At 71.0% G+C, this 94,308-nt stretch carries 89 protein-coding genes (1 of these 89 cut by a window edge); 42 read left to right on the top strand and 47 right to left on the bottom strand.

Going from position 1 to position 94,308, the window contains the following annotated elements:
* Positions 1-225 (bottom strand): helix-turn-helix domain-containing protein (locus BLS25_RS17200; RefSeq protein ID WP_143017950.1); only part of this gene is annotated, 225 nt, incomplete at its 3' end.
* A gap of 250 nt (positions 226-475) precedes the next feature.
* On the opposite strand from BLS25_RS17200, the gene BLS25_RS12885 reads away from it, so the two are divergent.
* Positions 476-952, top strand: a complete 477-nt coding sequence (locus BLS25_RS12885) for a hypothetical protein (protein ID WP_056225373.1) — start codon at positions 476-478, stop codon at positions 950-952.
* Positions 953-1,307: 355 nt separating this feature from the next.
* On the opposite strand, the gene BLS25_RS12880 is transcribed toward BLS25_RS12885, so the two are convergent.
* From BLS25_RS12880 to BLS25_RS16710, 7 genes are all read right to left on the bottom strand, one after another.
* Entirely contained in the window at positions 1,308-1,979 is a 672-nt protein-coding gene (locus tag BLS25_RS12880) for a response regulator (protein WP_056225375.1), read from the bottom strand.
* Positions 1,976-4,498, bottom strand: coding sequence for a DUF4118 domain-containing protein (locus tag BLS25_RS12875; protein WP_074696288.1), 2,523 nt, complete (start codon positions 4,496-4,498; stop codon positions 1,976-1,978). The genes BLS25_RS12880 and BLS25_RS12875 overlap by 4 nt, the downstream gene beginning before the upstream one ends.
* 119 nt (positions 4,499-4,617) lie before the next feature.
* Positions 4,618-5,208: a K(+)-transporting ATPase subunit C gene (kdpC, locus tag BLS25_RS12870; RefSeq protein WP_074696286.1), complete on the bottom strand. Its 591-nt coding sequence runs from the start codon at positions 5,206-5,208 to the stop codon at positions 4,618-4,620.
* A gap of 11 nt (positions 5,209-5,219) precedes the next feature.
* Positions 5,220-7,358, bottom strand: a complete 2,139-nt coding sequence (gene kdpB / locus BLS25_RS12865) for a potassium-transporting ATPase subunit KdpB (protein WP_074696284.1) — start codon at positions 7,356-7,358, stop codon at positions 5,220-5,222.
* Positions 7,358-9,043, bottom strand: coding sequence for a potassium-transporting ATPase subunit KdpA (gene kdpA, locus BLS25_RS12860; RefSeq protein ID WP_074696282.1), 1,686 nt, complete (start codon positions 9,041-9,043; stop codon positions 7,358-7,360). Before kdpA ends, kdpB begins: the two co-directional genes overlap by 1 nt.
* 3 nt (positions 9,044-9,046) lie before the next feature.
* The gene (gene kdpF, locus BLS25_RS12855) at positions 9,047-9,136 is read right to left on the bottom strand and encodes a K(+)-transporting ATPase subunit F (protein WP_074696280.1); all 90 of its coding nucleotides are present in this window, start codon (positions 9,134-9,136) and stop codon (positions 9,047-9,049) included.
* Positions 9,133-9,273, bottom strand: a complete 141-nt coding sequence (locus BLS25_RS16710) for a hypothetical protein (RefSeq protein WP_200914118.1) — start codon at positions 9,271-9,273, stop codon at positions 9,133-9,135. The genes kdpF and BLS25_RS16710 overlap by 4 nt, the downstream gene beginning before the upstream one ends.
* Before the next feature lie 397 nt (positions 9,274-9,670).
* On the opposite strand from BLS25_RS16710, the gene arfB reads away from it, so the two are divergent.
* On the top strand, positions 9,671-10,108 hold the full coding sequence (gene arfB, locus BLS25_RS12850) for an alternative ribosome rescue aminoacyl-tRNA hydrolase ArfB (protein ID WP_074696278.1): 438 nt from the start codon (positions 9,671-9,673) through the stop codon (positions 10,106-10,108).
* 103 nt (positions 10,109-10,211) lie between these two features.
* Here arfB and BLS25_RS12845 read toward each other — a convergent pair whose 3' ends face one another.
* The 3 genes from BLS25_RS12845 to BLS25_RS12835 all read right to left on the bottom strand — a co-directional run bounded on the left by BLS25_RS12845 (position 10,212) and on the right by BLS25_RS12835 (position 13,839).
* The gene (locus BLS25_RS12845; protein WP_056225392.1) at positions 10,212-10,577 is read right to left on the bottom strand and encodes a PLD nuclease N-terminal domain-containing protein; all 366 of its coding nucleotides are present in this window, start codon (positions 10,575-10,577) and stop codon (positions 10,212-10,214) included.
* A 208-nt stretch (positions 10,578-10,785) separates the two neighbouring features.
* The gene (locus tag BLS25_RS12840) at positions 10,786-12,879 is read right to left on the bottom strand and encodes an APC family permease (protein ID WP_056225395.1); all 2,094 of its coding nucleotides are present in this window, start codon (positions 12,877-12,879) and stop codon (positions 10,786-10,788) included.
* Positions 12,880-12,990: 111 nt separating this feature from the next.
* Entirely contained in the window at positions 12,991-13,839 is an 849-nt protein-coding gene (locus BLS25_RS12835; RefSeq protein WP_074696276.1) for a serine hydrolase domain-containing protein, read from the bottom strand.
* 44 nt (positions 13,840-13,883) lie between these two features.
* Here BLS25_RS12835 and BLS25_RS12830 point away from each other — a divergent pair, with 44 nt between their 5' ends.
* From BLS25_RS12830 to BLS25_RS12815, 4 genes are all read left to right on the top strand, one after another.
* Positions 13,884-14,975: a VanZ family protein gene (locus BLS25_RS12830; RefSeq protein ID WP_074696274.1), complete on the top strand. Its 1,092-nt coding sequence runs from the start codon at positions 13,884-13,886 to the stop codon at positions 14,973-14,975.
* Between the two features lie 308 nt (positions 14,976-15,283).
* Positions 15,284-16,813: a putative Ig domain-containing protein gene (locus BLS25_RS12825; RefSeq protein WP_074696272.1), complete on the top strand. Its 1,530-nt coding sequence runs from the start codon at positions 15,284-15,286 to the stop codon at positions 16,811-16,813.
* 253 nt (positions 16,814-17,066) lie between these two features.
* Positions 17,067-17,300 (top strand): ribbon-helix-helix domain-containing protein, encoded by a 234-nt coding sequence (locus BLS25_RS12820; protein ID WP_056225407.1) that lies wholly within the window; start codon positions 17,067-17,069, stop codon positions 17,298-17,300.
* Positions 17,297-17,599 carry a type II toxin-antitoxin system RelE/ParE family toxin gene (locus BLS25_RS12815; protein ID WP_074696270.1) on the top strand — a complete coding sequence of 101 codons (303 nt, stop codon included), beginning with the start codon at positions 17,297-17,299 and terminating at the stop codon, positions 17,597-17,599. The genes BLS25_RS12820 and BLS25_RS12815 overlap by 4 nt, the downstream gene beginning before the upstream one ends.
* Positions 17,600-17,607: 8 nt before the next feature.
* Here the strand turns inward: BLS25_RS12815 and BLS25_RS12810 are convergent, their stop codons facing one another.
* Positions 17,608-18,192, bottom strand: a complete 585-nt coding sequence (locus BLS25_RS12810; RefSeq protein WP_081349834.1) for a GNAT family N-acetyltransferase — start codon at positions 18,190-18,192, stop codon at positions 17,608-17,610.
* Between the two features lie 289 nt (positions 18,193-18,481).
* Here BLS25_RS12810 and BLS25_RS12805 point away from each other — a divergent pair, with 289 nt between their 5' ends.
* The 3 genes from BLS25_RS12805 to BLS25_RS12795 all read left to right on the top strand — a co-directional run bounded on the left by BLS25_RS12805 (position 18,482) and on the right by BLS25_RS12795 (position 20,494).
* Positions 18,482-19,072 carry a hypothetical protein gene (locus BLS25_RS12805; RefSeq protein ID WP_074696268.1) on the top strand — a complete coding sequence of 197 codons (591 nt, stop codon included), beginning with the start codon at positions 18,482-18,484 and terminating at the stop codon, positions 19,070-19,072.
* Positions 19,073-19,139: 67 nt separating this feature from the next.
* Entirely contained in the window at positions 19,140-19,883 is a 744-nt protein-coding gene (locus BLS25_RS12800) for a YcnI family copper-binding membrane protein (RefSeq protein WP_074696266.1), read from the top strand.
* 2 nt (positions 19,884-19,885) lie between these two features.
* A complete protein-coding gene (locus BLS25_RS12795) occupies positions 19,886-20,494 on the top strand; it encodes a copper resistance CopC family protein (protein WP_074696264.1) in 609 nt (202 codons plus the stop codon).
* A gap of 152 nt (positions 20,495-20,646) precedes the next feature.
* Here BLS25_RS12795 and ypfJ read toward each other — a convergent pair whose 3' ends face one another.
* The 3 genes from ypfJ to BLS25_RS12780 all read right to left on the bottom strand — a co-directional run bounded on the left by ypfJ (position 20,647) and on the right by BLS25_RS12780 (position 23,459).
* A complete protein-coding gene (ypfJ, locus tag BLS25_RS12790) occupies positions 20,647-21,519 on the bottom strand; it encodes a KPN_02809 family neutral zinc metallopeptidase (protein ID WP_074696331.1) in 873 nt (290 codons plus the stop codon).
* A 127-nt stretch (positions 21,520-21,646) separates the two neighbouring features.
* On the bottom strand, positions 21,647-22,147 hold the full coding sequence (locus tag BLS25_RS12785; RefSeq protein ID WP_074696262.1) for a hypothetical protein: 501 nt from the start codon (positions 22,145-22,147) through the stop codon (positions 21,647-21,649).
* A gap of 97 nt (positions 22,148-22,244) precedes the next feature.
* Positions 22,245-23,459, bottom strand: coding sequence for an amidohydrolase (locus BLS25_RS12780; protein ID WP_074696260.1), 1,215 nt, complete (start codon positions 23,457-23,459; stop codon positions 22,245-22,247).
* Between the two features lie 90 nt (positions 23,460-23,549).
* Here BLS25_RS12780 and BLS25_RS12775 point away from each other — a divergent pair, with 90 nt between their 5' ends.
* The gene (locus BLS25_RS12775) at positions 23,550-24,743 is read left to right on the top strand and encodes an NAD(P)/FAD-dependent oxidoreductase (RefSeq protein ID WP_074696258.1); all 1,194 of its coding nucleotides are present in this window, start codon (positions 23,550-23,552) and stop codon (positions 24,741-24,743) included.
* A gap of 141 nt (positions 24,744-24,884) precedes the next feature.
* Positions 24,885-26,138 (top strand): DUF4190 domain-containing protein, encoded by a 1,254-nt coding sequence (locus tag BLS25_RS12770; RefSeq protein WP_074696256.1) that lies wholly within the window; start codon positions 24,885-24,887, stop codon positions 26,136-26,138.
* Between the two features lie 447 nt (positions 26,139-26,585).
* On the opposite strand, the gene BLS25_RS12765 is transcribed toward BLS25_RS12770, so the two are convergent.
* Positions 26,586-27,203, bottom strand: a complete 618-nt coding sequence (locus BLS25_RS12765; protein ID WP_176786370.1) for a response regulator transcription factor — start codon at positions 27,201-27,203, stop codon at positions 26,586-26,588.
* Between the two features lie 120 nt (positions 27,204-27,323).
* Between BLS25_RS12765 and BLS25_RS12760 the strand changes: the two genes are divergently transcribed.
* The gene (locus BLS25_RS12760; RefSeq protein WP_176786369.1) at positions 27,324-28,658 is read left to right on the top strand and encodes a sensor histidine kinase; all 1,335 of its coding nucleotides are present in this window, start codon (positions 27,324-27,326) and stop codon (positions 28,656-28,658) included.
* Positions 28,659-28,785: 127 nt separating this feature from the next.
* Positions 28,786-29,124 (top strand): histone-like nucleoid-structuring protein Lsr2, encoded by a 339-nt coding sequence (locus tag BLS25_RS12755; protein ID WP_074696250.1) that lies wholly within the window; start codon positions 28,786-28,788, stop codon positions 29,122-29,124.
* A gap of 39 nt (positions 29,125-29,163) precedes the next feature.
* On the opposite strand, the gene BLS25_RS12750 is transcribed toward BLS25_RS12755, so the two are convergent.
* Together BLS25_RS12750 and BLS25_RS12745 are read right to left on the bottom strand one after the other, a co-directional pair.
* Positions 29,164-29,409 carry a hypothetical protein gene (locus BLS25_RS12750; RefSeq protein WP_143017948.1) on the bottom strand — a complete coding sequence of 82 codons (246 nt, stop codon included), beginning with the start codon at positions 29,407-29,409 and terminating at the stop codon, positions 29,164-29,166.
* Between the two features lie 233 nt (positions 29,410-29,642).
* Entirely contained in the window at positions 29,643-30,068 is a 426-nt protein-coding gene (locus BLS25_RS12745) for a hypothetical protein (RefSeq protein WP_074696246.1), read from the bottom strand.
* Between the two features lie 135 nt (positions 30,069-30,203).
* On the opposite strand from BLS25_RS12745, the gene BLS25_RS12740 reads away from it, so the two are divergent.
* The 5 genes from BLS25_RS12740 (at position 30,204) to BLS25_RS12720 (ending at position 38,400) form a co-directional block, all read left to right on the top strand.
* Positions 30,204-31,499, top strand: a complete 1,296-nt coding sequence (locus tag BLS25_RS12740) for an RNA polymerase sigma factor (protein ID WP_176786368.1) — start codon at positions 30,204-30,206, stop codon at positions 31,497-31,499.
* A gap of 103 nt (positions 31,500-31,602) precedes the next feature.
* Positions 31,603-33,402, top strand: coding sequence for a putative Ig domain-containing protein (locus BLS25_RS17250; protein ID WP_074696242.1), 1,800 nt, complete (start codon positions 31,603-31,605; stop codon positions 33,400-33,402).
* A gap of 72 nt (positions 33,403-33,474) precedes the next feature.
* Positions 33,475-35,460 (top strand): putative Ig domain-containing protein, encoded by a 1,986-nt coding sequence (locus BLS25_RS12730; RefSeq protein ID WP_074696241.1) that lies wholly within the window; start codon positions 33,475-33,477, stop codon positions 35,458-35,460.
* A 97-nt stretch (positions 35,461-35,557) separates the two neighbouring features.
* A complete protein-coding gene (locus BLS25_RS12725; RefSeq protein WP_081349829.1) occupies positions 35,558-37,639 on the top strand; it encodes a DUF7507 domain-containing protein in 2,082 nt (693 codons plus the stop codon).
* Between the two features lie 173 nt (positions 37,640-37,812).
* Positions 37,813-38,400 carry a hypothetical protein gene (locus BLS25_RS12720; RefSeq protein ID WP_081349828.1) on the top strand — a complete coding sequence of 196 codons (588 nt, stop codon included), beginning with the start codon at positions 37,813-37,815 and terminating at the stop codon, positions 38,398-38,400.
* Here BLS25_RS12720 and BLS25_RS12715 read toward each other — a convergent pair.
* The gene (locus BLS25_RS12715; protein WP_081349827.1) at positions 38,390-39,451 is read right to left on the bottom strand and encodes a LacI family DNA-binding transcriptional regulator; all 1,062 of its coding nucleotides are present in this window, start codon (positions 39,449-39,451) and stop codon (positions 38,390-38,392) included. The two genes, BLS25_RS12720 and BLS25_RS12715, sit on opposite strands and share 11 nt — an antisense overlap.
* A 26-nt stretch (positions 39,452-39,477) precedes the next feature.
* Positions 39,478-41,157 carry a glycoside hydrolase family 13 protein gene (locus BLS25_RS12710; protein WP_074696235.1) on the bottom strand — a complete coding sequence of 560 codons (1,680 nt, stop codon included), beginning with the start codon at positions 41,155-41,157 and terminating at the stop codon, positions 39,478-39,480.
* A 176-nt stretch (positions 41,158-41,333) separates the two neighbouring features.
* Between BLS25_RS12710 and BLS25_RS12705 the strand changes: the two genes are divergently transcribed.
* Both BLS25_RS12705 and BLS25_RS12700 read left to right on the top strand, forming a co-directional pair.
* A complete protein-coding gene (locus BLS25_RS12705; RefSeq protein ID WP_056225473.1) occupies positions 41,334-41,858 on the top strand; it encodes an adenine phosphoribosyltransferase in 525 nt (174 codons plus the stop codon).
* Between the two features lie 165 nt (positions 41,859-42,023).
* Positions 42,024-42,881, top strand: a complete 858-nt coding sequence (locus BLS25_RS12700) for a PhzF family phenazine biosynthesis protein (RefSeq protein ID WP_074696233.1) — start codon at positions 42,024-42,026, stop codon at positions 42,879-42,881.
* A 6-nt stretch (positions 42,882-42,887) separates the two neighbouring features.
* On the opposite strand, the gene BLS25_RS12695 is transcribed toward BLS25_RS12700, so the two are convergent.
* The 4 genes from BLS25_RS12695 to BLS25_RS12680 all read right to left on the bottom strand — a co-directional run bounded on the left by BLS25_RS12695 (position 42,888) and on the right by BLS25_RS12680 (position 48,076).
* Positions 42,888-43,604 carry a GNAT family N-acetyltransferase gene (locus BLS25_RS12695; RefSeq protein WP_143017947.1) on the bottom strand — a complete coding sequence of 239 codons (717 nt, stop codon included), beginning with the start codon at positions 43,602-43,604 and terminating at the stop codon, positions 42,888-42,890.
* A gap of 67 nt (positions 43,605-43,671) precedes the next feature.
* Positions 43,672-45,549: an FAD/NAD(P)-binding protein gene (locus tag BLS25_RS12690; protein WP_074696229.1), complete on the bottom strand. Its 1,878-nt coding sequence runs from the start codon at positions 45,547-45,549 to the stop codon at positions 43,672-43,674.
* Positions 45,546-46,898, bottom strand: a complete 1,353-nt coding sequence (locus BLS25_RS12685; RefSeq protein ID WP_074696227.1) for an NtaA/DmoA family FMN-dependent monooxygenase — start codon at positions 46,896-46,898, stop codon at positions 45,546-45,548. Before BLS25_RS12685 ends, BLS25_RS12690 begins: the two co-directional genes overlap by 4 nt.
* Positions 46,895-48,076: an LLM class flavin-dependent oxidoreductase gene (locus tag BLS25_RS12680; protein ID WP_074696225.1), complete on the bottom strand. Its 1,182-nt coding sequence runs from the start codon at positions 48,074-48,076 to the stop codon at positions 46,895-46,897. Before BLS25_RS12680 ends, BLS25_RS12685 begins: the two co-directional genes overlap by 4 nt.
* A gap of 273 nt (positions 48,077-48,349) precedes the next feature.
* On the opposite strand from BLS25_RS12680, the gene BLS25_RS12675 reads away from it, so the two are divergent.
* Genes BLS25_RS12675 through BLS25_RS12650 form a run of 6 tightly spaced genes read left to right on the top strand, consistent with a single transcriptional unit; the run spans position 48,350 to position 56,192 of the window.
* Positions 48,350-49,765: an FAD-binding oxidoreductase gene (locus BLS25_RS12675; protein WP_074696223.1), complete on the top strand. Its 1,416-nt coding sequence runs from the start codon at positions 48,350-48,352 to the stop codon at positions 49,763-49,765.
* Between the two features lie 27 nt (positions 49,766-49,792).
* A complete protein-coding gene (locus BLS25_RS12670; RefSeq protein WP_074696221.1) occupies positions 49,793-51,445 on the top strand; it encodes an ABC transporter substrate-binding protein in 1,653 nt (550 codons plus the stop codon).
* A 43-nt stretch (positions 51,446-51,488) separates the two neighbouring features.
* Positions 51,489-52,505, top strand: a complete 1,017-nt coding sequence (locus BLS25_RS12665) for an ABC transporter permease (RefSeq protein WP_074696219.1) — start codon at positions 51,489-51,491, stop codon at positions 52,503-52,505.
* A complete protein-coding gene (locus BLS25_RS12660) occupies positions 52,502-53,350 on the top strand; it encodes an ABC transporter permease (protein WP_056225498.1) in 849 nt (282 codons plus the stop codon). Before BLS25_RS12665 ends, BLS25_RS12660 begins: the two co-directional genes overlap by 4 nt.
* Entirely contained in the window at positions 53,347-54,999 is a 1,653-nt protein-coding gene (locus BLS25_RS12655; RefSeq protein ID WP_074696217.1) for a dipeptide ABC transporter ATP-binding protein, read from the top strand. Before BLS25_RS12660 ends, BLS25_RS12655 begins: the two co-directional genes overlap by 4 nt.
* A complete protein-coding gene (locus BLS25_RS12650) occupies positions 54,996-56,192 on the top strand; it encodes an aminotransferase-like domain-containing protein (RefSeq protein ID WP_074696215.1) in 1,197 nt (398 codons plus the stop codon). Before BLS25_RS12655 ends, BLS25_RS12650 begins: the two co-directional genes overlap by 4 nt.
* Before the next feature lie 56 nt (positions 56,193-56,248).
* Here the strand turns inward: BLS25_RS12650 and BLS25_RS12645 are convergent, their stop codons facing one another.
* Positions 56,249-57,004 carry a YwqG family protein gene (locus BLS25_RS12645; RefSeq protein ID WP_074696213.1) on the bottom strand — a complete coding sequence of 252 codons (756 nt, stop codon included), beginning with the start codon at positions 57,002-57,004 and terminating at the stop codon, positions 56,249-56,251.
* A 292-nt stretch (positions 57,005-57,296) separates the two neighbouring features.
* Here BLS25_RS12645 and BLS25_RS12640 point away from each other — a divergent pair, with 292 nt between their 5' ends.
* The 3 genes from BLS25_RS12640 to BLS25_RS12630 all read left to right on the top strand — a co-directional run bounded on the left by BLS25_RS12640 (position 57,297) and on the right by BLS25_RS12630 (position 60,134).
* Positions 57,297-58,133 carry a DUF1684 domain-containing protein gene (locus tag BLS25_RS12640; RefSeq protein ID WP_074696211.1) on the top strand — a complete coding sequence of 279 codons (837 nt, stop codon included), beginning with the start codon at positions 57,297-57,299 and terminating at the stop codon, positions 58,131-58,133.
* A complete protein-coding gene (locus BLS25_RS12635; protein ID WP_074696209.1) occupies positions 58,130-58,639 on the top strand; it encodes a GNAT family N-acetyltransferase in 510 nt (169 codons plus the stop codon). The genes BLS25_RS12640 and BLS25_RS12635 overlap by 4 nt, the downstream gene beginning before the upstream one ends.
* Before the next feature lie 160 nt (positions 58,640-58,799).
* Entirely contained in the window at positions 58,800-60,134 is a 1,335-nt protein-coding gene (locus tag BLS25_RS12630) for an APC family permease (RefSeq protein ID WP_074696207.1), read from the top strand.
* Here BLS25_RS12630 and BLS25_RS12625 read toward each other — a convergent pair.
* The 15 genes from BLS25_RS12625 to BLS25_RS12555 form a co-directional block, all read right to left on the bottom strand.
* Positions 60,124-60,867, bottom strand: a complete 744-nt coding sequence (locus BLS25_RS12625; RefSeq protein ID WP_256335588.1) for an alpha/beta fold hydrolase — start codon at positions 60,865-60,867, stop codon at positions 60,124-60,126. The genes BLS25_RS12630 and BLS25_RS12625 overlap by 11 nt on opposite strands.
* Before the next feature lie 97 nt (positions 60,868-60,964).
* Positions 60,965-61,480 (bottom strand): GNAT family N-acetyltransferase, encoded by a 516-nt coding sequence (locus BLS25_RS12620; RefSeq protein ID WP_074696205.1) that lies wholly within the window; start codon positions 61,478-61,480, stop codon positions 60,965-60,967.
* Positions 61,481-61,541: 61 nt separating this feature from the next.
* Positions 61,542-62,522 (bottom strand): ABC transporter substrate-binding protein, encoded by a 981-nt coding sequence (locus BLS25_RS12615; RefSeq protein WP_074696203.1) that lies wholly within the window; start codon positions 62,520-62,522, stop codon positions 61,542-61,544.
* A gap of 112 nt (positions 62,523-62,634) precedes the next feature.
* Positions 62,635-63,417 carry an amino acid ABC transporter ATP-binding protein gene (locus BLS25_RS12610; RefSeq protein WP_074696201.1) on the bottom strand — a complete coding sequence of 261 codons (783 nt, stop codon included), beginning with the start codon at positions 63,415-63,417 and terminating at the stop codon, positions 62,635-62,637.
* Entirely contained in the window at positions 63,414-64,457 is a 1,044-nt protein-coding gene (locus BLS25_RS12605; RefSeq protein WP_074696199.1) for an amino acid ABC transporter permease, read from the bottom strand. Before BLS25_RS12605 ends, BLS25_RS12610 begins: the two co-directional genes overlap by 4 nt.
* A 200-nt stretch (positions 64,458-64,657) precedes the next feature.
* Positions 64,658-65,989, bottom strand: a complete 1,332-nt coding sequence (locus tag BLS25_RS12600; RefSeq protein ID WP_256335587.1) for a M20/M25/M40 family metallo-hydrolase — start codon at positions 65,987-65,989, stop codon at positions 64,658-64,660.
* Between the two features lie 4 nt (positions 65,990-65,993).
* Positions 65,994-66,344, bottom strand: a complete 351-nt coding sequence (locus BLS25_RS12595) for a carboxymuconolactone decarboxylase family protein (protein WP_056225526.1) — start codon at positions 66,342-66,344, stop codon at positions 65,994-65,996.
* A gap of 159 nt (positions 66,345-66,503) precedes the next feature.
* Entirely contained in the window at positions 66,504-66,794 is a 291-nt protein-coding gene (locus BLS25_RS12590) for a WXG100 family type VII secretion target (protein WP_074696197.1), read from the bottom strand.
* Positions 66,791-67,174: a hypothetical protein gene (locus BLS25_RS12585; RefSeq protein WP_143017946.1), complete on the bottom strand. Its 384-nt coding sequence runs from the start codon at positions 67,172-67,174 to the stop codon at positions 66,791-66,793. The genes BLS25_RS12590 and BLS25_RS12585 overlap by 4 nt, the downstream gene beginning before the upstream one ends.
* A gap of 101 nt (positions 67,175-67,275) precedes the next feature.
* Positions 67,276-67,644 (bottom strand): hypothetical protein, encoded by a 369-nt coding sequence (locus BLS25_RS12580; protein WP_074696195.1) that lies wholly within the window; start codon positions 67,642-67,644, stop codon positions 67,276-67,278.
* Positions 67,641-67,922 (bottom strand): WXG100 family type VII secretion target, encoded by a 282-nt coding sequence (locus BLS25_RS12575; protein WP_074696193.1) that lies wholly within the window; start codon positions 67,920-67,922, stop codon positions 67,641-67,643. The genes BLS25_RS12580 and BLS25_RS12575 overlap by 4 nt, the downstream gene beginning before the upstream one ends.
* A gap of 157 nt (positions 67,923-68,079) precedes the next feature.
* On the bottom strand, positions 68,080-69,264 hold the full coding sequence (gene hpxO, locus BLS25_RS12570) for an FAD-dependent urate hydroxylase HpxO (protein ID WP_074696191.1): 1,185 nt from the start codon (positions 69,262-69,264) through the stop codon (positions 68,080-68,082).
* 8 nt (positions 69,265-69,272) lie between these two features.
* Complete coding sequence (uraH, locus tag BLS25_RS12565) at positions 69,273-69,593, bottom strand: hydroxyisourate hydrolase (protein ID WP_074696189.1); 321 nt, start codon at positions 69,591-69,593, stop codon at positions 69,273-69,275.
* Positions 69,590-70,117 carry a 2-oxo-4-hydroxy-4-carboxy-5-ureidoimidazoline decarboxylase gene (uraD, locus tag BLS25_RS12560; protein ID WP_074696187.1) on the bottom strand — a complete coding sequence of 176 codons (528 nt, stop codon included), beginning with the start codon at positions 70,115-70,117 and terminating at the stop codon, positions 69,590-69,592. Before uraD ends, uraH begins: the two co-directional genes overlap by 4 nt.
* A gap of 173 nt (positions 70,118-70,290) precedes the next feature.
* The gene (locus BLS25_RS12555) at positions 70,291-70,902 is read right to left on the bottom strand and encodes a helix-turn-helix domain-containing protein (protein WP_056225550.1); all 612 of its coding nucleotides are present in this window, start codon (positions 70,900-70,902) and stop codon (positions 70,291-70,293) included.
* A gap of 159 nt (positions 70,903-71,061) precedes the next feature.
* Between BLS25_RS12555 and BLS25_RS12550 the strand changes: the two genes are divergently transcribed.
* The 8 genes from BLS25_RS12550 to BLS25_RS12515 all read left to right on the top strand — a co-directional run bounded on the left by BLS25_RS12550 (position 71,062) and on the right by BLS25_RS12515 (position 80,940).
* Positions 71,062-72,717 carry an NCS1 family nucleobase:cation symporter-1 gene (locus BLS25_RS12550; RefSeq protein ID WP_074696185.1) on the top strand — a complete coding sequence of 552 codons (1,656 nt, stop codon included), beginning with the start codon at positions 71,062-71,064 and terminating at the stop codon, positions 72,715-72,717.
* Positions 72,714-73,547, top strand: coding sequence for an aspartate/glutamate racemase family protein (locus BLS25_RS12545; RefSeq protein WP_081349824.1), 834 nt, complete (start codon positions 72,714-72,716; stop codon positions 73,545-73,547). The genes BLS25_RS12550 and BLS25_RS12545 overlap by 4 nt, the downstream gene beginning before the upstream one ends.
* 50 nt (positions 73,548-73,597) lie before the next feature.
* Entirely contained in the window at positions 73,598-74,932 is a 1,335-nt protein-coding gene (gene allB, locus BLS25_RS12540; protein WP_074696183.1) for an allantoinase AllB, read from the top strand.
* A 2-nt stretch (positions 74,933-74,934) separates the two neighbouring features.
* Positions 74,935-76,164: an acetamidase/formamidase family protein gene (locus tag BLS25_RS12535; protein ID WP_081349823.1), complete on the top strand. Its 1,230-nt coding sequence runs from the start codon at positions 74,935-74,937 to the stop codon at positions 76,162-76,164.
* Complete coding sequence (locus BLS25_RS12530) at positions 76,161-76,358, top strand: hypothetical protein (RefSeq protein ID WP_074696181.1); 198 nt, start codon at positions 76,161-76,163, stop codon at positions 76,356-76,358. Before BLS25_RS12535 ends, BLS25_RS12530 begins: the two co-directional genes overlap by 4 nt.
* The gene (locus BLS25_RS12525; RefSeq protein ID WP_081349822.1) at positions 76,355-78,031 is read left to right on the top strand and encodes an AtzH-like domain-containing protein; all 1,677 of its coding nucleotides are present in this window, start codon (positions 76,355-76,357) and stop codon (positions 78,029-78,031) included. The genes BLS25_RS12530 and BLS25_RS12525 overlap by 4 nt, the downstream gene beginning before the upstream one ends.
* A gap of 325 nt (positions 78,032-78,356) precedes the next feature.
* Complete coding sequence (locus tag BLS25_RS12520; protein WP_074696179.1) at positions 78,357-79,589, top strand: pyridoxal-phosphate-dependent aminotransferase family protein; 1,233 nt, start codon at positions 78,357-78,359, stop codon at positions 79,587-79,589.
* 67 nt (positions 79,590-79,656) lie between these two features.
* Positions 79,657-80,940 carry an allantoate amidohydrolase gene (locus tag BLS25_RS12515; RefSeq protein WP_074696177.1) on the top strand — a complete coding sequence of 428 codons (1,284 nt, stop codon included), beginning with the start codon at positions 79,657-79,659 and terminating at the stop codon, positions 80,938-80,940.
* A 225-nt stretch (positions 80,941-81,165) separates the two neighbouring features.
* Here the strand turns inward: BLS25_RS12515 and BLS25_RS12510 are convergent, their stop codons facing one another.
* Genes BLS25_RS12510 through BLS25_RS12495 form a run of 4 tightly spaced genes read right to left on the bottom strand, consistent with a single transcriptional unit; the run spans position 81,166 to position 85,860 of the window.
* Entirely contained in the window at positions 81,166-81,522 is a 357-nt protein-coding gene (locus BLS25_RS12510; RefSeq protein ID WP_143017945.1) for a DUF6188 family protein, read from the bottom strand.
* 10 nt (positions 81,523-81,532) lie between these two features.
* A complete protein-coding gene (locus BLS25_RS12505) occupies positions 81,533-84,412 on the bottom strand; it encodes a molybdopterin-dependent oxidoreductase (protein WP_074696173.1) in 2,880 nt (959 codons plus the stop codon).
* Complete coding sequence (locus tag BLS25_RS12500; RefSeq protein WP_074696171.1) at positions 84,409-85,242, bottom strand: FAD binding domain-containing protein; 834 nt, start codon at positions 85,240-85,242, stop codon at positions 84,409-84,411. The genes BLS25_RS12505 and BLS25_RS12500 overlap by 4 nt, the downstream gene beginning before the upstream one ends.
* A gap of 3 nt (positions 85,243-85,245) precedes the next feature.
* Positions 85,246-85,860 (bottom strand): pyridoxine/pyridoxamine 5'-phosphate oxidase, encoded by a 615-nt coding sequence (locus BLS25_RS12495; RefSeq protein ID WP_074696169.1) that lies wholly within the window; start codon positions 85,858-85,860, stop codon positions 85,246-85,248.
* Positions 85,861-85,969: 109 nt separating this feature from the next.
* Between BLS25_RS12495 and BLS25_RS12490 the strand changes: the two genes are divergently transcribed.
* Positions 85,970-86,992, top strand: coding sequence for a methylenetetrahydrofolate reductase C-terminal domain-containing protein (locus BLS25_RS12490; protein WP_074696167.1), 1,023 nt, complete (start codon positions 85,970-85,972; stop codon positions 86,990-86,992).
* Between the two features lie 146 nt (positions 86,993-87,138).
* On the opposite strand, the gene BLS25_RS12485 is transcribed toward BLS25_RS12490, so the two are convergent.
* Positions 87,139-87,846 (bottom strand): SDR family NAD(P)-dependent oxidoreductase, encoded by a 708-nt coding sequence (locus tag BLS25_RS12485; RefSeq protein ID WP_056225586.1) that lies wholly within the window; start codon positions 87,844-87,846, stop codon positions 87,139-87,141.
* A 173-nt stretch (positions 87,847-88,019) separates the two neighbouring features.
* On the opposite strand from BLS25_RS12485, the gene BLS25_RS12480 reads away from it, so the two are divergent.
* The gene (locus BLS25_RS12480) at positions 88,020-88,964 is read left to right on the top strand and encodes an alpha/beta hydrolase (RefSeq protein ID WP_074696165.1); all 945 of its coding nucleotides are present in this window, start codon (positions 88,020-88,022) and stop codon (positions 88,962-88,964) included.
* A gap of 289 nt (positions 88,965-89,253) precedes the next feature.
* A complete protein-coding gene (locus tag BLS25_RS12475) occupies positions 89,254-90,630 on the top strand; it encodes an amidohydrolase family protein (protein WP_074696164.1) in 1,377 nt (458 codons plus the stop codon).
* A 212-nt stretch (positions 90,631-90,842) separates the two neighbouring features.
* Here the strand turns inward: BLS25_RS12475 and BLS25_RS12470 are convergent, their stop codons facing one another.
* A complete protein-coding gene (locus tag BLS25_RS12470; protein WP_074696162.1) occupies positions 90,843-91,601 on the bottom strand; it encodes an SDR family NAD(P)-dependent oxidoreductase in 759 nt (252 codons plus the stop codon).
* Between the two features lie 68 nt (positions 91,602-91,669).
* Here BLS25_RS12470 and BLS25_RS12465 point away from each other — a divergent pair, with 68 nt between their 5' ends.
* A complete protein-coding gene (locus BLS25_RS12465) occupies positions 91,670-92,290 on the top strand; it encodes a TetR family transcriptional regulator (RefSeq protein WP_074696160.1) in 621 nt (206 codons plus the stop codon).
* A gap of 39 nt (positions 92,291-92,329) precedes the next feature.
* The gene (locus tag BLS25_RS12460) at positions 92,330-93,124 is read left to right on the top strand and encodes an alpha/beta fold hydrolase (protein WP_074696158.1); all 795 of its coding nucleotides are present in this window, start codon (positions 92,330-92,332) and stop codon (positions 93,122-93,124) included.
* A 15-nt stretch (positions 93,125-93,139) separates the two neighbouring features.
* On the opposite strand, the gene BLS25_RS12455 is transcribed toward BLS25_RS12460, so the two are convergent.
* Positions 93,140-94,308: the 3' portion of an MFS transporter gene (locus BLS25_RS12455; RefSeq protein WP_074696156.1), read on the bottom strand. 46 nt of this gene lie beyond the right edge of the window; 1,169 of the gene's 1,215 nt are visible here — the last part of the coding sequence; its start codon lies off the right edge, out of view; its stop codon occupies positions 93,140-93,142.

The following is a 94,308-nucleotide window of genomic DNA, read 5'->3' as shown; positions in this document are numbered from 1 at the left end:
CACCGCATCCGCCAGCGCGGACGGACTCGACCTCGGGCGCCGCGAACGCGGCTCCAACGCCTGGGCCTCACCCTCGGCCATCACCCGGGAACGGATCGCGTAGAACGTCTTCCGGGAGATGCCTTCCTCCGCGCAGAACGTCGACACAGCCCCACGCGGAGCATCCGCTGGCCACCGCACGATCGCGAGACGGACACGGGGATCGACAGGCTCATTTCGGCTCACACCCTCATCAGAGCCGCCGAAGTGTCACCATCACACACCCCGAAAGTGTCACCGATGTCCTGAGGCAGAACTGTCACCAAAGTCCTGAGACATGACATCCGGCGGCGAGGATGTCAGCGAGATGCAGTCTCGTCATGCCAGCCCCGCGGCGCCGCCGTACCGCGAGCGAAGAGTGAGGAACGGGGCCGCGGCCGTTCGGGAACCGTGAGCGCGACAGGGACGGCCATGGACACGGCGTAGACCGGATGCCATGACCCTCACGGCCCTGCTCCCCACCCTCCGCGCCAGCATCCCGGCGCCCTTCGACGCGACGGCGTGGCCCGCCGGCTCCGCGCCCACGCTCGACGACGTCACGGTGCGCGCGATGTCGGTCGGTCGCTACGCCGACCTCTGCGGCACACCCTGCGTCTGCACGGGCCCCGCGGTGATCCCGGCGTCGGGTGGGATGGCATCCGCGACGCTGTCGACGACAGTGGTGATCGCGACGGTGACCGAGGCCACGCCCGACACCTTGCGCCTCGACGCCTGCGTCGCCGGACTCGAGGCCGTCTGGCGCGAGGCGCGGCTCATCGGCCGCGTCTCGCACGCGTACGACGAACCGTTCACCGTCGTCGACGCCCACGGGGAGGAGTCGTGCGCAACCGTCGTGCTCCCCGGTGACGTCCACGCGGGTGACCGCATCGCCTTCCCGTGCCCCGGATGCCACACGGTCGGGGAGGTCCGCTGATGCTGCTCCACTCGATCGTCTTCGCGTCGCGCTGCGCCCGCGTGCAAGCCGAATACGTGGCGGCGGAGTCTGAGGCGGATGAGGACCCGTCCGGCGCCGAGTGACCGCGTCCGAGCGGACAGGACGCAGGAGATCGGGGTCTGGCGGTGGTCCACGCCGGTCGGATCGCGTGCGAACGGGCCGGCGTCCTGCGTTGTGTCCGTTCGCCCTGTCCGCACGCCCCGACGGGAACGTGCCGAGGGCGCTGCCCGGGGTGCGGACGCGACGCAGGAGAACCACCCGGCGACGCGACGCGGGAGGGACGAGATGGCCATGCTCCCCCCGGAACTCCTGCGTTGTGCACGCCGAGGGCCGATCACACGACCAGCCGATACCCCATCCCCTGCTCCGTCAGCAGGTGCACGGGGTTCGACGGGTCCGCCTCGAGCTTCTTGCGCAGCTGCGACATGTACAGCCGCAGGTAGCCGCTGTCAGCGACCTGCTCGCTGGCCCAGATCTCCTTCAGCAGCGTCTGGCGCGTGACGAGCGAGCCGGGGTTGCGGGCGAGGAATTCCAGCATCCGCCACTCGGTCGGGGTGAGGTGCACGCGGGTGCCCGCGCGCAGGACGGCCTTGGCCGACAGGTCGACCTCGATCTCGCCGAAGCGCACGACGGCGTCTCCCGCCGAGGGCACCGAACGTCGGGCGTGCACGCGCAGACGCGCGAGCAGCTCGTCGATCTGGAAGGGCTTGGTCACGAAGTCGTCGGCGCCGGCATCGAGCGCCTCGACCTTGTCGGCCGAGCCCGTGCGGCCCGAGACGACGATGATCGGCGCGGTTGTCCACCCGCGCAACGCGTGGATCACCTGCACGCCGTCGAGGTGCGGCATCCCGAGATCCAACAGCACGATGTCGGGGTGCGCTTGGGCGGCGAGCGTGATCGCTGCGGCGCCGTCGGCCGCGGCCACCACGTCGTAGCCGTGGGCGGCGAGCGTGATCCGCAGAGCGCGGACGAGCTGCGGGTCGTCGTCGGCGATGAGTACCTTCACGGCGTCCTCCTGGAGATTCCGGATGCCACGGCATCCGCGCCCGCGACGGGAAGCGCCACGACCATGGTGAGCCCGCCGCCGGGGGTGTCTTCGGGGGTGAGAGTGCCGCCCATGCCCTCGGCGAAGCCGCGCGAGAGCGCGAGCCCGAGGCCGAGACCAGCGGTGTTGTCGGTGTCGCCGAGGCGTTGGAATGGCGAGAACATGTCTTCGCGACGCTCGGCGGCGATGCCCGGCCCGTGGTCGATCACGCGGATCTCGGCGGTGCCGCCGAGGCGGCTCGTGGCGATGCGCACGCGCTCGCCGTCGGGCGTGTACCGCTGGGCGTTGGTGAGCACGTTGACGAGCACGCGCTGCAGCAGCACCGGGTCGGCGCCCAGCATCGGCAGGTCGGGGTCGAGGGCGAGCTCGACGTCGTCCGGCCCCAGGTCGAGCTCGTCGAGGGCCATGAGCACGACGCCCGCGGCATCGGTCGGCGTGAGCGAGACGGCGAGCACCCCCGCCTGCACGCGGCTCACGTCGAGCAGGTCGGTGACGAGCACCGACAGGGTCGCGAGGCTCTCGTCGGCGGTTTCGAGCAGTTCGCGGCGGTCATCGTCGGAGAGCTGGTCGCCCGCGGCGCGGAGGCCCCCGAGCGAGGCGACGGCGGCGGCCAAGGGGCGGCGCAGGTCGTGGCTGACCGCCGAGAGCAGGGCGCTGCGCACCTGGTCGGTCTCGGCGAGGGCTCCGGCCTCGGCCGCGGTCTCGGCCAGGTCGGTGCGCTCGAGGGCCGCGGCGAGTTGGGCGACGACGACGTCGAGCAGGCGACGCTCCGAGGCGTCGAGATCGCCGCCGTGCAGCTCGAGGGTCGCGCGACCGTCGCCGACCGGGACCGAGACCGAGCGACCGTCGCGCACGGGCTCGCCGTCGGTGGCGAGAACCGCGCCGTCCGCGGCGACGAGACGCACCCCGGCCAGGCCGAAGGCCTCTCGGGCACGGGTGACCAGGGCGGGCACCGTGCTCTCGCCGCGGAGCACGCTGCCCGCGACCGTGGCGAGCAGCTCGGCCTCGGCCGTGGCGCGGCGGGCGGAGCGGGCCCGACGAGCTGCCTGGTCGACGACGGTGCTCACGAGCATCGCGATGACCACGTACAACACCAGCGCGATCGTGTTCGCGGGGTTGCTGATGGTCACGGTGTACAGCGGTTCGATGAAGAGGAAGTTGAGCGTGAAGCCCGACAGCACCGCAGCGAACAGGGCCGGCCAGATCCCACCGATCAGCGCCACGACTACGACGAGCAGCTGGTACACGAGCACGTCGGCGGCGATCGAGTCGTCGGAGCCCGTCGAGATCAGCAGCAGCGAGATCAGCGGTCCCCCGAGGACGGCGACGACGAAGCCCAGGAGGCGGCGCTTCGCGCTCAGCGCGGGGCCGCTGAGGCGAGGGAGGGCGAAGCGCCCGCCCGCGCGCGCGTGGCTGACGATGTGCACGTCGATATCGCCCGAGAGGCGGATGACGGTCGCGCCGATGCCGGGACCGGTGAGGGCGGCGGCGAGACGGCCGCGACGGCTCACGCCGATGACCAGTTGCGAGGCGTTGACCGATCGCGCGAAGTCGACGAGGGCGGTGGCCGGATCGTCGCCCACCACCTGGTGGTACGACCCGCCCAGCGACTCGACGAGGGCGCGCTGCTCGGCGAGGGTGGCCGGGGCGCTCGTGCGCAGGCCGTCCTGGCTCGACACGTGCACGGCGAGCAGCTCGCCGCCGGCCGAGCGGGCCGCGATCCGGGCTCCGCGGCGCAGGAGCGTCTCGCCCTCGGGGCCGCCGGTGAGGGCCACGACCACGCGCTCGCGCGCCTGCCACGAACCCTCGATGCCGTGCTCGGTGCGGTAGCGCTGCAGGGCCGAGTCGACCTCGTCGGCCAGCCACAGCAGAGCGAGTTCGCGCAGCGCCGTCAGGTTGCCGAGGCGGAAGTAGTTCGACAGGGCGGCGTCGATGCGCTCGGCGGGGTACACCGAACCTGCGGCGAGGCGATCGCGCAGAGACTGCGGTGCCAGGTCGACGACCTCGATCTGATCGGCGGCGCGGACGACGGCATCCGGAACCGTCTCCCGCTGAACGACCCCCGTGATCTTCTCGACCACGTCGTTGAGAGATTCGATGTGCTGGACGTTCACGGTCGTTATCACGTCGATGCCGGCGTCGAGCAGCTCTTCGACATCGGTCCAGCGCTTCTCGTTGCGCGAGCCCGGGACGTTCGTGTGCGCCAGTTCGTCGACGAGGGCGATGCGCGGATGCCGTTCGAGCACCGCATCGAGGTCCATCTCGTCGAGCGCGACCCCGCGGTGGGCGACGGCGCGGCGGGGGATCACCTCGAGGCCCTCGGCTTGCGCTGCGGTCGCGACGCGGCCGTGGGTCTCGACGATCGCGATGACGACGTCATGGCCCTCGTCGCGCAGGCGCCGGCCCTCTTCGAGCATCTCGTACGTCTTGCCGACACCGGGTGCCATGCCCAGCAGCACGCGCAGCCGCCCGCGCTTCACGAGGCGCTCCTCGGGACCGCTCGCGTCCCAGCGACCGCTCGCTCGAACGCACGGCGCCGCCGCCGCGCGAGGGGCGCGGCGGCGGCGTGCGACAGAGGCATGTCCCTGATTCTCGTCTCTCAGAGGGCGTCGAGCGCGCGATTGAGCTCGACCACGTTCACGCGCGGATCGCCGAGGTACCCCAGGTCGCGCGGGATCGTGTGCGCGTTGACGAGGGATTCGACCTCGGATGCCGAGAGACCGCGGGCCTCGGCGACGCGGGCGACCTGTCGCTCGGCGTTGGCGACCGAGATGTCGGGGTCGAGTCCGGAGGCCGAGGCGGTCAGGGCATCGGCGGGGATCTGTCCCGGCCCGTCGAGCTCGACCGAGGCGGCCTTTCGCTCCTCGATCGCGGCGATGAGGTCTTCGTTCTCAGGCCCCCAGTTCGACCCGCTCGAGGCGGTCGAGTCGTAGCCGTCGCCCGCGGCCGAGGGGCGGGACTGGAAGTACTGCGGGAGGGCGTTGCCGTCGGCATCCGTGAAGGACTGCCCAATCAGCTGCGAGCCCGAAACCTGTCCGTCGGCGGTCTTGATCAGCGAACCGTTCGCCGGGAACGGCAGGGCGACCTGGCCGACCGCGGTGATCAGCAGCATGTAGGCCACGCCGAGGAGCAGGGTGAAGACGACCATCGCGCGGACGGCGACGGCGGTGGTACGCAGGGTGGTGCGCATGACGGGGCCTTTCAGAAACCGGGGAGCAGGCTCACGACGAGGTCGATGAGCTTGATGCCGATGAAGGGGACGATGACGCCGCCGAGCCCGTAGACGAGCAGGTTGCGGCTGAGGATGCTCGACGCGCTCGCGGCGCGATATTTCACGCCGCGCAGGGCGAGGGGGATGAGCACGATGATCACGATCGCGTTGAAGATGATCGCGCTCGTGACGGCGGATGCCGGGGAGTGCAGACCCATGATGTTCAGCGCGGCGAGGCCCGGGAACACGCCCATGAACATCGCCGGGATGATCGCGAAGTACTTCGCGATGTCGTTCGCGAGCGAGAACGTGGTCAGGGCGCCGCGCGTGATGAGCAGCTGCTTTCCGATGCGCACGATGTCGATGAGCTTGGTCGGGTCGGAATCGAGGTCGACCATGTTGCCGGCCTCCTTCGCGGCCGAGGTGCCCGTGTTCATCGCGACACCCACGTCGGCCTGCGCCAGAGCGGGGGCGTCGTTCGTGCCGTCACCGGTCATCGCGACGAGGTTGCCGCCCTCCTGCTCGCGCTGGATGAGGGCGAGCTTGTCTTCGGGCGTGGCCTCGGCGAGGAAGTCGTCGACGCCCGCCTCGGCCGCGATCGCCTTCGCGGTGAGCGGGTTGTCGCCCGTGATCATCACGGTGCGGATGCCCATCGCGCGCAGCTCGCCGAAGCGCTCGCGCAGTCCGTCTTTGACGACGTCCTTGAGGTGGATGACGCCGAGCACCTGGCCCGCACCCTTCGACAGGGTCGCGACCACCAGGGGCGTGCCGCCGGACTGGGCGATGGCATCCGTCTCGCTCATCAGCTGCGCGCGCAGCGCCGGGGCGACCGGACTGCCCGAGGCCTCGAGCCACGCGAGCACGGCCGAGCTCGCGCCCTTGCGCACCTGCGTGCCGTCGACGAGGTCGAGGCCGCTCATGCGGGTCTGGGCGGTGAACGGCACGGGCTCGGCGCCGCGGGGCATGTCGGCGACGATGCCCTGGGCCGCGGCCAGCTCGACCACCGAGACGCCCTCGGGCGTGGGGTCGGCCTGCGACGACAGCGAGGCGTACTCGGCGAGCTCGGGGCTGCCGATGCCCTTCATCGGCACGAAGGCCGAGGCGCGACGGTTGCCGTAGGTGATGGTGCCGGTCTTGTCGAGCAGCAGGGTGGTGACGTCGCCCGCGGCCTCGACCGCCCGGCCCGACATGGCCAGGACGTTGCGCTGCACGAGGCGGTCCATGCCGGCGATGCCGATCGCGCTCAGCAGCGCACCGATGGTCGTGGGGATCAGGCAGACCAGCAGCGCGACCAGGACCGGGATCGACGCCGGCGATGCCGCGTACGAGGCGATCGGGTTCAGCACGAGCACCACGATGACGAAGACGATCGACAGGCTCGCGAGCAGGATGTTCAGCGCGATCTCGTTGGGCGTGCGCTGACGCGACGCGCCCTCGACCAGGGCGATCATGCGGTCGACGAAGGTCTCACCCGGCTTCGAGGTGATCCTCACCACGATGCGGTCGCTGAGCACGCGCGTGCCGCCGGTGACGGCGCTGCGGTCTCCACCCGATTCGCGCACCACCGGGGCGGACTCGCCCGTGATGGCCGACTCGTCGACCGTCGCGATGCCCGACACGATGTCGCCGTCGCCGGGGATGAGCTCTCCGGTCTCGACCAGCACGATGTCGCCGACGCGGAGGTCGCCCGAGGGGACGTCTTCGGTGGCGGCACCGGATGCCGAGGGGTCGGCCTTCTCGTCGTACGAGACGACGCGGCGGGCCGAGGTCGTCGTGCGCGTCTTGCGCAGGGTCGCGGCCTGGGCCTTGCCGCGGCCCTCGGCGACCGACTCGGCGATGTTCGCGAAGAACACCGTGAGCCACAGCCAGACGGCGATGCCCCAGGTGAAGCCGAAGGGGAGGCTGTCGTCGCTGCCGCCGAGGAACGGCTCGGCGATCGCGATGAGGGTCGTCAGCGCGGCGCCCACCCAGACGAGGAACATCACGGGGTTGCGCCACTGCGCGGCGGGGTTGAGCTTCTTGGCCGCGCCCGGCAGGGCGGCCACGACCTGCGCGGCGCCGAACGCGCGGCGCGGGGCGGTCGCCGCCGGTTCGGCTTCGGGGGCCGGGGCGTGGGTGAGGGTGGACATCAGCGGGTCAGTCCTTCAGCGAGGGGTCCGAGGGTGAGGACCGGGAAATAGGTGAGAGCCGTGACGATCACGACGACGCCGGCGAGAAGGCCCGCGAACTGCGGGCGATGCGTCGGCAGGGTTCCGGCGGTGGAGGGCACGGCATCCTGAGCCGCGAGCGAACCGGCGAGGGCCAGCACGAACACGATCGGCAGGAAGCGGCCGAGCAGCATCGCCACACCGAGTGCGGTGTTGAACCACGGGGTGTTGGCGGTGAGGCCCGCGAACGCCGAACCGTTGTTGTTCGCGGCCGAGGTGAAGGCGTAGAGCACTTCGCTCAGGCCGTGGACGCCCGGATTCCAGATCGAGGTGGCCTCGACGTCGGAGCGGATCGCGGGGACGCCGAAGCTCAGCGCGGTCCCGGCCAGCACGAGGGTCGGGGTGACGAGGATGTACAGGCTCGCGAGCTTGATCTCCTTCGGCCCGATCTTCTTGCCGAGGTACTCGGGCGTGCGGCCGATCAGCAGACCACCGACGAAGACCGCGATCACGGCGAGGATCAGCATGCCGTAGAGGCCCGATCCGACACCGCCGGGGGCGATCTCGCCGAGCATCATGTTGATCATCGGCATCATGCCGCCGAGAGCGGTGTAGCTGTCGTGCATCGAGTTGACGGCACCGGTCGAGGTGAGCGTGCTGGTGGTGCCGAAGAGGGTCGAACCGAAGATGCCGAAGCGCACCTCTTTGCCCTCCATCGCGCCGCCCGCGAGCATCGGAGCCGTGCCGTTGCCGGCCGTCTCCGCCCAGGTGAGCAGGGCGGTGGATGCCACGAAGATGGCCCCCATCACGCCGAGGATCGTGTAGCCCTGGCGGTTGTCACCGACGATCCGGCCGAAGGCGCGGGGGAGCGAGAACGGGATCACCAGCATGAGGAAGATCTCGAAGAGGTTCGTCCACGGCGTGGGGTTCTCGAACGGGTGAGCCGAGTTCGTGTTGAAGAACCCGCCGCCGTTGGTGCCGAGCAGCTTGATGGCCTCCTGCGAGGCGACCGGGCCGCCGGGGATCGACTGGGCCGCTCCCGCGACGGTCGCGGCATCCGTGAAGCCGGTGAGGTTCTGGACGACACCGCCCGCGAGCAGCACGACCGCGGCGACGATCGCGAAGGGCAGCAGCAGACGGGAGGTGCCGCGTACGAGGTCGACCCAGAAGTTGCCGATCACGCCGCTGCGACGGTACGCGAAGCCGCGCACAAGGGCCACGGCGACGGCGATGCCGACGGCGGCCGAGACGAAGTTCTGCACGGTGAGGGCGGCGAACTGCACGGTGTAGCCGAGCGTGGCCTCACCCGAGTACGACTGCCAGTTCGTGTTGGCGACGAAGGATGCCGCCGTGTTGAACGACAGCGCCTCGCCGGGGGCGTCGAAGCCCAGCGACAGCGGAAGTACCGCCTGCAGGCGCATGATCGCGTAGACGAACACGACGCCGACGAACGAGAACAGCAGCACCGAGCGCAGGTAGGCCTGCCAGGTCTGAGCGCTGCGGGGGTCGACGCCGATCAGGCGGTAGGTGCCGCGCTCGACCGCGAGATCGCGCTCGCCGGTGTAGATGCGGGCGATGTAGTCACCGAGGGGGCGGTAGGCCAGCCCGAGGGCGACGAGGAGGGTGAGGCTGGTCAGGACGATCGACCAGATGCTTCCGCTGTCCATGACTCAGAACTTCTCCGGTCGAACGAGCGCGACCACGAGGTACACGACGGCGGCGACCGCGAGCACGGCGGCCAGGATCGAGAAGAAGATCACGAGCGCTCACCGCCTCGACCGGTGGGGCGGGCGGACGAGGGGCGGGCCTCGGGGCCCATCTTCTCGACCCCCTTGGCGACGAGCGCGACCAGCGCGAAGATCGCGACGGTCACGGCGAGGAAGACGACATCGAGCACGACGACTCCAGATTCGGGTCTGACCGCGGGCGGGCCGCGGGCGCCGCGGGGCGGCACGTCTGTCGATACAACTCCTCGAGCCCGCGGCATCCCGGCGTCCTAACGCTTTCCCTACGGGCCCCTGACGGACGCATACGGGGTGCTTACGGGGTGGCTGGGAGCGGCCGGCGATGCATGACTCCTGCAGATCGGGCACTCCCCGGTCCCGGACCGCGCGGCGAGGTCGGATCTGCAGGAGTCGTGCCGCGGGGCGGGCCTGCGCGACGCGGTGCCGGCGCGACAAGCGGGTTCACGGCCGGCCGTGCACAACTCCTGAGGGATGTAACCGCGGGGGGAGCTCAGACCGTCGGAACACCGATTTTGCAGGAGTTGTGCGCCGACCGCGCATGATGGAGGCATGCTCTCCTCCGACGGATCCGACGTGCGCGTCAGCGCTGCGCTCGTGATCCCGGCGGCGGAGCTGTCATGGCGGTTCTCGCGCTCGTCGGGCCCGGGCGGTCAGGGCGTGAACACCGCCGACTCCCGGGTGGAGGTGATGTGGGATGCCACGGCATCCGCCGTTCTCTCACGGGTTCAGCGTGAGCGCGTGCTCGAGCGGCTCGGCGACCGGCTGGTCGACGGGGTGCTGACGATCGCGGCCTCGGAGCATCGGGCGCAGCTGCGCAATCGCGACGCCGCTCGCGCCCGGCTCGCGGCCCTCGTCGCCGAGGCGGTTCGCCCGCCCGCCCCACCCCGCCGCCCGACGAAACCCACGCGCGGGTCGAAGGAGCGCCGCCTGCAGGCCAAGCAGCGCCGCACCGACGTGAAGAAGATGCGCCGGCGCCCGACCGACTGACGCAGGCCCGTCCGGTCCCGTCATCCCGCTGTGAGTGTCCAGAACACCCGGACGCTTCCGAAAATCGTCCCGGTGTCTTGGACACACAAGGGGGCGACCGGCGTCAGCTGGTCGCGCCGCCCTCGGCCCGGCGGCGGCGCACCTGCTCTTCGAGGTCGGCGAGGTGCATCTCGCGCTCCAGGTCGGCGATCTGCTGCTCGGTGGTGCGGCTCTCGCGCGAGGCGGGCGGAGGAGCGGGCTGCGCGTCCTTCTGCCAGCGCCGCGGGTCGCCGAACGACATCGGGGTCGACCGTGCCTCGTACTCGCGACCGAGGGCGAACCACAGGATCGAGCCGATCAGCGGCAGCAGCACGATGAAGAAGATCCACGCGAATTTCGGCAGGTGCTTCACCTGGTCCTCGCGGCGGGTGATGGCGTCGATGAGGGCGATCACCATCACGACGAGGGTCAGCAGGGCGAGGACGGGCATGGCATCCACCCTGGCGGAGACTCCCGGTGGCGTCCACCGCCGCTTCGCGAGCGGGCCGAACTCCTGACTTTTGCGCGCGCGGAGTCTGCGGGGCTGATTCCACCGCCGAACCGCGCGTTCGTCAGGAGTTCGGTCCGCCGCCGCCCCCCAGTCGCGCGGCGAAACGCCGAACGCCCCCGCCGGAGGGGCGGGGGCGTTCGAGAGGGGCTCAGGATGCCGAGTCGGTGGGCGTCTTCCGCGCCTTGTGCGCCGGGGCCTCGGCCACGGGCTGACCACCGCGCTGCTGACCGGGGAGCGGACGCGACCGACGGCCGTAGATGACCTCGGACGAGTCGAGCAGCCACGGCACGAGGGTGATCGAGACCCCGTGCACGAGCATCAGCTGGTGCGCGAGACGGCGCGAGCGGCGGTTGTGCAGGATCGACTCCCACCAGTGGCCGACGATGAACTGGGGGAGGTACACGGTCACGACGGCGGAGCCGTTGTTCTCGCGGTACTTCTTGATGAAGGCCGACACCGGCGAAGTGTACGTGCGGTACGGCGAGTCGATGATGACCAGCGGAATGGGCATCTCGTGGTCGGCCCATTCCTTCTGCAGTCTCGCCGCGTCTTCGTCGGTGATGGCGACATGGACCGCGAGGGTCTTCTGATGGTTGGCCGCGAGGGCGTAGTCGATCGCCTTCATGACGGGCTTCTGCAGGCGGTTCACGAGGACGATCGCGACGTCTCCCGACGAGCCGAAGTGCACGGTGTCGTCCATGCGGATCTCGTGCTCGACGTCGCGGTAGTAGCGGTTCACGCCGATCATCAGCACCGCGAGGATCGGGATCGCGATGAACACGAGCCACGCGCCGTGGGTGAACTTCGTGATCGTGACGATCAACAGCACGAGGACGGTCATCGCCGCGCCGACGGAGTTGATCCACAGGCCCGAGATCGCCGAGCGGCGCTCGATCGCGGCCGACTGCTGCTTCGCCGCCTCGGGCGGCAGGTCCTTCAGCCCGCGCAGTGCGCGGCGCCAGTGCCTGACCATGCCGATCTGACCGAGCGAGAACGAGACGAACACACCGATGATGTAGAGCTGGATCAGCGTCGTGAGGTTGGCCTGGTACACGATCAGCACGCCGATGGCGACGATGCCGAGGATGATCATGCCGTTCGAGTAGACCAGCCGGTCGCCGCGGGTGTTGAGCGCCTTGGGGGCGTAGCCGTCGCGGGCGAGCACGGCACCCAGCAGGGGGAAGCCGTTGAAGGCGGTGTTGGCGGCCAGCAGCAGCACGCACGCGGTGGCGGCCTGGATGATGAAGAACGGGATGCTTCCCATGCCGAAGGTGGCGGCGGCGACCTGGGCCATGAGGCTCGGCTGCGGGTTGTTGGCGCAGTCGAAGCCGATCAGGTGGCAGGGGTTCTCGGCGTAGTGCACGCCCGAGATGAGGGCCAGGATCGTCAGCCCGGCGAACAGCACGATGGCGATGCCGCCCATCATGGTGAGCGTCGTCTGCGCGTTGCGGATCTTCGGCATGCGGAAAGCGGGCACGCCGTTCGACACGGCCTCGACGCCCGTGAGGGCCGAGCAGCCGCTCGAGAAGGCGCGCAGCACGAGAAGGATGAGCGCCGCTTGCGTGAGCGACTCGGCCTGCACGGCGTACTGGGCGCTCTCGGCGACGGGGGCATCGCCGAGGAGCGTGCGCCCGAGACCCACGACGATCATGACGCCGACCGAGCCGATGAAGAGATACGTCGGGATCGCGAAGACGCTCGAGGCCTCGCGCACGCCGCGGAGGTTGACGATCACGATGAGGATCACGAACCCGACCGCGATCTCGACGCGGAAAGGATTCAATTCGGGCAATGCCGAAATGATGTTGTCGACTCCGGATGCCACGGACACGGCGACCGTGAGCACGTAGTCCACCAAGAGAGCTGCGGCGACGACCACCCCGGGCACCTCGCCCAGGTTCTTGCTCGCGACCTCGTAGTCACCGCCGCCCGAGGGGTACGCCTTGATGAGCTGGCGGTAGCTCAGCACGACCACGACCAGGAGTGTCACGACCGCGACCGCGACCCACGGGCTGAGGGTCAGCAGGGCCGTTCCGCCGATGAGCAGGATCATCAGCAGCTCCTGCGGGGCGTAGGCCACGGAGGAGAGCGCGTCGGAGGCGAAGATCGGCAGCGCCATCTTCTTCGGGAGGAGCTGCTCGTCGAGTTTCTCCGACGTGAGGGGCTCGCCGATCAGGATGCGTTTCGCGATCGGCGTCTCTTCGCCGTCAACGCGACTTTCGTCAGTCACGGCGCGCGACATTACGCGCACTGGACGCCATGCGCAATCTGACGCGCACACCGTTCAACGCATGGTCGCCGGACCGTGACCTGGTGGTGGCGGGGGAGATGATTCCTGCACAGCAGGAAACGCTCACGTCGCGGCGATATTCCCGATGAATTCCGCGACGGCGTCGGCCCCACTGTGATCGTGCGCGGTCACCGTCACGACGGCGTCGCCGATGAAGACGATGAGCTGACCGTGGGCACCGTGCAAGCGCCACGCGCCTCCCGGCCCGTCCCACCCCGATAAGGCGTAGCGGCGGTACCCGTCGCCGACGCTGCCCGTCTCGATCCAGCCCGAGTGCATGGCATCCACGATTCTCGGCGACACCACGCGGCGACCGTCGACGACGCCGCGGTCGCGGATGAGCAGCCCGAGCTGAGCCAGCTCGTCTGTGCGCAGCTCGAGGCCCTCTCCGCCGAGGACGCGGCCGCTCGGGGAGCGCCGCCACGAGACGTCGGCCCACCCCAGCGGGGCGAACAGCCGGGGGCGGAGGAATTCTTCGATGTCACCGGTCCGCTGCGACAACGCGGCCATCGCCGTGTACGTGCTCGCATTCGAGTACTGGAAGATCCGACCGCGCGAGGGGCGCGACAGGAATTCGGCGGCGAGGTCGGGCCAGTCGGTCATCATCGTCTCGGACCAGGGCAGGTCGATGCCGCTCGACATCGAGAGCAGGTCCCGGAGGGTCACCGGAGTCGCGGCGGGGAGCACCGGGCGGACCGGCTCGTCGAGCGACATCAGCCCCTCGTCGACGGCGATGCCCGCGGCGAGCACGGCCACAGTCTTCGCGACGGAGTGGATCTCCTCCCGCTTATCGGGCGTCCACCGGTGCGTCGCGACATCGTCGCCCACGCGCACGTGGAGGCCGTGCGCGCCGAAGCCGGTGTCGTCGATGCGAGCGACGAGCGCGTCGCGGAGGGCGGCTGCGCGGGTCATCCGCCCAGGCTACGTCGCCCGCCGATCCTGCCTAGGCTCGCGGGGTGGATAACATCGTGCGCTCGGGGCTGTTGGCCGTCGTCGCGGGGGCGGTGGTCGCCGTCCTCGCCTTCGTGCCGTTCGTCGCGGTCAGCTACCGGCGCCGCGGCCGGCTCACGCTGGGACGCGCCCTGCTGTGGGCGGCGGCGGCCGTGTACTTCTGGGCGATCTGGACGTACACGCTCATCCCGCTCCCCGACTCCGAGGTCTACCGCTGCGCGGGCGTCAACCTCCACCCCTTCGCCTTCGTCGACGAGGTCCGCTCCGCGGTCGCCGTGTCGGGCCGGTATCTCACCGACCCGGTGGTGCTGCAGGTGGCGCTGAACGTGCTGTTGTTCGCTCCTCTCGGCTTCTTCCTGCGCGTGCTCGGAGGTCGCGGCATCCTGATCGCGGGTCTCGTCGGCTTCGCGACCTCGGGGATCATCGAGACCACGCAATTGACCGGTGTGTGGGGGATCTTCCCCTGCGCGTACCGCGTCTTCGACGTCGACGACCTTCTCGCGAACACGGGCGGTGCGCTGCTCGGGTCGATCCTCGCGTTCGTCGTCCCGGCGCAGCACCGCGGGGTGGAGAAGGCTCCGGATGCCGAGACCCCGCGCCCCGTGACCCGTCGCCGCCGCCTGCTGGGGCTGGTGTGCGACGTCGTGGGCGTCTGGCTGGTCGGCGTCGCCGTCGCCGTGGTGGTGCAGGCCGTGCTCGTCCTGCGGGGAGGCGACGCGTCGTCGTTCTCGACCGATGACGTGGCGTCGCTGTCGGGGACGGTCGCGGCGGCGGGGCTCTGGCTCGGAGTGGTCCTGGCGACGGGTCGCTCGATCGGCGACCTCGCGACGCGCGTGCGGTTCACGAACGGTGTGCTGCCGGCCTGGGTCGCGCGCCCCTTGCGCTTCGCGACCGGGGCGGGGGCGTACGCGATCCTCGAGGCGCTGCCGACGCCGTGGTCGCTGCTCGCGCTCGTCTTGGCGCTGGTGACCGCTGCGCTGCTGATCGTGTGGCCCGACGGCCGCGGACTGACCGGATGGATCGGCCGGCGCCGTCTGGTCGACGACCGTGCGGGAGTGGTCAGCCCGACGGTGGACCGGCGCGCTCGGGCCCGCTGACACGAGCCCGTGGTCGACTCGTCGAGCGCAGTTCTTCGTTGTGCGCACAGGCGCCGTGTGAAACGGCGGGGAGTGGAGAGCTCCCCTCGGCGTATCTTTTGTCGCCCGAAGTTGACAACCGGTCTGTCGGCTATGGGCTCAATGTGCACTCACGCATAGCGTCCAGTGAACGTCCCGGCCCGGGGACGTACATGGAGCGCCCTTGGGGGACGCGATCTGTCCGGGATCGATTTCGAAGTCGGCACATTCATTCACCCTCATGCGCGCCCGTACACAATCCTGATCGACGCGCAACCGAGGAGCAGCACATGCCATTGTCCAACACCGGCCGTCCACGCATCGTGGCCGGAGCGCTCATCGGGGCGCTACTCGCAACCGGGGCCGCCGCCGGCGCAAGCACTCCCGCGTTCGCCGCGGCCTGCATCACGACGCCGCTGCCGGTCAACATCAGCGTCTTCCTCTCTGGCTATTCCTTCGGTGGTGCGGACGAGATCAACGCCTCGTATGACCCGGCTGATCCACAGTCTCGACCGTTCCCCACGACCGAGCCGTACAGCACCGACGGACACAGCCTGCTTCGCGGCGGTGCAGGAAATACCGTCACGAATCTCACCCCGGTCGCCGACTGGGTCATCGTGGAGCTCCGCGACACGGTCGACGCCTCGCTGATCGTGGCGACGGACACCGTCCCCGTTGATCGCCTGACCGGAGCCGCGCTCACGACCCCGGAGTTCGCTGTTCCCGCCGGCAGCTACCGGGTCGCCATCGCGCAACGCAACCACCTGACCGCCATGGCCGCCACGCCGGTGACCCTTGGCGCAGCGCTGACCCCGACGGTCGACTTCACCGACCCGGCCACGCTGATGTACAACCAAGTTCCGGCCAACGCCGGCAAAGAAAGGTACCCCACCCCGGCGCGTCTTCAGCTGGTCCCGGGGGACTTCGATGCGAACGGTGTCATCGATGCCGCAGACTACACAGCGTTGAATATCGCGGTGTCGCAGCAGCCGCCTGGCTACTCGGTCTACGACATCAACCTCGACGGCTTCGTGGATGGCAGTGACACCGGCACCTTCAACGCAGTAGTCGCCGGACAGTACGGCGCGGCATCCGTGCCAGCTGGACGTCTCGCGCCGGTCCCGGTGTGCGACGCACCGCGCATCACCTCTGCTGCCCCGTCCACACCCACCTCGGGTACCCCTTACACATCCACGGTGACCGCCTCCGGCACCGGCCCGATCACCTACTCGGTGAGCAACGGAACCCTCCCGCCGGGTCTCACCCTGGACCCGACCACCGGGACAATCTCGGGCACGGCCACCACCCCGGGAACCTACCTGTTCCGTGTAACCGCGACGAACGCCTACGGAGCCGACTCCGCCGACTACACCCTCGCGATCGCCACACCCCCAGCGATCACAACACCCACCATCCCGGCAGGCACAGCCGGCGCTCCTTACTCGCAGACGATCACTACGACCGGCAGCGGTCCGATCACCTACGCCGTCACAAACGGCACCCTGCCCCCTGGGCTCACGCTCGACGCAACAACAGGCGTGATCTCCGGAACTCCGTCGCGGTCCGGCGCCTTCTCGTTCTCGATCACCGCATCCAACGCAGCTGGCGCGGACACCCGCACCTACGGCGTGACGATCGGTGCGACCGTCTCGCCCCCGACCTCCACCCCCAACCCGGTCGTGCCCGCCTCGAGCAACTCCTCACACCTCGCCGTCACCGGCGGTGACTACACCGCCTCACTGTATGCAGGCGTGGTGGGACTTCTGATGCTCCTCGCTGGAGCAAGCGCGTACGTCATCACGCGTCGCCGGCGCGTCTGACTAGATGGTCCTGCGTACCCGGCTCCCGCAGCCGGTGCGCAGGACCACCTGACGTGGGCACTCGCGATCTCCTATACCGTCTGCACACACGGGCTCGCATGTCACGCCCGGTTCGGTCGGCCTATGACCGCTCGTCCCGGACCGTCGGCCGGCGCCGCCTGGTCGACGACCGTGCGGGAGTGGTCAGTCCGACGGTGGAGCGGGGCGCTCGGGCCCGATGACAAGGTTTGCCATCGACGCGGAGGCTTCTCTCATGGCCACGATGAACATCTCCCTCCCGGATGAGCTGCGTGCGTTCGCCGACGAGCAGGTGAGCTCGCACCTCTACGCGTCGAGCAGGGAATACGTACGCGAACTCATCCGCCGCGACCGCGACAACGTGCGCCTCCGCGATGCCGTCCTCGACGGCGTCCGTTCGGGCGACGGTTCGGAAATGGATGCCGCCTACTTCGATCGACTGCGGGCGCGCGGCACCGAATCCCGGTGACGCGCCGCGTCGTCTCCTCTCACGCCACCGACGATGACCTCACCGGCGCCGTGGAGGTCTACCGGCCGACCGCCGACGCGGCGACGGCCGAGCGGTTCTTCGACGTGATCGAACAGTGCGTTCGCCGCAGCGCGGCCTTCCCCTCGGTGGGGTCGATGTCGGCCGAAGCCCTCACCGGAATCCCGGGACTCCGCAGTCTGGCGGTCGAGAGGTTCCGGTATACGAACGATGACGATGTCGTCCGGGTTCACCGCGTGCTGCACGCGCGCCGCGATGTGGGACGCGTCTTCGCCGACTGAGGGGCCAGTCAGCCCGCGCGGAACTCCTCGGCGAGCACGCCCATGAGGACCTCGTCATGGAATCGCCCACCGTGGAACGCCACCGCGCGTCTCACGCCCTCGCGCACGAATCCCGCCTTCTCGTAGGCCCGGATGGCGCGGTCGTTGAAGGCCCACACGCGGAGCTCGACCTTGTGCACCCCGAGCTCGTCGAAGGCGAACCGCAGCATGGTGCGCGTGGCATCCGCGCCGTATCCGCGGCCGACGGCATCGGGGCCGAGGACGATCGCGAAGGTCGCGACGCGGACCGGGAGGGCGGCTCCCCACATCGTGGCGTGACCGATGAGCTGCCCGGTCTCGTCGTCGATGCTGAAGCCCGCCCCGCCGGGGGAGTCATTGCGGCTCCACGCCTGGAACATCTCGCGAACGGATGCCGCCGGGCGCGGGCTCACGCTGTTCTGCTGCAGCACGGCGCTATCGCTCCGCAGCCACCAGTCGACGAGCCGGTCGAGGTCGGCGTCGGTCAGCGCGCGGAGCCGCACGCGCTCGCCGCGCAGCAGGGCGGAACCGTATGCCAGGGCGGTGTCGGTGTCGTGGATCGCGTCGTCGGCCATGTCCCGACGCTACCCAACCGGTCGGACACCGTGCCGTCCGGGTCTCGGGCGCGTGCACAACGGCGGGACCCTGGGCCGACACCCCGGCGGCGTCGACCGAGAAGCGGCGTGTCGAGCGAACGACCCGCCGTTGTGCTCGCACGTGTCCCGCGGTCGGGCCGCGAGCCCCCGCGGTTGTGCTCGCGGACGCCCCGCATGTGCTCGCGCACGACCCACGGGTGTCTCGACGGCGGACCACCCCTCGCCGCCCTCGGCGGCCCCGCCGCCTAGGCTGGACGCGAGGAGTGAGATGTCGTCGAGAGCAGGGCGCGCGCAGCGGGCGGGGCGCGGCATGGCCGCGGCCGCGGTCGCGACGTTCGTGGCGACCCTCTCGCACGCGGCCGTCTCGGCTGAGCGGCCGCCCCTCGTCAACATCGTGCTGGCCCTGTGCCTCGCGGCTCCCGTCTGCGTCATGCTCGCGGGTCGTGCACTGTCGTGGACGCGTCTGTCGCTCGCGGTCGTGCTCAGCCAGGCGCTGTTCCACGCGCTGCTCGTGCTCGATCTGCAGGGCGGGTTCGTCCCGGCCGCTCACCACGGCGCGGCATCCATCCTCAGCGCGGCCGGAGCGCACAGTGCGTCGGCTCACGGCGCGGAGTCGCCGTGGATGTGGACGGCGCACGCCGTCGCCGCTCTGGTGACGGTGGTCGCCCTCGGTCGTGGCGAGCGGGCGGTGCAGGCGATCGCCCGGTTCTTCGTCGCGGTGCTCTCTGTGCTGCGCCCCGTGCGGGGTCTTCCTCCGCGGACGGATGCCGTTCTCTCCGCGCCCGAGCCGCTGCTGCTGACGACGGCGATGACCGTGCTGTCGTCGATGAGGCACCGGGGTCCGCCGCTCGCGGCCTGATCCCGCCCCCATCCTTCGCGCGAAAGAAGCGCCTCATCGGCGTGCGCATTTCTCAGAAAGCAGCACCATGTCTCGAAAGACCACTCTTCGTCGTACCCTCGTCGGCCTCGCCGCCGGCGCGGCCATGGCGATCGCCGTGCCCCTCGCGGCGTCGGCCCACGTCACCGTCAACCCCAACACCGCCACCCCCGGCAGCTACGCCACGGTGAACTTCCGCGTCCCCACTGAGTCCGAGACCGCGTCCACCGTGAAGGTCGAGGTGACTCTGCCGACCGACACCCCGCTGACCTCGGTCCTCGTCGAGCCCGTCCCGGGCTGGACCGCCACCGTCGAGAAGGGGGCGCTACCCGCCCCCGTCGAGGTCGACGGCAACACCATCTCGGACGGCCCGCTCAAGATCGTGTGGCAGGCCGACCCCGGTGTGGGCATCGGGCGGGACCAGTTCCAGATCTTCTCGGCGGTCCTCGGGCCGATCCCCGACACGGGTCACCTCGTGCTCCCCGCCGTGCAGACGTACTCGGACGGCTCGGTCGTCGACTGGACGAACACCCCCGAGCAGGTCGCGGCAGACGACACGCTCGAGCCCGCGCCCGTGCTGTACATCAACGACACCCCGCCCGCGAGCGGCCACGGCGGTCACGGCGGGGCATCGGCTGCGCCGACGATGGACGACCACTCGATGGAGGCCGCGGCTCAGACGAGCGACTCCTCGGGACTGTCGCTGGGTCTCAGCATCGCCGCTCTCGTGATCGCGATCGCCGGCGCCGTTCTCGGCGCCATCGCCGTGTCGCGTCGCCCGAAGCGCAGTTGAGCATGGGCTCCCGGAACGCTCTGCGCCGGGCCCTGGTCGGGGCGGTGGTCGTCGCTGCGGCGATGACCGCCGCTCTCGGCGGGTCGTCGGCGGCCTCTGCGCACGACAGCCTCGTGTCGTCGACGCCCGCCGAGGGGGAAAGCGTCTCGTCGCTGTCGGAGGTCACCCTCGATTTCAGCGCCAATCTGCTCGGCTACGACGGCGGCAACATCGTCATCGTGATCGGGCCCGACGGCAGGCACTACGAGAGCGAGTGCGTGGCCCTCGCGGGGCCGACCCTCACCCTCCCGGTCGCTCTCGGAGCGCCCGGTGGGTACACGGTGGAGTGGCGAGCGGTCTCGTCCGACGGGCATCCCGTCTCGGGCGAGATCCCGTTCACGTACACCGGTGAGAGCGTGTCGGCCGGTGCCGACGCCTCCCCGTGCGCGGGCGCTCAGGGGGCCGCCCCGGCGGAGACCCCGGTGGCCGCACCCTCCACCTCGGGCGGGATGTCGGGCCTGACCGTGGGCCTGCTCGTGGGCGGTGGAGCGGTCGTGTTCGTCGGCGTGATCGTCGTCGTCATCCTCAGCCGCCGTCCCCGCGAGGAGCAGGAGTCGTCCGACACCGAGTAGTTCCGGATGCCATGACCCGGCGCGTCCACCCCGAGTCCCGTTCCGCGGGGTCGAGGGGGTGCGCCGGGTTTCGGCATCCCGAGCCGAACGGGGAGTCCTGGGAGGCGGGGGACGACGCTGATCGACTCTCGCGAGGCGGCGCCGGCGGAGGCCTAGAGGCTGCCGCCGGGCACCGAGAACGTGTCGCAGGCGTTGACGCCGCCCTGGCGGCCCTCGTCGAACCACCGGGTGCGCTGCGCGCTCGATCCGTGCGTGAAGCTGTCGGGGTTCGAGATCTGACCCGCCTCGGCCTGGATGTGGTCGTCGCCCACGGCGGACGCGGCCGACAGGGCATCGAGGATCTGCTGCTCGGTCGGAGGCTGAAGGTAGGGGGTGCCGTTCTCGTCCACCTGCTCGGAGGCCGCGGCGACCCAGGCCCCCGCGAAGCAGTCCGCCTGCAATTCGGTGCGGACGCCGTTGCTGTCGGCGCCGGTGCCATTGTTCGGGTACTGCTCCATCACGCCGGTGAGGTTCTGGACGTGGTGGCCGTACTCGTGCGCGAGCACGTAGAGCTGGGCGAGGGGGCCCGCGGTGGTGTCGTACTGCGCGCGAAGGATCGAGAAGAAGGTCGGGTCGACGAACACCGTCTCGTCGGGCGGGCAGTAGAACGGACCGGTCGCGTTCGAGGCTGTGCCGCACGAGCTCCCCGTCTGCTGGTCGACGATGACGAGCTGGGGCTTGCGGTAGCCGTCGAGGCGTTCCGCCCAGAACTGGTCGATGTCGAGCGATGCCGCGGCCAAGCGGCAGGCGTCGTCGCTGTTGGCATCCCGGCCCGTCTCGCAGCTCGCGACCTGTTCGCCGCCGCTGCCGGGGGCCGCGCCGCCACCCGAGCCGAGCAGGCCGGTGAGGTCGGTCCCGGTGAACATCGAGATGAGCAGCACCACCACGGCGCCGAGGCCCACGGCCCCACCGCCGACGGCCGCCACGGCTCCTCCTCGGCGCTTGGCCGAGTTGCCGCCGACGCGGGCATTGTCGTTGAACGTCACGGCGGTCACGCTACGCGCCGACCGGACCGTCGCCGAGGGGCTGGACTTCGGGTGCGGGAGCCGTTCGCGTCGGCGTCGTCCGTCGGCACACCCCGCGGTGTGACTCTGCTCCGTGTCCCGTCCCCGGTTACCGCTGTGTGATCGGCCACGTCTCGATGTCGAACTGCCCGAAGGGCAACGGCGAGTACAGCGAGAACGAGCTCCAGTCGTCGACGTGCACTGTCATGATCGCGATCCAGCCGACGGCCAGGGCTACCAGCGTGAGGACGACGATCGCCATCCGCGCGTTGTTCAGCATGCGGAAGGCGTGATCTTCGTCACCGGCTCGGCGGAGGATGCGGGTGATCGTTCCGATCACGACCACCGCGAGGAGGGCGAAAAGGAGTGGGCTCGGACTCAACTCGATCGACCCGCACCGCGGCTCGATGGCGGTCGGAGCGCCGCCGGCATCGATGAACCCCTGTCCGTTCGCAGCGAGGCCGCCCGAGCAGCTCTGGTGCGTGCCGCGGAGGAACATCGCCGACACGGCCGACGCGACGATGGCCCAGACAAGGAGGGAGCGGATGCCGACGAGGAGCGCCGACCCCGGCAGGAGCGGTGTCGTGTTCTCGGTGGGAGTCGTGGTCACAGCGTCCTCCGGCGGAAGGGGGCGAGATCCCACCCTCACACGGATCGCGGCGCGACGCGAGGGCCCCGGCCTCGCGGCTGGGCCGGAGCAGGACACCTCAGCCGAGGAACTCCCGCGCCGCCACGACGAGATTCTCCACGCCGCGGTCGATCGTCGGCTGCATCACCGGGGCGAAGTACGGCGAGTGGTTCGTCGGGATGTCGCGCTCGATGGTGCCTCCCGCGAAGGCCTTCTGGAACGTCTCGGGATCGACACCGCCCCAGAACCAGAACACCAGGGGGGCGCCCGACTCGCGCGCGAACCACGACACGTCCTCGCTCCCGGTGAACATGCCGGGGTCGACGACCGAGCCCTCACCGAACGAGCGCTGGAACGCCGCGGTGAGGCGGGCCGTGGCATCCGTGTCGTTGATGGTCGGCGGCAGGGTGTGATCGGTGGTGATGGTGGGCGTCTGCTCGGCCCCCGATGCCTCGGCCTCGGCGCGGATGATGCGCTCGACCTTCGTCATCACGCGCTCGCGCGCGGCGTCGTCGGGGTAGCGCAGGCTCAGCTCGAGCTTGGCCTCGGCGGGGATGATGTTGTTCTTCAGTCCGGCGTGGATCGATCCGACGGTCACGACGGCGACGTCGCGGGGGTCGACCTCGCGCGAGACGACGGTCTGCAGGCGCATGACGGTGGCGGCGGCCATGACGACGGGGTCGATCGTGGAGTGCGGGCGCGAACCGTGACCCCCGCGGCCGTGGAGCACGACGGTGAGGCCGTCGGATGCCGCCATCTGCGTGCCCGGTCGCACGCCGATCATGCCGGCGGGAAGGGGCGTGACGTGCTGGCCGAGCACGATGTCGGGTTTCGGGTACCGGTCGAGCACGCCGTCGGCGATCATCGCCTTCGAGCCCGCCCCGTACTCCTCGGCGGGCTGGAAGACGGCGACGACCGTCCCCGCCCACTCGTCGCGCGTGGCGACGAGGCGCTCGAGGGCACCGATCAGGGCGGTGACGTGCATGTCGTGGCCGCACGCGTGCATCACGGGGACGGCGTTGCCGGCCGGGTCGGTGCCGCGCGCGGTGCTGGCGTACGCGAGGCCCGTCTGCTCCTCGACGGGAAGGCCGTCCATGTCGGCGCGCACCCACACGACGGGACCCTCGCCGTTGGCGATGGTCGTGACGAGGCCGGTGCGGCCGACGCCCTCTTCGACGTCGAGCCCGAGATCCGCGAGGTGGCGGGCGATGACACCCGCCGTCCGCGTCTCCTGGAACGACAGCTCGGGGTGGGCGTGCAGGTCGGTGTAGAGGCTTTCGAGGTCGACGCTCATGCCCCGAGCCTAGTCAGCGGGGCGCTACCGGATGCCGCTCACCCCCGCAACCCATCCGCTTCGGTCAGGTTGAGCGGCGACGCTGACGCCATGACCACCACACACTTCGACTACCTCATCGTCGGCGGCGGAATGGTCGCCGACACCGCCGCCCGCGGCATCCGCGAGATTGACGCCGACGGATCCATCGGGATCCTGAGCGACGACGTCGACGAGCCGTACACGCGCCCCGCCCTGAGCAAGAAGCTGTGGACCGATGACGAGTTCACGTGGGAGAAGGTGCCCCTCGGCACCGCCGACGACACCGGCGCCGACATCCGGCTGCGCACGCGCGCCACGGCGATCCGCCCCGGCGAGCACGAAGTGGATGCCGGAGACCAGACGTTCTCGTACGGCAAGCTCCTGCTCGCCACCGGCGGCAAGCCCGTCCCCCTCCCCGTCGACGACCGCTCGAACGGAGAGCGCGCACTGACCTTCCGCACGGCCGAGGACTACCGCCGCCTGCGCGCCCTCTCGAAGGACGTCGACCGCATCGCCGTGGTCGGCGGGGGATACATCGGCTCGGAGCTTGCCGCAGCCCTCGTGCAGAACGACGTCGAGACCGTGCTGATCCACACCGGTGCGGTGCTCGGTGACGCGGTGTTCCCGCCGGCGCTCGCAGAGCGGTTCGAGAAGCTCTTCCGCGATGCCGGCGTCGAGATCGTCGCGGGTTCGAAGGTCTCGGGAGGAGAAGTGGATGCCGCGGGCGCCCGCCTCGACCTCGAGAACGGTGACCAGGTCCGCGCGGATGCCGTCGTGAGCGGTCTCGGTATCGAGGTCGCCACCGACCTGGCGGAGAACGCCGGGCTGACGGTGGACGACGGCGTGCACGTCGACGCGCAGCTGCGGGCGTCGGCCGACGACGTGTACGCCGCGGGCGACGTCGCCAGCTACCCCGACCGCCTGCTCGGGCGCCGCCGCGTCGAGCACGTCGACAACGCCAACGAGCAGGGCAAGGCGGCCGGACGCAATCTCGCGGGCGCCGCCGAGCCCTACACGCACACGCCGTACTACTACTCGGCGGTCTTCGGCATCCGGTACGAGGCGGTCGGAACCCTCGACTCCTCTCTCGAGACGGTCGAGGACTGGATCGACACCGAGCGCGGCGTCGTCTACTACCTCGACGACGATCGGGTCGTCGGCGTCCTGCTCTGGAACGTCGAAGAGGCGCGGGATGCCGCCCGCGCGGTGCTCGCTGAGGCGGACACCCTGACGCGCGACGACCTCGTCGGGCGAATCCGCTGACGGTGCGGGCGAGGGCGCGAGGTGCGGACGGCCTCGCCCCTCGCCGTGCGCCGGGCTCCGCGCTCGTGCGGAGGGCCCCGCGGCACTAACCTGGACGCGCGCTGACAGTCTTCGGCGCGAGAGACCCCCCAGGAGCGCCCGATGGCCACCGCTGAACTCCGATTGTCCGTCCCCGTCGATCGAGCCCGCGACGCGGTCGGCTACGCCCTCGCCGAGCAGGGCTTCTCGGTGCAACCGACGGCATCCGGCTCCCTCGACGTCTCGCGCGGCAGCATGGGCACCACCCTCGTCGCCGGAGCCTTCGCGGGTCAGGACATGCACGTCCGCTTCGACGTGCACTTCTCTCAGGCTACCGAGGGGACGCTCGCGTCGTTCGAGCACTCCGCGGTCGGCGGGTTCTTCAAGGGCGGCGCGATCGGCGCGGCCAAGGCCGGCGATGTCGTGCGACAGGCGGCTCATCTCACCGGTGAGCGCCTGGCTCAGCAGGGCCTGCTCGTCGGCGGCGTGCCGGCGGCCCCGTCCGATGCGGGCGCCGCGCAGCAGCCGGTCGCGACCGACGGCACGTGGGCACCTCCGGTTCCGCCGGCGCCGCCCGGGTACCCGGGCGCGGCCGCTCCCGCCGCGGACGGCTCGAGCGCCGCCCCCGCCTACGGTGCGACGCCGGAGTACCCCCAGGCGGGTGCACCCGCGTACGGCGCCTCGCCCTACGGCACCGCTCCCGCCGCTTCGGGGAAGACGAACGGCATCTCGATCCTCGCGATCATCCTCGGCTTCGTGTTCCCCGTCGGCGGCATCATCGCGGGTGCCGTGGCCCTCGCCCAGATCAAGCGCACCGGCGAGAAGGGACGCGGCCTCGCCATCACCGGCATCGTCGCGGGCGCCGTCATCAGCGTCCTGGCGATCATCGCCGTGATCGGTCTCGTGATCTTCTCGATCGCGGTCGGTTCGCAGGCGTCCTCGTCGGACCCCTTCGACATCCCGGACTACCCGCAGGACGGCGGCGTCACCGTGGGCCCGAGCGAGGCGGCCCCGGGCGACGGCGACACGTTCACGCTGCCCGTCGGCGCGTGCCTCGACAACGTCCCGGGCGGCTTCATCAGCTCGTCCAACCTCGTCGACTGCGCGGTCCCGCACACGTACGAGGTGTTCAGCAGCTTCCTCCTGCCCGAGGGGACGTTCCCGGGCGACGACGCGATCGCGACCGCGGCCCAGGAGGGCTGCGACGCTGCGTTCCCGTCGTTCGTCGGCATCCCCTTCGACCAGTCGGCGCTGAACTATCAGTTCGTCGCTCCCACCGAAGACACCTGGGCCGGCGGCGACCGCGAGATCTCGTGCCTGCTGTACGACCCGGCCGTCGAGGAGACCACCGGGTCGCTGGCGGGCTCGGCGCGCTGACGCCGGGCGCGAACGGCGTCCATGCGAGGCGCTGCGTGGCGCGCGGGGCGGGAGGTGCCTCGCGCCGGGGGCGACGGTGGTGAACTCCCCGACGGCGCCATGAGAGTCGCCTGTGTCCTGACAGTGGTCTCGTGCCCGCCGGCGGAGGAACACACGGAGGGGTGAGCGGGGAGACGCAGAGTGGGCCGCGTCCCCCCGCCCGACGCCGAATCGGGTACATTCGGCGCTTGAGCAACCGGGGGAGTCTCTAGGGGGAGAACAGGTTGCTCAAGTCGAAGGTGGGATGAGGCGGGCGTGAATCTCGAACTTCCACACCCGCCCCGAGCGGCCCACCACAGGCTCTGACCACGCGAGGAGCTATCTCGCGCGGATACGATCATCACCCTTGTGCCCGCCCGCCCGGAGGGCCGAGCGTGAGTTTGTCCACTTCGGGTGACGCTCGCGCAGTTATGGCATATCCACCCGATCGCCGAGCAGATGCGATTCGGTAAGCCCGTGAAACCAATTCGACAATTGGACTCTGTTTGTTGTGTCGGTCTTGTCCATCGCGCGAGAAACGTACGTCTTGACCGTGTTCTGACTCAGATGCAGGGCCGCGGAGATCTCTTCGTTACTCGCCCCCAACGCCAGCAATTCGACGACTTGGATCTCTCTGTCGGAGAGCACGGTGGTGCTGGTCTTCGATGAGCAGTCTGCGCCGACGAGCGCCGTGATGAAGTCGGCTGCGGGAGCCGTCTTGGCGACGAAAGCGTTGACACCGACGTTGCGTGCGTCCGCGTACAGCGCCGGGTTGTCGATCGACGACATGAGGACTATGCGCAGGTCCGGGTACATGAGACGGACCCGGCGCGCGACGGAGAGCCCCGATTCCTCGGGCATGAAGAGGTCCATGAGAAGAACGTCGGGTTGCAGGTCTTTCACGGCCTCCAGGAGCCCCCGATGACCGGCGAATTCCCCCACGATCGAGACGCTCGTATTCCCGCGCAACAGGAGCCTGATGCCGGTGCGCACCAGCGGATCGTCATCGATCACCAGCACGCGAGCCGGCTTGCTAGACACGTTCATCGAATTCTCCCTCGCGAGCACCCCCAGGCGCCGGAGACGAAACGTATCACCCGAGCTCCGCCCTCCCCGGGCGAGATGCAGCCCAACCATCAACATCGGTTGACACGGAGCATCCCGACAGTGCGCGGTATCCGGTACTGTCGGTCTCCAATCCGTCGGAAGACGGAAAACGCACTCACGTTGCACCCGATCAGCGCTAGGCGGACTACTCGTCGTGCCGCGATCCAGCGCCCGACCCGTGCGGAGGACGCATTGGTGAAAGACAACCTCGACTACTTCAGGTCGTATCAGCGAAACGCACTACTCGCTGCGGGTGCGGGAGCGATCGGGTTGGCGCTTTTCGCCTTAGCCGCCCCGCCTCTGCAATTGTGGAATCTGCTCGTCACCCTCGCGATCGGGTCCATCGGCGTGACCGCTCTCCTCTGGAATCACAAGCGAACGCGTCTCGTGGCCGGGATCGTCCTCGCCACCGCCGCCCTGACACCCATCGCCGCCCCCGCCGGGTGGGCGATGATGTTCCTCCTCGGGCTCCGATACACCCCACGGGTGACCATCTGCTTCGTCATCGCGGGGATGACATCGAGCGCCGGTCTTTTCGTGCTGTATCTCATTCGCTGGGCGAATACCTCCAACGCCGGCCTTGCCGCTCTCATCGCGGTGTTCTCGATCCTCACCACTGCCGGCGCGGGCTTCGCGGGAATCGTTGCCGGCCACCAGCGTCGGCGGAACGCCGAGGTGACCGACCTCTTCCTCGACGCGATGAAGCAGGCGCCTCGTATCTCCGAGCAGGCGACGCAGGCGGAGCGCTCACGCATCGCCCGCCTGCTCCACGACGAACTCGGTCACAATCTGGCGCTCATCAACCTTTTCGTCAGCAGCATCGAGACCGCCCGGCTGACCGACAGCGAGATCAGAGAAGCTCTCAGCACCATCCGCGATCAGAACCGGGCGGCTGCGCGGGCGCTCGCGAACACCGTCACCGACCTCACGTCCACGTCGAGCAGGGCTGTGCTGGAAGACAGGCTCGCCGATATCGTCCGTGAGGTCGAGCGCGCAGGGCTCGCCGTGTCGATCGACCTCGTCGACGACCTTCCGCTCAGCGGTGCTCATTCCGACTTCGTCGTACGCACCGTCCGCGAAGGATTGACGAACGCGGTGAAATACGCGCGGCCCGCTCGGGCGGACGTCACGTCCGCGTTCGACGAGCGATCAGCGACGGTGACCTTCACCATCGCGAGTCCACGCGCAGAGGAACATGAGGCGGGACACCCGATCTCGAGCGGGAATGGCATTCGAAGCCTCCAGACAGATGCCGTTCCCGTCGGGGGAGTGGTGACCTTCGCAACAGACGACGCCCGTGCGTACTTGACTCTCATGTTGCCCATCGATTTAGAAGAAGTCGGTGGTCATCAAATGACGGACGCAGCCCACCGGTCGGAACATTCCGACGAATAACGCGCGCTCTCGTGGCCGAAAGTTGATCTCCCACCGGGATTGCTCCGCAGCCGTGTCAGCGGGTCGTTAGATTCGCACGCATTGCGGCGTCTGTCGCCGTATCCGGAGAAGACGAAAGGCCTCCCACGTGGCGCAGCGGAAAATCATCCAGATGGTCGACGACCTCGACGGGGCAGTCATCGAAGACGGCGAGACCGTCCACTTCTCGATCGACGGTCGTGTGTACGAGGTGGATCTCTCGAGACGGAACGCCCAGGCCCTTCGTGACATTCTCGCCCCTTACGTGGCGGCCGGCCGCCGCTCCGGGGGTCCCGCTCGCACGCGACGCGCCGCGTCGACCCGTGACGTCGAGGCCATCCGGAGATGGGCGACCGCGAACGGCTTCGTGGTCAGTGACAAGGGCAGGATGTCGAACACCGTCCTCGAGGCCTACCGGGCGGCGAACCACTCCTCGTCCCGGGACTGAGGGTTCCTTCGCTCAACGGCAGGCGCGCCCGTCGTTCGCCTACCGCGAGAGGGCGAGGGCCACGACGGCAATCACACCGCCCCACACGGGGATGACGAGAAGAGCGGCGATGAGAACTCCGCGGAAGAACGACAGCGACTCCGCCCGACCCCCGTCGCGGCTGCGGACATTCTCCGAGGTCTCCGTCGGGTCGGCGGACGGATCGTTCGATCGCAGCGGGTGAGGGTGTGCTCCGGCGGAGCGTTGAGACGCGCTGAGCGCGGCGGGGACAGAGAATGTCGGCATCGCGATCACCTCGGGATCAGGTCGCCGGGCCCGGGATGCCCGGTGATCGCATCACTGTAGGAACGCCCACCTCGACTTCGGCGCGCGCCGACGCCGTTTGTCAACTTCTGACCACCGATCGCACCGCGCGTCGCGCAGCAGGCGCTCCCCGGGGGAGAGGGGCGGACTCGTCCGCTGCTCGCCAGAACGAGCGCGAGCTGGGCCGCGCTGATGGAGAACAGGACGGCATCGGGCTAGCGAGAGGCAGCGCCATGGTGTGGGAGACCGAGGTGATGTGCTCCGCTGGTCGCCGCCGCCAGCTGCGCGATCTCGGGGTGGAACCGCCACGTGATGATGACGCGCTGAGTGTCGTTTCGCGCGACGCGCGATGCCTCCGCCAGCACGTCCCACAGGTCGACCAGGGCGACATCGTCAGCGAACACCACACCGGACGGCATCAGATCCAGTGCCGTGCGGACGGCGGTCGCTGTCGGGGCCGTCAGTCGTATCCACTCGGACGTCTGCTCCACGGCATCCGCGACGATGGTCGATCGCAGGCGTTTCGTCGCTCCCGTGACGATCACGACACGGTGCGGCCCGGTGAGCGCGTCGTGCACCGCGCGCCGCAGGGATTGCACGGCCGGCCTTCTGCCGGCGGGAGTGGAGGGGGAGATGTTCATCGGGACTCCTTCATGTGCGGGCCCCGCGCATGAGACAGCGCGGGAAACGAAACTCCTTCCGTCGGTTGACGCCCGGGGCGCAGGAATCTATCGCCGACCCGTGCGCGCGAATTCCGCTCCTTCGAGGGGATGCCGATGAGGGCTGAGGAGAGTACGGCGGCGGGGGAGGCAGACCGCCTCGCCGCCCTCGCCGCCGCCGGAGACCGAGCCGCGGCGGCCCGGTATCTGCAAAATGTGCTGCCGTATCTGAAGCGAATGGCGAACCACGTCACCCCGCCGCCCCTTGACCCTGACGACGTCCTCAGCGAGGCCCTCTCTCGGCTGCTGCGCAAGTGGAACCAGGGCACCGGACCCCAAACGCACGCGCACACGTATGTCATCCGAACGATGCGGAACATCGTCGTCGACGAATACCGTGCGTCGCGTTCCCGAGATGTTCCCCTCGGCCTCGAGGGGATGCCCACGGACGAATCGGTCGACGATTCGTTGCGCGAAATCGAGCTGGATGGCGAGTTCACGCTCATCCGGGAAGCTTTCCGCAGCCTCCCCGAGGACCAGAGGAAGGTTCTCGACGCCGTCACCGTTCAGGGACGGAAGCCCTCCGAGCTGACAGGCGAACTCGGTCGAAACGCCGCCGCCGTCTCGAATCTGCTCCGACGAGCCAAACTCGCCCTCCGCCGCGCCACTCTCGTGTCGACACTGCGCCGGGGGCACGCCGACTGCGCCGCCAACGCCGCGCACATTCCGCGGACTCCGCAGCCGGAGTGGCAGGCGCACGAACCCGCTGCGCCGGGGCTGGCGCACATCGGCGGCTGCCGCACGTGCCAAGACAACTGGCGGCGATGGGCGACCCTGACGTCGGCGCTCGGCGTCACGACCGTCCTCGTCGTGTCATCCGTGAGCGAGCCCCCTGCTGCCGTCGCTCTCTCGCCCCTTCGACACGGGAGTCGTCACCGGGTGGTGGAGCGCGGGACGCGCGTGATCTCGCGGGCGCTCACGGGGCTGACGCCGGGCGCCATGTCCGTCGCTGCCGGCTCGACCTTGGCCGCGGTCGGACTCGTCACGCTCTTGCTCACCTCTGCCGCCGAACCCCCCGCGCACTTCACCGCCGAGGCGACCTCACCGACCACCCTGTCGCTCTCATTCGTCGTCGACGCGGAGACCTGGCGAGCCGACTCGATCGCCCTCACGATCGAGGGCGGGCGCCTCGGCGAGATGCCTCCCGCCTGGAGGTGCGAGACGCGTGCCGACACTGTGGTGTGCGACCCCGGCCCGGGACCGATAGACGCCGTCCTCACCGTCGTCTCCGACGGCACGACGGCCGCACCCGCCTACCGCGTCGTCGTCCACGCACGGGCGGGCCAGTTCGAATTCGAGGGGACCGCCACCGGGTCCCTTCCGCACGGCGCCGCATTTGTCACCCAAAGTTGACAACCGCTGCCTGGGGTGAGGCATGTGTATGTGTCCCCCTCTACGTTCCAGAGAACGTCCCGGCCCGGCGACGTTCTCTGTGCGCCCTAGGGGGGACCACGACATGTCTTCGACCCGTTCCATCGCTCGACGAGCCGCCGCGCTCGGAGCGAGCGTCTCGCTGGTCGCTCTCGGGGTGCTGGCAGCGTCGCCCGCCCAGGCCGCGACCTGCACGGTCACACCGACGACGTGGTCGGACCTGCAGGCCGCGTTCGCCACGGCGCCTTCGACCGGGGCGGTGATCTGTCTCGGCGCGGACATCATCGCCCCTGAGTCTCAGGTGCCGGGGGCTGACCGGCTCAGTCAGCCGAACGGCTCCGATGTGACCTTCGACCTTAACGCTCACTCCCTCACGATCGCGGTGGATCCGATCTCGGGTATCGATGCGGGCATCGCAGTCGACGCCGGCAACACCCTCACGATCGATGCCACCGGTGGCGGTGACATCACCATCAGCGGAGGCGCGTACGGCGCCGCAATCGGCGCGTCGTACGGCAGCGACCTCGGAACGGTCATCATCAACGGCGGTGTCATCGACGTGTCGACCGCTATCGACGGAGCCGGAATCGGCGGCGCGCAGTTCGCGCCGGCCATGGCTGCCGGCTCCATCACCATCAACGGTGGCACCATCACCGCGAAGACGAACAACTGCGGACCCGGAATCGGCGCAGGCGAGTACAGCACCGTTTCGGCCGACATCACGATCACCGGCGGCGTGATCAACGCGGCGGGTACGTGTGGAAGTCCCGGTATCGGAGGCTCCGAGCAACGTTCGACCACCGGCGGAAACATCACCATCACCGGCGGCGTGATCACCAGCACGGGCACTCAGGCCGCGGGCTTCGGTGGCGGGTTCAATGCTGCAGGAGCCAACATCACGATGTCCGGCGGTGACCTCACCGCATCGACACCAGTCCAGCCGGGGGGTGGTAACGGTGCTGCGCTCGGATCGGGCGCCGCCGGGCCCACCCTCCCGGTTCCGCCGCCCGGAACGTTGACTCTCATCGGTGCGGGGATTCCGACGCCGACGTCGGGCACCGCCCCGTACGCATCGTCGCCGATGGCCACGGTTCTCCCCGGCCCTGTGGGCGTGACATTCACGCAGACCACGCAGGACGGCACGTTCACTCAGGGCCCTTCGACGCGGATCGTCTTCGCGGTCGCCGTCGCGCCGCAGATCACGACCACGAGCCTCCCCGGCGGGACCGTCGCGGCACCCTACGCGCAGACAGCCGCGGCATCCGGAACCGGTCCCATCACCTTCGCCCTCGCCAACGGCACCGCCCTGCCTCCCGGGCTCACCTTGGATCCCGCGACCGGTGTCATCAGTGGCACGCCCACGACGGCGGGATCGTTCTCATTCCAAGTCAGCGCCACCAACATCATGGGCACCGACACCAAGACCTACAGCGTCGCGATCGTCGCGGCGCCGGCGATCACCACAGCGAGCATTCCCGGCGCGACGGCGGGCGCCGCCTACTCCCAGACCATCACCGCGACGGGAACGGGCCCGATCACCTTCGGCCTCGCCAACGGCTCCGCCCTCCCCGCAGGTCTGACCCTGGACCCCACGAGCGGCGTCATCTCCGGAACACCGACCGCCTCGGGCACATTCACGTTCGTCGTCACCGCGACGAACGCCACCGGTACTGACTCACGCACGTACACGCTGACCGTCGCGGCGGCAGCGGCCACCCCGTCCCCCTCCGCAACGTCGGCACCCGCTGCACGAACGGGCAGCAGCACGCTCGCCGTGACCGGCACCAACGGAGCACTCGCGCCGCTTCTCGCGGGCGGCGGTGCGCTGCTCCTCGTCGTGGGCGCCGGGTCCCTCATCCGCGCACGCGGACGCCGGCAGTCCTGAGCGCCTCATCGCAGACGCCGATATCCCACCTTCCCGAACGCACCACGTAGACATCCCAGAAAGAAGTCGTCCATGAGTCCCTCTCCCCGTTCATCGGCCCGCCGCTGGTCGGCACAGGTGCTCGGTGCCGCGTTGCTGGCGGGGGCGCTCGTCGTGACGCCTGCGCTGCAGGCGTCGGCGGTCTCCTCGCCCCCCGTGGTGGTCGACCAGTTCACCACCACGAATGGCGCCTTCCTCCTTCTGAAGCCGAGCGCGGGCAACGTGCTCTACTCGGCCAACGGCGGTGGGGGCAATCTCAACGTCACCGACCTGTCGACGACGCCGCCGTCGACGACCCAGCGGATGTTGCGCACCGGTCAGTTCGGGACCAACCTCGAGCTCGACGAGAACACGGACGGGTCACGTCTCTTCGTGACATCAACCACGGGCATCGACGTCTTCGACGTGCTGAACCCGTCCGCCCCGTCGGTCTTCTGGCCCGCCCCGAGCGGCACTCGCTACAACTCGACGGCGTACAACCCGGCCACGGGGCGCTTGCTCGTGTCCGCCACCGACAACACTGGTTCCTACATCGCCGAACTGGACCCCGCATCGGGAACCGTCACCGCACAGCACTCCACGGCAGGTTCGCAGTACACGCAGCTCGCCGTCGACCCCACGCACGGACTCCTCTACGGATCTTCCAACGGGGCACTGACCGCCATCCGCACCTCGGACTTCACTGTCGTCGCCGCCACAGCAACATCCGTCGTCGGGCCTAACAACCCGAACGGCGTGGCAATTGATAGTGCACGGGGACGAGTTTTCGTCACAACCGGTGCGCAGACCGCCTCGGCGTCGGTGGCAGCATTTGACTCTTCCACATTGGCGCCCCTCGCGACCTACCCCCTCGGAGCAGCGGCGGCCGGCCCGTTGTCCTACATCGCCAGCTCCAACTACCTCGTTGTCGGCTTCCTCAGCGCGAACAAGCCCCGCCTGATCGACCTCAACTCCGCCACCGTCACCCAGCTCACCGCCGCACCCACCGGATTGAACCGCGGCATCGCCGTAGACCACGTCAACGGGTACATCTACAACGCCGGAACCACCAACAGCCAAGTCACCGTCCTCGCCACCGCCGTGGACATCCTCACCACCACCGTGCCGAACGCATCGGCGGGCACCGCCTACACCGCCTCCATCGACGCCGCCGGCTCCCTGCCGCGAAGCTTCGCCGTCTCCAACGGCGCCCTCCCGCAGGGCCTGACGCTCGACAGCGCCACCGGCACCATCTCGGGAACGCCCACAACGGGAGGGACGTTCACGTTCACCGTGACCGCGACGAACGTCGCAGGAACGGACTCGCAGGTGTACACGCTCTACGTCGCGCAGCCGCCCGTCATCACGACCACCACCGTGCCGAACGGCGCGAGCGGCACGGCGTACGCCGCGACGATCGCCGCCACGGGCAACGGCCCGATCACGTACTCCGTCAGTTCCGGCGCACTGCCGGCGGGCCTGACCCTCGACGCGGCGACCGGTGCGATCAGCGGCACCCCGACCGCCGCGGGGTCGTTCTCCTTCCAGGTCACGGCGACGAACGCCGACGGAACAGACACGGCCGACTACTCGATGCAGGTCCTCGCGGCACCGGTCATCACCTCCCCGACGCCCCCGGCGGCGACCGCCGGCGCGGCCTATTCGCACACCGTCACCGCATCGGGCTCCGGGCCGATCACCTTCACGGTCAGCTCCGGCTCGCTGCCGACCGGTCTGACGATCGACGCCTCCACCGGCGTGATCTCTGGAACGCCGTCGGTCTCGGGCTCGTTCGCTTTCACCATCACCGCGACCAATGCCGCCGGATCCGATTCGCGTGCCTACACGGTCGCCGTCGCCGCCGCACCGGTGACCCCGGCCCCGTCTTCGACACCGACGGCGGCGGGAACGGGGAGTAGCAAGCTCGCCGTCACCGGTAGCGACGGCGCACTCGCGGCGTCCCTCGCGGGCGGAGGGCTGCTGTTGCTCGCCGTCGGGTCCGTCACTCTGATCCGCGCGCGCAGACGCCACCTGTCCTGATCCGACTCCGCTTCACCGGGCCCGGTCGGCGTCGGCGCTCACCATTCCTCGCCGTCGGAACCCGTTCACCGACCGCAGGCCCGTCATTGGAGAAACCATGAATCCGAACGCCTCTGCGGGGCGCGCTCGTCGCGCCGAAGCTTCGCCACCGAGCGCTGTCAAGCGTCCAGGCGGTTTCGCGCGCTCCATCGGGATCCTCGCGGCAGCACTTCTGGCGGGGCTGTTGGGGCTCGTCGCCCCCGCGGTGGCGGCACCCGCCGCTCAGGCGGCCACGGTGTGCGCCGCCGGCAGCATCTACGCCAACGTGGGGTCCGGTCGGCTCGCGCTGAACGAGTATTCGACAACGGGGACGCTCCTCAACTCCGTGCCCCTCACCCGGGACTACTACGACATCGCCTTCCTCGGCGACGGCACCACGCTGTACGGCGTGCGCGTCAACGTCCTCTGGCGTATCGACCCGACGACCGGGCAGGAAATTTCCGGCACGCCCATCACGGGCCTTCCTGCGAATTATGATGCGAACGCCTTGAGCGCCCTCCCCACTGGCGACCTTCTCACCGGGACGGGCAACTCCACGGAGATCTTCCAGATCAACCCGACGACGGGCGTCGCCACGCCGTTTCGCGCGTCCTTCCCTCCGGGCTTCGGGTCGGCCGGCGACTTCCTCAGCCTGAACGACGGCGACATCCTCGCCGTCGGTACCGGCACAAACGTCAGCACGCTGTTCCGCATCAAGCCCGACAACTCGGTCATCGAGGTGGGCACGGTCCCCACCACCTATGGCGCGGCTCAATCGGGCAACGTCATCTACCTGCCCAGCGGCGGCGGAGAGATCTACGCCGTCAGGAACTTGCCCACCACCGCGTCCGCCGCACCCATCCCCGTCGACACCCTCGCATCCACCGGCCTGGTCTTCTTCGGAGCGACCGCCCCTCAAGACAGCGGTCTGTGCGCCGGTCTGACCCTCGAGAAGACGGTGGCGCCCGCGGCGGCGGCCCCTTATGCCGCGGGGCAGGCCGTCACCTTCTCGTTCCGCGTCACCAACTCCGGAAACACCCCCGTCCGTGATGTGGCCGTCGACGAAACGGCGTTCACCGGCACCGGCCAACTCGGTCCGATCAGCCCGAGCACCTCCGGCTCGCTCGCGCCCGGGGCATCGACGACGTTCACCGCGAGCTACGTCCTCACTCAGGCGGACGTCGACGCCGGGGTCGTCACGAACACCGCGGAAGCGACCGCGACATACTTCCAGCGGTCGACGATCACCTCTCAGCCATCGACCGCGGCGCTTCCCATTCAGGCGGCCGGCTCTCTCTCCCTGCAGAAGAGCGCATCTCCCGCCGGACTGAGCGCCTACACGGTCGGCCAGAACATCACGTACACCTTCGATGTGCGCAACACGGGGAACGTCACCGTGAAGGACGTCGCGATCCGCGAGGACGCGTTCACGGGGAGTGGCGTCATGAGCGCCCCCACTCCCGCCACGGTCGCGGCACTCGCACCCGGCGAAGCAACGGTGTTCACCGCGACCTACACGCTCACCCAGGGCGACATCGATCGGGGCACCACGTCGAACACCGCCACGGCCACCGGCACCGCACGGGGCATCCCCGTGACCTCGGCGGCGTCGCGGGCGCTTCTGTCCGGGACGGCCGCCCCGTCCCTCGCTCTCGACAAGACCGCCGCCCCCGCACCCGGCGGCGCGTTCCACGTCGGCGACCAGATCTCGTACCGCTTCACCGTCGCCAACACCGGCAACGTGACGGTGACCGGCGTCGGGGTGACCGAGGGCGCGTTCACGGGCACGGGCACGATGGGGGCTGTCTCTCCGTCCGGGACGACGACGCTCGCCCCCGGTGAGAGCACCGTCTTCACCGCCACGTACACCGCCACGAGTGAGGACGCGACGAGAGGTTCTGTTTCGAACACGGCGACGGCGTCGGGCACCGCGCCGGGGAACGTCCAGACGGTCTCGGCCCCCTCCACCGCCGTGGCGCGCATCGCGGCGCTCCCCGTTCCTCAGCCCTCCACGTCTCCGACTCCGGCGTCAGCGGGTCGTGCCAACCTCGCGGTCACCGGCGGCGACGGCGCGATGGCTCCCGTCCTCATCGGTGCTGCGCTTCTGCTCGTCGTCGCCGGCTCGGGGGTCCTGGTGCGCGCACGGCGGCGTCGACTCTAGGGTCGTCTCATCACGTCCGGTTCGGTCCGTCCCCTCCCTCGGTGCGGGCGGACCGAACCCGACGTGTCGCGCCCCGCGCGTGAATGCGGATGACGCAGAGGAGATCCCCCTGCGTCATCGGGGTCGGAACACTGCGACTCAGAAGGGATCCGTCTGAAGTGTCCCGTGCGCGATTGCGAGCAGTCATCGCCGTCCTGGTTATCGCCGGGGGAGTCCCGGTCGCGCTGCTCGCGTGGATCGGCGGGGTCGTGCTCGCCGATCGGCTCGGGCTCGCGGTGTCGTCGGAGCAGATCTTCACAGGGCTTCTCGCCCTCCTCATCGGAACCGTCGTCTGGCCCCTCGCTCTCCGCCGGCTCTGGCGCGAGCTGTGGCGCCGCGAGAATTCGGTTCCGGCACCGGCGCCGACGCGCGGAGACGGCCTTCTGCGAGTGCTCATCGTGATCTGCGGAAGCGTCGGGATCCTGGTTCTGTGCGCTCCGCGCGACGTCGTCGCAGCAGTGACCGGCATCTGGGCCGCGGTGTCCGTGGGCCCGCGAGAGGACGGCATCCTGCTCCAGCTCGTCCTCACCCTCATGAGCCTGCTCCTGGCCGCTCCCGCGCTCTTCGTGACGGGATACGCCCTCCGGGGCCTGGACGGTCAGGACCCGCGGCGTCTCCGCTGGCAGGAGAGGCAGAACTGGTACACCGCGGCCGCCGTCGCGTGGGCGGTCTCGCTGGGCCTCGGCCTCGTTCTCTCCGTGGCGGCCCTGCTCACTCTCTAGAGCGATCCGTGACCGATGCGGCGGGGGTGTCCTCGAACGGCCTGCGGACCCGAGGGTCCGGAGCCGCGGTCGATCCGCGATCGACCACCTCGAACGGCAGAGTGCCGAGACCTCGCCCCGGCTCGGCACCGTCGAGAGCGGCGAGGACGGCCTCGGCCGCACGCGCCCCCTGACCCCGAGCGAACTGGTCGATGGTGGTCAACGAGAACCATCGACCGAGCTCGTGGCCGTCGACCCCGATGATCGAGACGTCGTCGGGAACCCGCAGGCCGAGCTCCCGGGCGGCGAGGATCGCACCGATCGCCATCTCGTCCGACGCGGCGAACAGCGCGGTCGGACGGTGTTCTGCCGTGAGCAGCCGGGTCGCCGCCGCCGAGCCTCCCTCGATCGTGAAGTCGGCCGGTTCCACCACGGCATCCGCGATGCCCGCCGCCGCCAGCTGCTCCAGAAAGCCCCGACGCCGCAGCCCCGGCACCGTCGAGCCCGCGGCGGTCGCGGCGTCCGCTCCGATGTGAGCCAGGCGGCGGTGGCCGAGCCCCAGCAGATGCTCGGTGGCCGCGCGGCCCACGGCGAGATCGTCGACCGTCAGAGTCGTCAACAGCGGGTTCGGGCCGGCGATCGCCACGATGGGAACGTCGAGGCCGCGCAGGGACGTCGACTCCTCGGCATCCAATTCGAGGGCGACCGTGATGACGGCGTCGATGCGGCGGCGGCGCAGGTGGTCGTCGAACACGCGTCGGCGCTCAGCGGGGTCGGCGCTGACGCTGTAGAGCGTGATGTCGTAGCCCTCGCGGACGAGGGCGTCGGAGATGCCGGCGAGGACCGTGCTGAAGAACCACCGGTCGAGGAACGGCACCACCACGCCCACCGCGCGCGCCCGCCCGGTAGCCAGACTCGATGCCGCCGCCGAGACGACGTAGCCGAGCCGGTCGGCCGCGGCCAGCACCCGGTCGCGGGTGGCGGTCGAGACGGGTCCGCGCCCGCTCAACGCGCGCGAGACCGTGGCCGTCGACACCCCCGCCGCGCGGGCGACGTCGTCGATACCGGCCACGGTCTCGCGATTCCGGATGCCGCGGCTCAGGCCGCCGCGATCCAGACGGTCGTGTCGGTCGGCAGGCGGTCGCCGTCCAGGGGGCCGCTCGCGATGAGCACCTCGCCCGCGGGCAGCTCGACCGCGCCGTCGCCGAGGTTGGCGATCACCAGCAGCGAGCCGTTGCGGAACGCCACGACCTCGTCGCCGAAGCCATGGAGCCACTCGAGCTCTCCCGCGCCGAGGTCGCGTGCGCGGCGCTCGGCGAGCAGCGACCGGTACAGCGTCAGCGTCGACGAGGGGTCGTCGACCTGCACGTCGCGGGCGAGGTCGGCCCACTCCGCGGGTTGCGGCAGCCACGACTCACCCGTGGTGTTGAAGCCGTACGCGGGGGCGTCGGCGGTCCACGGGATGGGCACGCGGCAGCCGTCGCGCCCGTACCGCTCGCCGTTCGTGCGGAACCAGGTCGGGTCCTGACGTGCGTCGTCGGGCAGGTCGATGACCTCGGGCAGGCCCAGCTCCTCGCCCTGGTACAGGTACGACGAGCCCGGCAGGGCCAGCATGAGCGAGGTCGCGGCGCGGGCGCGGTGCAGACCCTTCACGGGGTCGGGCTTGCCGGGCGTCTTCGGGCCGATGCCCGCACCCTGCGGGTTCTCGGCCGTCAGCGCGAGGCGCGAGGCGTGGCGCACGACGTCGTGGTTCGACAGCACCCAGGTGCTCGGGGCGCCGACGGCGGCGTACTCGGCGAGCGACTCGCCGATCACGTCGCGGAGGGCAGCGGCATCCCACGCGGTCTCGAGGTAGTGGAAGTTGAACGCCTGGTGCATCTCGTCGGGCCGCACCCACAGGGCGGTCTGCGCGACGGTGGGCAGCCACGCCTCGGCGCAGAGGGCGCGGTCGCCGTCGTACGCGGCGAGCACCTCGTGCCACTCGCGCCAGACGTCGTGCACGCCCGGCTGCCCCCAGTACGGGACCTCTTCGGCGTCGCCGCCCATCGAGCCGCCCTCGGGGTCGGGCGTGAAGTCGGGAAGACCCTCGGCCTTGATGAGGCCGTGCGCCACGTCGACGCGGAAGCCGTCGACCCCGCGGTCGAGCCAGAAGCGCAGGATGTCGCGGAACTCCGCGCGCACCTCGTCGTTGGTCCAGTCGAAGTCGGGCTGGGTCTCGTCGAAGATGTGCAGGTACCACTGCCCCGGGGTGCCGTCGGCCTCGGTCACGCGCTTCCACATGCCGCCGCCGAAGACGCTCTCCCAGTTGTTCGGGGGCAGCTCGCCGTTGTCGCCCGTGCCGTCGCGGAAGATGTAACGCGCGCGCTCGGGGCTGCCCGGCGCGGCCTTCAGCGCCTCCTGGAACCACACGTGCTGATCGCTCGAGTGGTTGGGGACGAGGTCGACGATGACCCGGATGCCGCGATCGTGGGCCCCCGCGAGCATCGCGTCGAAGTCGGCCAGGGTGCCGAAGATCGGGTCGACGTCGCGGTAGTCGGCGACGTCGTAGCCCGCGTCCTTCTGCGGCGACCGCTGGAAGGGGCTCAGCCAGATGGCATCCACCCCCAGGTCCTTCAGGTCGTCGAGGTGGGCGGTCACGCCCGGCAGGTCGCCGAGGCCGTCGCCCGAGGCGTCGGCGAACGAGCGGGGGTAGATCTGGTAGATGACGGCGGTGCGCCACCACTCCGAGCCGGGAGCGGCGACGAGATCGGCGCGCGCGTCTTCCTGCGTGAAAGTCATGGCGTCGACCTTACTGCAAGCGCTTGCAGGGTGGAGCATGCGGGCCGTGAGACCCATCGAGTGTCCACGACACCCGGACGAGATCTCGACGGGTCCGCGCGCCTCGGACACTCGACGTCCCGGCTGGCCATCCGCCGCGCGCCCCGCCTCGCGAGCGCCGCGATTAGGCTGGGTCGGTGCCCGACGCCTCCGCCCTCGCCCGCGCTGAATCGCTCATCACGAGCATCCCCGACTACCCCAAGCCCGGGATCGTGTTCCGCGACATCACGCCGCTGCTCGCCGACGCCGCGGCGCTCCGCGACGTGGTCGAGGCGCTGATCGAACCGTTCGCCGGCCGTTTCGACGCCGTCGCCGGAGTCGAGGCGCGCGGCTTCCTGCTCGCCGGAGCCGCTGCCATCGTCGCGAACGTGGGACTCATGCCGATCCGCAAGGCCGGCAAACTTCCCCGCCCCGCGGCCACCGTCTCGTACGACCTCGAGTACGGCTCGGCGCAGATCGAGATGCACGACGACGCCGCGGACGGCGCCCGCGTGCTGCTGCTCGACGACGTCCTCGCCACCGGCGGAACCCTCGGCGCGGGTCGCGAGCTGCTCGAGGCCGTGGGCAGCGAGGTCGTGGGCATCGCGACGCTGCTCGAGATCGACGGCCTGGGTGGCCGCGAGGCGCTCGGCGGCGACCTACACTCCGTCTTCCACGTCTGACGCGGCGTCCGCGAGAGCCCTGGCGGCGCGGCGCGTGCGAAACTCCTGAGCTCTCAGTCGAGAACGGGCGCGTGCCGGCTGTTTCGGAGCCCCGCCGCCCGATTGCTCAGGAGTTCGGTACGGCCCTGCGTCCGGGCCGCCTCCGCCGTCGACCAGAATCGACGCATGACCTCGCGCCCCGACATCCTGCACCTGCTCGCCTTCGCCGCGGAGCCCGGCGGCGGGAACCCGGCGGGAGTCGTCCTCGATGCCACGGGCCTCGACGAGCCGCGCATGCAGCAGATCGCGACCGACCTCGCCTACCCCGAGACGGCCTTCGTCACCGCGCGCGACGATCGGCGCGCGCGGGTGCGGTACTTCTCGCCCGGCGCCGAGGTGCCGTTCTGCGGGCACGCGACGATCGCCACCGCCGTGGCCCTGGCCGAGGCGGAGGGCCCCGGTCCCTTCGTCTTCGACACCGCGGCCGGCGAGATCGCCCTCGAGACCACCGTCGACGCCGACGGTCGCGTGACGGCCGGCTTCACGAGCGTCGACCCCGTGCAGAGCGAGCTCGATCCCGAGGTGGGGCGGCGGCTGCTCGGCATCCTGAATCTCGCCGTGGGCGATCTCGACGTGCGCCTGCCGCTGGCGCAGTCTTTCGCGGGCAACACGCACCCGGTCGTCGCGGTGGCCTCGCGCGAGCGCTTCGACTCGTTCGACTTCGACCCTGCGACCCTGCGGGCACTGATGGACGAACGCGGATGGGCGGGCACCGTGATGGTCGTGCATGCGAAGAGCCCGGATGCCGAGGTGTTCGAGGCCCGCAACCTGTTCCCCGTGGGCGACATCACCGAGGACCCGGCGACGGGGTCGGCGGCGGCCTCGCTCGGGGCGTACCTCCGCGACCGCGTGGGACGCACGGCGCCTTTCTCGTTCACCGTCCGTCAGGGGCGGCACGTGGGGCGGCCGAGCGAACTGCGCGTCGACGTCCCGGCGGGCGGCGGCGTGCGCGTCAGCGGGACGGCGACGCCGCTCGAGCACTGACGTCGATCACGCCGGCGTGCGCACCGCCGCGAAGCGGTTGCGCCGGCGCAGGGCGAAGCCCAGACGCTCGTACGCGGCGATCGCACCGACGTTGCTCGCGGCGGCGTGCATCATCGCGCGGTCTCCGCGTTGCTGGATGTGGAACGCGACGTCGAGGACGAGCCGCGAGGCGAGTCCCTGGCGGCGGTGGTCGGCGTCGACGGCGACCGCGCTGATCTCGGTCCAGCCGGCGGGGTGCAGGCGCTCGCCCGCCATCGCGACGAGACGACCCTCGCGGCGGATGCCGATGTAGCGGCCGAGCTCGTAGGTGCGGGGCCGAAAGGGGCCGGGCTGGTTCCGCGCGACGATGTCGATCATCTCGGCGGCGTCGTCGGCTCCCAGCTCGATGGCCTCGTCGTCCGGACGGGTGCGGAGGGCGTCCGTCTCGACGAGCTGTACGCCCTCGCCGCCACCGACCCACTCCCAGGAGGTCGGGATCTCGCCCTCGAAGCCCGAGAGGCCCACGTCAGCGCCGGGCCCGACGAGGTCGCGCAAGGCCTCCCACACGTCCGGATCGTCCCAGGTGCGCACCGCCACGAAGGGGGCGACGTCTTCGGGATAGCGCTTGACGAGATCTCCGCCGATCGCGAAGTGCGCGTGCGGGCCGGCGAGAGCATGCCACGCGGCGTTGTCGAGCACGGTGGCGTCGGCGTGCGGAACGGGCAGGGCGGAGGTGGTGGTCATGGGCATCCGTTCTGGGGGGAGGTGCACGTAAGACAACAGCGTCAGGCGCTGCGCATTCCACGGGGCCTCAGCGCACCCCGGCGGGGGCCCGCGCGGCGAGGGCGGCGGCGACGGCCCCGGCAATCCGGTCGGTCTGTCGCAGCGACAGCGAGTCGGAACGCGGGCGGGTGAAAGCCCCGGCCTCCATCGACGAGGTGAAGGGCCCGATCGCGAACATCGCCGCGCGCGCGTGCCCGTCCCGTGCGACGACGCGGCCGTCGGCGTCGACGTCGATGCGCCCCAGCGAGCCGGTGAACGTCTCGTCCGACACGTGCACCTCGCGGCCGTGGCGGCTCGCGAGTTCGCGGAGCGCCGGGTTCTCGCTCGCCGAGGCGGTGGCCGCGGGCAGCCACGCGTCGATCAGTCCGCGCGCGCTCACCTCACCCGCGGTCCGCGGTGACGACGCGACGAAGCCCCGGTCCGCGTCGACGTGCACGGTGATGTCGGGCCCGAGGAAGCGCACGATCCCCGCCTCGGCGAGAGCGAGGAACTCTTCCAGCCGGTGCGCGGGCGGCCCCGAGGCGACGTAACTGAAGAAGGCGTGCCAGGTCACGGGCAGGTCGATGGCGCGGGAGCGCGCACTCCACCGCTCCGTCGGGATGTCCGAGAGCCCCAGGAACGACGAGAGGATCGTGAGGAACAGCGCCTGCGCCGCACTGCGCTGCTGGGTCGTGCGCAGGTGCAGATCGTCGACGATGTGCCGGAGCACCCTCTCGTGCACCTCGGCGGGACCCGCGAAGCTCTCGTCGCCGAGCGGTACGTCCAGCGCCCGCACGTCGAAGCGGTCGAGGGGATCGGGCACTACCGCGGCCGCGGCGCGGCGGAGGGCCGCGGTGTCGGCATCCACCTCTCGAAGGGTTTCGCGGAACACCTCCCAGGTCGTGGCGACGCACTCGGGGTGGCCGGTGAACAGCTCCCGGTAGTGGCCCCACACGAGCTCGCGCGCGATGAGCGGCCATACGTCGTCGAGGAAGTCGATACTGCCGGGGCGCGCGAGCAGATCGGCGACCGCGGCGGGGGTCAGCACCTCGCGCACGGGCGGGCCGCCCTGCAGCTGCGACGACACCTTCGAGCGATAGGGCACGCCGCGGCGGGATCCGAGGTGCAGTCGCGGCTCGAGTCCTGACGGTTCGTAGTGCAGCCGTCCGTCCCCGAGCCGGGTGAAGACCCCGCCCCGGCCGGCGGTGAGCAACACCACGGCGTCGACCGCGGCCAATCCCATTCCACGGACGATCACGTCGTCGCCGGGGGCGAAGACGGAGAGGTCGGCGTCGGCGGTGAACGCCGGCGGGACGTAGGTCAGCCCCGCGCCCACGGCGGCGTCCCGCAGAGCGACCACCGCGTCCTCGGGCTCGCGCGCGTTGTGGCCCATCGCGTACACGAGCACGTCGGCGGGCAGGCGGATGCCGTCGGCGAGGGCGACCTCGTACCCATCGAGGGTGTCATCGACCCACTGCACGGTTCCCTCGTGCCACCGCACCTCGACCCCGGGCGGGGCGATCGCGACCGTACGACGCCAGAACCAGTCGAGGTACGCGCTCTGCAGTCGTCGCGTGGGGAAGGAGTCGGGGCGGAGGCTGCGCAGCTCGGCATCCACCTCCGGATCGTCGATCGCGACGTCGGGGAGGGTGCCCGCGCGCACCCGCTCGGCCCACTCGATGAGCGACGGCCCCGAACGGATCGGCCCGGCGATCGTGCAGGACTCGTCGGTGAAGACCGTCACGTCGCGCGCCATCGAGTTCAGCTTCAACAGGGGCGACTGCTCGCGCCGCCAGATGCGCCCCGCCCCCGGGGGGAACGGATCGACGAGGGTGATGCGCAGCGGAGCGGGCGCTCGCCGCGCGAGCAGGCGCTCGACGAGCATGACCGCGCGCGGTCCCGCCCCGACGATCACGAGCTCGGTCATCGCACCCCGGCGTTCGCGGGGACCGGGGGCAGGCCGAGCAGGTCGTGCAGCGTGGCGCCCTCGTCGTATGAACGGCGGAACGACCCGCGCTCCTGCAGCAGCGGCACGACCCTGTCGGCGAACTCGTCGAGGCCGTGCGGGGTCACGTGTCCGACCACGGTGAACCCGTCGGTGGCGCGTTCCTGCACGTAGCGGTCGATCTCGGATGCCACGTGCTCCGGTGTCCCGACGAAGGTGTGCGTCGCGGTCAGGCGGATGACGAGCTCGCGGATGCTGAGGCCCTCGGCCGCGGCCTGCTCGCGCAGCTTGCCCACGCGGGCACGGATCGCGGCGTGACGGCCGGCGAAGCCCTGCGCCGTCTCGACGCCCGTGTCGGGCTCGAGGTCGGGCAGCGGGCCGTCGGGGTCGTAGCCGCTCAAGTCGCGGTTCCAGATCTGCTCGAGGTAGGTGATCGCCGTCTGCGGCCGCACCTGGGCCAGGGCGATCTCCCGCGAGCGCTCGCGGGCCTCGTCGGCGGTGTCGCCGAGCACGAAGGTCGCGGCCGGCAGGATCTTGAGCGAGTCCTCGTCGCGACCGTTCGCGGCGAGCCGGCCCTTCACGTCGCGGTAGAACTGCTGCGCGTCGTCGAACACGGTGTGCAGCGAGAAGATCACGTCGGCGTGCTGCGTGGCGAAGTCCCGGCCGTCGGGGGAGTCGCCCGCCTGCACGATGACCGGTCGCCCCTGCGGCGACCGCGGCACGTCGAACACCGCGTCGACGTCGAACAACCGCGACTCGTGCCGGACGCGCTCGATGGCGTCCGCGCGCAGGAACTCACCCGTCTCGGCATCCGCCTCGATCGCGTCGTCGCGCCACGACGACCACAGCGCCTTCGACAGGGCGGCGAACTCCGCGGCCCGCACGTACCGGTCGGCGTGATCGAGGTAGCCGCCGCGGCGGAAGTTCGCGCCGTGGAACGCGTCCGAACTGGTCACGGCGTTCCACCCCGCGCGGCCGTTCGACAAGAGGTCGAGCGTGCCGAGCTGCCGCGCCAGCTCGTACGGCTCGTTGAAGGTCGTGTTGAGCGTGCCGACCAGGCCGATGTGCTCGGTGACGGCGGCCAGGGCCGTGAGGATCGCGAGGGTGTTCGGGCGTCCCGCGACGTCGAGGTCGTGCAGCTGCCCGCGGTGCTCGCGCAGGCGCAACCCCTCGGCGAGGAAGAGGTAGTCGAAGAAGCCGCGCTCGGCCGTGCGCGCGAAGTGCTCGAACGACGAGAAGTCGATCTGGCTGCCCGCGCTCGGGTCGGTCCACACGGTCGTGTTGTTCACACCCGGGAAGTGGGCGGCGAGGTGGATCTGCCGACGGGTCATGCGCCGACCTCCTGACGGGCATAGCGACTGGCGAGACGGGGGAGTCCGAGACGTTCGCGGAGCGTGGGCGCCCCATCGTCGGGGAGGAGGATGCCGGCGGCCGCCGCCGCGGGGACGACCCGGTCGGCGATCGCGTCGAGGTCGGCCGGAAGACGGGCGGGTCGTAGGCGGACCCCGTCGACGCCGGCCGCGGCGAGGGCCCTGACCTCGTCCACCACGTCGGCGGAGGTTCCCACCACCACCCGGGCGTCGGTCGTGAGCGGTGCGCGCTCCTGCAGGCGGGCCCACACGGCTTCGGCCTCGGTGCGCGAGTCCTCGACGAGCACGAGCAGGTCGGCGAACACGCGCAAGTCGTCGCCCCCGTCGAGGTCGCCGAGGATGCCCCCCACCGCGGTCGCATCGGCGGGAGTGACGAACACGAGGTCGGCGTGTTCCGCCGCGAAACGGTAGGGGACCGTCTGGTGCGCGAGAGCGGTGATGAGGGGTTGTCCCTGCGGCGACCGCGGCACGATCGACGCGCCCGTGATCGAGAAGAACTCCCCCTCGAACTCGACGTTGTGCACCCGCTCGCGGTCGAGGAACTTCCCCGACTCGAGGTCGCGGACGATCGCGTCGTCCTCCCACGAGTCGGCCAGACGCCGGATGACGTCGGCGACCTCCCCCGCCTCGCGGAAGGCGGCGAGAAGCGCGGGGTCGTCTTCGACGCGACCGGATGCCGGCAACCCGGCCGGTCCGTCGGTGCGGCGCCCGAAGTTCCGGCGCTCCTGCGCGGTCGAGCCCGCGACGAGTCGGACACCCGCGCGGCCCCGGCTCACGTGATCGAGCGTCTGCAAACCCGTCGCCAGGTGGAACGGCTCGGGGTGGGTCGTCGTCGCGGTGGGGACGAGACCGATCCGGCGTGTGGCCGGGGCGAGGAACGACGCCAGCAGCACCGCATCGAGACGCCCGCGCGCGCGATCGCGGCGGGTCTCGGCATCCGGCTCGAACGATCGTCCGCCCAGGCTCAGCGCGTCTTCGATCGTCGCGAGGACGAGTCCCGCTCCGTCGGCCGTGCGGGCCAGGGCGCGCCAGTAGGCGGCCGAGGTCAGCTCGGTGGGCCGGGCCGTGGGCTCGCGCCACGCGGCCGGGTGCCAGCCGGCCCCGTCCAGGGCGACGGCGAGGTGGATGCGGTCGGGCATCGGGGCTCCTTCGGTCAGGCGAGTGCTGCTCACTGTCGCCCGGACCGCGACACGGCTCAATGCGTGACGTAACGAAACGCCTCGAAGCGTCATGAACCGACGACGGGGGCGGAACATACCGGCCGCGCCTCACCGATCGTTCGACTGTGACGCCGCGCGACACACGATGTCGGTCGGTGACGTCTCGCGACGGACGGTGTCGCTCGGGATGAGCGTGCGTCCCCTTCCGCCTAGCTTCGGCTGCACTCCCGTCCCGTTCTGAAAGGTGCTGCCATGAGCGTTTCCACCGCGATCGCCCCGTTCACGGGCGTGCTCGCCCTGCTCGACGATCTGCGTGACGAGGCGCCCGGCATCGAGGTGCGCCCGCCCTCCGCGGCGACGGTGGAGTTCTCGTTCGACGCCGGCACCGCTCCGCGAACGGGCGCCCCCGTGACGAACGGCCCCGCGGTGGCGTTTCCCACCTCGGTGACCGAGGTCCGGCAACTCGTGCGCCTCGCCGGTCGTCACGGTGTCAGCATCGTGCCGCGCGGGGCCGGCACGGGTCTCTCCGGCGGCGCGACAGCCCTCTCCGAGCAGCTCGTCGTCTCGACCGAACGGCTGAACCGCATCGTCGAGGTGTCGCCCGCCGACGAGGTCGCCGTCGTCGAACCCGGCGTTCTCAACGCCTCGCTCAACGAGCGACTGGCCCCCCTCGGCCTGTTCTACGCCCCCGACCCGGCGAGCTGGCGCATCTCGACCATCGGCGGCAACATCGCCACCAACGCCGGGGGCCTGCGGTGCGCCAAGTACGGCGTCACGCGCGAGTCGGTGCTCGCCCTCGACGTCGTGCTCGCCGACGGCAGCCTGGTCTCGGTCGGACACCGCTCGATCAAGGGCGTCACGGGGCTCGACCTCGTCTCACTTTTCGTCGGGTCGGAGGGCGTGCTCGGCATCGTGGTGGGGGCGACCGTGCGCATCCGCCCGCTCCCGGTGGCACGCCGGACGCTCACGGCGTTCTTCGATTCCACGGCCGCGGGCGCCGCGGCCATCGGGGCGATCACGGCCTCGCGCGTTCGTCCGAGCGTCATCGAGTTCCTCGATGAGATCACCCTCGACGGGATCGATGCCGCGCAGGACTCGGGTCTGCGTGCCCGGGGCGCCGCCCTCCTGCTGATCGAACTCGACGGCTTCGGCATCGACGAGCAGACCGCCGAGCTGACCGCTGCGCTCGTCGCGGCGGACGCACGGGTCGAGGTCGAGAGCGAGACGGATGCCGAGACCCTCTGGGAACTGCGACGCTCGGGCCGACGTTTCGACGCGGACACGTGGTTCGCCGGGGGCGACGTCGCCGTGCCCAAGTCGCGCATCGCGGAGGTGTTCGCGGATTTCCCCGCGATCGCCGACCGGTTCGGGGTCGGCGTGAGCGCCGTCGCGCACGCGGGCGACGGCAACCTCCACCCGGTCGTCTCGCTGCCCATCCCCGCGGGCGTCGATCCCACCGCCGTACCGGCCGCCGTCCACGACGCCGCCGACGCGGTCGTGCGCGCGGCTCTCGCCGTCGGCGGCACCGTGAGCGGTGAGCACGGCATCGGCACCGTCAAGCGCTCTCTCGCCGCGGAGGAGCTCTCCGTGCGCGTGCGCGAGGCGCAGCTCGCCGTCAAGAACGCGCTCGATCCCGCCGGTCTGTTCAACCCCGGCAAAGCCCTGTAACCCCGTCCCCACAGCCCGAGGATTCCCATGACCTTCGCCCGCCGTCCCCGCCGACGCCTTCTCGGCCTCGCCTCCGCCCTCGCCGTCGGCGCCCTCCTGCTCAGCGGGTGCGGTGCCGCGTCGACCGCCGCTCCCGCCGACGCCGAGCCGAAGACCGGCGGCGATCTCGTCTTCCTCATCGACTCGCTCGGCGCCACCTGGATCCCGAACAACAGCTCGATCTCGAGCTACCAGGGCCAGATCTGGGGCAACGTCACCGACAAGCTCATCTACGTCGACGCCGAGGGGAACCTCAGTCCGTGGATCGCCGAGAGCTGGGACGAGAACGCCGACAAGACGCAGTTCACCCTCCACCTGAAGTCGGGCGTCACTTTTTCGGACGGCACGCCGCTGGACGCGGCCGCTGTCGTGGCGAACATCGACATCTGGGCCAAGGGCCGCCCCGACGAGGGCATCAACCGCATCGGCCTGTTCCCCTCCGCCAACTACCAGGGCGCGCAGGCGGTGGATGCCACGACGGTCACGGTCTCGTTCTCCGCACCGACCCTCAGCTTCATCCCCACGCTGGCGTACCACGGCTCGATCCTGCTCTCGCCCGAGACCCTGGCGCTCCCCGCCGACCAGCAGGCGGATCTCACCAAGGACGTCGGCAGCGGTCCGTTCGTCGTCGAGAAGGTCGCCGAGGGCGACAGCGTCGTGCTCACGCGACGGGACGACTACGACTGGGGCCCGCAGGCGGTGGGCCACGAGGGCGCCGCCTACCTCGACACCATCACCTACAAGCAGGTCGCCGAGCCGACGCTGCGCACCGCCTCGGTCGAGTCCGGACAGGCGCAGGTGGCCTACAACGCCAGCCCGCAAGACCTCGACGCCCTGAAGCAGGAGGGCCTCACCGTCGAGACGCCCCGCTACCTCGGATTCGTCAACGGCTACGCCCTGAACACCTCCGTCGCCCCGTTCGACGACATCAAGGTGCGGCAAGCGGTGCAGCACGGCATCGATCGCGACGAGATCCTCTCGACCGTCTACACCTCGGACTGGCACGCGGCGGAGTCGTTCTTCCAGAGCACCGTGCCCGAGGCGACCGACCACACCGCCGACTTCGCGTACGACCCCGACGAAGCGGCATCCCTCCTCGATGGGGCGGGTTGGGTGAAGGGCGCCGACGGCGTGCGGACCAAGGACGGGAAGAAGCTGTCGCTCACGCTTTACCCCAATCCTTACCTGCAGGCCTCGCAGTCGGTTGACGAGCTCGTCGACCAGCAGCTCACCGCCCTGGGTTTCGAGGTGAACCTCGAGACCTACGACGTCCCCACCTACGGCCAGAAGGTCATCGGCAACACGACGGTGCCCGCGACCGAGATCACCCGCAGCTTCGTCGACGTCGGAACAGTCGCCGGCATCCTCACCTCGCAGAAGAAGGGCGACGAGGACTGGTTCCGACTCGGCACCTCGGACGCGACGCTGAACGACCTCTCCACCCGCATCGCCACCGCGACCGATCGAGAGGCCCGCGCGAAGGTCGCCGACGAGCTGCAGGGATACGTCCTCGATCGGGCGTACTTCGTTCCGCTGACGCAGATCGTGCAGCGGGTGTACGTCCAGGCTCCCGAGGTGAGCGGTGTCACCTACAACGGCCTCGCGTACGCGTCCTACCTGAACGCGTGGCTCAACGGCTGACGCGGCCCGTCACCGGAAGAGAACGACACGAGAGGAGGAGGACATGCTGCGCACCTACGGCCGCTTCGCCGTGCGGCGAACGGGACAGGCGATCGTCGTCGTGCTGCTGGCGTACCTGTTCACGTTCGTCGTGATCAGCATCCTGCCCGGCGACCCCGTCACGAGCACGCTGCGCAATCCCGACAACGGTTTCACCGAAGACGACATCGCGCGCATCGTGGCGTACTACGGGCTCGACCAGCCGTGGTGGGTGCAGCTGGGGTCTTCGCTCGGGCGGTTCGTCGTCGGAGACCTGGGCGTCTCACTCCGCTCGAACCTGCCCGTCAGCGGGCTGGTGCTCGACGCACTCGGGTCGACACTGAGCCTGGCCGCGGCGGCCCTCCTGGTCGCCGTGGTGCTAGCCGTGGCCATCGCGTACGGCACGCAGTTCCTGCCCCCGCGCTGGGGCCAGGGGGTGCTGCGCTCGCTGCCGTCGCTGTTCCTGTCGGTGCCGAACTTCGTGATCGGACTGCTGCTGATCCACGTCTTCGCGTTCGGACTCGGGCTGTTCAGCATGATCGACACCGAGACGCCGTGGGGCACCTTCTTCGCGGCGGTGGCTCTCGGCATCCCGGTCTCGGCGCAGCTGGCCGAGGTGCTCATCGCCTCGCTCGATCACGAGTCACGGCAGGAGTACGTCGCGGTCGCACGGTCGCGGGGACTGCGGTCGGGGGCGCTGTTCCTGCGCCACCTGGTCAAGCCCTCGGCGCTGCCGACGGTCACCGTGCTGGCGCTCATCGTGGGCGAGCTGCTCGGGGGAGCTCTCATCACCGAGGCGATCTTCGGGCGCGTGGGCATCGGCACCCTGGTCGAATCCGCCGTGGCGAGCCAGGACCTGCCGGTGCTGCAGGCCGTGGTCTCGCTCGCCGCGATCGTCTTCGTGGTGGTGAACCTGCTCGCCGACCTCGCCTACCCCCTTCTCGACCCACGGGTCGCCGTCGGCCGCAGCGGCCGGCCCGTCTCGGTCGCGCCCCGCGACGAGCCCGCGTCGCCCCTTCACGAAGAAGTGAGCACCGTATGACCGCTGCACCCCTGCTCGCGCCGCGCTCCGGGACCGCCCGAGCGCGCGGCATCCGCTTCTCCGTCCCCGTCGGCGTCCTCGTGTCCTTCGTCGTCGTGGCCGTCGTACTGGCGTTCTCGCTCGCCCCCGCGCTGTTCACCGCGCAGAACCCGGCACAGGGGGTGCCCGCAGACAAGCTTCAGGCGCCGAGCGCCGCGCACCTGCTCGGCACCGATCACCTCGGCCGCGACCTGTTCACCCGCATCGTCTACGGCGCGCAGTCCTCGGTCACCAGCGCCCTCGTGGCCGTCGCGATCGGCGTCGTCGTGGGTGGGCTCATCGGGCTGCTCGCGGGCTTCCTGGGGTCGTGGACCGACGTCGTACTCGCGCGGTTCGTGGACGTGCTGCTCGCCATCCCGGCGTTCCTGCTCGCGGTCGTGATCGTCAGCTCGCTCGGGTTCCAGACCATCAACGCCGCGATCGCCACGGGCGTCTCTGCGGTGGCGGTGTTCGCCCGGGTGATGCGCTCCGAGGTGCTGCGCGTGCGCTCGTCGGTGTTCGTCGAGGCCGCGCGGCTCCAGGGCGGGTCGAACCTGCACGTGCTCTTCCGGCACGTTCTGCCGAACGCCTCGCGATCGCTGGTCCCCCTGGCCGTGCTGCAGTTCGGGCTGTCGATCCTCGTGATCGCGGGGCTGGCGTTCCTGGGCTACGGCGATCCGCCCCCGGCATCCGACTGGGGCCTGCTCATCTCCGCGGGCAAGGACTACCCGCGCGCGCCCTGGCTCGTCGTCTGGCCGGCGCTGGTCACGGTGGCGACCGTGCTCTCGATCAACCGCATCAGCCGCTGGCTTCGGAGGACGTCATGACCCTCGCCCTGTCCCGTGCGGACGACGTTCCGCTGACGACGACCGCGCTGCTGAACGTCAGCGGCCTGTCGGTCTCGTACGGTCGCACCCCCGTGGTGCACGACGTGTCGTTCGCGATACCCCGGGGCGGCAGTCTCGCGCTCATCGGAGAGTCGGGCTCGGGCAAGTCCACGATCGCCCGTTCCGTGCTGCGGCTGCTCCCGCGCGGTACGGGGCGTGCCAGCGGGCGCGTCGAGCTCGACGGCACCGAGGTGCTGGGGCTCGCCGAGGCGCGATTCCGACCGTTCCGGGGCCGGCGTATCGGCTTCGTCCCGCAGGACCCCGCGCACGCCCTCAACCCCGTTCGCACCGTGGGCTCGCAAGCGCACGAGGCGGCGGCTCTCTCGGGCCTCGCCGATGCAGGCGAGCAACGCCGCGCGGTGATCGACGTGTTCGCCCGCGTCGGGCTTCCCGACCCGCGTCGCGTGTACGAGTCATACCCGCACCAGCTGTCGGGCGGCATGCTGCAACGCGTGCTCATCGGATTGGCGGTGCTGCCGCGGCCCGAGCTGCTGGTCGCGGACGAACCCACGAGTGCCCTCGACGTCACGATCCAGAAGCGCATCCTCGATCTGCTCGACGAGCTGCGCCGCGATCTGGGCATCGGGTTGCTGCTGATCACGCACGATCTCGCGATCGCCGCCGAGCGCACCGACGAGATCGTCGTGCTCAAGGACGGGCGCGTGCAAGAGGCCGGCCCCACTCACGAGGTCTTCGCGGCGCCGACCTCGCGGTACACGGTGCAGTTGCAGGCCGACGCGCCGGCCCTGAACCCCGACCGCTATCGCCGCGACGACGGTGATCGCGGCGTCGACGCGTGGATCCCCGGCACCGCCTCCGCCCGCATCGACGTGCGTGCGGTCTCGAAGAGTTTCGACCGTGCCGCTCGCCCCGCGGTGTCGGAGGTGTCGTTCCGCATTCCCGCGGGAACGACGCACGCGCTGGTGGGGGAATCGGGCTCGGGGAAGACGACGACCGTGCGCCTGCTCCTCGGGCTCGAAGACCTCGACGCCGGCGAGGTGCTCATCGACGGAGCGGCGGTGACGGGCCGCACGGCGGCGGAGCTCCGCGGCATCCGTCGGCACCTGCAGCTCGTCTATCAGAACCCCTTCACCTCGCTCGATCCCACGTGGAGCGTCGGACGCATCGTGCGCGAGCCGCTCGAGCGCTACCGCGTCGGCACGCGCGCCGCACGGGCGGCGAAGGTGGCGGAGGCCCTGGATGCCGTGGGCCTGCCGCCCCACCTCGCCCGCCGCCACCCGGACGCGCTGTCGGGCGGCCAGCGCCAACGCGTGGCGATCGCGCGCGCCCTGGTGCTCGAGCCCGACGTCATCGTGCTCGACGAGCCGACCTCGGCTCTGGACGTGACCGTGCAGGCCGGGGTGTTCGACGTGCTCCGCCGCCTGCAGCGGGAGCGCGGCCTCACCTACCTCTTCGTCTCGCACGACCTGGCGCTGGTCCGGCAGATCGCCGACACCGTCTCGGTGCTCAAGGACGGCCGTGTCGTCGAGGCCGGCCGCGTCGCCGACGTGCTCTCGCACCCACGTGAGGACTACACGCGCGCGCTGGTCGACGCCATACCGTCCCCCCACCCCCGGAGCCCCCGATGACCCTCCTCTCTTCGCCCCGTGCCCGCCCCGCGCTGATCGAGGCGTTCACCGCCCCGAGCGGATTCGGCGACCAGACCCTGCGCGATCGCCGACCCGACGCGATCGAGCTGCTCGGTGGAATCCCCGATCCTTCCGTCCTGCCCACCGCGGAACTCGCCGAGGCGACCGCCCGCGTGCTCGCGCAGCCGGGGGCACCCGCGCTGCAGTACTCGCGGACCGAGGGCATTCCGGCGCTGCGCGAGTGGATCGCCGCGCGCGAAGGCGTCGCCGTCGAGCGGGTGCTCATCACCAACGGCGGCTTCCACGGTCTGGCGATCGCCGTGCAGGCGGTGCTCGAGCGGGGGGACCTCGTCGCGGTCGACAATCCCGTGTTCCCGCTGTTCCTGCGCGGTCTGCAGTTGGCCGATGCGCGGGTGCTGCCCATCCCGGTCGGTGCCGAGGGTCTCGACGTCGATGCGCTGGCCGCGCAACTCCGTGCCGGAGCGCGCCCGGCCGCGGTGTACACGGTGCCCGAATTCCACAACCCCTCGCAGTCGTCGCTGCCCACCGCGCGTCGGCGCCAGCTGGTCGACCTCGCCGAGCGGTACGGGTTCGTCGTGTTCGCCGATGACCCGTACCGCGAGCTCCGCTTCGCCGGCGAGCCCGAATCACTCACGCCGTTCCACGAGTCCGATCACGTCATCCACGTCAACACCTTCACCAAGACCCTCGGCCCCGGCCTGCGGTTGGGCTGGGTCGTGCTTCCCGAGCGATTGATCCCGGATGCCGTGGCCCTCCGCAGCCGACAGGATTCGCACTCGTCGACGTTCGTGCAGGCCGTCGTCGCCGAGTCGCTGACCAGCGACGCGAGGCTCTTCGACCGCGTGCTCGGGCGCGCACGGTCGCTGTACAAGACCCGCGCCGGCGCATTGGCCGAGGCGCTCGAGGCCGAAGCTCCCGGGGAGTTCGAGGTCACCGTGCCCGAGGGCGGGCTGTTCCTCTGGCCACGCCTGCGGGACGACCGCATCGACCCTGACCGCCTGGCCGCCGACGCGAGCGCTGAGGGCGTGGAGTACCAAAGGGGCTCGTTCTTCCCCTCCGGCCCCGGCACCGATGCCGACCGCCACCTGCGCCTGGCGTACGGCGACACATCCGAGGAGCGGCTGCGCGAGGCCGCAGCGCGGCTGGGGCGGGCGGTGGCGCGGCAGCGCTGACGCGCGGCTCGACCCGGGCCGGCCGGGGATGGCAGGCGGGGACCTCGGGCGCGGCCCTAGCGCGAGATGACGAGCTTGGCGTCGGGCGCCGGCGCGTCGGGCGCGACGTCGAAGACGTACGCGACACCGTCGCTCATGAAGTTCGCGGCGCTGATCGTGCGGTCCCGGACGAGGACGTACCGGTCCGGCCGTTCGGCCAGCGCCGCGGCGACCTCGGCGGCGCTGTCGACGGTGGTGATCCAGTTGTCGATCTGGAACAGCAGCCGCCGGGGCCGAGCGGGCGCGGAGGCCGGTCCGTTGCCCGTCCACACCGGTGCGCCACCGGCCTTCGTGTAGTTCTCGGCGGTCTCCGCGATCGCACGGATGTCGTCGGGGAGATTCCAGACTTCGTCCCGGTCGATCTGGTCGGCCTGTTCGGGGGTCAGCCCGTCGTCGCCTCGCGCCCACTCGCCCACCCATACGCGGGGGAGGATGCGGGTCCTGCCCGTGGACACGTCGTCGGGCACGCCCGCGTCGGACGAGAGCTCCGCCACCGGGACGAGCAGACAGCGGTTGGCCCCGTCATCTGGATCCCAGAACTCGCATACGTCGTCGGTCTCGCACTTGAAGACGAGCAGGACGTGCCCCGCGGGGATGCGCCGAAGCCACGGCCCGGCGGAGAGCTGCAGGAGCGGCGAGAGTGCGGTGCCGCACTCGCTGCAGACGGGCCACGCCGCCGGGTCGAGGCCGGCGGGCAAGCCGCCGAACCAGGTCGCCCCCGCCACGGGATGCTGCGGCTGCCGGACGGTCCACTGCGGTACCCAGATCTCCATCGCTCGACGATAACGCGGACAGGAGTCGACCGTCAGGCTGCCGGTCGCCATCCCGAGAGCGGCCCATTCGCTCGGCGATGTCTTCCAGAACCTGCGCGAGACCCGCCGGCCACGCCGGGCGCGACCGCGACGAAGCGTGACGGCGGGTGACGGCGGGTGACGCCGCGTTTCCTCCCCCCCCCCCCCCCCCCCCCCCCCCCCCCCCCCCCCCCCCCCCCCCCCCCCCCCCCCCGCGCGCCCGAGACGGGCGTCGCGATGCATGCTGGAGGGGACCCGTCCTCGAGGGAGAACGATGACCGAGACCTTCGCCGAGCAGTGGACCGCTTGGCACGAGGCGCACGAGCGTCGCCGTGCCGACCCCCACGGATTCCTGGCGATCACGGGCCTGTACTGGCTGGGCGAGCGGCCCACCGGCATCCCGGGCCTTCCGGGGATCTGGCACACCGGGGAAGACGGACCCGTCGTCGATCTCGCCGAGGGGGAATCCCTGGAGGTCGAGGGTGGGACGGTCCGCGTCCGGTTCGCGTTCGGTCCCCTGGACGAGCGCGGCGACGTGACCGTCGGCTTCGACGGCGGGGTGATCGAGGTGGCCCGCCGAGGTGGCCGCGACCTCCTCCGCCCCCGCCGGCCGGACGCGGACTACCTGTCGCGGTACGCGGGAACTCCCGCCTATCCGGCCGATCCCCGTTGGCGTATCGACGTGCGGTTCGAGGCGTACGCGCACCCACGGGCGTACGAAGTCGGAGCGGCCGTCGACGGCCTGACGCACGTCTACGACGCGCCGGGAGAGCTCGCCTTCGAGTTCGACGGCGCCCCTCATCGCCTCGTCGCCTTTCCCGGTCATCGACCGGGCGACCTGCTCGTCCTCTTCACCGACGCGACGAGCGGCGTCACGACGTACGCGGCGAACCGGTCGGTCACGGTCGCCGCACCGGACGCCGAGGGCCGCACGGTCATCGACTTCACCCGCGCGACGAACCTGCCCTGCGCGTACACCGACTTCGCGACCTGCCCCCTGCCGCCCGCCCGGAACCGTCTGCCGTTCGCCGTGGAGGCGGGGGAGAAGACGCCGCTCTCGCGGGCCGAGGGAGTGGCGACGGATGCCGGCATCCAGGCGGTCCGCTCATGACGGGCAGGGCGGCGACCGAGGCGTGGACGATCGAGAACGTCTCGTGGGACGACGAGCGGGCCGTCGCGCTGCGCGCCGCGATGGACGACGAAATCAGCCCGCGCTATGCCGAGGTGTACGCGGCCTTCGATGACGAGACCCGCGCTGTGCTGGCCGAGGACTTCGCCGTCGACCCGGCCACGATCGTCGAGGTGATCCTCGTCCGGGATGCCGAAGGCGTCGCGGTCGGTCACGCCGCCTTGCGTCGCCTCGGCGACGAGCTCGAGGTCAAACGCGTGTTCGTCGACCCCCGCGCGCGCGGTCGTGGCGCGAGCCAGGCGCTCATGGGCGAGCTCGAACGCCTCGGCCGGGAGCGCGGCGCAGCTCGGCTCATCCTGCAAACGGGCAATCGGCAGCCCGAGGCGATCGCCCTGTACGAGAAGCTCGGTTATCGGGCGATTGACATCTACCCGCCGTACGTGAGGTTCCCCGCCTCGCGTTGCTTCGAGAAGGTGCTGACGGGCTGAGCCCCGAGCGCCCCCTCAGCGATTCGAGCATCCTCCGTCCGATCGGCGGGATGCCGACTGAGCGTGTGCGGCTCGCGGAGGTTGTGCGCCCCGCGGCCCCCGCCCCCGCCCCTGTCAACCCGCTTCGAGAACCACCGCCGACGAACCTACGGTCGGCCGAATGAGCACTGAGACCCCCGCGCCCTCCACCCTCCGGCGCGGTATCGGCGGACCGTTGTTGTTCGCGTTCATCCTCGGCGACGTCCTGGGCGCCGGGATCTACGCGCTGATGGGCGTGCTGTCGGAACGCGTCGGCGGGATGCTCTGGGCGCCGCTCCTCGCGGCCCTGCTGTTGGCCTTGCTCACGGCCGGGTCGTACGCCGAGTTGGTGACAAAGTATCCGCGCGCGGGAGGCGCGGCGGTGTTCGCGGAGAGGGCGTTCAAGAATCGACTCCTTTCGTTCCTCGTGGGCTTCTGCATGCTCGCGGCGGGAGTCACGAGCGCCGCGGGCCTCTCGATCGCTTTCGCGGGCGAGTACCTCGCGACCTTCGTCGATCTGCCCGTGGTGCCGGTGGCCATCGTGTTCCTCGGCATCGTCGCGGCGCTCAATGCCCGCGGCATCCGGGAATCGATGGGCGCCAACTTCGTGATGACCGCGATCGAGGTGAGCGGTCTCGTCATCGTGGTCGTGGTGGTGGGCGTGCTGCTCGCCGGGGGCGGCGGCGACGTTTCGCGCGTGACACAGACGCCCGAGGACGTGGGGGTGGCGACGGCCGTGCTGGCGGGCGCGATCATCGCCTACTACTCGTTCGTCGGGTTCGAGACGTCGGCCAACATGATCGAGGAGGTCAAGGAGCCCTCGAAGATGTACCCTCGGGCCCTCTTCGCCGCCCTCGGCGCGGCGGGTCTCGTCTACGTGCTCGTCGGTCTCGCCAGCAGCATCGCCCTCCCGCCGGAACAACTCGCGGAATCCAGCGGACCGCTGCTCTCGGTCGTCGAGGCGAGCGGCGTCGCCATCCCGTCGTGGTTGTTCAGCCTCATCGCGCTCATCGCGGTCGCCAACGGCGCTCTGCTGACGATGATCATGGCCAGTCGTCTGACCTACGGCATGGCCGAGCAGGGCCTGCTGCCCCGGGCGCTGTCGCGGGTGCTGCCGAAACGCCGCACGCCGTGGGTCGCGATCCTCGCCACGACCCTTGTCGCGATGCTCCTCACCCTGGTCGGAGACCTGACACTCCTCGCCGAGACCGTCGTGCTGCTGCTGCTGTTCGTCTTCCTCAGCGCGAACGTCTCGGTGCTGGTCCTGCGTCGTGACCGCGTCGAGCACGAGCATTTCCGCGTGTGGACCTTCGTCCCCGTGCTCGGCATCGCATCGTGCCTTCTGCTGGTCAGCCAGCAGAGCCCCACGGTCTGGGTCTTCGGCGCGGTGCTCCTGGCGGTCGGCGTCGGCCTGTACTTCCTCGCCCGGCGGGGTCGGCGTCACGAGGACCAGCCCGCGCGCGAGGTCACCCGCTGACGAGCGAGCGGATGCGTGCGGCGACCGCGGGCGCAGCGGTGAACTGCGCGAGGTGGCGGTGGCCGGCGATCACCGCCACCGTCGCGGCGGGCGCGCGGGCGGCGAGCCGCTGCGCCCACGACTGCGAGGCGATGGGATCGTCGCTTCCGCGGACGACCAGGAGCGGAACCGTCAGCCCGGCGACGCGGTCCTCGGTCGGGTAACGCAGCATGTGGACCGCCTGGCGGGCGTACCAGACGGGGCCGCAGCGCAGATAGTCCGAGAAGACGATCGCGTTGGGGCGGGGCGGTTCGAGAGCGGAGTCGCGAGCCAACAGCAGCGCTTGCGTGAGCGCGCCGCGCCTCCGATCGTCGGTCACGGGGCCGATCGTCACCACGGCGCCCGCGAGGTCGGGACGCTGCACCCCCAGCTCCACGACCCACTGTGCACCCATCGAGTGGCCCACGAGCACCGCGGATCGGACGCGGAGAGCGTCGAGCACGTGGCCCAGCGCCCTCGCGACGTCGGCGATGTCGGCGGCCCGGCGCGGTTTGGGGAGCCCGCCGAAACCGGGCAGGTCGATGGTGTGCACCTCGGCATCCCGCGCCAGTTCGTCGTGCAGGCGGGTCAGGTAGCGGTGCGACATTCCGATGCCGTGGATGAGCACGAAGACCGGGCGTCCGTCGCGGCGGCTGGAGAACGACCGGAACGCGAGCCCGTGCACCGCATGGTCGCGAACCGTCTTCCCCGTCACGGATGCCACCGTATGCCCGCCGCGACGAGGGCGGGTGAGGCTTGCGCGCCCCCGTTCCGGTCGGATTCCCCCGAGCGACCGCCGCGCCCCGCGCCCGTCAGAGGTCGAGGCCGAACGCCCGCAGATCGAGGGACCGACCCGGTTCCACCTCGACCGGGTGCTCGCGCTCGGTGAGGCGGCGGAAGCCGAGCTTCAGGTAGAGCGCGTTCGCGCCGAGCATCTCGGGTCCGCTGTTCATGACGACGCGGAACGCCCCTCTCTCGCGAGCGAGAGCGATCGCGTGCCGGGTGAGCGCCTCTCCGACGCCGCGCCCGCGGGCCGAGGGCGCGACCGCGAGCTGACGGAAATCGAGCTCGCCCTCCTCGGCGAGCTCGGAGAGGCGCTCGCCGGGGCGCGGCGTCCACACCGTGCCGACGATCTCTTCACCGTCGAGCGCAACCCAGACCTCGCCGAGCGCGACGCGCCCGTCGACGTCGGCGAGCGACGAGAGGTAGCTGTCGGTGAGCCCGTCGTAGCTCTGCCGGTACGCCTCCGCGGTGACGCGGCCGGCCTCGGTGTACTCGTGCGGGGCGACGAGCCTGATGGTCAGTGACGAGACGGGCGAGGTGGTCATGGCATCCATTCCATCAGGCGTGCGAGGGGCCCGGTCTCGGAAGACCGGGCCCCTCGAGGGTTCAGGACTTCGGGAGTCCCGGGGGGTTGATCTGCGAGGTCTCGATTCCCTCGGACGTGAGGTTCCACGCCTTCAGAACCTCGGCGTAGGTCCCGTTCGCGATCAGGTCGTTCAGCACGATCTGCACCGGCTCGACGAGGCCGTTGCCCTTCTTGGTGCCCGCGGCGATGTCGGCCTGCAGCGGGTACCCGCCCGGGACCACGCCGACGACCTTCGTCTCACCGGTGTCGCGTGCCGCCCACGCGGCGGTCGCGTTCGGCCCGAACGTCGCGTCGACGCGGCCCGAGAGCAGAGCGAGGGTCGCTGCGGCGTTGTCGTCGTAGTACTGCAGGTCGGCGGGGGCCTTGCCTGCGGCGGAGAGCTCCTGGTTCCAGCTCAGCAGCACCTTCTCTTGGTTGGTGCCCGAGCCGACGACGATCTTCAGCCCCGAGATGTCGTCGGCGGTCTCGATCTTCGCGATCGAGCTGTCGGCGCGCACGGCGAAGCCCAGCAGGTCCTGTCGGTAGCTCGCGAAGTCGTAGAGCTCCTTGCGCTCCTCGGTCACCGTGACGTTGGCGGTGATCAGGTCGTACTTTCCCGACTGGATGCCGAGGGGCCAGTCCGCCCACGCCACCACGACCGGGTTGTACTCGAGGCCGAGGCCCTCGGCGATGAGCGAACCGATGTTGGGCTCGGTGCCCGACGGCAGTGTCTCGCCCTCGGGCACGTAGCTGAGCGGCGGGGTGAAGGCGCCCACCGCGACCGTCAGCTTGCCCGGCTCGATGGGGGTGAAGCCGCTCGCCTTGAGGGCCGCGACGGCGTCGGGCACGGCGTCGGTGTGCACCCATTCCGCGGGGGTGTTCGTGGCGGATGCCGAGGGCTCGGGCGCCGCGACCGCATCGGCCGGTCGGTTGAGGCCGATGGTGACGCCGACGCCGACGAGGGCGACGAGGGCTGCGGCGATCACGCCGAGGGCGATGCCCTGCTTCTTGCTGAGTGCCATGCTGTGTCTCCTGTGGTGGTGCGGGATGGATGCCGCGGCGGCGGTGTCGCGCCTCGGTCTCGGGTACGGGTGGGAGCGGGCCCGCGCGTGGCGAGGCCCGAGAGGGGTGGGGTCAGCCGAGCACCTTCGCGACGAACTCGCGGGTGCGCGCGTGCCGCGGTCGGGTGAGCACCTCGTTGGGCGTGCCCTCCTCGACGATGCGGCCCTCGTCGAGGAAGACCACGCGGTCGGCGACCTCGCGGGCGAAGCCGATCTCGTGCGTGACGATGACCAGCGTGGTGCCGAGCTTCGCGAGGTCGCGGATCACGTCGAGCACCTCGCCCACCAGCTCGGGGTCGAGGGCGCTCGTCGGTTCGTCGAACAGCAGCACCTTCGGCTGCAGCGCGAGGGCGCGGGCGATCGCGACGCGTTGCTGCTGACCGCCCGAAAGTTGGCGAGGGTAGGCGTCGGCCTTCTCGGCGAGGCCCACCCGGTCGAGCAGGCCGAGGGCGAGCTCGCGCGCTTCGCTCTTACTCAAACGCTTGAGCGCGAGCGGCGCCTCGGTGATGTTCTCGAGGGCGGTGAGGTGCGGAAAGAGGTGGAAGTTCTGGAACACGATCCCCACCTGCGTCCGTCGCTGCAGGATCTCGCGCTCGCGCAGCTCGTGCAGCTTTCCGTGGCGCAGCTCGTAGCCGATGAATTCGCCGTCGACCGTGACAGAGCCGGCGTCCACGGTCTCGAGGTGGTTGATGGTGCGCAGCAGCGTCGACTTGCCCGAGCCGCTCGGGCCCAGCAGGGCCACGACCTCGCCCGGCTCGACGGTGAGGTCGATGCCCTTCAGCACCTCGACGCCGTGGAAGCTCTTGCGCACGTTATGCACCTCGACGAGTCCGCGGGTGGCGGTGACCGCGCTCATGCCCGGCCTCCCTTCGGGGCGGCGGGGGTCTCGGCATCCGGCCCTCTCGGGGGAGCGGGGGAGTCGCCGAGCCGCGCCCACTGCGTACTCACCCACGAACGGGCTCGCTGCGCCGGCGTCGGGGGGAGCGCGCGAGCCGACCCGCGGGCGTAGTACCGCTCGATGTAGTACTGCGCGATGCTCAGGATCGTCGTGATGAGCGTGTACCAGACCACCGCGACCAGCAGCAGCGGGATCACGCGGCTGTTGCGGTTGTAGATCACCTGCACGGCGTAGAACAGCTCGGGGATCGCGATGACGAAGACGACCGACGCGCCCTTCACGAGCCCGATGATCTCGTTGGTGGCGTTGGGCACGATCGAGCGCATCGCCTGCGGCAGGATGATGCGGAAAAGACGACGGGATGCCGGGATCCCGAGCGCCGCGGCCGCCTCGTGCTGACCGGGATCCACCGAGACGAGCCCGCCGCGGATGATCTCGGCCGAGTACGCCGCCTGGTGCAGCCCGAGTCCGAGGATCGCGGCGGCGAACGCGCTGACGAGCTGGACCGTGGGGAACTCCACGATCCAAAAATCGGTGGTGAAGGGGGTGCCGAGTCCCAGCGTCGGGTAGAGGTAGCCGAGGTTGTACCAGACGATGATCTGCACGACGAGGGGCACCGAGCGGAAGAACCAGATGTAGCCCCACGCCACCCCGCCCAGCAGCGGAGACGCCGACAGCCGGCCGAGGGCCAGCAGCGTACCCAGCGAGAAGCCGACGACGGCCGAGATCGCGGTGAGCGAGAGCGTGTAGCCGATGCCGATCAGCACCGGCTCCGAGAAGAAGTACTGCGCGAACGTCCCCCACATGTAGCGGTCGTTCGTCACGAGGCTCCAGGCGAACTGGGCGACGACGAACAGCAGCAGGGCGCTGAGGATCCAGCGCCACCAGTGACGGGTGGGCACGACGGCGATGGTGCCGAGATCGACCTTGGCGGTCGACCGTGGCGCCGTCGCGGGCGCTGTCGAGCGGTCGGCGGGGGCCGGCGCGGTGGTGGTCATGGCGTGCTCCTCGGGCTGTCCGAAACGGCACGGGGTGCCGGTGGGTGACCGAAACGCTATGACGGGGTCGAACGGCCCGCGAGGCGCCGATTCACAGGTCGAAACGCCCCGCCACGCGCCGAAACCCACCGCCACGCGGGGTAACACGTCGGCGGCCGACGCCCTCGGGGCGGTACGGTCGCCGGTTGCGGACGCAGGCCCTAGGCGTCGCGCAGGATCCGCGCCGTCACGCGCGTCCCGAAGAACAGGGCTTCCACCGGCACGCATTCGTCGGCCGTGTGGAACTGCCCGAACACGTCGAAGTCTGCCGGCACGCGCAGCGGCACGAAGCCGTAGCCCCGGATGCCGAGACGACTGAGGTGCTTGTTGTCGGTGCTGGCGGGCAGCAGATACGGCACGACGGTGCCGTCGGGGTCTTCGGCGGTCACGGCATCCTGCAGCACGTCCATCAGCCGCCCCTCGGCCGGAGCCTCGATCGCCGGGATGTACCGCGACCACGCGATCTCGATGCCGTCGCCGACGACGTCTGCGAGCTCTTCGCGCAGCGCGTCCGCCTGCCCGGGCACCACGCGCACGTCGAGCGTCGCGCTCGCCGAGGCGGGGATGACGTTGATCTTGCCCCCTGCCGTGAGCACGGTCGGCGAGACGGTGTTGCGCGCCCCCGCATCGATGACGGATGCCGAGAACCCCAGGCGAGACAGATCGTCGCCGTCGAGGGGCTCGCCGCTGGCGCGTCCGTAGACCTCGAGGAAGCGCTCGAGCGTCGCGGTCCGCACGACGGGGAACCGATGCGCGCCGACCGCGGCCACGGCCCGCGCGAGGCGCACGACCGCGTTGTCGGCGGTGGGGCGGGAGCCGTGCGCCGCGGCTCCGCGGGCGGTCAGCGTGGCGACCGTCACGCCCTTCTCCGCGGTCGCGACGAGGTACGCGCGGCGGTCGTCGGGCAGGGGGATCGAGAAGCCGCCGACCTCGCTGAGCGCCTCGGTGGCCCCGGCGAAGAGCTCGGGGCGGTTCTCGACGAGCCATCGCGCGCCCCAGACGCCCCCGGCCTCTTCGTCGGCGAAGAACGCGAAGATCAGGTCGCGCCGCGGAACGACCCCGTCGCGGCGGAACGCCCTGGCGATGGCCAGCAGCATGCCGGCGAAGTCCTTCATGTCGACGGCCCCGCGACCGTAGAGCAGGCCGTCGTGGATCTCGGCGCCGAAGGGCGGGTGCGTCCAGTCGTCGGCGTCGACCGGTACGACGTCGAGGTGCGCGTGGGCGACGAGGGCGCCGGCATCCGGATACGAACCGGCCAGCCGGGCGACCACGCTCGCGCGCCCCGGGCGGGGCTCGACCAGAACCGTCTCGTAGCCGACCTCGTCGAGGTGCTCCTTGACGTAGAGCGCGGCGCGCGTCTCGCCGTCGCCGATGGTCGCCGCCTCACCCGTGTTGACGCTGTCGATGCGGATCAGGGCGCGGATGTGCTCGAGCGCCTCGATCTCGAGAGGACCGGGCTGGGGCGTCTCAGCCCCGTCGGCCAGGTCGGTCACGGGGTCAGTGCTCGTGGGGGCGGGCGTCGTCGGCGAGCTTGAACGCGAGACGTCCGTGCGCGTAGCCGCCGCCCGCGCGGATCGCGGTCGCGACCCAGGCGGCCTCGGCGAGCTCGGCTTCGGTGGCACCGGCCTTGACGGCGTTCTGCGAGTGCCCGTCGATGCAGTACACGCACTGGGTCGTGATGCCGACGGCCAGGGCGATGAGCTCGCGGTACTTCAGCGGGATCGCGCGCCCCTCGGGGGCGAACACGGCCTGGTCGAACGCGGCGAACGCGGCGAGGATGTCGGGTGTCTCGGCCTTGTAGACCTTCGTGAAGGTCTTGTCGGCTGTGCGGTCGAAGTACTCGGACATGGTGCCTCCCGGCGGCGTGAGCGGTGCGGATGCGTCGCCTCCACGGTGCCACGCTGCGTCGCCGGGGCAGGCGGGGGTGCGTCACACGGTGACATACCGTCGCGCTCAGGGTGGCGGTTTCGCCGAGGTGACGGACGGGGAGGGCAGCCCGCACGGTCGTCATGCTCGTACCCAGAGGCGAGTAACTAAGGCTTCCGCGGTCGCAAACGCCGAGCGCGCCGCGTCCATACCCGACGCGGCATCGTCCAGGTTCGCATTCATGCGCTCGAGCGCTTGCGACCATTGTCGATGGGCGGTGTCGTACGCCGTCCTCGCGTCCCCGGTCCACTCGTCTCTTCCCGCCGCGACAATTGCGTCGAGATTCTCGAGGTGACGTCCGATGGACTCGGTCGCGTCGCGAAGCACCTCGACGAGTTGGGCATGGCGGTCGCCATCGAATCGGATGGTCATGGCTGTGGTTTCGGCCAGGTGAGGTCGTACCAGCGCAGCTCGTAGCCGGACGGGATCTCACCGGTCTCGTAGTAGTGGAAGAAGATGTCGGTCGCTTCGTCGAGTGCGAAGACCTCGTCGGGGTACACGGTGGCCTTGCGTGTGCCGTCGAAGAAGGGGATGTCGACGGAGGGCTCTCCGGAGTGGTCGCCGCCGTGGCCAACGATGTAGTGCCGGTCCTGGCCGTCGTCGTCGTACTTGTGCCACTCGATCGTCATCGCGTCGGAAGTGCCGGCGCATTGCAGGAAGACCGGGCCTCCGCCCTCACGGAGGTAGTCGACGAAGTTCTTAGCCTCGGGAATTGGCGCGAGCATCAGGGTGGACCGTTTGCCGGGTTGCATGAGGGTGAGCAAATTTTCCAGCAACTCTCGGGCCGGTCGTACTCGCGGCTTGAGCTCAGTCGAACGAGAACCATCGACCGTGTAATAGTGCCTATTTGCCGTCATGGTACAACCGATATCAGCACGTCGGTGATTGTCATCTTCTGCCCCCTAATCGTAACGGTTGCTGGGTTCTCGGGGGAGATGGAATCGTCGAACGATTTCTGGTTCTCTGCGTTCTTCATGTATTTCTCGTAACCCGTTCCACTCTTCACCTCGATGGCGGTATAAGTGCCGTCGTCGTTTTTCACATATCCGTCGAAGTAGCGTTGCTGGGTGGAGCCCTCGATCGAAGACCGAGCCCTCTGGCGCTCCACCGGCACCTTTAGTTCCTCTTCGACTTCACGCCACTGCCACACGAACTCATCGAGACCGCTCACCGATCCGGGGATGAGGTCGACGGGGTCGGACGTCTGCCCGAGTTCACTCACTTCGGGACCGCCCCGCCGGGCACGACGACATCTCGATCCGTCCTTTCGTAGAGATCGGCGCTCTGTCGGAGCCGCTCGACGAGATGAGCGAGATCTTCGACCGCGCTTTTCCACGAATCCGCCGTGTCCACCGCAAGACGCGAGACCGACCGTGCCACGTCGGCGTGGCCCACGTCTGCCGGACACGTCTCCATGAACGCGCCAGCGGAGTCGCGCACGCCCTCGAGGCGTGCGGCGGTCGTTCGCAGCGACTCGGGATCGACGGAGAATTTCGACACGAGAGCTCCCTCTCGCCGATGAGGGTAGCGCCGTCAGGGGGCGTGCTTCGACTCTTCGTTCCGAAATTCACCCGGGTGAAATGCACCCCCCCCCTCCCGCCCGGGGCGGCCTCATCCCAGGCCCGCCATCGGAACGGCAGCGCGGCCCCGGCGGCCGTCAGCGCAGCACGCTCGCGCCCAGCTCGACCGGGCTGCCCTCGATGTTGCCGACGATGCCGCGGATCACGCCCGTCCCGTCCTCGCGGCGCAGGCCGTCGTACCAGGCCTGGGTCGCGGCGACGTCGAACGCGTGCGTCTCGTGCGCGCGCTTGCGGGCGCGCAGCACCAGGTCGCCCGCTCGCTCGGTGCGGATGCGCTCGTAGCGCTTCAACGAGTCCTCGACGCCGAGGGTCGAGGTCGCGAAGACGATGCCCAGCGCGAAGCTGTCCTCGAGCGCCGAGCACGCGCCCTGACCGATGTCGGGGGCGGTGTTGTGCGCCGCATCGCCCAGGATCGCCACGCGCCCCCGCACCCAGGTGTCGAAGGGATCGATGTCCCAGATCTCGACGCGGTTCAGCGACTCGTCGGGATCGATGCCGTCGAGCAGGGCGCGCACTCCGGGAGCGCCCCACGATCCGAACGCGTGCTCGAGAGCCGCCATGCGGTCCTCGACCACTCCCGATGGTCCGGGCACGTCGACGAAGAAGTAGAAACGGTTGCCCGCGACGGGCATGACGGCGCAGCGCTTGCCGTCGCCGACGTAGGTGGTCCACTGATCGAGCGGGCCGATCCGCTCGTCGGCAGCCACCAGGCCGTTGTAGTTGACGTATCCCGAGTAGGAGCGTTCGGGACGGATGCCGGTGGGCTCGGTGACGTATTCCCGCACGAGCGACCGGGCGCCGTCGGCTCCGATCAGCAGGTCGGCGGTGTCGGTGGATCCGTCGGCGAAGGTGGCGGTCACGACGCCGTCGGACTCCGCGACACCGGTGAGCTGCTTGCCGAGGTGGATGTTCGTGGGGCCGACGGCATCCATCATCAGCTGCTGCAGGTCGGCCCGCGCGACGGGGTAGGGGCGCTGGCCGGTCTGCTCGGTGACGGGGGCGAGGCTGAAGCGGCAGAGCTCGTCGCCGGTGTGGCCGTCGTAATAGGCCATGTCGTCCATGCGGCCGCCGAGCGCGGCGACCTGCGGGCCGAGGCCGAGCCAGTTGAGGACCTTGACCCCGTTCGACCACAGCGACAGGGCCGCACCGACCGGTCGGTTCTCGCGCATCCGGTCGTACACGACGACCTCGTGCCCGAGCTTCTGCAGGGCCAGGGCGGCGGAGGTGCCGCCGACTCCCGCGCCAATGACGATGACCTTCATGTCGCTCCTCAGCTGCCGCGGTAGGTCGAATAGGCGAAGGGGCTCAGCAGCAGCGGCACGTGCAGGTGCGCCTCGCCGCTGACCGTGAACGCGATCGTCGCGACCGGGTGGAACGACGCGATACCGCGCGAGCGGAAGTAGGCGCCCGTCGCGAACGTCAGGGCGTAGTCGCCGTCGGCGAGGACGTCGGGTCCGAGTGAGAGCCGCCCGTCGGCATCGGTGGCGGCGGAGTCGATGGTCGCGCCATCGAGGTGCGAGAGCGTCACGGCGACCCCGGCCGCGGGCGCGCCGGCCGTGGCATCCAGGACGTGGGTGGTGAGGTGCGTCATTCCGCGGCCTCCGGTTCGGCGGGAGCGTCGTCGGCGAAGGTCGTGCGCAGGCGCAGCAGCGCGATCTCGGCGAGCTGGCGGGTGGCCTCGATGGTCTCGCTGTCGGGGTCGTTCGACAGGCGCCGTTCGAGCTCCGCGCGCATCTCGCCGGGCGTGCGCCCCGCCGCGCGGATGAGGAAGACGCGTCCGAACCGCTCCTCGTAGGCGGCGTTGCCGGCGGCGATGGCCGCCACGTCGTCGTCCGCGGCGGAGGCCATCGATCCCTGCTCGCGACGGGATGCCGTGGCCTCGGCGCCGTCGCCCGCCACCTTCGCCCCGATGCGCGGGTGCGCGTGCAGGGCGGCCTCGAGGTCGCCCGGAGACCAGGCCGAGGCGAGGTCTCCCGCGTACGCGGCGAGGGCGTCGACGTCTGCGTAGGGCCGGCCGGCGACGACCGCGTTGACCCAGCCGGGGACGTCGGCCCATACGCGGGCGACGGCCGTGGCATCCGCGTCGTCGAGGGCATGGAAGTCGGACAGGTGCATGCAGGTCACGCTAGGCCGACCGCGTTACGGCGCTGTGGCGGGATGTGTCGGCGGTGTTGCTGTGGGGAACATTCTGGGGGGAGGGGTGACGCGCAGTGGGGCGCGCTGCGAGCAGTGGGGTGTCCGAGGACCGCCCCGGTGCACGTCCGGCGCCCCGAACTCTGGCGCCCGCGTCAGGCGTGCACGATCAGCCAGTGCGCGACGGCATCCGCCTCGCCCGTGTTGTGCAGGCGGTGGGGCACCGAGCAGGGGTAGCTGATCGCGTCTCCCGCCCGCAGGATCACCCGCTCGGCCTCGAAGTCGATCGTGAGCTCGCCCGCGACGACCGTGCCGACCTCGTAGCCCTCGTGGTGGAACAGCCCGTCGGCGCCGTGGGCCGAGGCCCCGGGCGGGTAGATCGACTCGAAGTAATCGACGCCGGGAGAGGTGCCGGGGGTGAGTCGGCGGAACGACACCCCGCTGTCGAGCACGATGTCGGGCGATTGCCCGGCGCGCTGCAGCGTGAAGCCCGAGGGCCCGACCGGTTCGATCGGACGGTCGGATGCCGGGTCGAAGGCCGCCACGAGCGGGACGCCCAGGGCGTCGGTGATGGCGATCAGGCGCGAGACGCTCGGCTGCATCACTCCGCGCTCGATCTGCGACACGGCGCTGGGGGAGATGCCGAGCGATTTCGCGAGCGCCCGGGCGGAGATGCCGCGCGCCTGGCGCAGGTCGCGGATCCGCGCCCCGACCCCGACCGACCCCGGCTCGACGGCGGTGGCTTCGGCGACGGGCGGCTGCGACATGTCCCGAGTCTAGGGAGGCGGAAAGCGTGAAGGAGCGACTTCACACGCTCGTTACACGAGCGAAACCAGCGGCGTTGTGTGAACCCATAACTTCACATCAGAACTCCACTCCGGCCGCGGACTCCACGTCGTGGCATCCATCGTCCTGAGAGGAATGACATGACTTCCACCCCGCTCACCGGTCCCCACGATCTCGTGGAGGCCGCCGGCCACCCCCACGGGGGCGGCAACATGAAGCCCCACTACGACGACCGTCTCGCCAACGAAGACCTGGCTCCCCTGCGGAAGCAGAAGTGGTCGAGCTACAACATCTTCGCGTTCTGGATGAGCGACGTGCACTCCGTCGGCGGCTACGTCACGGCCGGCTCGCTCTTCGCCCTGGGCCTGCAGTCGTGGCAGGTGCTCGTGGCGCTGATCGCCGGCATCGTCATCGTGCAGGTCTTCGCCAACATGGTCGCCAAGCCAAGCCAGAAGACGGGCGTGCCCTTCCCCGTCATCAACCGCGTGGTCTTCGGCATCCGGGGTGCGAACATCCCCGCGATCATCCGCGGGCTCATCGCGATCGCCTGGTACGGGGTGCAGACCTTCCTCGCGGCCGAGTCGCTGAACATCGTGTTCCTCAAGTTCATCCCGGGTTCCGCGGCTCTGCTCGACGTGTCTTTCGCCGGCCTCTCGGCACTCGGCTGGATCTCGTACGCGATCCTGTGGACCGCGCAGTTCCTGCTCTTCTGGAACGGCATGGAGGTCATCCGCCGCTTCATCGACTGGGCCGGCCCCGCCGTCTACCTCGTCATGATCGTGCTCGCCGTGTACCTCGTGTCGCAGGCCGGCATCCAGAACATCTCGTTCACCCTGTCGACGGTGCAGCTCGACTTCTGGGCCTCGATCCCGGTGATGTTCGCCGCGATCGCCCTGGTCGTGTCGTACTTCTCGGGCCCGATGCTGAACTTCGGCGACTTCGCCCGCTACGGCAAGAGCTTCGCCGCGGTGAAGAAGGGCAACCTCTGGGGCCTGCCGATCAACTTCGTCTTCTTCTCGCTGCTGACCGTCATCACCGCGTCGGCCACCGTCCCGGTGTTCGGCTCGCTCATCACCGACCCCATCAAGACGGTCGAGCAGATCGACACGCCCTTCGCGATCCTGCTGGGCGGGCTCACCTTCGTCACGGCCACCGTCGGCATCAACATCGTCGCGAACTTCATCTCGCCCGCGTTCGACTTCTCCAACGTCGCCCCGAAGAAGATCTCGTGGCGCGCGGGCGGCATGATCGCCGCCGTCGGCTCCACCTTCCTCATGCCCTGGAACTGGTACTCCAACAGCGACGCCATCCACTACTCGCTGGGCGTGCTGGGTGCGCTGATCGGCCCGCTCTTCGGCATCCTGATCGCCGGCTACTACATCGCGGCCCGCCAGCGCGTGAAGGTCGATGCGATGTTCACGATGGATGCCGCCGGGCCTTACTGGTACCGCAACGGTTTCAACCCGAACGCGGTCAAGGCCGTCATCGCCGCGGGGGTTCCCACCGTGCTGATCGCCGTGTTCCCGAAGCTCTTCGCCGACCTGGGGCTGTTCAACGTCTCGTGGGTCAGCGACTACAGCTGGTTCATCGGATGCGGTCTGGGCTACGTGCTCTTCCTGCTCTTCGAGCGGCTCGATCCCCGCGTCCCGACCTTCGACGGTGAGACCGAGGGCATCTCCGACGGCACGGTCGACGCGGTCGCCGAGGCCCCGGTCGTCGAAGAGGTTCCCGTGCTCGCCCAGAAAGCTCGGGATGCCGAGACCGCGGCCGCACCCCCGCGCGAGGCGCTCGCGTGAGGATCCTGCTCATCAACCCCAACACCTCCCGGGCGATGACCGCGAAGATCGCGGACGCCGCCCGGGAGGTGGCGGGGCCCGACGTCGTCATCGACGCCGCGTGCCCTTCCGCCGGTGCTGCCGCGATCGAGAGCCACGTCGACGAGATCGCGGCCGCCGCGGCCGTGGTCGAGTTGATCGACGCCGACCGCGACGGCTCCGACCCCGCGGACGCCTACGTGATCGCGTGCTTCGGCGACCCGGGGCTCGACGCGGCCCGTGAGCTGGTCGAGGTGCCCGTGGTCGGGATCGCCGAGGCGGCGATGCACCTGGCGGCGGTGTCGGGGCGGCACTTCGGGGTCGTCACGACGCTCAGCCGGACGCTCGGGCGCGCGCACGATCTCGTCGCGCGGTACGGCATGGAGCGGGCCTGCGTGTCGCTCGCGGCGACGGGCATTCCGGTGCTCGACCTCGAGGACACGGCATCCGCCGCCGTCACCACCATCGCCGAACTCAGCGCGGATGCCGCGGCGTCCGGCGCGGACGTCATCGTGCTCGGCTGCGCGGGCATGGCCGACCTGTGCGCCGAGCTCACGGCACGCGTCGGGGTGCCGGTCGTCGACGGGGTCGCGGCCGGGGTGGGCATGGCATCCGGAATGGTGCGCATGGGCCTGGGCACGAGCAAACGCGACGAGTACGCGCGGCCTCCGCGCGAGTTCGCGGGTGCGGCCGCCGGTCATCCCGGGTTCGGGGCGGATCCCGTCACTCGGGGCGGAAATCGCGCGCCCCGAACGACGGAATCCGCCCCACACCGCGACGACGTAACTCGCGGCGCCGAGGTGTTCGCATGAATGTTGATGACGGTTACATTCGCGAAACGCGAGCGTCCTACCGTGACGCCATGACCACCCGGATCGCCGCTCGCCGCGTCTTCGTCGACGGGGCCTTCGCTCCCGCCACGGTCGTCATCGAGGAGGGGGTGATCGCCGCGCTCGAGCCGTTCGACGCCTCGGCCGACACGGTGCTCCCCGCCGACGCGGTGCTGCTTCCGGGCCTCGTGGATTCGCACGTGCACCTCGACGAGCCCGGCCGCACCGAGTGGGAGGGCTTCGCCACGGGCACGGCCGCGGCGGCCGCGGGGGGCGTGACGACCGTCGTCGACATGCCGCTGAACAGCCTCCCGGTCACGACGAGCGTCGAGGCTCTGGATGCCAAGCGCCGGGCCGCCGTGGGAAAGCTCGCCGTCGACGTCGCCTACTGGGGTGGCGCGGTTCCCGAGAACCTCGGATCGCTGCGAGAGCTCGCCGACGCCGGAGTCGTGGGGTTCAAGTGCTTCCTGTCGCCGAGCGGGATCGACGAGTTCGGCCACCTCGACGCCGAGCAGCTGGAGCGATGCCTCGCCGAGCTCGCGGCGTTCGACGGACTGCTCATCGTCCATGCCGAAGATCCGGCCCATCTGCACGCCGACGGCGCGCTCGGCCCGCGCTATCGCGACTTCGAGGCCAGTCGTCCGCCGCTGAGCGAGCGTGCCGCGATCGAACGGGTCATCGACGCCGCTCGCCGCACGGGCGCTCGGGCGCACATCGTCCACGTGTCCGACGGGGGAGCGCTGGATGCGGTGCGCACCGCCAAGGCCGAGGGTGTGCGCCTCACGGTCGAGACGTGCCCCCACTACCTCACCCTCGACGCCGCGGCCGTGCCCGATGGCGCCGGGGCGTTCAAGTGCTGCCCGCCGATCCGCGGGGGAGACAACAGCGACCTGCTGTGGGCCGGGGTCATCGACAGCACGATCGATGCGATCGTCAGCGACCACTCGCCCGCCACCGTCGAGCTGAAGGGCAACCCCGACTTCGGTCTCGCGTGGGGCGGAATCGCGGGACTGCAGACCGGTCTTTCGGCGATCCACTCCACGGCCCGAGGGAGGGGGCTCGCGTTCGAGTCGTTGCTGCCCCTGATGACGACCGGCCCCGCTCGCGTCGCGGGTCTCGAGGGGCTGGGTGTGATCGAGGTGGGGGCTCCCGCGCACCTGGTGGCCTTCGCCCCCGACGAGCAGTTCACGGTGGATGCCGCGGCGCTCGAGTACCGCAATCCCGTATCTCCGTGGCACGGGCAGACGCTCACCGGCGTCGTCCGTGAGACGTGGCTCCGCGGAGAATCCGTCTACCGACGCGGAGCCCCGGTCACCGAGCGCGAGGGCCGAGAGCTGCTGCGCGCGACAGCGGTGGTGGAGGCGTGAGCGTGGTCGAGCCCGTCGAGGTTCCTGAGCCTGTCGAAGGAGCCGGCACCCGCCCGTTCCCGATCCTGCAGCCCCACGCCGGGCCGATCCCCGGGGATCGCTACGTCGCCGCGACCCTCGACACCGTCCTGTGGGGGCGCCTCCCGTGCGCGGCCGACACCCCCGTGCTCGAGATCTCCTCGGGCGAGAGCGTCACGTTCGACACCGTGAGTCACGAGGGCATCCTCGACGACCAGGGCAAGGATCCGCGCGCGTTCTTCGCGGGCCACGGCGTGCCCGCCGAGCAGGTGCTCGACGATGCGGTCGAGATCGCGGCATCCGCCCCCCGAGACCCCTTCGCCGACGGCCCCCACGTGGTCGTCGGACCCGTGCACGTGCGCGGAGCGCACCCCGGCGACCTGCTCAAGATCACGGTCGAGACCCTCGTGCCGCGCGTGCCGTACGGCGTGATCTCGAACCGCCACGGCAAGGGCGCCCTGGTCGGCGAACTTCCGCGGGGCGAGCACAACGTCAGCGTGTTCTCGGCCGTCGTCGAGCGCGACGGCATCCTGCACGGCACTCTGCCCGTGGTCGAGGGCGGTGATCCCGTGGTGTCGTTCCCGCTCGCGCCGTTCCTCGGCACGATGGGCGTCGCCGTCGCGGGGGAGGAGCGCCCGCACTCGGTGCCGCCGGGGGTGCACGGCGGCAACATCGACATCAACCTGCTCGTCGAGGGGACGACGCTCTTCCTCCCCGTGCAGGTCGAGGGGGCGCTGGCCTACGTCGGCGACCCGCACTTCGCACAGGGCGACGGCGAGGTGGCGCTCACCGCTCTCGAGGCCTCGCTGCGCGCCACCCTGCGCTTCGAGGTGATCCCCGCGGATGCCGCCCGCGCAGCGTTCGGCGAGGTGACCGGGCCGCTCGTGCGCACCCCCGACCACCTCGTCCCGACCGGGATGGACCCCGACCTCGACGCCGCGATGCGCGCGTGCGTGCGCTCGTCGCTGGCGCTGCTGAACGGGCGCTGGGGCATGGACGAGCACCTCGCTTACGCCTATCTATCCGCCGCGACGGACTTCGACATCTCGCAGGTCGTCGACATCGTCTCGGGGGTGCACGCGCGCATCCGCGAGGCCGACTTCGCGGGGGTCGCAGCCGTGGAGCCGGTGGCGCTGGCATCCGCCCCCGATGCTGCCGCGGAACCCGAGCCCGTTGACGGTTCGGCGACGCACGAAGAAAGAGACGCCGCATGAGCCCCGTCCTCGCCGCCGCCCTGGCCCGCGCCGAGGCGGCCGATGCCCTGCCCTTCGACGCCGACTTCGCGTCGGGCTTCGCCGCAGACGCGGCCGCCCCTCCCCGTCGAGCGTCCAGAACGCCCGGACGATCGTTCGGATCGTCCGGGTGGTTCGGACACTCAGCGCGGCGCGGAGAGGGGCGGAGATCATGACGGATGCCACGACGGCGGCGAACGAGACGGACACGCCCGTGCCCGCGACGCCCGAGCCCGCCGTGACCGTGCCCGCGACGCCCGAGCCCGCCTCGCCCACCGGCGCCCCGGCGATCCCCGCCGACCTGCGCGCGGCCTTCGACGCGTACGAGCGGGCGATCGTGGCGAACGACCTCGACGCGCTCGACGACTTCTTCGCACCCGGACCCGACACCCTGCGCGGCGACACCGCGGGACTGCTCGTCGGGCACGACGCGATCAGCGGGTTCCGGGCCCTGCGCGGGGGAGTGCCCCCGCGCGAGATCGCCGAGATCCACTACCGCCCGCTCGGTCCCGACAGCGCCCTGCTCATGTCGGTGTCGCAGTTCGTCGGCGGAGGCCGGGGCCTCCAGACCCAGGTGTGGCAGCGCTTCGACGGCCGGTGGCTCATCACCGCCGCGCACGTCACGCCCCGCACTCCGGCACTCGATCGCACCATCTGGCGCAGCGTCGGCGACCCCTTCCTCCAGGGATCGTGGGAGGGGCCGCTGGCAGGGCTCACCGTCGCCGTGAAGGACCTCTTCGCGATCGCCGGGTTCCGCATCGGCGCGGGCATCCCGACCTACCTCGAAGAGGCGCGGCCCGAGAAGGCCACGGCCCCGGCCGTCGCCGACCTGCTGCGCGCAGGAGCGTCGCTGCGCGGCATCGCGCGGACCGACGAGTTCGCCTACTCGATCGCCGGCGACAACGTGCACTACGGCACCCCGCCCAACGGCGCGGTGGTGGGTGCCCTCCCCGGCGGATCATCGAGCGGACCCGCCTCCGCCGTCGCCCTCGGCCACGCCGACATCGGCCTCGCCACCGACACCGCCGGTTCCATCCGCGTGCCTGCGTCGTACCAAGGACTCTGGGGCCTGCGCACGACCCACGACCTCGTACCGCGGCAGGGCATGCTGCCGCTCGCGCAGTCGTTCGACACGATCGGCTGGCTCACGCGCGACGGCGAGACCCTGCAACGGGTCGCGGATTGGTGCCTGAGCTACGACGGCTCGACGTCCACCGAGAACGCGCTCGGGGCCTCGGCCGACGACCTGCCCTGGCGCTTCGTCGTCCCCGAAGAGATCCTCGGCTGCGTGGAGCCGGCGACCCGTGAGGCGTTCAGCCGACTGCTCGCCGCCCTCGCGGCATCCGACGATCCTCCCTCGTTCCGCGCGGTGCACACGGGCGATCTGGATGCGACGTTCTCGGCCTTCCGCACCGTGCAGGGCGCCGAGGCGTGGCGCAACGACGGCGAGTGGCTGCGCGCGCACCCCGGCGCCGTGGGGCCGGCCGTGGCCGAGCGCTTCCGCATCGCGTCGCAGATCACCGCGAGCGACGAGGCCGCCGCGCGCGCCGAGCTCGAGCCGATCGCCGCCCATCTCGCCGAGGTCGTCGACGGGGCCGTGATGGTGTTCCCGACCGTGCCCGGACCCGCGCCACTGCGCACTGCTGACGTCGACGCGGTTCGCGCCGCGACTCTGCGTATGACCGCGCCGGCCGCCGCGGCAGGGCTCCCCGCCGTGTCGATTCCGCTGCTGCGCGTCGGGGGCGCCCCGGTCGGCGTCTGCCTCGTCTCGCGCGCCGGCACCGACATCGCCCTCGTCCGCCTGGCTCGGCGTTTCGCCTCACTCGCCCGGGCGGGGGTCGCCCGGTGAGTCGCGTCGTCCCGTCGTCGGGCCGTGCGAAACTCCTGACTTTCTCCCCCGCGACGGCGACGGCCCTCCCCGGGTCGGCGGCCGCCGCTGGTTCTTCAGGAGTTCGGCCCGCAGCAGGCCGTGGGTGGCCCCGCGGCCGGCGCCGCCCATCCGCGCCCCTCGGCAACCCGTCCCGAGCGAAACTCCTGAAACCTCGGCGCCGTCGCGCCGCGACACCGGTGCCGGGGGCTGTCGCCGCCGGTCTTTCAGGAGTTCGGCCCACTCCGCCGCCCGCACCGTGTCCTCCAGCCCGCCCGAAGTCCCGCCCCCGCACCACGGAGTCCTGATGTCCCACCTCCCCGGCCCGATCGACCCGCCCGCGCGCCTGCTGATGGGCCCCGGCCCCATCTCGGCCTACCCGAGCGTGTTGCGCGCGATGGGCGCCCCGCTGGTCGGCCAGTACGACCCGTTCATGACGGCGACAATGACCGAGACACAAGAGCTGTACCGGCAGGTCTGGGGCACCGAGAACGACGCGACCCTGCTCATCGACGGCACCTCGCGCGCGGGCATCGAGGCCGCGATGGTCTCGCTGATCCGCCCGGGCGATCGGGTGCTCGTCCCCGTGTTCGGCCGCTTCGGGCACCTGCTGGCCGAGATCGCCGAGCGCGCGCTCGCCGAGGTGCACACGATCGAGGTGCCGTGGGGGCAGGTGTTCCCGGTGTCGGCGATCCGCGAGGCGATCGAGCGGGTGAAGCCGCACCTCGTCGCGTGCGTGCAGGGCGACACCTCGACCACGATGCTCCAGCCGCTGGAGGAGATCGGCGAGATCTGCCGCGCGCACGGCGCCCTGTTCTACACCGACGCCACCGCCTCGCTCGGCGGCAACCCCTTCGAGATGGACGCCTGGGGTCTGGATGCCGCGACCGCCGGCCTGCAGAAATGCCTCGGCGGGCCGTCGGGATCCGCGCCGCTGAGCCTCTCGGACCGCGCCGTCGAGGTGGTGCGCTCGCGCGCCCGCGTCGAGGCCGGCATCCGCGAAGAGGGCGACGCCTCGGCATCCGACTTCATCCGCTCGAATTACTTCGACCTCGCGATGATCCTCGACTACTGGGGGCCGCGCCGCCTCAACCACCACACCGAGGCGACGACCATGCTCTACGGCGCGCGCGAGTGCGCCCGAGTGCTGCTGCTCGAGGGGCGCGACGAGGTCATCGCGCGTCACCAGCTGCACGGCGACGCGATGCTCGCGGGGGTCGAGGGCCTCGGCCTGACCGTGTTCGGCGACGTCGCGCACAAGATGACGAACGTGGTGGCGGTGGAGATCCCGGATGCCGTCGTGGGCGACGCCGTGCGCAGCGAGCTGCTGAGCAATTTCGGCATCGAGATCGGCACGTCGTTCGGACCCCTGCACGGCCGCGTCTGGCGGATCGGCACGATGGGCTACAACGCGCGGAAAGATGCCGTGCTCACCACCCTCGCCGCCCTCGAGGCGGTGCTGCGCCGCCACGGTGCCGCGGTCGCGTCCGGCGGCGGGGTCGAGGCCGCGCAGGGCGTGTACGCGGGGGCGAGGGCGTGAGGGCGACCGGGGCCGAGATCGGCGTGAGCGATCCCGCGACGGGTTGCGGCGGGCGCGGGGCCCGCGCGTGACGGCATCCGCCCGCCTCCAGGTCTCGCAGGAGCGCATCGCCTCGGCGGCGCGCCGCGTCATGGGACGCTGCGAAGAGCTCGCGCGCGTCACCTCGACGCCCGGCTCGATCACCCGCGTCTACCTCTCCCCCGAGCACGCGCGGGTGAACCGCCTGGCGGCCGAATGGATGCGCGAGCTCGGCATGACCACCCGGCAGGACGCCGCGGGCAACCAGGTCGGCCGCCTCGCTCCGGCCGGGATGCCCGATGCTCCCGCCCTGCTGCTCGGCTCGCACCTCGACACGGTGCCCGACGCGGGACGCTTCGACGGCATCGTCGGGGTGCTGATGGCGCTCGAGGTCGTGCGGCTGCTGCGCCGCGTCGACGATGAGGGCACGGCATCCAGCCCCTTCCCCTTCGCCCTCGAGGTCATCGCCTTCAGCGACGAGGAGGGCACGCGGTTCGGCAAGGCCCTGCTGGGCTCGTCGGCCGTGGCCGGTCAGTGGGATCCCGCGTGGTGGGATCTGACGGATGCCGACGGGCTCACCCTGCGCGAAGCCTTCCGCGACTTCGGGCTCGACCCGGGCCGCGTGGGCGAGGCCGCCCGCCGGCCCGACCAGCTCGTGGCGTACCTCGAGGCGCACATCGAGCAAGGGCCCGAGCTGCACCGCAGCGGACAGGCTCTCGCCGCGGTGTCGTCGATCGCGTCGGCGCGGCGGTTCCAGCTCGTCGTCGAGGGTGAGGCGCGGCACGCGGGCGGCACGCCCTACGACATGCGGCGCGACGCCCTGCTCGGCGCGAGCGAGGCGGCGCTGGCGGTCGAGCGCATCTGCCGTGGCGAGCACCACATCGTGGGCACCGTCGGCCAGCTCGAGGCCTTCCCCGGCGCGGTCAACGTCGTGCCCGGCGAGGCGCACCTCTCGCTCGACCTGCGCGGAGAGTTCGACGCCACGCGTGACCACGTGTGGAGGGAGATCTCGCGCGAACTCGACGCGATCATGGGGCGCCGGAACCTGCGCTGGCGCGCCCGCGAGGTGCACAGCGCGCCCGCCGTGTTCTGCGCTCCGCTGCTGCAGGACGTCGTCCGCGCGGGCATCGGCGGCGACGCCCCCACCCTCTTCAGCCGCGCCGGTCACGACGCCATGGCGATCGGTGCGATCACCGACGTGGGCATGCTGTTCCTGCGCAACCCGGACGGCATCAGCCACCACCCCGCCGAGGCCGTGGCCGGGGCGGATGTGGCCGCGGGCATCCGCGCCCTGGCCGAGGCCGTGCTGCACCTGGGCGCCGAGCCGCGCTGAGGCGCGGGCGCGGAGCTGACGCTGACGCCGCCGCCCGGTGCGCGGCGTTTCGGGGCGCCGGTCGTGGCCCCGGGGCGCGGTGCGCGCGGGCGCGGTCGGAGGTGGGGCGTCGGACGTGGACCCGGGGCGAGCTTCGTGGCCCCGGGGCCACGAACGGTCAGGGACTGCCGCACCGCCTGAACCGCGACCGTGACAGCGGCGAACCGGCGCCGCCCGGGCCGTGCCTCACATGATCCAGATGTGCCCGCCGTGGTGCACGTCGAAGCACTCGTACGGGCCGAGGTCGTCGATCGCGCGGACGACCGTCCCGTTCTCGAACTCCAGCGCGAGGCTCGAGGGCGCGTCGACTCGCACCGCCGTCACGGTCAGCGAGAGCAGGTCGAGGAGCGGCGCGGCGAGGTCGCGGGCATCTTCGGCCGATCTCTCGTCGCCTCCCGTGACGGTCACGGCGAGCACCCCCTCGACGTCGAGACCCACGCCCTCGTCGAAGAACAGCGACACCTTGTAGCGGCCGTAGGTCACGGCATCCAGGCGCCGTCCCTCGAAGAAGCCGAACGTCTCGCCCGCGGTGATCCCGTACACGGCGGTCAGCCTACGCGGCACCCCCGCCGGCGAGCCTCCACACGCGGTCGCGCGAGAACGGCAGCTCGTACCCGCGGCAGCCGAGGGCGCGCGAGACGGCGTTGCCGATCGCCGCGCCCACCGGGTTGTACGGCGACTCGCTCATCGACTTGGCGCCGAACGGGCCGAGGGTGTCGTCGGTCGCGGCGAAGTACACCTCGGTGTCGGGCACGTCGGCGAACTGCGGCACGCGGTACGTGCGGAACACCGGGTTCTGCACGACGCCATCCTCGAGGTACACCTCTTCGTACAGCGCTCCGCCGAGCGCCTGCGCGGCGCCGCCCTCGATCTGGCCGCGGCACTGCGCCGGGTTGATCACGACTCCGGCATCCGCCGACTGGATCGACTGCAGCACCTTCACCGTCCCCGTCTCGGGGTCGACGGCCACGCGCACCGCGTGCACGTTGAACGCGAGCGAGCGGACCTCGCCGAACTCCGCCCCGTCGGCGGTGAGGCCGTCGGCGCCCCCGGCCTCGACGATGCGCGCCCACGTCACGGTCTCGCCCGCGAACGAGATTCCGGATGCCGTGACCTCGGCCTCCGCGGCGTCCGCCCCCGACAGCTCGGCGGCGATGGCGATCATCCGGCGCTTCAGCGAGAGGCAGGCGCCGTACAGCGCCTTGCCGGCGACGACCGTCCCCGCGGAGGCGAACGCACCGGTGTCGTGGCGCACCGCGTCGGTGTCGGCGGCCCACAGCTCGAGACGGTCGGGGGTGGCGTCGAGGACCGTCGCCGCGATCTGGCGGTGCACGGTCGCGGTGCCGTTGCCGAACTCGGCGGTGCCGACGCGCAGCAGGTACGTGCCGTCGGGGCGCAGAGTCGCGCTGGTGTGGGCGATGTGTCCGCGCGGGGCCATGGTCGCGATCATGGCCGCGGCCATCCCTTCGCCGACCACCCAGCCCTCGGGCGCCGTCACCCCGTTGCCGCGCCGCAGCGCGTCCTGCGCGAGGTCGAGGCACTGGTCGAGGCCGTAGCTGCCCCAGATCAGGTCTTCCTCGTGGGGCTCCTCGCCGTTGTCGGGGTGCAGGGAATCGCCCTCGCGCACGGCGTTGATGCGGCGCAGGTCGAAGGGGTCGATGTCGAGTTCCTGAGCGAGGGCGTCCATCGCCGACTCGACGGCGAAGACCACCTGCCCGAGCCCGTAGCCGCGGAACGCCCCAGAGGGCGGGTTGTTCGTATAGACCGCCTCGGCGTCGATCCACTTCGTCGGCACACGGTAGAGGGTCGTCGACTCGGCGCACGAGTGGAACAGCACGCCGATCGCGTGGTTGCCGTAGGCGCCGGTGTCGCTCAACACGTCGAGCTTCATCGCGGTGAGGGTGCCGTCGGCATCCGCCCCCAGTGTCGTGCGGACGCGCATCGGATGCCGCAGGGACGCCCGGACGAACTGGTCGGTGCGCGAGAACTCGTAGGCGACGGGACGACCGAGGCGCAGCACCGCGAGCGCGGTGAGGTCTTCGGTGAAGAGCTCCTGCTTGCCGCCGAAGCCGCCGCCCACGCGGGCCGCGTACACGCGCACGCGATCGCGCTCCAGGTCGAACACGTGCGCGAGTTCGTTTCGCACGAGGAAGGGCACCTGCGTCGACGAGCGGATCACGAGGCGACCGCCGTCGTCGATCCAGCCGACGGCGCCGTGCGTCTCGAGCGCCGCGTGGGTCACGCGCGACGAGCGCCACTCGCCCGTCACCGTGGTGTGGCTCGCGGCGAGGGCCGCGTCGATATCGCCGCCGTGGCCGACGTGGAAGCCCGCCACGACGTTGCGGCCGGCGTCCATCACGCGTTCGTCGGGCGTGCGGTCGGGGTGCAGCAGCGGGGCTCCGTGCCGGCGCGCCTCTTCGGGATCGAACACCGCGGGCAGCACGTCGTACTCGACCTGCACGGCACGGCATCCGGCATCCGCCGCCTCGGCCGTCTCGGCGACGACCGCGGCGACCCGCTGACCGACGTGACGCACGACGTCGTCCAGCATGCGCGTGTCGTCGGGGTCGTCGGTGCGGTGCTCGTGGCGGCCGGTCGAATAGCGCAGGTCGGGCACGTCGTCGTGGGTGAACACGGCCACGACGCCCGGGACTGCCCGCGCGGCCGTCGTGTCGATCGAGACCACCCGGGCGTGGGCGTGCGGCGACGTCACGACCCGCAGGATGAGCGGCGGGCCGCCGGGCACGGGTTCGTCGAAGGTGAACGGTTCGCGCCCCTGGACGATGCGGCGGGCCGCCTCGGGGATGACCGAGGTGCCGACGCGGCCGGTGACGGATGCCGCTGCGCCGGTCGGCGTGCACACCTCCTGCAGATCGGCGGGCGCGGGCGTCGAGGCAGCCGTGAGGGACGGATCTGCAGGAGGTGTGTCGTGCCCCGCGCAGGCACCGCCGCAGCCGGCGGGGGCCGCGGCCGGCGCTGCCGAACCGGTCTCACGCACGGGCCCCCGCACCGACGCCCGGATCGCCTCGCGGATCGGACGGTACCCCGTGCACCGGCAGAGGTTTCCCTTCATGCGCCGGTCGAGGTCGCCCAGGTCGTCCGGGGTCAGGGTCGAGGCCGTCACGCTCATGCCGGGCGTGCAGAACCCGCACTGGAAGCCGAAGCCGGTCGCGAGGGCTTCCTGCACGGGGTGGAGCTCGTCGCCCGGGGCAAGGCCGGCCGCGGTTGTGATCGCGCGGCCCTCGAGCCGCATCGCGGGGATGATGCACGAGTGCGTCGGCGTGCCGTCGAGCAGCACCGAGCACGCGCCGCAGTCGCCCGCGTCGCACCCCTTCTTCACCTCGACGTGGCCCGCCTCGCGCAGCAGCGTGCGCGCACTCTGACCGGGGCGCGGGTCGGCCTCGACGGCGGTTCCGTTGACCTCGAACCTCACGCCGCGCCGTCCTGCATTTCCCGCACGAAGCGCGCCCGCAGGCGCTCTGCGAGCACGACGCTCACACCCACACGCCAGTCGGCGCTTCCGAGCGGGTCCGTGTAGAAGTCGCTGGCGGCGGCCACGGCATCCCGCAGCTCTCCCGCCCCCGGCACGTGCGGAAAGCGCAGCACGCGGGGCCGACGCACCGCGGCCGTCACGACGAACACCGCGGTGCCGTCGGGGTCGACCCGGGCCGTGACCACGGCGCCGGAGCGGCCGAGTTCGGCCAGGGCGATCTTCTGCAGCCCGACCCGCGCCTCCAGGGCCCGCGCGGGAATGTCGAGGGCGCGCACGACCTCGCCGGGCGCCAGGGAGGTCGCGGCGTTGTCGACGACGAGCTCGGCGACCGCGATGCGCCGTTCGCCGCCGTCGGGCGTCCACACGAGGGCCGTGGCATCGAGGGTCGACAGTAGGGCGATCATCGCGCCGGCCGCGAAGGCCTGGCAGACGTTGCCGCCGACGGTGGCGGTGTTCCAGATCTTGAACGACGCGAGCAGGGCATCCGCCGAGGGGCGGGCGAGAGCGAGCGAGGTCCACGCGGACGGAGCCTCGGTCTCGACCCACGCGAGCAGGCGGGCGATCGTGCAGGTGGCGCCGATCCGCAGGCCCTCGTCGGTGATCTCGAGGTCGGGCCACCCGAGCGTGATCAGGTCGACGAAGCCGGTGGTGCCGGGCTGCGGCTCGCTCATGATCCAGGTGCCGCCGGCGATGACGACCTCGCCGGGCGCGAGCGCCAGGTCGGAGCGCGTCCGCGCGGCGCGGTACGAGGTGACGGTGGTGATGTCCACGACTCAGCCCGCCAGGATCCGGCCCGACCAGCGGCCGTCGGCGAGCGTGTAGTGCTGGCGCGTGCTCTGCCCGATCGGGTCGCCGCGCCAGAACGTCAGGGTGAGGGGGCGCAGGCGGAACCCCGCCCACCGCTCCGGCGGTTCCAGCTCGGGGTGGGCGTCGCCGAACTCCGCCCAGAGATGGTGCCGCGCCTCGACGGGCAGGTGGGCGTTCTCGTGCGTGTTGATCCACGCGAGCATCTGCAGGTACCGGGACCGCTGGCGGTACACCGCGGCGGCCTCCGCCGCGCCGACCCGCTCGACGATCCCGCGCACGACGAGCTGTCGACCGATCTCGGGCCACGCCACCGCCATCGCGGCGACCGGGTTCGCGGCGATCTCGGCGACCTTCGCGCTGGCCGAATCGGTGTGGAACGTGAGGCCCGCGGCATCCCTGTCGCTGATGAGCACGTGACGGAGCGAGGGGATGCCGTCCAGCCCGATGGTCGACAGGGCCGCGAGGGGCCGCAGTTCGCCGTCGTGGGGAGGGAGCCACCGTTGCATCAGCGCGAGCGGGTCGTCGACGAGCACGTCGATGTCGGCGACGTCGGAACCGAACGTGGTGCCGGCCGTGATCATGGCCACCTCCGGGGGCTGCAGCGGGTAGGGCCGAGCGTAGGGACGGCGCGTTTCGGCGATGTTGCCGCCATGAACATTCGCCGAAACACGCGCTTCCTACACTCCGGCCATGACCTCGCTGCCGCTGATCGACGCCTGCCCCAAACGGATGGAGTACGGGCCCTGCGGCGGGGTCGGCTTCGACGGGTCGTGCGAGATCGATGCGACGCACCGCTGCGCGTTCCTGCACCGACCGACCGTGCCGTGGACGGGGGTCGACCGTGCGGTGGTTCCGGGGCCGTCGCCGCGGACGGCCGCGGCAACGCAGACGCTCGCGGCCCTCGACACCCGGCCCTGGGTGGTGGCGGATCTGCCCGCACGCGCCCTCAGCGTCTCGTCGATCGACGCGTGCGCGGAGATCCTCGCCGGAGAAGTGGATGCCGTCCTCGCCGGCGACGCGGGAAGCGCGCGGGTCCAATTCCCTCCCGCGTACCGCGCACACCTGCTGCAGCGGCGCGGGCTGCGCGTGTGGACCGGCCTGAACATGCGCGACCGCAACCGTGTCGCGATCGAGGGGGAGCTCGCCGCTCTCGCTGTCGAGGGGGTGGCGGGCGTGCACTGCGTCACCGGTGACCACACGCGCACCGGTCACCGCCCCGACGCCGCGCCCGTCTTCGACCTGGACTCGACCGAGGCCGCCGCTCTCGCCCGCGCCGCCGGCCACGTCGTCTCGGTCGCCGCCTCACCCGCGGCGCCGCCGGTCGACCGCCGCGCCGCGCGCCTGCGCGAAAAGGTGCGGGCCGGGGCCGACGTCTGCTTCGTGAACCACGCCGGGGGTGCGGAGCCCGTCCGGCGTTTCGTCGAGGACGTGGGAGGCGGCCTCCGGTTCATCCCGTGCGTCCCCGTCGTCGTCGACCACGCCTCGGCCGACCTGCTGGAGTCGTTCACCGCGCTGGTGCTGCCCGAGGGGTTCCTCGAGCGCGTGCGCGGCGCCCGAGACCCACGGGCCGAGGGGATCGCCCTCGCCGTCGCTCTCGCCGAGGAGATGCTCGCGCTGCCCGGGGTCGTCGGCGTCAACCTCTCGGGCGGGCGCGACGGCGCCGAGGACTCGTACGCCGAGGCGCTCGTCGAGGTGGCGCGGCGGCTGCGGTGACGGCCCGGTCGTGGGCCTCGGGCGGGCCGAACTCCTGAGATTTCGCCGCTCGGGTGCCTCGGCACGCCGAGTCCCCGCGGGCCGAGCCGGCGCCGCCGACGGTTCTCAGGAGTTTCGCGCACCCTGGGCGGATCACCGTGCGCGCCTCAGTGCATGATCATCCCGCCGGTGACGTTGATCGCCTGACCGGTCAGGTATCCGCCCGCGGGCGACGCGAGGAAGTGTGTCACCCCCGCCACGTCCTCCGGCGCGCCCAGTCGCCCGAGCGGCGACTTCGCGCTCCACGTGCGCACATCGTCCTCGGATCGGGTGTCGGCGCCCATGTCGGTGAGCACGTACCCGGGGCACACGGCGTTGACGCGGACACCGTGGCATCCCCACTCTTGCGCTCCCGCGCGCGTGAGCGCGACGACAGCGGCCTTCGACGCGGCGTAGTGCCCCTCGCCGCCACCGCCCTGCTTGGCGGCCATGCTGGCGATGTTGACGATCGAGCCCGCGCGCGCCTCGAGCATGACCGGGGCGACAGCCTGCATCGTCACGAGCGTCGCGCGCGCGTTGATGTCGAGCACGAGATCCCAGTCGTCGACCGAGATGTCGAGCAGCGACACGTGCTGGAACACCCCCGCGCAATTCACGAGCACGTCGACGCCCCCGAGTGCCTCGATCGCCTCTCCGACCGCGCGGCGCGTGTCGAGGGGGTCGCGCAGGTCGACGGAGAAGAAGAGGGATGCCGTATCCCCGGCGGGAGCACGACGATCGAGCACCGCGACCCGGGCGCCGTCCGAGACGAACCGCTCGACGATGGCGGCGCCGATGCCGCCGGACCCGCCCGTGACGATCACGCGCTGAGACATGAGGCTCCTTCCGCGGGGCGTCGGGTCGCCCTCGGCGGCACCGTACGCCCGGCGGGTGCACCCCCCGGAGACGCCCGTGTTTCCGAGGCGTAACGCTTCTGCGGTCGCGCCGGGTCGTCGGCATCCGGGGTCGTACGCTCGGCTCATCGCCCGCCCGAAGCCTCAGGAGAGACGTGCCCGTTCACCCCGCCATCACCGACCCCGCCGTGCGCGCGCACCTCGAAAGACTCGCGGCGCGGGCCGGCACGATCCCCTCGGGGGCGACGGATGCCGAGGGCGACGACACCGCGCGGATCGCCGAGCTGCGCGCGAACCCCTCGTGGGTGCGGATGCCCGACGACGAGACCCTCGAGTCGATCGACCTGGATGCCGCGGGCCGGGGCCTGCGTCTCTACCGCCCGCGCGCCGGGCACCGGGGGACCCTCGTGTTCGCCCACGGCGGCGGGTGGGTCGCCGGGAACCTCGACAACAACGACGCCCTGTGCCGTGCCCTCGCTCTCGCCACCGGTACCCAGGTGCTCAGCGTCGACTACCGCCTCGCGCCCGAGCACCCCTTCCCGGCGGGTCTCGACGACCTCGACCGCGCGCTGCGCTTCGCCGCGTCGGGTGCCGACGGACTCATCGACCCGTCGCTGCTCGGTGTCGCCGGGCACAGCGCGGGCGGCAACCTCGCCGCCGCGCTCGCGCTGCGCGCGCGGGACGGTCGGGCTCCCGGCATCCGGTGTCAGGTTCTGCTCTGCCCGGTGCTCGACGCCCCCGATCCGTCACGCCCCAGCTATCGCGCGCACACCGACGATCTGCCGCTGACCGCGCGCGGAATGGAGTGGTACTGGGGGCTCTACGTTCCGGATGCCGCGGGCGCCGTGCCCGTCGAGGCGGCGCCCCTGCGCGCCCCCGAGGTGGCCGGGTCGGCCCCCGCCGTGATCGTCGCCGCGGCGGTGGATCCGCTGTCGGACGAAGCGGAGGAGTACGCCGATCGCCTCACGGCCTCGGACGTTCCGACGACCTTCGTGCGGCGCGAGGGCGTGCCGCACCTCTTCCTGGTCTTCCCCTCGACGCCCGCGCGCGACGAGGTGCTCGCGCAGATCGCGCCGGCGGTGCGCGCGGCGTTCGCGTGAGGGCCTGACCTCGTCCCCCTTTCGGTGGGGTCATGTCCCACTTCGTGCGGTCTGAGGGGCGTCCAGGCAGCCACTTTTGGGACATGGCCGGGTAGCGGGCGGTGGCGGTGGTGGTGGCGGGCGGTAGCTGACCTCGTCCCACTTTCGGCGGGATCATGTCCCACTTTGTGCGGCCTGCGACCCGTGCAGGTGACCATTTTCGGGACATGGGTACGCCCCCGCCGCCCCGCAAACAACCCGCCCCACGCCCGGAACACCGCGGAAACACGCCATTGTTACCGTCATCAACATGTCGCTCCTGGTCACGAACGCACGTCTCATCACGGTCCCCGCGGGCACCGACGACCCCGGCTACATCGAGCGCGGATACATGCTCGTCCGCGACGGTCGCATCGCGGCTATCGGTGCGGGAGACCCGGCTCCGGGGATGACGGCTGACGAGATCCTCGACGTCGACGGCAAGTTCGTCGCCCCCGGCTTCGTCTCGTCGCACAGTCACCTGTTCACGAGCGGCTCGCGCGGACTCGGCGTCGACCAGACGCTCTACGGCTGGTGCACATCGATGTTCAGCGTGCTCAACAACGCCTCGCCCGACCAGATCTACTGGGCGACGCTGCACGGCTCGCTCGACTTCCTCGCCAACGGCGTGACGACGGCGTACAACTTCACCGACCCGCTGCTGCCCTGGGAGCCGATGGTCGAGGGCAAGCGCGCCGACGGCGGCGGGCAGCTCCGCGATCACGCCTGGCACACCCGACAGGCCGACGGATGCCATGACGCGGGGCTCCGTTTCGTCGACTCGATCGCCCTGGATGCCACCGTCGGCACCGACGAAGAGATCTTCGCGCGCTTCGAGGCCTCCCTCGATCACGTGCTCGCGATGGATCCCGACATCGCCCTCGGGGCCTCGATCATGGGCCAGGTGCAGTGGTCGACGCGTCCGGATGCCGCCGAGATCGAGGTCGCCGTCATGGACCGCTTCGGCGTGACCAACCAGGCGCACTTCCTCGAGACGTACGAGGCGATCGAGCACCAGCAGACGAAGTTCCAGCTGTACAAGAACGCCGGAGCACTGCGTCCGGGCATGATGTTCGGCCACTTCATCCAGACGACGCCCGAGATCATCGCGGATGCCGCCGCCGGCGGCGCATCCATGTCGTGGCAGCCCGCGTCGAACGGGCGTCTGGCGTCGGGCATCGCCCACGTACCCGAGATGCTCGAGCAGGGCATGAAGGTCGGCATGGGCCTCGACGACCAGGCCTGCACCGACGTCGCCGACCCGTGGCAGAACATGCGCATGGGCATGTTCATGCAGCGCGCCCGCACCCACGACCCGCTGTCGATGATGCCCGAGCGCGTGCTGCGCCTGCACACCCTCGGCGGGGCCGAGATCATGGGCGTCGACGACCGCGTCGGCAGCCTCGAGGTGGGCAAGTTCGCCGACTTCGTGGTCGTCGACCCGCGCACGCCCGACATCGGACCGCTGTGGAACCCCGTGCGCAGCTACGTCCTCGCCTGCGGCCCGCGCAACCTGCAGCAGGTCTACGTCGGCGGAGAGCTCGTCAACGACCGGGGCGTCTCGACCAACCCGCTCGCGGTCGAGGCCTCGCGCGTGCTGCACGAGGAGCTCCCGGCGCTGGCCGAGGAGTTCGGCGTCATTCTCTGACCCCGCGTCTTTCCTGCTGAGCGTCCACTCCGCGTCCCGCGCGCCGGGGTGGCGTGTTCCGGACGCTCAACCTGCCTTGGCCCCTACCCTTTCGAGTGTCCGAAACACCCGGACGGGATGCCGCGGCCGTCCGGGTTTCTTGGACGCTCGGCGGCTCGCGGGCGCCCGCCGGTATGTGGCTTTGGCGCCCGGGCCGAACCGGCCCGGGGGAGTCAGACCGCCGACCACCCGCCGTCGCTCGGCAGAAGCGCACCGTTGACGTTGGCGGAGTCGTCGCTGAGCAGCCAGGTGAGGGCTGCGGCGAGCTGCTCGGGCTGGGCCACGGGGGGAATGACGACCTGCATGATCGGCCCGATCCGCCCGGCCGCGTAGTCGCTGCGCATCGGGGCCTCGATGTTGGTGGCCACGGCGCCCGGGGCGACGGCGTTCGCGCGGATGCCCTGCGGCCCGTGGAAGAACGCGACGCTCTTCGTGAAGCCTGCGATCCCGTGCTTCGACGAGGTGTACGCGGCTCCCGCGGCGGATCCGCGCAGTGCCGCCTCGGAGGCGACGTTGACGATCGATCCCGCCCCCGCGGCGATCATCACGGGCAGGACGGCGCGGGTCAGACGCATCGGAGCGGTGAGGTTGACGGTGAGCACGCGGTCCCAGGTGGCGTCGTCGACCTCGCTCGGCGGGAGGAAGGCGTCCATGATGCCGGCGACGTTGGCGAGCCCGTCGATCCGGTCTCCGGCGGCCTGCATGATGCGCTCGATCGTCTCGGCCTGCGACACGTCTCCGACGACCGTCTCGATCGAGAAGTCCGCGAGTTCCGCGCGCACCTCGTCGAGGCGTTCGGCGGCGACGTCGGTGGCGATCACCCGTCCGCCCTCGCGCGCGATCCGCGCGGCCGTGGCGCGCCCGATGCCGGATCCCGCGCCCGTGACGATGATGGTCTTGCCGGCGAATCGGTCGATGCTCGTGTCGGTCATGATTCCTCCCTCACGCGCGGCGCCCGCCGCGTCGATACAGTTTTAGCACTCAGTGCCGAAAGGTGTCTATGAACTCCGCGAACGACCGTCCCACGGGCCGCCCTCGCTCGATCGATCCCGATCGGGTCTCGCTCATCGCCCTGCGGCTCTTCGACGAGCGCGGGTTCGAATCCGTGTCGATGGACGACGTGGCGGCGGCGGCCGAGGTGAGCCGACGATCGCTGTTCCGGCTGTTCCCCAGCAAAGCCGCGCTCGTCTGGGGCGGTCTCGATGAGTCGGCCGACCGATTCCGGGCGTCCCTCGCGGGCAGCGCCCCGGACGACGACCTGTGGGATGTCATCCGCACCGCCTACGCCGCCGCCGTGGACATTCCGGAGGAGCTGCTCGAGGTCACCCGTCGCCGATTGCACGTCATCCAGGCGAACCCGGCGCTCGCCGCCGACGGTGCCTCGACGATCGGAACGATGACCGACGCTGTGGTGCGGTTCGCCGCCCAGCGCGATGCCTCGCCGAGTGACGCCCTGCAGACGGCCGTTCGCGCCCACGCCCTGGCCGGAGCCTCGAACGCCGCCCTCTTCTGGTGGGCGTTCCACGGAGGCGACGAATCCCCGGTGGCCGTCGTCCGACGCGCGTTCGCCCTCGTGTCGTTCGACGACAGCGGACAGGACGGCTTCGGAGAGCCGGCGTAAGCCCTCGCGCGCGACGGGACTCCGTGACAGCGTGAGGGCATGCGCAGACGCATCGCGGGGCTCGATGTCCACACCTCCGTCGCCGAGGTCGCGGGGCGCGACGTGCTGTTGTGGCACCACGGGTCACCCCAGACCGGGGCGATCCTGCCGCCGGTGAAGCGGGCGGCCGACGCCCACGGTCTCGCCGTCGTCTCCGTCGCCCGCCCCGCCTACGCCGGGTCACCGCGACAGCCCGGCCGCACCGTCGCCGACGTCGCCGCGGGGCTCGTTCCGGCGCTCGACGCCCTCGGCGTGGCATCCGTCGTCTCGGTCGGCGCGTCCGGTGGCGGGCCTCACGCCATAGCGTGCGCGGCGGCGATGCCGAAGCTGGTCCGCGGCGTCGTGACCTTCGCGAGCCCCGCGCCGTTCACCGGCGATGACGCGTGGTTCACCGGCATGCAGGCGCCGGGTGGGCTGCGATCGGCCGTCGACGGCGAAGCCGCACGTCGCCGCTTCGCCGAGACCGACGAGTTCGATCCGGAGCAGTTCACGGATGCCGACTTCGCGGCGCTCGAGGGCGAGTGGGCGTCTCTCGGAGCCGACGCCGGCGCGGCCGGAGCCGACGGACCCGAGGGCGTCATCGACGACGACCTCGCGTTCACCCGGCCCTGGGGGTTCGCGCTCGCCGAGGTCGCGGCATCCGTTCTGCTCGTCCAGGGCGAGCGCGATCGCGTCATCCCTCCCGCTCACGCTCGGATGCTCGAGGCCGCCCTCCCGCACGCGACGCTCGACCTGCACGCCGACGACGGCCACGTCTCGGTGCTGCGCCACCTGGGTGCCGCGCTCTCCCGTTGACCGACGCGCGAGACGTCAGCGACGCTGCGCGATCCGCAGCAGCGCTTCGCCGACCGCGGCGATCGCCGCTGCGCACGCCAGCGAGACGGCGATCGTGACGAGAGCGGCCGCGGGGCCCGTCGAATCCAGGGCGGCTCCGGCGATCACCCCTCCGATCGGCACGCCGAGCGACATTGCCGCGGTCGGGTAGGCGAGGGTTTCGGTCACGCGGCCCTCGGGCGCGCGGCCGGATGCCACGAGGATTCCCGACACCATCACCGGCGACAGCGCGAGCCCGAGGATGAGGATCACCCCGAACAGCGCGGGAGCGGATCCCTGCGCGAACGGCAGGGCGAGGGCGACCGCGCAGGCGAGCGCGGCAAAGAGGATGTATCGCGCGGCGGGGGAGAGTTTCCACGTCCGCGCTCCGGTGACCACCGACCCGATCGCGATGGCCACGGCCAAGGCACTGAACGCCGGCCCCGCGAGCCACGGCCGCTCGCTCAGCTCGGCCCAGCCGACGAGGCTCACGTCGAAGGCGCCGAAGACTCCGCCGAAGGCGATGCAGGCCACCGCGATGGGGATCACCCCGGCGGGCGGCAGGACGAGCCCTCGGCGCGGCCCGCGCGGTGTCGGTGCGGGCTGCGTCGCGCGCTGCGATGCGAGCCACACGCCGCCGATCACTCCGAGCCCGAGCGAGCCGAGGACTGCCACCGCGGGGTCGAGGGCGGCGGCCACCGCGGTGATGGCGGGCGGCCCCGAGATGAACACCATCTGGTCGGCGATCGTCTCGAGCGCCAGAGCGGGGGTGCGCTGAGCCGGCGGTGCCAGCACGGTCCACCGCGCGCGGACGGCGGAGGTGAGGTCCGGGGTCGCCGCCCCCGTGACGAACGCGGCCACGAGCCACGTCCAGAACGGTGCACCCGTGAGCACGAGGGCGAGCAACCCGGATGCCGCGAGCACGAGGCATGCGAGCGACACCAGGATCACGCGGGCCTGGCCGTGGCGGTCCATGCGCGATGACCACAGGGGTGCCGCGATCGCCATGCCGCCGACGAGGGGAGCGACGACGAGCCCGGCCGAGGCGAAGCTGCCGGTCGCGGCCGACACGAGCAGGATGATGCCGAGCGACAGCGTCGCCCGGGGGAAGCGCGCGAGGATGCCGGCGGCGACGAAGCTGCGAGCCCCGGGCAGACGCAGCACCT

The organism is Microbacterium testaceum StLB037 (genome assembly GCF_900104345.1).
GTDB lineage: Bacteria > Actinomycetota > Actinomycetes > Actinomycetales > Microbacteriaceae > Microbacterium > Microbacterium testaceum_A.
This window is presented reverse-complemented; position numbering and strand designations above follow the sequence as displayed.

Bases quoted from the DNA above. Each gene is read 5' to 3' on its own strand.
- BLS25_RS12835 (WP_074696276.1), bottom strand. From the start codon at position 13,839: ATGACCCGCGCAGCCGCCCTCCGCGACGCGCTCGTCGCTCGCATCGAC.
- BLS25_RS12470 (WP_074696162.1), bottom strand. From the start codon at position 91,601: ATGACCGACACGAGCATCGACCGATTCGCCGGCAAGACCATCATCGTC.
- BLS25_RS12665 (WP_074696219.1), top strand. From the start codon at position 51,489: ATGCTGCGCACCTACGGCCGCTTCGCCGTGCGGCGAACGGGACAGGCG.
- BLS25_RS12550 (WP_074696185.1), top strand. From the start codon at position 71,062: ATGACTTCCACCCCGCTCACCGGTCCCCACGATCTCGTGGAGGCCGCC.
- BLS25_RS12725 (WP_081349829.1), top strand. From the start codon at position 35,558: ATGAATCCGAACGCCTCTGCGGGGCGCGCTCGTCGCGCCGAAGCTTCG.
- BLS25_RS12590 (WP_074696197.1), bottom strand. From the start codon at position 66,794: ATGACCATCCGATTCGATGGCGACCGCCATGCCCAACTCGTCGAGGTG.
- BLS25_RS12650 (WP_074696215.1), top strand. From the start codon at position 54,996: ATGACCCTCCTCTCTTCGCCCCGTGCCCGCCCCGCGCTGATCGAGGCG.
- BLS25_RS12885 (WP_056225373.1), top strand. From the start codon at position 476: ATGACCCTCACGGCCCTGCTCCCCACCCTCCGCGCCAGCATCCCGGCG.
- BLS25_RS12460 (WP_074696158.1), top strand. From the start codon at position 92,330: ATGCGCAGACGCATCGCGGGGCTCGATGTCCACACCTCCGTCGCCGAG.
- BLS25_RS12615 (WP_074696203.1), bottom strand. From the start codon at position 62,522: ATGGCACTCAGCAAGAAGCAGGGCATCGCCCTCGGCGTGATCGCCGCA.
- BLS25_RS12710 (WP_074696235.1), bottom strand. From the start codon at position 41,157: ATGACTTTCACGCAGGAAGACGCGCGCGCCGATCTCGTCGCCGCTCCC.
- BLS25_RS12685 (WP_074696227.1), bottom strand. From the start codon at position 46,898: ATGACCCGTCGGCAGATCCACCTCGCCGCCCACTTCCCGGGTGTGAAC.
- BLS25_RS12640 (WP_074696211.1), top strand. From the start codon at position 57,297: ATGACCGAGACCTTCGCCGAGCAGTGGACCGCTTGGCACGAGGCGCAC.
- BLS25_RS12750 (WP_143017948.1), bottom strand. From the start codon at position 29,409: ATGCCGACATTCTCTGTCCCCGCCGCGCTCAGCGCGTCTCAACGCTCC.
- BLS25_RS12675 (WP_074696223.1), top strand. From the start codon at position 48,350: ATGAGCGTTTCCACCGCGATCGCCCCGTTCACGGGCGTGCTCGCCCTG.
- kdpC (WP_074696286.1), bottom strand. From the start codon at position 5,208: ATGCGCACCACCCTGCGTACCACCGCCGTCGCCGTCCGCGCGATGGTC.
- BLS25_RS12740 (WP_176786368.1), top strand. From the start codon at position 30,204: ATGAGGGCTGAGGAGAGTACGGCGGCGGGGGAGGCAGACCGCCTCGCC.
- BLS25_RS12820 (WP_056225407.1), top strand. From the start codon at position 17,067: ATGGCCACGATGAACATCTCCCTCCCGGATGAGCTGCGTGCGTTCGCC.
- BLS25_RS12555 (WP_056225550.1), bottom strand. From the start codon at position 70,902: ATGTCGCAGCCGCCCGTCGCCGAAGCCACCGCCGTCGAGCCGGGGTCG.
- BLS25_RS12680 (WP_074696225.1), bottom strand. From the start codon at position 48,076: ATGCCCGACCGCATCCACCTCGCCGTCGCCCTGGACGGGGCCGGCTGG.
- BLS25_RS12635 (WP_074696209.1), top strand. From the start codon at position 58,130: ATGACGGGCAGGGCGGCGACCGAGGCGTGGACGATCGAGAACGTCTCG.
- BLS25_RS12485 (WP_056225586.1), bottom strand. From the start codon at position 87,846: ATGTCTCAGCGCGTGATCGTCACGGGCGGGTCCGGCGGCATCGGCGCC.
- hpxO (WP_074696191.1), bottom strand. From the start codon at position 69,264: ATGAAGGTCATCGTCATTGGCGCGGGAGTCGGCGGCACCTCCGCCGCC.
- BLS25_RS12690 (WP_074696229.1), bottom strand. From the start codon at position 45,549: ATGACCGAGCTCGTGATCGTCGGGGCGGGACCGCGCGCGGTCATGCTC.
- arfB (WP_074696278.1), top strand. From the start codon at position 9,671: ATGCTCTCCTCCGACGGATCCGACGTGCGCGTCAGCGCTGCGCTCGTG.
- kdpB (WP_074696284.1), bottom strand. From the start codon at position 7,358: ATGTCCACCCTCACCCACGCCCCGGCCCCCGAAGCCGAACCGGCGGCG.
- BLS25_RS12610 (WP_074696201.1), bottom strand. From the start codon at position 63,417: ATGAGCGCGGTCACCGCCACCCGCGGACTCGTCGAGGTGCATAACGTG.
- BLS25_RS12825 (WP_074696272.1), top strand. From the start codon at position 15,284: ATGCCATTGTCCAACACCGGCCGTCCACGCATCGTGGCCGGAGCGCTC.
- BLS25_RS12845 (WP_056225392.1), bottom strand. From the start codon at position 10,577: ATGCCCGTCCTCGCCCTGCTGACCCTCGTCGTGATGGTGATCGCCCTC.
- BLS25_RS12620 (WP_074696205.1), bottom strand. From the start codon at position 61,480: ATGACCACCTCGCCCGTCTCGTCACTGACCATCAGGCTCGTCGCCCCG.
- BLS25_RS12765 (WP_176786370.1), bottom strand. From the start codon at position 27,203: ATGAACGTGTCTAGCAAGCCGGCTCGCGTGCTGGTGATCGATGACGAT.
- BLS25_RS12495 (WP_074696169.1), bottom strand. From the start codon at position 85,860: ATGATCACGGCCGGCACCACGTTCGGTTCCGACGTCGCCGACATCGAC.
- BLS25_RS12520 (WP_074696179.1), top strand. From the start codon at position 78,357: ATGTCCCACCTCCCCGGCCCGATCGACCCGCCCGCGCGCCTGCTGATG.
- BLS25_RS12670 (WP_074696221.1), top strand. From the start codon at position 49,793: ATGACCTTCGCCCGCCGTCCCCGCCGACGCCTTCTCGGCCTCGCCTCC.
- BLS25_RS12730 (WP_074696241.1), top strand. From the start codon at position 33,475: ATGAGTCCCTCTCCCCGTTCATCGGCCCGCCGCTGGTCGGCACAGGTG.
- BLS25_RS12695 (WP_143017947.1), bottom strand. From the start codon at position 43,604: ATGACCACCACCTCCGCCCTGCCCGTTCCGCACGCCGACGCCACCGTG.
- BLS25_RS12795 (WP_074696264.1), top strand. From the start codon at position 19,886: ATGGGCTCCCGGAACGCTCTGCGCCGGGCCCTGGTCGGGGCGGTGGTC.
- BLS25_RS12805 (WP_074696268.1), top strand. From the start codon at position 18,482: ATGTCGTCGAGAGCAGGGCGCGCGCAGCGGGCGGGGCGCGGCATGGCC.
- kdpA (WP_074696282.1), bottom strand. From the start codon at position 9,043: ATGGACAGCGGAAGCATCTGGTCGATCGTCCTGACCAGCCTCACCCTC.
- BLS25_RS12655 (WP_074696217.1), top strand. From the start codon at position 53,347: ATGACCCTCGCCCTGTCCCGTGCGGACGACGTTCCGCTGACGACGACC.
- BLS25_RS12630 (WP_074696207.1), top strand. From the start codon at position 58,800: ATGAGCACTGAGACCCCCGCGCCCTCCACCCTCCGGCGCGGTATCGGC.
- allB (WP_074696183.1), top strand. From the start codon at position 73,598: ATGACCACCCGGATCGCCGCTCGCCGCGTCTTCGTCGACGGGGCCTTC.
- BLS25_RS12525 (WP_081349822.1), top strand. From the start codon at position 76,355: ATGACGGATGCCACGACGGCGGCGAACGAGACGGACACGCCCGTGCCC.
- BLS25_RS17250 (WP_074696242.1), top strand. From the start codon at position 31,603: ATGTCTTCGACCCGTTCCATCGCTCGACGAGCCGCCGCGCTCGGAGCG.
- BLS25_RS12585 (WP_143017946.1), bottom strand. From the start codon at position 67,174: ATGCAACCCGGCAAACGGTCCACCCTGATGCTCGCGCCAATTCCCGAG.
- BLS25_RS12780 (WP_074696260.1), bottom strand. From the start codon at position 23,459: ATGAGCGTCGACCTCGAAAGCCTCTACACCGACCTGCACGCCCACCCC.
- uraD (WP_074696187.1), bottom strand. From the start codon at position 70,117: ATGCACCTGTCCGACTTCCATGCCCTCGACGACGCGGATGCCACGGCC.
- BLS25_RS12660 (WP_056225498.1), top strand. From the start codon at position 52,502: ATGACCGCTGCACCCCTGCTCGCGCCGCGCTCCGGGACCGCCCGAGCG.
- BLS25_RS12770 (WP_074696256.1), top strand. From the start codon at position 24,885: ATGGCCACCGCTGAACTCCGATTGTCCGTCCCCGTCGATCGAGCCCGC.
- uraH (WP_074696189.1), bottom strand. From the start codon at position 69,593: ATGACGCACCTCACCACCCACGTCCTGGATGCCACGGCCGGCGCGCCC.
- BLS25_RS12745 (WP_074696246.1), bottom strand. From the start codon at position 30,068: ATGAACATCTCCCCCTCCACTCCCGCCGGCAGAAGGCCGGCCGTGCAA.
- BLS25_RS12605 (WP_074696199.1), bottom strand. From the start codon at position 64,457: ATGACCACCACCGCGCCGGCCCCCGCCGACCGCTCGACAGCGCCCGCG.
- BLS25_RS12810 (WP_081349834.1), bottom strand. From the start codon at position 18,192: ATGGCCGACGACGCGATCCACGACACCGACACCGCCCTGGCATACGGT.
- BLS25_RS12800 (WP_074696266.1), top strand. From the start codon at position 19,140: ATGTCTCGAAAGACCACTCTTCGTCGTACCCTCGTCGGCCTCGCCGCC.
- BLS25_RS12475 (WP_074696164.1), top strand. From the start codon at position 89,254: ATGTCGCTCCTGGTCACGAACGCACGTCTCATCACGGTCCCCGCGGGC.
- BLS25_RS12465 (WP_074696160.1), top strand. From the start codon at position 91,670: ATGAACTCCGCGAACGACCGTCCCACGGGCCGCCCTCGCTCGATCGAT.
- BLS25_RS12700 (WP_074696233.1), top strand. From the start codon at position 42,024: ATGACCTCGCGCCCCGACATCCTGCACCTGCTCGCCTTCGCCGCGGAG.
- BLS25_RS12595 (WP_056225526.1), bottom strand. From the start codon at position 66,344: ATGTCCGAGTACTTCGACCGCACAGCCGACAAGACCTTCACGAAGGTC.
- BLS25_RS12530 (WP_074696181.1), top strand. From the start codon at position 76,161: ATGAGCCCCGTCCTCGCCGCCGCCCTGGCCCGCGCCGAGGCGGCCGAT.
- BLS25_RS12840 (WP_056225395.1), bottom strand. From the start codon at position 12,879: ATGTCGCGCGCCGTGACTGACGAAAGTCGCGTTGACGGCGAAGAGACG.
- BLS25_RS12490 (WP_074696167.1), top strand. From the start codon at position 85,970: ATGACCTCGCTGCCGCTGATCGACGCCTGCCCCAAACGGATGGAGTAC.
- BLS25_RS12775 (WP_074696258.1), top strand. From the start codon at position 23,550: ATGACCACCACACACTTCGACTACCTCATCGTCGGCGGCGGAATGGTC.
- BLS25_RS12645 (WP_074696213.1), bottom strand. From the start codon at position 57,004: ATGGAGATCTGGGTACCGCAGTGGACCGTCCGGCAGCCGCAGCATCCC.